Below are 115,343 nucleotides of genomic sequence, written 5' to 3'. Positions count from 1 at the left end.
TCATTTGATGAAAACCGCAAAACTATTTGCAGCTTCATGTGAAATAGGTGCTATAATAGGGGGTGCTACAGATGAACAACGGAGAGCGTTATATAACTTCGGGATAAACCTAGGGCTTATCTTTCAAGCTAAGGATGATATTGAAGACTACGAACAAGATAAAACAAATAACCTAATGTCTGTGCTTGGTAAAAGTGAAGTAGAGGACTATATAGACGGCCTCTTTAAACAAGGCTTGGATAATTTGAGTGCGCTTTCAGGGGATACTAATTATTTATATGATTTATTGAATCAAGTAAAGAAAGATGGTTAGAAAAATTATATTACAAATGCTTATTTCCGTAGTAATGATTCTCACTTTAACTTCTGCTTTTGTGTTTACTATTGTCTATATAAACAAAGGTAAACCGGAAAAAAAGGACAAGCTTTATGAGATAAATGCCACGCATGGTGGTTTGATACAGACGATAGCATATTACCTAGTGAAGCCAATACTTGAATCAGCACTTGACCGCTATATTGAAAAGCATGGGCTAACAGAATATTTAGAAGAAATGACGCAGCAAAAAGAAGAGGATTCGATAAATTTTTATGAAATTACTGAAGGCAGTGGCAGCAAGGCTTTTTGTGGCCTGGAAGTCCTATTGCAAATATATAAAATTTCTAATAATAACTCAGCAACACTCCCTAGCAAAGTTTCTGATGTTACTTTGAAAATAGGTCAAGATGACCTAAAAGAAGTGAGTTTAGGGGTAATAGGTATGAAAGAAGGCGGAGAGCGTGTAGTTACTATTGCCAATGAGAACAAAATGAATTTTAATTCTTATTACGTCAAACTGATCGAAGTAAAGGATAAATATCCCGACTCAGTAAATAATCTGATGGTTTTTAATGACTTAATTAACAAGACTGGAAAACAAGTAAGGTGCGGTGATGAGATATCGGTTAAATATAGCGTAAAGGAGCATAATGGGGAATATATAGTCAAAGATCAAACAGTGCAATTTAGGGTTGGCGATAAAAAAATACCACTTGCTATAGAGCTTGGAGTTGTGGGAATGAGAGCTGGTAATAAAAGAACTATTCTTTCTCCGCCTGACCTTTTGACTATTACTGACGATATGTTAATAAAAGACATAGATTATGATGAAGAAAATATCTCAATAATTGACTTAAGCTTAGATGTTAAGCAAGAGGTCGCAGCACACCATTCTACTGTTGAAAAACAGCCTAAAGAATATAGCTGAAATTTTGTATCCGTTCAGCGGAGTGGCAGAATAAGGTAGACAAGGTGATCTAAAAAGATAATCATAGAGCAAAAGTGAAATAATATGGTAAACCTTTTAGAACTTTGCAAAAATTTACAGCAAAAAATAGAAAGGTTAGAAGCAAAAATAGAAAGATTGGAAAAAGAGAATGAAAGTTTAAAAGCAGAAAATAAGGCTTTAAAGATAGAAAATGCTGAGTTAAGAGAAAGACTCGGTTTAAGCTCAAAAAATTCATCAATACCAAGTTCCAAAGAGTTGTATAAAATAAAAAAGAATAAGCCGAAAAGCGAAAGGAATATTGGCGGTCAGGTTGGTCATAAAGGAAGTTTTCGCGCCAACATGGATGCAGATAAAGTAGTAAAGATAGAGTTGCCTAATACTTGCGAATGCGGAGGAGAAATTGCAATATGTGAAAAACCATATATTCATCAGAAAGTTGATCTTCCAGAAATCAAGCCTTATGTAGTGGAATATCAGTTAGAACATGGCCGTTGTCGGAGATGCGGAAAGAGAAGAAGTAGCAAGTTACCGGAAGGTGTTACGCCAGATACATTTGGTCCAAGGGTTAAGTCAATAATTGCAGCGTTCAGCGGATTCTACAAAAATTCAAAACGCGAAATAGCGAGTGTCGTAAATGATATCTTCAATTTGAACATAAGCGTCGGTAGCATATCAAATAGTGAACATAGAGTTGCTTCAAAATGCAAAAAAATGTATGAGCAGATCGAACAAGAGATAAGTAGGAGTAAAGTTCTACATATTGATGAAACGAGCCATTATAACAAAGGTAAACTCGCTTGGTGTTGGATGTTTGCAAGCAATACGGCAAGTTTTGTAAAATTTACAGAGTCAAGAGGAATGAAAGTTTTACAAAATAGTAAATTCTGCAATCGCAATAGCTTGGTAATAACTGACAGGTATGCAGCATACAATTATTTTGCCGATAAAAACAGGCAAATCTGTTGGGCACATTTATCAAGAGATTTTGAAAGATTAGCACATAGTTGGAATATTGAAGTTAAAGTTCTGGGTTGTTACTTGAGAAACGTGGCCACTGAATTATTTGCACTAAAAAAAGCTTTACTAAAAAGTGAGATAGATGTTTTGAGGTTTGTCAGACGTGCCAGAAAATTAAGAAAACGTACAAAGTATTACTTGAAGGAGATATCTCGTTTACCTGAAGCAATTGGAGCCTCTCGAGTTGCAAAAAATGTTCTGAGATCTGAAAGAATGATGTGGAAATTTTTAGATGACCCAGAAAATATTCCGCTGACAAATAACCACGCTGAACGGCAAATTCGGCATTATGTCGTTTATCGCAAAAACTCATATTTTACACAATCAAAGCGGGGAAATACATTCCTTGAGCGGATAATTTCATTATACTTAACTTGGAAACAAAGGGGTCTCAATCCTTTCCAAAATCTCCTATCTATTGTTTCTTAAACCACTCTCCTGAACGGATACGAAATTTTAGGTCTACTGGCTAATCTTCTGAACACTCTCTATACTACTTAAAGTAGGCTTTTCGTTTTTCCTAAAGTATAAACTTAGATAAATCAAGCTGCTTCGAAATTGACTCAAGTTTATCTTTTACATACTTGCTGTCTATAATGAATTTTTCGCTATTTTTCTCAGAAGCAATGAAACTTATTTCATCTAAAAGCTTCTCCATGACAGTGTGAAGCCTTCTTGCACCTATATTTTCCACTTGCCTATTAACTGTAAACGCTATTTCAGCTATGGTTTTTATACCATCATCAGTGAACTCAAGTGTCACATTTTCTGTTTTCATTAAAGCTATGTACTGCTTTAACAAACTAGATTCTGGTTCCTTTAATATTCTTATTAAATCCTCTTGAGTAAGTGCCTTAAGTTCTACCCTGATCGGTAATCTGCCCTGCAATTCCGGTAAGAGGTCAGATGGTTTAGACTGATGAAAAGCACCAGATGCAATAAATAATATATAGTCTGTTTTTACATGGCCATACTTAGTTGTAACAGTTGTTCCTTCAAGTAATGGTAACAGATCGCGTTGCACTCCTTCTCTGTTTACTTCACCTTTTACTTCTGTACGCGCTGCAATTTTGTCTATTTCATCCAAAAATACTATACCGTCATTACTAACAAGATCAATGGCTTCTTTGATTATCTTATCTTCATCCATTAGCCTTTCACTTTCTTCATTAATTAATATTTCACGCGCTTCTTTTACCTTCACCGTAATAGTTTTTGTTTTTTTGCTCCCGTTAAACATCTTGCCCATTATTTCTGTTACATTCATCACACCAACTTGCCCACCTGGCATGCCTGGTATATCGAAAGTAGGTAACATACTCTTGCTCTCTCTGACGTTAATAGAAACTTCTCCGTCCTCAAACTCTTTATTCCTCAACCTTTCTCTAAAAATTTTTTTACTCTCTTCGGTTGCATTTTCGCCTACCATAGAGTTTACTATTGTTTTCTCAGCTAAAATTAAAGCCTTTTTAGCTAAGGCTTTACGGGCTTTCTCTTTAACTAAAACTATTGCTGCATCAACTAAATCGCGTATTATCGAATCAACGTCACGTCCAACGTACCCTATTTCAGTAAACTTCGTTGCCTCAATTTTTATGAACGGTGCACCGGCAAGTTTTGCTAAGCGACGAGCTATTTCAGTTTTACCAACCCCTGTATGACCGATCATCAATATATTCTTAGGTATGATTTCATCACGCAATGGAAATGGAACCTGATTGCGACGCCAACGATTTCTGAGCGCAATAGCAACAGCACGCTTTGCATCATCCTGTCCGATTATGAATCTGTCCAATTCTTTAACTATCTTCTGTGGTGGCAGGTCATCTAACAAAACTTGAGTGCTGTCATTAACTTGAACATCGCTGTCATTTGAATCAAAACCACTCTTAGTATCTTTATAGAGGTTATCTTTTTCATCGTAGGTGTCACTACTACAAGACCGCCCTTCTGAAAGGGTTATGGGCTGATTGGAAAAATTGGTGCATAAAGTTTTTTGCTTGGAAGACATATCACTCCTCTATCTTTTCAATAACTACATTATGATTTGTATAAACACATATATCGCCAGCTATCTTCATAGCCTTTTTCGCAATTTCCTCTATTGATATTCCTTTAATGTCAATTAAAGCTCTTGCTGCAGATAGAGCAAAATTTCCCCCAGAGCCAATAGCTGCAACTCCATCTTCAGGTTCAAGAACATCACCTGTTCCCGTAATTACTAATGAAATAGATTTATCTGCAACGATCATCATAGCTTCTAATTTCCTCAGATATTTATCCATTCTCCAGTCTTTTGCAAGTTCAACACATGCTCTCATTAATTGCCCTGGGTGCTTGTCAAGTTTAGATTCTAATCTTTCAAAAAGAGTAAATGCGTCGGCTGTTGCCCCGGCAAATCCAGCAATTACGGAATCACCAGAAAGACGCCTAACTTTTTTTGCTCCAGATTTTATAACAGTGTGGCCCAGTGAAACTTGTCCGTCACCTATTACTACTACACTTTTATCTTTTCTAATTGATAATATAGTAGTGCCATACATTTTATTGTTATCGTGTTGAATCATTTTTCTATCACTTTAAATAAGAATCTCATTATACTTTAATCTTTAGTCAAATTTACTAAATATGTTCAACTATAGCTTATAATATAATACCTTCCTTATAACATTTAAAGTGCAGATGCAAAACATAATTCACCCAGATTTGGAAAAAAGTATAAATAATTGGTTCGAAGCAAAATTTAATGGCCTTACATCGCCATTTTATAGCTCTATAGATCTTAGAAACTCTGGCTATAAAATCGTTCCAGTAGACGCTAATTTATTTCCTGCGGGGTTCAATAACTTAAGTGAAGAATCAAGAACGATGGCAGCAAGATTGATAAAAAGCTATTTTAAAAGACATCAATACAAAAAGGTTCTTATAATACCGGAAAATTATACACGCAATAAAATGTATATAGAAAACGTATTTGTTATAGAGAAAATACTACAACTCGCAGGTTTTGAGACTAGAATTGGCCTTTTATATAATGAAGTATACAATTTAATAGAACAGTATGAAACTGTTGTGAAAGAAAACTCTCTGCTAAAGACAACTTCAGGATTTGTGCCTGATGTTATTATACTGAACCGTGATATGACGAGCCACATTCCAGGCACGCTGAAAGACGTAAAGCAAGATATAGTACCAAGCCCACTATACGGTTGGCATAGCAGGCAGAAATTTAAGTATTTTGAAATCTATCAAGAATTAGCATCTGAGTTTTGTGGCAAATTTAAAATAGACCCATGGCTAATTTCTGTGCTTACAGAGAGCTGTGATGGAGTTGATTTTGATGATGATTTGTCACTAGGAGCAGTAGCAACTAAAGTTGACCAAATATTATCTCTAGTGCAAAAAAAATATGAGGAATATGAAATAAAAACACAACCTTACGTTTTTATCAAAGCAAGCAATGGCACATATGGGATGGGCATTATAACAGCAACAAGTGGAGAGGAAATATTAAACCTCAATAAAAAAAAGCGTCATAAAATGAAAAAGATAAAAGAAGGAATAGCAATCAATAGCGTTATTATACAAGAAGGTGTACCAACCATTGACATGTTTAAAAGCAGTTCTGCAGAACCGCTAATATACTATATAGGAGATACTCCAACATGTTACTTATACCGATGTAATAGCAGAAAAGATGTATATTCTAGCTTGAATGCCACTGACTGTGAGTTTCATGATGTTAGCCAGGTTGTAGAAGGTAAAATTCTATCACTTTGGAGTATTGTTAGCAAATTAGCAGTACTAGCGTTGGCAGTAGAAATAAAATCTTTTCATCCCTAATTCTTATACCTCTACAGTGCTGTCATTAGAATGACCGTTTATATTATGAACATCATCAAGTTCAGTGGAAGGATCATCATTGACAGGTTGTTGAAACAATTTGTCAAGCTGAACTGCAAGAAATACTGCACTATATATTATGCTGACTGTTACGCTTAAGTTGAAATTATAGATTATACCATTACCTAAGTTTATTGGTATAGTTGGAGTCTCTATCCTTCTTAATATGAAGTTTAATAAACCTAACGACAAAGTTAATGTGCTAATAATAAGGTCCTTCTTACACTCAGCAGACTTTTCAGGATCCTTATTATCCAGATATTCCTTGCATGTATAATAATAGCTTATAGGTTCTGAAATGAACAAAAATAGGATCGTTGAGGTTAAGTTAATATAACTTATTATGTCTGTATTGCTTCCAGTGCAAAAATGGATGATTTTCAACATCATTAGCGCTTCTATGGTGCTGCTTGCAAGATTAGCCGATTTACCCACAATTTTTGCCAGCTCTTTTTTACTCTCAGGGTTTCTGTAATCCTTAATTAGATCCTGTAGAGTAAATGCAGAATGGGCAATGTATAGAATAGATGTCGGAAACTTTACTAGTCGAGCAACATTCCGTATAAGAAAGATATTGGATCTATTATTGTCAATGAACTCGCAGCAAAATTGCAGTGAAATCTTACACAATAGGGCTGTTAAACCTGTTGTGATGCAGATTACCTTCCTGAAATCATGATCATAAATATCATGCACCCTTTGTGCGAGTATGTTAGATTTCTTTTTTAGCTTGTTTGGCATGAAATAGTTAATAACTTCCTGTTATTCTATCACATAAAATCCTAAAAGAAAAGCCCTATGAATCAGGACTTTAAGGGAGATTTATGCACAAATCGGCTAAGCATTTTATAAACAAGGGATCGGTACTGAGAGTTGGCACACGAAAGTAATATCCATCCTTGATAATTGCTTTATATTCTATATCAAGTTCAACTAGAGTTTCTGAATGCTCAGAAACAAAAGATATAGGTGATAGAACTACAGGTACACCATCAGCTTTTGCGCGTAATAGCTCACTTTCAGTGCTTGGCTCTAGCCATTTTACAGGACCAATCTTACTCTGATAACATATTGACCAATCTAAGTTATTGATAGCTAACTTTTCTACTATTAACTCTACGCTTCTTTCTACCTGTGAAGCGTAAGGGTCGCCCTTTTTAATGATACTAAGAGGTAAGCTATGGGCTGAAAATAGGACTCTTGGTTTACCGATTTTTCTAGCCAATTTATAGTACTTAGCTATCAGATTAGTGTGAGCTTCAATAAAATCTTGGTTATCATAATAACGGTGAATCATTTTTGTATTGCATTTTAGGCCATACCGTTTAGCATTTTTTTGCCAATTCTCGATGGATGACAGAGTTGTGGTAGTTGAATATTGTGGATACAGTGGCAGCAGAATTACTTCGTCAGGATCAAACTGTTTTACACTTTCAATAACTTCGTCAGCAAATGGACGCCAATAGCGCATGCAGATGAATACCTTGTGTACATGGTTTCTATTTTCGTTTAATTTTAGTTCTAAAGCATTAGCTTGCATTTTTGTATTCTCTAGAATTGGCGATTTACCTCCAATTTCCTCGTATATTTTTCGTGCAGTATTTTCTCGTTTCGCAGATATAAACTTTGCTAAAAGAAACCGAAAGGGATTCGGTAGATTGATTATTCTCCTGTCATAAAAAAGGTTGAATAAAAAAGGACGGACCGCATTTAGTGAATCAGGCCCGCCAAGATTAAATAAGATAACTGCCTTTTTCACCTACGCACTACTACAACAAGTTACTTTCGGGGTACCTATAAAATTAGCTACACACTCATCAAATTTAGTTATAGGCACTAAATTTCTCACATTTGCATACAATAAGTGGCCAAATCTCTGCATGTTACTCTGTGTGGATTCAAAACTTCTATCAAAAAACAGATCAACACAAAAACTTGGCACGGTTTCAAGAAGTTCAACAGCAGCTAAAGATAGCATTATACAACTTTGCAGGACCTTCAAAAGAACCTTTAGAGGGAAAAGTAAAACTTTAACGAAAAGAGAGGTGCTACTCGTTTCATTCAGTGGTTGCCCTGAATTGGGCGAATTATACTCGATGTGTTTTCTATTTTGATCAAAAATAGGAAATTTTATAGTATCTTTCTTAAATTCCGCGTCTATTTCTTTTCTACTATGGTTAGTGATTTTTTCCATTAACTTCTCACGCAGATGAAAAGTTCTGACAATAAAACATGTGGCAATCATTAAGGCAGCACATAAAAGTGCGCATTGCATGAGGCTCATACTGCCTAGCATAGCTGGCAGTGCAAAACAAACAAGCGGTGCTATGATTGTCATTTCAAGAAATGGAATAGTGTTTCTTTTCATTGCAAAGGCAGCACCTTCTTTTAATTTTGTATTATGATGTGAACTATATTCCAAATAACTTAAAAATGCCAGACTAAAAGTCAAAAACCCTTTTGTTCCACACAAAAGCGATGACTTAAAGTTACTTACTAATTTTTTAGTAGTAGATTCAGCTTGTTTAGTAGTGTTATTTTTACAACATTTACCCATACAATACCTCCTTGATAGTTCATTCTTAACTATAAATAAAAAATCACTTTTATGAAATTAAAATTTATAATAAGATAAATCTATAAATATACTATTTTACTTAATATGAGGGAATAATATGGCAATTGAGAAGACACTTTCAATATTAAAACCTGATGCAGTAAAAAATAATATTACAGGCAAGATAAATTCATATATTGAAAGCTCTGGACTGAAGATTATAGCACAAAAAATGATGTTACTGACAAAAAAACAAGCAGAGCTGTTTTATGAAATTCATAAAGATAGGCCTTTTTTTGGGGAATTGGTAGAGTTTATGACTTCTGGTTCTGTGATAGTTCAAGTTTTAGTTGGTGAAAATGCAGTAAGTAAATACAGACAAATCATGGGAGCTACCAATCCAAAGCAGGCAGATAAAGGCACAATCAGGGGTGATTTTGCTGATGATATTAGTGAAAATAGAGTCCACGGCTCGGATAGTCTAGAAAATGCTCGTAAGGAGATAGCTTTCTTTTTTGCTGAATGTGAGTTGGTGTAGTTAACTCAGATTGGCGTCATCCAAGTAGCTGACAACATAGAAACGAAAAAACTTACTTGACACCCTTCGCCAGCGCCCTTATCATGATAGTGAAGCTATTGTATTTGCTTTCGCCAATCTGCAGATTAAAAGGTAAGGATTACTTAATGTATCGGCGTCTTATGTTTAATTTTTTGCAGTATATAGATACTGTATGTCTTTACAAAACTTCATCTACATCTAGATTTTTATCTAAATAAGCTGAACGCGCTTATAAAGCGTTACAAGACATCAAAAAATGCCAATACTCGACAGAGATAGTAAAAGACTAGCTAACTCGGGGGTCCTTTGTCTTTTTTTCTGCTTAGTAAATTTCTTAAACATTTGCAGCGTAGGTTAGTTGCAATTAAAAGCGGCTGAATCTCGCTTGTCAAGCGTTTAAAACATAAAAAACGCCAATATTTTAAAGCGGATAATAACCCCAGGGCTTCTTTTGCCTTTTTTTTCATTTGGTAAATTTCTTAATATTTATAGCTAAAGTAATTTAAAAGTCCGTGAAGGGTGTCATGCCAGTGCTTGACACTGGCATCCAGTTTTCCATATAATCTCATCAAAAATGTTTATTTTCTAGCTACTTTTATACTTATCAACCCAGTATGCTTACTTACAATTAAAATTTCTGGATCCCAGTGTCTAGGCACTGGGATGACAGCTAGCCTGACAACCGTCATCCCGCTACGTGTTAGCGGCTAAGAGATACCGCGAATGAATCGCGGTATGACGGTTCGCGGCAGTATGACGTAGAGCTCACGTTAGCTATACTTTTATGCTTACAAACTTAATAAAATTCCTGGATCCCAGTGTCTGGGCACTGGGATGACAAAAAAGGAGGCACTAGGATGACAAAGGAGAGCTACTCGGATGATACCTTTTTCTACTTAGTTTGGGTTATGCAAGAAGTCTATTATAATCAGGCTTTAAGTGTGCGGAAGTAATTTTTTGCGTTAGAGTAAAAAATTTTTTCTATAGCTAATCAAAGTGGATCAAGAGAAACTTACCACTTTCTTTACAAAGGGTTTGATGTTACCATTTGACTACCTATTCTGAATTTATTGGATGAACATTAACATAAAAAATCTAGTTCATGCTTTCTCTAAATTGCCAAGTTTAGGGCCATCATCATCACGCAGGTTAGTTATACATTTACTCCAAAACAAAGAAAAAGTTATGCTACCACTTGCATCTTTGATTAAAGAGCTAGCAGATCTTATAATAGAGTGTGAAGTTTGCGGAAATCTAGATACTAAGTCACCTTGTTCTATTTGTACTAACCCAAAACGTGACACTAAGTTACTGTGTGTAGTAGAAGAATTAGGTGATCTATGGGCGTTTGAAAAAGGAAATATATATTCAGGTTTATACCATGTTTTGGGTGGCAGATTGTCTGCAATAAATGGCATAGGTCCAAAAGAACTCAACCTTGACACTATTCTGAAAAAAGTGACAGAGTCTAAAATTGAAGAGATAATTATCGCAATTAATCCGACATTAGAGGGCCAAGTTACTGCACAATATATAATTGAATTGCTAAAAAATTTGGATGTGAAAATATCACGCCTTGCTTGCGGCATACCAATGGGCGGAGAAATTGACTATCTTGATGAAGGAACGCTGAGGATAGCACTTACTTCAAGACAAGAATATGAGTTAAATATAAAATAAAACATGTGCTTAAAAAAACTTATATCGCTAATAACATTCAAAAAGAAAAAAATAGTGCCACCACTTAAAGTGGTGGCTTGGGAAAATGACCGCCTAAGCTATAAGCAATTTTCAGGTAAATTCAACACTATAATTAAAACAATTGATCAGTCTTTTACAATAATATCTTTAGAAGGATATGATGGATGGGGCAAGACGTTTTTTTTGAAAGAATGGGTAAAAGAGTTAAAACAGCAAAATGAAATTGTAGCTTATTATAGTGCATGGGATATCAATGCACTAGATCAACCACTTCCTTCTTTTTTAAATTTTCTATTTGAAGATTTATTTGCATCGTACGAAGTAAAAAGAAGCGTTATACAACAGTTCAAGAACATAAACCAAGAGCTATTTTCTTTAAACACACTAGGAAAGCTAATCAGTAAATCTCCACTTGCTATGCTTTCCGTATTGCTTGATGCTACAAAAGAGGCCGATAGAAAAGATATTGGTTCTGTGCTGAGAGAGTTGAATACTCTTCAAAGAAGAGAAGAAAACATTAAGGATTTTAAAACACAATTAGCGAAAATAGTTAATAGAATCAGAAAAGACAAAAACATTTATATAATGGTGGATAATCTTGATGTGTGCCGCCCTAAATTCGTTGTCGATTTTTTGGAATCTATAAAGTATATGCTTGATGTGGAGGGGCTGGTTTTCATTATTTCTGTAAGTAAAGATAAGAGTAATGTACAAAGAGCAATCAGCACAATACTTGGACCAAATTTTGACCTAAAATCTTTTACTGATCTCTCTTTACATTTGCCAAAACAACCGATAGAAAAATTTACAAAAGAACTATTTGAAAATATTAAATTACCGAAAAAGTCAAAAAATTTGATTGTAGATAGTTTTATATTTTATGCAGAAAGCCTGTCACTATCGTTAAAAACAATAGAATACTGCGTAAAAAAAATAAAGCTGTGTCTTCTGAATCACACAAGAGAAGAATTACCTGATCCGAATTTGTTTGCATTTTTGGTAATACTGCAATCAATAAATATTGATATATATGAGGAACTAGATTCCTCATGTCAAAGATCCTTGGAAAAAATTGAAAATGAATATAAATCTTTAGTTCTAAATGGTCAAGAAGAATGGGAAAAACTTAAAACCTCTCTAGAAACTGCTTTTGCAGAGAGGGAGTCAAAAATTAACAAAGCTATAAAGGATATACTATTTTGAAAAGATACCCTACCTTCACATATACAAAGATAGGGTAACATTTGATTAACGCCCTTTTACTATGTCATTACCTTGTTCAAACTTTCTGATTAATTCGCTTACATTGACATTAGATAATTTTTTACCTGCAGATTTGTCATTATGTGAAGCATCAGGTTTACGAAGGTCTTCCTTACTGTTACTCCTAGTAATATTACATCTAACAATGTTTGAATTATTAGACTTATCGCTTACATCTGAAATATTGCTTTTTTCACTACATGAAGACGAATTACTCGACATATTGCCTAAGCTAAAGAGCTTTTTACCTTGATAGATTGGATTCCAATCAAGTGGATTATAAGTTTTTTTGCTAGTCTCAACCTTTTGGTTATTTTGCTGTTTAGGAGAAAAACCAAGTTTTTCTCTTTCTTTCTTGCTTAGCGTTTTGAGAAATTTTACGGTTTCTAATTCATCAGTTGCTTGTACTTTATGTAAATCAAAGCTTTTTTGATGGTTATCCTGCTTAACATTTTCCATCATTTTATCTTTTATTGTTCTATCCTCATCATCAGAAGTGCTGCTACTAATATCACTGATACCACTATCCCCTGAATTGCGGCGTTGTTTGTTAGGAGTGCTATGAATGTTGTCTTCCATGAGTTTTTGCATTGTTGGGCCAAATGTTCTTCCAAGATTGCTACTCACTGTTTTATTACTATCATTTGCTTGAGAATGAGGTACATTTCGCTCAAAAATTGCTTTTATTCCAGCAAATTTAGCTTGGGAAGATTTCGGAGGAACAGGTGGGGCAACCATGCCTTTTGAGTTAATCTTTCCTTCATTTTGAGGAAAAATTTTTGGATTATTTTTTTCTACTGTAGTATTCATTTTTTTACCTCTAAACCTATTAACTAATAAAAGTATAAACTTAGAGGTATTAATTTTGTAATAACAATGCTAATAGATTACCGCAGTTTCAATAAGCATCACCAGAGGATTCTCTATATAATGCTTAAAGGCATTTAAAAACTTTGCTCCGAGTGCCCCATCAACTGCTCTATGGTCAACAGAGAGCGTTACTGTCATTATTTCTGCTATTTCTATTTTCTCATTCATAACAATTGGTTGTTTTTTAGATGCACCAACTGCCATAATGCAAGATTGCGGCGGATTGATTATAGCACTGAAGGCTTTTATACCAAACATCCCTAAGTTGGAGATAGTAAACCCTCCTCCTTGAAACTCTTCAGGTTTCAATTTTCCAGATCTTGCTCTGCTTACTAAATCTTTCACTTCTTTTGATATAGATAAAATACCCTTTTTATCAGCATTTTTTACTATAGGAGTAATTAGCCCATCTTCAAGTGCCACAGCGATTGAAATATCTATATTTGAATATCTCAGTATTTTATTATCTATCCACGAAGAATTTATATCAGGAAATTTTTTCATGCTGAAAGCTGCAGCTTTTATGATTAGATCATTAATTGTTACTTTATTGTTTTCATCTGCTGAGTTAATCTCGTTTTTTAACGATATTAACTTATCAACCTGGCAATCTACAGTTAAATAAAAATGTGGAACATTCTGTTTTGATTCAGTCAGGCGCTGTGCTATCACTTGGCGCATGTTGCTTACTTCAACTATGGTATCTTTCTCAGGACTTTCAGTATGTATACCACTGCCTAAAAACTCCAACACATCAGCCTTAATTATGCGACCATATGGTCCTGTACCTTTTAATTGCTGCACATTAACCCCTTCATTTTGAGCTATTTTCTTAGCTAATGGGCTTATTTTTGTTCTACCTTCTGCATAACCCTCTGTCATCTGAGTAGCTGACACTGGGATCCATTCTTCTTTTCTAGATCCCAGTGTCAAGCACTGGGATGACATTGAGGGGTTGGATTCCAGCGTCACGCGCTGGAATGACACCGAAGAATGACTTATTGGCTTTCCGTTTAAATCTTGGTGTTCTGATTTTTGATTATCAACAGCACTTTTTGTCACTTCCTTTTTAACTGCACTATTGATGGAAGTTGAAGTATAGTTGTTAAGTGCACTTTCATCTTCTCCTTCTTCCAGCATTAAAGCTATTGGTTGATTTACAGGCACGCCACTTGTTCCTTCTGTTACTAAAATTTTTGCTAAAACTCCTTCATCTATAGATTCAAACTCCATTATGGCTTTATCAGTCTCTATCTCAGCAATTACGTCGCCTACTTCAACTTTGTCTTGTTCTTTTTTATGCCACTTTACAATTTTTCCTCCAGTTTTGCTCATTGTCGGTGAAAGAGCAGGCATTAATATTTCTATAGGCATTGATTTTGCATTTAAAGATCTATTCAATTTTTAATTTACTCTTTATCTTATGTCAACCTAATCGTGAATTATGATGAATAAGTCTGTTACACTATCCCTCACGTTATCCCAGTGCGTGACACTGGGATCTTGGTTCAGTACTATTATCCTATTGTTTTTATTATTTAGCCATAGCTTGTTTGCTAACAACTTTGTTTCAACCAAATCAAATAAGATCAACATGAGAACGGGGCCAGGGTTTCACTATCCTGTAAAATGGATATACACTTGCAAAAATCTGCCCCTGAAAGTGATAGAAGAGTTTGAGAGTTGGAAAAAGGTCTGCGATATAGATGAAGACTGCGGATGGATAAAAGGCAATCTTCTTAGTGATAAGCGCTACGCGATTGTAAAAGAAGATACTTATGGATATCAAAAACAGAGTGTAGACAGCAAGATTACTATGAAAATAGACAAGTTTGTTGTGATGAAGATAGAAAAATGCAACGAAGAATGGTGCTTTCTTTCCACCCCAAAACGCAAAGCATGGGTACAAAAAAAACATATATATGGGGTTGATTAGGTTGACAAAAGATCTGAATTAACACTAGTTTCTGGGCCTTCTGTAGCATGCTCTTCAGATGAAGCAGAGGGTTCTTGAGGCTCTGGAGACTGTACAGGGCTATCACAGAAACTCCTTAACATCTCCTCAGCGGATGAATCTAAAATTTGTACAATAGACTTTTCACTCTGCTCTCTTAGCGATTGATCCACTCTAGAAATCAACTCAGAAAACTCGCTACCTGATTTTTCAGCTTCACTTTTTATTTTACTTTCTATGCTTGCAATATTACCTTGGTCAATTTCTTCTTTTGTTATGTTGAATGACTTTGCAACATCTTGATATCCAATCTTGCAATTTCCACAACCAATTATGCAAAAAGTAATAGAATCAGATATTTCGCTTGCAGCCCACTTATGTATAGCGTAAGCCAAATAATTGTCATGGTATTTAATGCTAAATTGTTGTTCTATTAACTCAGAAATTTTATTCTTTAGAGACATAAAGCACCCTCCTCTTACATTCGTTATACCTTTTTGTTAAGATACAGCAATTACACCATTTACTACATGCTTTACTTTAATTAATTATTAAAACAAGAGCATCATTTCCAGAGCTATATCTTTTTACCTTGATAATTCTTTTTTGACTTCCTCTTTAATTATCCCACTTATATTCACGTTAAGATCCCCTACCCAAAAATCAGTCATAGTTTCAAGATCGTATAGATCCTCTATTACTTTTTTAATAGCAGCATTTATTTCTTCTTCGTCAAATTCCTTTATAATAGGTCTAATCTTCACATACCCTGGAGAGCCTTTACCATAAATTCCTTTGCTTTTATTAATGCAGCCACCTGCACCAGATCTACTGCTTCTCAAACCACTTCCACACTCTACTGTTTCATACTTGATTTCACCATTTTCTATATATGCTATTTGATTGTCTTGTGTAGACTTCAGTTTATCTGCCTTTACAATTTTCTCCTCTAGCTTTAAATCTTGCTTATGAATTACTGTTTCCTCATAACCCTTACCACCGTATGTTCTATACTCACCTCCACCTGCAACAGTAATCAGTTGCTGGCAATGTTGCTTCTGCGAATTGCACATTTCTATGAAAACAGGTCCCCCGTCCTTATCTGAGAGGTTACTTTCCTGGTTACCCCCTCCCTCTGTGACTTGCACCTTAATTATAGGATAATTAGGATCGATTTTCAGTTTAGCTTTAATATAATCTCCTGGCATCCCTACTCTGCTTTCAGTAGAATGGCATTTTTGATTGTCACAGCCACTACCTTGTATATGACCTGCTTCACCACTTCCCCACGCTTCTATTTTAATACGATCAAATTTTATTGATAAGTCATCTGTATAAACATCTTTATTTTTATGATCATAGGATTTTTCATTATTTTTTTCAAGATCTGGTTTCTTATTTTTCAGATGTTCCTTGATTATCTCTTTTAATTTTTCTTTTAATTTCTTTTTGAGACCTTCTAAATCGAACCTACACAATTTATCAGCGTAAAAGACCTCTGTTCTGTTTGTTTTAATTGGTGCTTCTTGTTGCGTGACAACGCCATTTGCATCTTGTGAAACCTTTGTATAAAAAGATTGAGTGTTTTCTTTATCTACATATCGTGTTGAACGGCTGCATGTTCCATTAAAGCAGATGCAACCATCATCACCTTGATTACATTTTTCTCTATGCTCTACATCCGTCAATTTGTATACTACTTTCAGTCCTTTACTAGATTTAAATGTATCGTCTATCTCATCATTTCTTTTTACACAGTAACTGCATTTTCCCTTTTCCTGCTTATTTTCATCAGGGAAGAAAACATACCCTTGTTTATTGAATATTATTTTATCTAACTCACTCTGATCTCTGTTTAAGAGATCGGCTCTTTTATTTTCCTTGCTTGGAAGATAATAGAACTGATTTGATTCCTTGGAGTAAACAGCATTGTATTTAGTATATCTTGTTCCCATTAATTTTAGTGGTATTATTTTATTTTCTCTTTTAAGAACAAACTCCTCTGGTTCTGGCTGCCATCCAGAAAGACAAAGCATTTTACTGTTAGAATTTCCTTTATACTTTACTTCTATTTCCGGCTGCCCAGAGTTATTAAATTCACATTGAATAGATTTGTCTTTTAACTTTTTCTCAAAATCATTAAAACTATAAAAACTTCCGCCTTTAGAACATTTAATTTGCACATCAGGAACATAGCCATATTCTTTCAGAACTTTAAATTGTTGCGGATTACTTTCTAATATACCTTCTATAATATTAGAGATATTACTATCAGTTGTTTTTGCTACTATTGCTGGTTTTACTACTTTTAAAGATAGGGGGCCAATATTTACAGCGGTATTAACATTAAAAGTACATAAACCATCACTGTAGGTTCCACGTGCTTCATAAGTACAAGTGCTCTCGCTCATCTTCATTCTTATCTTTAACGTGTCACTCTGCTTTCCAGACGTGTTACTTTGTACTATTTCTACTACTTCAGGCTCTGGAGCAGGTGGTGCAGGGAAACAGCGGACGAACTGTGGATTTTTTTTGTCTATACTTTGAGTTCCATGGTATTCAGCGCAGAGCTGGCCCTTTTTTCTATAGGTTTTGAAGTAGTACGTGATGCCATCTTTGTCTAAAATAGAGCGCCACTCAGCTTTATTTTCTCCATACCCTTTAGGGAAATCTAATTCTTTTCCAATCTTTCCGTCTTCTTCTATTAGATCACCAGCTATTACCTTAACTTTAGGGTTGAAGTAATCATTATCTTTATCTGTTATAGGAACAATTCTAACTTGTGGAAGCGACATTGCAAGTTGCTCACAAAATGGAGGAGGACCAGGTGCAAGTGGAACAGGAGCACATTTTATTTCTGTTTGATAGCAAGTATCACAAACGTTTTCCATATTGCCTGGGCGGAAAATATTATATCCTGAAAATGCTTTAGCACCCCATGCAGAAGCACCACTCATACAAGCACCTTTTTGCATGCAAGCACATATCTTAGGAGAATTAGCAAATTTCTCTTTTTCTTCATCAGTTAGACCATCTGCCCATTTCCATTTAAAACCTTCTCCCATTTTTGCACCAATGGATGTCTTATTTCCTTCCCAATCAATGAAAGTCATTGCAGAAACACCAGCACCGGAAGCTTGAGTTGTGCCATTGCCATATATTATTTTACATGAAGTTCCACTATATAATTCATAGCAATACTCCGGATAATTCTCTCCACCCTTACTGCATACCTTAATTTTCGGATTGAAATAACCATCAATGCCTTGATCTTTTATAGCTATAACTTGGATCTCTTTACGCCATCCTGTCCATCCAAATGTTGAAGAAACTTCAGTATTACTTTTCGCATTCCATGGGCAATCAGCAGACCCTTGATATGAAAGACCAAATATCAATAAGAATATCAATAAGAAATTAAGCTTTACACTTCTCATAAAACACCGGTAACCACTCATTAACTTCTTCTCCTTTTTCTTTTATTGCCTCATACATATACTTTATAGTCTCTTTGTTAGCTGAAAGTACATGTATTTCTTGCATATCCTTCAAATCCAGATTTAAGGTTACTAATCCTTTGTACTGTTTTATCAAAAATAAACCTTCCTGTGTTGGCGTCTGCAGAATTATATTCAGCTCCTCTTTCGATAGAGAAAATGCCTTCATGTATAATCTATTTGCATTGACGTTCGGCATCAAGATTCTTGTATCAACATGTTTATCTAAATATTGAGTAAATTTGCTAGCAAATGCGAGATTTAAATTCTCAGTACTTAGGATTACTACAACATTTAGTTCCGTCATTCTTTGCATCCAGTTATCAAACTCTTTCTCTGTAGGAAAAATATTACTTATCTCCCATGCTTCATCCAAAACAAGTATTGCAGGCGAGCCATCACATTTTGCCTCAAAAGAATATAAAAAATAGTAAAGTATCACGGACATACATTCCTTTTGTTTTGTAAGGTTTGCGGTGTTGAGAGATATAATTTTTGTTTCCCAGTCAATATCTGATTCATCACCATCTTGAAATAAGTAAGCAAAGTCACCATCGTCACACCATCTACTTATCTTACCCCCAAGGAGCAAGAGCACCTCAGAAATTTGTGAAATAGAACGTGATTCCTTGGGTATAGCAAATATAGAATCCACAATTTTTCTTATCTTTTCTTCTACGTCCACCAAGCTCGTATCGGCTACCATTCTTCTGATCAGTTCAACCAACATATTGCGATTGGAAGCACTATCTTCAATGTTTAGTGGATTAAATTTTAGGCTTTTGTCCTTATATTTTGGATCGATTATGTAATATTTACCACTCACTGCTTTAGTAAAAATTATTGATTTTCCAGTGTTATCCAATATGACAATTCTTGGGTTAAACTTTCTTGATTCTGATAATAGAAAATTAATGAGTGAAGTTCTGCCTGAATTTGGAGCTCCGAGTATCGTAGTATGGCCATTATTTCTTTTTCCATGAAAATTAAAGAAGTAAGGATTTCCTTTTTTTGAGAAAAAAATCATTACCGCTTCTTTCCACCTTCTTCCTTTTAATGTACCTGACGTAAAATCGTGCAGCATAGCAAAGCTGCAAGCGTATTTTGTTAAGATATTTTTCGGTTGCGTAATAAAAGCAAAATTGCCTGGAAGTTGTGCCCAAAAATGACTTTCCATATGTAAATCAGTTCTAAACATCATGAAGCCAACTAATGACATTATAGAAGATAAATCACTAATACTTTCAGCTAACTTATTCCTATCATCTGCAAATATTGTAAAAATAATTTTCTGTTGGCAGAAGTCTATACTAGAGGTCTTTTCAAGCTCTATTATTTCTTCAATTCCTGAGCTTTTAAGTAAGGTATTATCCTCACTAATTTGCAGCATGTTGATTTGTTTTTTAAATTCTTTTATTGCTTTGTTATTACTAGTAAATATCATTATTTCTGTAATGATAAATTCAGATTCAAGCTGCAAGCATCTATCTATATTACCTAAAGAGATTTCCCGGTATTCTTTTATGCTGAAAATAGAGCCAAATTTCTGTTGATTTTCAAATATTGTTTGAAACGTATTGAAACCAAAAGCTATTTTAAAATTTCTAATATATTGCGACAGGTCCCTTTCATGTATTGGATAATCTTTGTGCGTTAATGTAACAATATAGTGGAGAAATTCTATCATTTCAGAATATATTTTACCTTCACTAAACCTTAGACTCAGTTTTTTAGCTCCAAAAGGTCCTAAATCATTTTGAATTACGTCAGTTATCTTTTGCAACTCCTGATGGCTTTCTTGTAAAGACAACTTATGCTTATTCTTTATTCTATTGAAAAAAAACGAATTATTAGTATGCTTGCCAAAATCGCTAAACAATATTACAATGTATAGTTCATTTATATACTGTAATTTACTATCAGTTAGTTTATTAAACCACGTTGAATGTAGGTTGTCAGAGAAGTCTTCAGTTTTATTCCATTTTAAGCTCAGTTTATTGCGCTTTCTAACGGTATGAATCCAAACGGTAAAATACAGGCTATTAATATTTTTTGATATGCTTTTTCTAATTTCAGTTCTGAGGTCGCTGTAGTTATCAACAGAAGAATAATCTTCTAACTTGATTATTTTTAACAATTCTCCCTGTTTTGTTAGTATGGTTTCTTCATCGTAATGACAAGCATAAGGAACAAAATCTAAATCAATGCTTTCTAGTAATGCTAAGTTGTTCTTTTTTTTAAGCTTAGAGTTAACTGTTGGTACTTTTAACTGCATATGCGTATTCAATAAAGATAATTAAAAAAGATAAAAATACTATCTTAATTTTTATCTTTTTTTTCGCTATCGGATTGTAATTTTATATCTTTTGCAAAGTTAAATTTTTCTTTTAAGTAGTCTGTTGCCTTTTCTGTACTACCGAACATCAGGACCAGTACACCAAACATTATCATAAAAAAGATTAGACCTCTGAACACTACTGCAAGTATCACTGCAGCTATACACAACCCTATGATTGTTGAAGGACTCATATTTTCTACAGTATCTTTAACTGAAAATGAAGAAATAAAATTTTTTACCGTTTCTTGTACATCCTTTAATTCATCACTCACCGAACTTGCTTCGCTAGAATATGATGCAAAAATGAAACTTAATAAGGCTATAAAAACCAAAACTTTATTCAATTGAATGCGCATCAACTAAATACCTTTTAAACATTTTTTAAATATAACAACTTTTATATCAATAGGCAAGAACTGAATTCACTTATCCACTACAAGTAACACATATTTAATTTTTACAATGCTGTAAGCTCTTTATCATCAACAAGAGGACTCACATTAATGGATGTTAATTTACTTGATAGGAAGTTTGAATGCAATTCAGCTACTGCTGCTATAGCAAACACTGCAGCCATAGCAAGTAGTCCTGCTCCTATCAATCCTGATGTCATTGCTCCTGCAACAATGCACCCTATTGTGGAGAGAGCACAACCTGCTACAAGTGCAACGTGAAGATTTCTGTTATTGGGTTGGTTTTTAAGTAGGATATCTTTCTTAACTTGATCTGGATTTGCTTGACCATCTGAGTTTTCATTTTCTTGCATTTTTGGCTCTTTTTTTACAGTCTGCTCTGGCTGCACTTGAGTCTCGTTTTCTTTTGGGGATTCCAAATTTGATTCTAATAACTCAGTTTTTTCTCCACCCTCTGGTTGTAAGCCATTATCTTCTTCAACAGAGCTCAATGTTGAGTTTAAACTTTCCTCAGATGAAGTGCTTGCTATTGATGTTAAACTGTTTTTTCTACTATTTATTGGTGATATCGAGTTTTTTTCACTCAGTCCAGGTGAGTTTATTCCACTATCTGAACCACTACCGTTACCAAGCTTAGGAGTTTTTATATTCTTCTTTAATTGCTCCATAACTTTACTATATTTTCTAGATACCCCTTTCGGAATATCTAATTGGCCAAGTATTTTATTATCACCACTTTTTTTCTCAGCTACATTCAAGGGTGTTTCTTGTGTGTTGTTTTGCTCTTCAATATGTTTTAGCTGCATTTGATCTTCAATATTTTCTTCAACAGCATTTGGTATTGAGCTTACACTGCTGCTCCTGTTAGTAATATCCAAAATTGTTTTTACTATTTTTCCTCTTATTGTTTGTGGTCTTTGTGATTGTTCTCTTTCATTGTTAAATACTGTAGGTACAGCTAGTTCTTCTGATTTTATTACTTCATCTTTCAATGCAGGAAGAAAGTTTTCGATATAATACTTATAATGTTTTTGATATTCCTCTTGTTTTTCTGGTGATTTTTCTAATTGTTCTCTCAGCGATTTTTCTAATTCAGTTAATACCTCAGGACTAGCTCCTTCCTTGAACAACTCTATGCATTTTTTGATAGTTCCATCTCCCTTTTGTGGGCTTCCATATTTATGATTTTCTTTTGTTACCTTTTTGTATATAGTGTCGTGCAATTGTTGGTTAATATCTTTTTTAGAACTTAGCATAGACTCCTCCATACATAACAAAATGTATAGATACCTCTTTAGCGTTAATTTTACATTAAAACTGGGCAATTATGCCATATTATAAATAATTGCGGCAACTTGCTTATTGGAAGGTCGCTTAACTATTTGCTTTCTGGGCTTTCTACTTCTACAGATTTGCTATTAATATGATTCTTTGCTTGTTGAACTAACATATCCACTACTTCTTTTACAGGCTTTTCCTTATCAACCATGCCAACACTTTGGCCAGCCATTAAAGATCCCGTTTCAACATCTCCATCAATTACTGCTCTTCTTAAAGCTCCAGCCCAGAATTTTTCTATTTCAAGCTGCCCATCTTCTTTTGAGATCTGTCCCTTTTGGTATTCATCAATAACTTCTTTTTGACGCTTCATGAAGTCATCACTTGCTTTGTTGGCTATAGCTCTTACAGGAATTACAGGAAAATCAGCACTTATCTGTACAGAAGGTATTGCATTACGTGCGGCCGATTTAATAAACACTTCCTTGAAATTTTTGTGGGCAATTGACTCATTAGTGCAGACAAATAATGTACCTATTTGACAGCCACTTGCTCCCATTTCCAGGTAATTAATTATCATTTCACCTCTTCCTATTCCACCTGCAACAAACACTGGTATTTGTTCATTTTTAAAATGAGGCAATATCTCTTGTGCAAGAACAGAAGTGCTAACTGGACCTATATGCCCACCTGCTTCCATTCCTTCTATTATTAATGCATCTACTCCCATTTTTACTAACCTTTTCGCAAGGCTTAATGCTGGTGCAAAGCACATAACTTTAATGCCCGCACCCTTGATTTTTTCTATATTAGGCTTTGTTGGCAGTCCACCGGCAAGCACTATATGGCTCACTTTCGTTTCAATACACACATCTATCAACTCACTCAACTTTGGGTGCATAGTAATTAGATTTACACCAAATGGCTTGTTAGTTAATTGCTGCGTCTCTATGATTTCTTTTTTTAGCAAGTCTGGAAACATTGCACCACATGCAATCACACCAAAACCACCAGCGTTTGAGATTGCTGAGACCAAGTTTCTCTCTGAAACCCAGCTCATAGCACCACCCATTATAGCAAACTCACTGCCAAGAAAATCTGTTCCTTTTTTCCAGAGGCTACTTAACATATAACCTATATCATACGTTTAAAAATGTTTTGCTTATCTATAAATGTGTGCTTCAAAGCGCCAAGTATATGTAAGATTATAAAGAGTACCATAAAATATGCAAGCATCGAATGTAGCTCGTTAGCCGTGTTAGCTAGATCTTTGTTTTGATTAATCAACAAAGGGATATGAAAAAAATATTTGATCTGTTTGCCAGAAGCAGAAGACATGACATAGCCAGATAGTGGCATTAGCACCATTAAAGAATATAAACCAAAGTGCACTGCTTTACTTGTATTGATTACAAACCGAGAAAAATTTGCTGGAAGTGGTGGAACATAAGTAAAGACGCGAAAAAATATGCGTACTATGATTAGTCCAAGAATAGTGATACCGCAAGCCTTATGAATAGCGTATATGTTGAACTTAATTTCATTGCTAAGTGGTAAGCTTTTCATATAAAGTCCAGAACAAAGCATACCGATAATAAAAACAGCCATCAACCAATGGATAACTCTTAAACCTAGGCTATATTTATTGTCTTCCATTTTGACTACTCTAAAGTAGCATTTATATAATAGAAAAACTATTTTTCAATCAAAATTATTAAAGCAATTTAGATTTACCGACAATGTAGCTATACAAATTCGACCCAGCCGGAAGTCAAGGGCACCTAAATCAAGAAACGGATGAAACGAAAAAACTTACTTGACACCCTTCGCCAGCCCCCTTATCATGATAGTGAAGCTATTTATTTATCTTCTCTGTACAGATTAAATGACAAAAAAACTCACGTATCTGGCGTCTCATGTTTAATTTTTTGCACTATGTGCACTCTATGTCTTTATCAAATTTCTAGGTTTTTACCTATACAAGCTGAAATACGCTTATAAAGCATTTAAAACATCAAAAAACGCCAACTTAAAAAATGGATAGTGAATAATTAGCTACCCTAGGGTTTCTTTTGCCTTTTTTTCTGTTTAGTAAATTTCTTAAACATTTATGACTAAAGGTTAGTTGCATTAAAAAGCAGCTAAATCGCGGTTATTAAGCGTTTAGAATAAAAAAACGCCATACTTGAAAGTATAATGTAAGTAATTAGCCAACCACGGGGCTTCTTTTGCCTTTTTTTCTGTTTAGTAAATTTCTTAAATATTTATGGCTAAACGACAATCGTCATCCCTGTAAAGGTCAAGTATCCCGCTACGTGTTAGCGGCTAAGAGATACCCGGCGGTATGACGGTTCGTGATGGCATGACGATAAGGTTCCAGTGTCAAGCGTTTGGCATGCAAATTTCCTTAAACGTTCGTAAGCTTAAAACTTTACTTTAGATCAAACTGCTGTATAGTGACTTTATAGCTTCAATTTTGTAATGAACATACCTAGTATAGAAAATTGTGATCTTCACAATAAAGCCGTCTTACTTAGAGTTGACTTCAATGTTCCTATAAAAGATGGAGAAATTCGTGATGTCACTCGTATTTTGAGAGCATTGCCTACTATTCAGTATTTAGTGAATGCGAGTGCAAAGATTATTATTATATCACATTTTGGACGCCCAAAGGCCAGAGACAATAATCTGTCGCTAAAAAATGTAATTGACACTTTATCGCAGTTACTAAATAAAAAAGTGAAATTCATTGATGATTGCGTTGGTGAAAAAGTGCAAAAAGCAGTGAGTGCTATGGATGCAGGAGATATAATATTACTGGAGAATCTAAGATTTTATGAAGGGGAAAAGGAGAATGATGCAAACTTTGCCAGACAATTAGCATCTCTGGCGGATATATATGTAAATGATGCATTTTCTTGCTCTCACAGAGCTCACGCTTCTATTTCACGCATTACAGAGTTTTTACCTTCCTATGCAGGATTTTGCTTGCAAGATGAGCTAAAGTATCTTGAAAAAGCTGTATCGTTTAAAGCTAAACCTATTACTGCGATAGTTGGGGGAGCTAAAATATCAACTAAAATAAAAGTGCTTATGAAGCTAACAGAAAAGGTTGATTACCTAGTTCTAGGTGGTGCAATAGCCAACAATTTTTTGTCATTTAGCAAAGTAAATATAGGGAAATCTTTCTTTCAAAATGGTGTTGACGACCTTCTACATAATATTGTTGAAACAGCAAATAAAAACAATTGCAAAATAGTTGTGCCAGAAGACGTTCTGGTTGCAGTAAACTCTGATTACAGCACTAGTATTTCAAGAAAAACTGAGTCCATTTTGGACGGTGATATAATTTTGGATATCGGATCACAAACTTTGAGTACAATAAGCAGTATAATAGCAAGCAGTAAGACTCTGCTGTGGAATGGACCTATTGGTGTTTTTGAACATTCAGCTTTTGCAAGCGGTACAATAGGGGTAATGAAAATCGTAAGTGACTTAACGCACAAAGGAAAGTTAACCAGCATAATAGGGGGAGGTGATAGTCTATCTGCAATAAGCGCTGCAGGCCTTACCGATAAGGATTTTACATATGTTTCCACTGGTGGAGGAGCATTTTTAGATTGGTTAAGTGGCGATGAAATGCCGGGAGTTGCTGCTCTGCAAAAACGATTAGATTAAAACTTTTTTAAATTATTTCTTATAGGCTAGCTTTTTTGTGAACGTGATTATGTCGAAGACAGTTAAACTAATTTTGTGTTTAATAATACCAATAATAGGATTTATTTTTTATATTAAGGATCATTATTTTCACACCGGCTATGTAGAAGAAAATGTTGAAGTCAATTTTGAACCATTTTTCAGTTCACAACCAGCCACCGTTTCAGAATTAACTGACTTCGATAGAGGAGTGTTGAAAGTTTGTGGAGATTGGGGAGCACATCCAGATAAAGAAGATTTCAAAATTTTACTTAGTTGTCCGCAGCATCAAGAAGTAGTGAAAGGAATATATAAGTGATTACGCCAGATGCGGATTTGGAGTTACTTAAAGATGAACTGGCTAACATTTGGTTTACAAATAGTGGAAGTGAAAAAGAAACTATAGGGTTTGGACATATTTTTTGTGGTGAGCCAAACGATAAACTAGGTGGTATGCATTTTGTAGGTAGATATGTTGAAGCTCAAGAAGATAAATGGGCAGGTGCAATTTGGAATCCTATGCAATAAATCAGATATTAAGCCGCCAGTTTATACATTTGGAATGAAATATTTAGGTAAGGATGGGGAAGTGAAAGTTAAATGCCCAAATGGATACGCATATAACCTTCATGCCGATAATTTCTGCAACTAAGGCGTTTAAGGAATTAGGAAAAGATGGAATGTGTCTATATGAAATGGAAGATGACGATTATCAATCAGTGTTTGTAAGAAAGAATGATGCTATACTCACGTTCTATCCTGACTTAACACCAAAATGTGATGATAAGAGTACTTATTGTAGTTGCAGTAAATCTTAATTTCAAAACCAATAGGGTGAACAAATGATAAAAATGCTATAGGGTGTAGCAAATCCAAATGAGTTAAAATTTTGATTAAAGGGTTTTGTGAATAATAATGAAGAAGGGCATTATTCGTCTAATAAAAGCAATTCAATACTCTTGTGAAGGAATAAAATCAGCTTTTATATCAGAAATTGCGTTCAGACAGGAGTTACTGCTTTTTATAGTATGTGTCTCAATTTTGTTTGTTTTGGATGTAAGTAATCTAGAACGTGCAGTAATGATAAGCAGCCTATTCCTGGTGTTAATTGTGGAAATTGTTAACACTGCTTTTGAAACGACAATTGAGCGTATTTCCAGTGAACAACACATACTTTCAAAAAAGGTGAAAGATCTAGGTAGTGCAGCAGTTTTTCTTTCATTAATTAACTTCCTGATAACATGGATGATAATATTGATAGGTTAATACGAATGTTATTAAGATATGTTGTCAAACTCACCAATTAAAGTTTTTATATCTTGCGGTAAATCAGAGACAAATTCCATGTATCCCTTACTTTTGGGGTGATATAAGCCCAGTGTATAAGCATGTAGTGCTTGTCTATTGAAATTACGAATAAAACTAGAGTTTTTAGCATATTTTGTGCTTTTACTACTATTTTTTCCATAAACTTGATCACCAACTATGGAATGTCCTATGTGGCTCATGTGGACTCGAATTTGGTGTGTTCTGCCTGTCTCTAAAGTGCATTTAACGAGGCTTACTTGTCCTATAACTTTTTGCACTAAATAGTGAGTGATTGCTAATTTGCCTGTGATTTTTGTTACACACATCATTTCTTTATTACCGCGTTTGGGAGCAATGTTAGTTTTTATCGTGCCTTGCTGAGAAGATAATATTCCCCAAACTATTGCTAAATATTCTCGCTTTATTTTACGATTTGATAACAATTCAGACAAAAAACCATGGGCTTCTTCATTTTTTGCAATTACCATCAGCCCACTAGTATCTTTATCGAGTCTATGAACAATTCCTGGTCTTACATGGCTGTAAGGGATTTTACCAAGGTGAGCGATAACTGCGTTCAAAAGCGTATCATTGTTTGTCCCAGCACCTGGGTGCACTGTTAATCCACTTTGTTTACTCAGAACTATAATGTCCTCATCTTCATAGACGATATCAAGTTTTATGTCATAATTAGGCTCAATTGATGTGAATATGTCAGGTTGAACGAGATGTACTATATACTCTTCACCTGGTTTTACTATGTGATCATTATTAATTATCGGTATGCCAAGTAATTTCACCTGCCCATTTTGTATCAATCTTTGAGCTTTACTGCGTGATATGTTGCATTTTTCAGCTATATAGGTGTCTAACCTTAATTTCTCTTTATCATTATTAACACTTAAGGTTATTATTGAGTGATCTATAGTGATTTACCCCGCGCCATTTCCCATGCTGCTTGAACATTTGGGTCTGTAAACATTGTTGCACTAGACTCAATTTGCAGATCACCTTGTTTTTTAATATGGCAAATTGTTTGAGAGCCATCTTTCCAGTAGATTGTAACTTTATTATCAAAATCTCGTAATGTTGCCTCAACCTTTTTTTCTTTATTATCTTTTTCTTCCAGCTTAATAGATTCTAATAAATAATATAGAAAGTCACTTGGTTTGCCGTTGATTTTTTCTTTCCATTCATCTGTTTTTTCTTGTTCAGGTTTTCTTTGTGTTAACTTCTGCTCTTTTTTTATCAGCCTATTGTTTTCTTCTTCTAGTTCCAAATTTCTTACTGTTTTACGTCGTGCTTTTACTGTATCTTCTAATGTTAATGGAAATTGGTCAATATTATCTACATCTTCAGATCCTAAAGCGCTATCAGGACTGCCGTTTGCTTGCAACGTTGCAAGCTGTTCTTGTATCGGCTCAAGCTTATTCCGTACCACGTCATTTATTATTTTACGTACTTCTTGAATTATTTCTTTTTTATTTTCCTCAGTAAGCGCAAAACAATCAAAGAACTCCTCCTCATCATCATCACTTTCCAAAGAGTGATTTTGATCATGAGAATCTCCAGTATTACCAGCTTGTCTGTTGCTTGTAGTTGGCACAAATTTAACAAGATAATTTCCTATTCCTGAAGGCTGAAGTTGGTTAAGTTTTTCTTTCAATTCAGTACGTATCTCTTTCAATGACTCACCTATACTTTTACTAATGCCTTTCAAGCACGTAGTTATCTCTGTATTAGCGTTCTTTTTCACTTTATCTACATCTTGCTCTATAATCTCTTCTAAATTATTGAGTAAAACTTTTAAATCACCTCTTATATCATTAAGCGTTTCTTTAATGTCAATACTTGCAGGCTTTAAAAGACTATTATCAAGTAAATCGCAAGCTTTTTTAAGGTTACTGCCAAATGAGTCGCAAAACGGACTAAGCAGTTCTTTCATTAGAGATATTAGTTCATTTTCCTTTTTACCAAGCTTATTTTCTATTACTGATACAACCATGCCCTTTCCAGACCAGTATGGAAGTAGAAGACCTAAAGTACTGTGGTTTCTAATAGTATGATTTTCATGATCTACGCTATTACTTATTAGATTGCTAAGTGTTGATATGATGCATACAAGAACAACGACTAATAAAGATATTAATGTTATTGGAGCATTAATGGATTGTGATATTGCTGAAACTACTATAATAGCACCAAATACATATGATCCAGTAAATAAGAAAATCCTATTTCTATTTTCTGCTTTTATATCTTCTAGTATTTCTCTCTGCGTCTTAGAAATTGGTAAAACTATTAAAAGCTTTTTCCTCTTACGATCTAAATTTGTTACAATTTCAATTTTTTCGGCTTCTTGAACAATCTGGCTGTACTGTTCATCAACTTGACAGTTTCCTACTTTTTTATCTATCTCATTCTCTTTTATTTTTTGTGTATTTATAAAGTTTATAACAGCAGTAAATAAGAGAACTGCAAGAGGAATAAAGGCAAGAGGTGCTGGCGTGAACGCAAATCCAGCAATACTTACTATAACAGGCTGAATAGAAAAGGTAGTAAATGCTATAAGAGCAGCAATGGTACTTGCTATCGATATAGTACCAGAATACTTTCTTATAGAGCTCAAAATTCTACTGGGCTGGTCAGAAAGTTTTCTAAATCCTAAAAAATCAAAATAGTCTTTGAAAGGATCTTGAGTGTCTGTAACCATAACATTTTTCTAGTTTAAACTTATTTAGGTATACATTAACCAAACCTTAAAATCAAGTTTCTTAATTTTTCAACATGTGCCAAGGCCTATTGGAGCGCACTGTATTAATCTTTACGTAACGATTTGTTAACCAAACAGAATGTGTGCCATACGTTTCTAGATCAGCATGTTTAATAATTTTAGTGTTGCAAGCTGAATAGTCAAACTCACTTAATTGAATTGTTAAATCAACTTTATCACAATTTTCTGAAATATCTTCTTTTTTATAAGCTAGCAACACTGACTTATTATTTCCTTTATTGTATATACAGCCATATTTTAGTCTTTTATCTGGGTTGCTATATTTTGTATGATTCAAAATTTGGTTCTGTCCGTTTTGCTTTGCCCACGTTTTGATAACAAAATTTCTGCTTTTTCTAGTGAGAGAATATAGTAAGTTATCACTCTCCTTTGCAGCAACATTATCAGCATTTATTAGGATGTCGGGGGTTTTATATGCAGCGCTAAAGCAAATACCTAGTACAATAAAAAAAAATCCCAAAAAACGCCAATTTCTTTCCCACAAGCACAGCCACAATAACCCAAATGTTATTATAATAATTGATGAGGCAGGAAAAGTACGAATGGGAATAACCAAATACTGAAGACTAGCGATAGCGTTTGTTATATACAAAATGCTGTTAATTGGGCGCTCTATAAATGGCGCTATAATCCATTCAATACCTAAAGGAATCAATAAGACATAAATTATTCCAAGTGGAATAATAATTAATGTAACTATTGGTATAGCAACTAAATTTGTGATAATGCCACTAATTGAAAAATAATTAAAATTATATATCGTATACGGAACAGTTGCTAAACTTGCTATTACTGAGCTGATCATTATCGACACAAAATATTTCATTATTTTTATTTTGAATAATTTATTAGCATTAATTTGATAACTGGCAACCAGTGCCAAAACAGCAGAAAATGACATCTGAAAGCCAGGCTTTAAAATTGCTTCAGGTTCTATGATAAGTATCACTGCAGCAGCAAACGCAATTGCTATTAACCCTCGATATTTTCTCTCTATCATTATTGCAACGAGTACTAAAATCACCATGATGTAGGCACGCTGAGCAGAAATTTGCATACCGGTAATCAACAAATAAAACGTGGTTGGCAAGATAGTAAGGAATGCAGATATTTTCTTGGTGTTATACTTAAGAGTCAAAGTTTCAGATATTGCGAATAAATTACGAAACACTACAAAAAACAGACCAGCAACGAATGATAAATGCAAACCAGATATGGCAAACAAATGTGCTATACCTGAATCTCGTATCGCGTCCATAGTTTTTTGATCTATGCCATCTTTTTTACCGATCAGTAATGCAGAGATTATATCCGCATGTGGTTTCTTGATATTTTGCTGCAGGTTTTCATAAATGTATTGACGGAAAGATTCTATATATTCTTGAAATTTCCTTGCTTCAGCCTTTTTGTGCAGGGCTATTTTGCTTGTTGCAAAGCCTGTTGCACTTATTTTCTGGTAATATGCTATTCTTGCAAAATCGTATGCATACTCCGAGGGCGCAATCTTTAGAGGGAAGAGTTTTGCTGATAATTTTACTTGATCGCCTATTTTAATGCCTTTTTCCACTTTGGTTCTAACTGATATTCTGATGTTATCTAGAGCTCTATCCGGTGTCATTCCAGCGCGTGACGCTGGAATCCATATCTTTTTTTTCTGGATCCCAGTATCAAGTACTGGGATGACAAAAGGGGGCGCTGGGATGACAGGAGAGGATTTTGAGATAGTAGGGGATTTTTCAACAGAAAGCAGAAATTGTTTATATGAGCCCCTGTCGTTAATATCCTTCACTGTGGCAACGATATCTTTTACATATCTCTCTTTATCAAGAATTTGAGTATCAACTAAAGCTGTTCTTAATTTACTAGCTGTAAATCCTATGAGCACTGCAATTAAAGCGATACACAATATCGCGTACCTTTTATACAATATTGCAATCAAAATTAGTGTGGGTAAAAGCAAAAGAAAAATAGATATGCAGCTTGGTTCAAAACTTAGGGAAAAATAGGTTAGAATTCCTACACACTGAAAAACAGGAAACCACAGTATCAAGTTATATTGTTCATTGCGCAGATTGTTACGTATATAACCAACTATTATGTCAAGAAAAGTTAATAAGTGTGTCGATATTTGCATGTGGTGAAATTTTATTTTTCTTTTTTCATTATTTGTATATATAATAACTAAATAAGCAACGACGCGGGATGGAGCAGCTCGGTAGCTCGTCAGGCTCATAACCTGAAGGTCGTAGGTTCAAATCCTACTCCCGCAACCATTTTTAAGGATATAGTTGTTCCACTTTCCAATCGCTTCCCTCAACAAGAGTGTATCTAAATCTAATATGCTTCCTATATTCACCTTCTTGCCAAAATTCAATTACTTTTGGGATTACGCAAAATCCCACCCAAAAGTCAGGACGAGAAACTTGTGTATTGTGAAATTCTTTTTCCTTTAATTTTATAGCTTGCTCAAAATCTTGCCAATCTTTCAGAATGCTCGATTGTTTTGAGCACCATGCGCTAATTTGACTATCACGTGCTCGAGAAGAGAAATATTCATCAGCTTTTTTACTGTTTAGGAGTTTAACCTCTCCTTCAATTCTTACCTGCCTAGAAAATTCTATCCAGTGAAACACTAATGCAGCTTTAGGGTTCTCGGTCAATTCTTTTCCTTTTCTACTATTTATGTTAGTGAAGAACACAAAACCTTCTTTACTATATTCCTTTAGTAATACTACTCTTGCAGATGGAATGCAGTCTTTGCTACACGTTGCTAGCGTCATTGCAGTTGGTTCTCTATATGACGAATTGAGTACTTCTTTATACCACTTTGAAAATAAATCAATCGGATCTTTTTCAGATGAAAATATCATATCAAAAAATAAAATCTTAATTCTGGCACGCGTTGCAAAAATAAGTGCTACGGCCATTTTGTCGTATAAGTGTTATGATATTATTGCAAATCTTGCAAGGTTTTTGAACTTTACCATATACGTAAAAGTTATTTTGAAAGTATCCAGCAGATCCAGATGGCTGTGCATAATCTTTCAGTGTTGAGCCGCCTGCAGCAATTGCATCACTCAGAGTATTTTTTATTTCAGCAGCAAGTTTTTCGTACTCTCTATAGGTCAAGTTTTTTGCTGGCCTGAGTGGTGATATGCGGGCTCTAAACAAGCTCTCAGAAGCATATATGTTGCCTACGCCAACTATTAATTTATTGTCCATTAATGCTGATTTGATATTTGCTTTTTTGTTTTTCAGCAACTCCTGTAAATAGTCTCCACTGAATTCATCCGTGAGGGGCTCTATTCCGAAATCGTCAAAAAAATTTATTTCCTGTTCTTTATTTAAAACAATAACTAATCCAAATCTTCTTGGGTCATTAAAAATTATTGAAGTATTGTCAGAAAACAAAAACACTACGTGATCATGTTTATTCTGCGCTTGATCGTGTTCAGCATATATAAGCTTTCCACTCATGCCAAGATGTATGATTACAGCCATACTACCATCTGTATTCCAGATCGTATACTTACCTCTACGCTTGATGTTGCGTATGACTTTGCCCTTTAGCATATCATCAATATTTTTTGTTATTGGGGCACGTAAATTCCAATTATTAACTATAACATTACTAATTTGCTTGTTTTTAATTTTATCAAGCAAGAAGTTAGATATGACTTCCACTTCCGGTAGTTCTGGCATCTTGTCTACTCTGTTGCTGTTTTTTTCTTTTCAAAATGTTTTGCTTTAAAGCTTTCGCTAATCTTTTTTTCTCCTCTTCTTTTTCCTTATTCCTTTTTGTATTATTCATTATCATAATATATAAGCCTGCCGTTGTAGCTCAGGTGGTAGAGTACGTCATTGGTAATGACGAGGTCCCAAGTTCGAGTCTTGGTAACGGCACACTGATTACACTTATAATATTGCATAACTTGTAAGCAAGGCTTAGAAGAAAGTTACAGAGGTAAGTTGTCATGCTTTTTCCATATCCTTTCTACCTTCTTGTTTTTGAGTAGCTCTAATGCTTTACAAAAGTGATACCTTGTTTTACTTGGTACTATAATGTCATCAATGTATCCATGTGATGCAGCAAAAAATGGATTAGCAAATTTCTCTTTATATTCTTTGATTAACGTTTGCTGGTCTTTTTCATGCCTAAATATAATTTCAACTGCACTTTCAGGGCCCATCACAGCTATTTCAGCAGTTGGCCAGGCATAATTTATATCACCTTTTAGATGTTTCGAATTCATAACAATGTATGCACCACCATACGCTTTTCTAGTGATAAGGCTAATTTTTGGCACGGTCGCTTCAGCGTAAGCGTAAAGCAGTTTCGCTCCGTGTTGTATTATATTATTGTATTCTTGATTTGTACCTGGCAGAAATCCTGGAACATCAATAAGTGTGATGATGGGAATGTTAAATGCGTCACAAAACCTTACAAACCTTGCAGCTTTTCTTGAAGAATCAATATCCAAACATCCTGCAAGGTGCATAGGTTGATTTGCAACAATACCGACAGTATTTCCTCCAATTCTACCAAAACCAGTTATGATATTACGAGCAAAATCAGGCTTCAGTTCAAAGAAATTCCTCTCATCGCACACCTTTTCAATGAGTTCATACATATCATAAGGAGTATTAGGATTGGTAGGAATTAGAGTGTTTAAGGATTCATCAATGTCGTCAACATCATTACAGATTGGTGCAGATTTTGGTGATTCTTGATTATTTGCTGGTAAGAAAGTAAAGAATTCACGCATTTTTAGCAGCATTTCAACATCATTATTGAATGCAAAATCCGCTACTCCTGTTTTGCTTGTATGAATTTTTGCTCCACCGAGGTCTTCGAAACTTACATCTTCGTAGGTAACCTTTTTTACTACATCTGGCCCGGTTATAAACATATATGAACTGTTTTTCACCATGAAAGTAAAGTCAGTTAATGCTGGGGAATAAACTGCACCTCCTGCACATGGGCCCATAATTAAAGAAATTTGTGGTATAACACCCGATGCATTTACGTTTCTTTGAAAAATTTCTCCATAACCAGCAAGAGAATTTACTCCTTCCTGAATTCTGGCTCCACCAGAATCATTTAGTCCGATAATTGGAACTCTGGCATTAATTGCCATATCCATAATTTTGCATATTTTTTTTGCATGTGACGCACCAAGTGAACCACCAAAGACAGTAAAATCCTGAGAATAAACAAAAACTTTTCTGCCATAAATAGTACCATGACCAATCACTACCCCATCACCTAAAAAATTAGCATTTTGCATGCCAAAATCATTTGCATGATGTTTTACGAATTTATCGTATTCTGCAAAAGAACTTTCATCGAGCAATATACTGAGCCTTTCTCTAGCAGTTAATTTCCCTTTTTCATGTTGTTTGGTAATCCTGTCAGAACCGCCTCCTTTTTCAGCTTCTAGTGCTTTGGTTTTTAGATTTTCTAGTATTTTAAAGTCTTGCATACAATAAAGTAGTTTTCAAATTAGTTGTAGACTTTATTAAGTTTACAAACCCTACTAACTATACACATACACTATTGCTATATGCAACAGTGTATGTGTATAACAATTATTAAAACTTTTTCAACCTCGATTTCGGTCACTACTCTGTAAACTTTTGACATTGCTCTGAAGCTGCTGAACATTAGCATTGTCTACAGAAGAAAGAGGAGATTTGTTTTGCACAAAACTTTTAGCAGCTTCAACAACCTTGCTTATATGTGGTTCTTTTTCTAGCTCTTTTAGGTACTTTGAGAATATTTCACAACTTTTATCATCCATGTGTACCATTATTTTGCCAAAACCCTCAGCTTTTTCAGAAGATAAGGTCATCACAATCTTTTCACTGTTGCTTATTGGAAAAGTCATCTGGAATCTGCCCTTCATGTCACGATATTGTCTATTTTGTGTTCGGATTACGTTACCTTCTCCAATCTGTAATGCTCCATCTAAATTTTGAAATTCTGGATTACTCAGAAATTTTGCAGGAGTTATAACACTTTCTTCTGGACACTGTACACAATAAAATTTATTATCTCTTTCTACTACAATTTCTTTTTTTTTGTCATTTTCAATACTATCACTTACAATTTGTTTTAGACGTGACAAATATTCGCCGCGTTCTTTCAGTATATCTTCTGGCAATAATCTCCGAACTTCTTGGCTCACATCAGTGCCTGTTGAAACTAGATTAAACATTTCTAACATAAGAGGCCGTAGTTTTTCTTTTCCAGTCTCAGTAACATTTTTATCTTGCTCCATGAGGTGGTATAAGATCAGTATCGAATAATCTATTATTGATGACTTTTTTCTCCTTGGAATACATCAACACTAAACATGACCTTGTGCTTTTTTGCATCGTCTATAGATTTTTGAAGTCTCTTTGCTATGTTTTCGATAGCTTCATCATTAGGTAAGTGTTCAGGCAATGGCATCAACTTAAGGAAAAATATCAGCGATAGTGTATAAAATTTCTCTCTAAATTTTTTATCATTAAATTATCCAAAGAGTGCAAGAAACAGCACTTTTGTTTCTATTTTATTGCAACAAAAAAGTTTAAAATGTGTCTTTTTTAGGTGAAACATGCAAAAAGGAAAAAACCTTATTCTACAAATTAAAAATATAATATACTCGAAAACTTTTCAGAAAATCCATTGTGTTGAGTTTTACACGAACAAGAAAACTTCCTTTTTCGACAGTATTTTCTATGATTTTAAAGTTAGTTAAAAAAAGTTTGGGAATAGAATGTGAACTTATGGAGCCATTGACATGTACCCTCAAAGCAAGCTTTTTCTAAAGCAAGGTATAAGATTTGCCATACAGGCTTTCAAGAATTTAAGCATCCAAACAGCCTATCAGGATGAACCTGAGTTGGAGAGGCTATAGACTTATTGCAGCAGATGGTTCTGGTATGAGATTACCCAGCTCTGGGGAAATTGTATCCGAGTTTGAACCAAATGGAACAACAGGCACCATTGGCAATTTGTTTGTTGATTTGTGTACTTCGCTGATTTGCAGTGCTCGTCTTGCAGCTTGGAATATAGGTGAACAAACGTTGGCGGCAGAGCAATTACCCGAAGTTATCACTCAAATGCGTTTATTAAATCAAGAGAAATTATTATTTATCTATGATCGTCTTCAGTAAAATTCATTCAGCAGCATTATGATTTGGAAGTAGATTTTATTTTTCGCTTGCAAAAAAGAAATTATAGTAAGCTATGGGAACGCTGGCGAATTAGATTTTGATTTTATATTAGAAAATGAAAAGCTAAAAAATAAAATGAAAGGACAGAAAGTAAGAGTTATAGTGCTGACATTAGCCAACTGAGAAACAGAGTTTTTGACCGAGACTTTGGAGCAAAGCTTATGTGTTAAGGTGACACATAGAGGAGTGCTATAAACGACTCAAAGTAGGAGCAGAGTTAGAGAATTTTTCTGGAGAGGCTGTATTACAAGAATTTTGGGCAAACTTGGTCATGTGCAATATATTATCGCTTCATATGTGTGATGCACAAGGGCCTTGGAACCCAGATCAAATTACTGAGTATCGTTTAAATTTTTCAGTTTTATTTGGTGTAATGAGGCAGAAACTCTATCAGGTACTTATTGCGCCAAAAAACTTTCAAGCCCTTTTTAAGTATACGCGCTAAAGTTAAAATCCGACCGGGACAGCCGCAATAAAGTAGATAAGCCTAAACGCCATCATGTCTTTAGGAGAGTTTGCTAATGAAAGTTCTTAAGTTGACGCCATTGGCTGAACGGATACGGAATGACACCATCCTTTTTTCTGGATTCCAGACTGGAATGACACCTCTGGACACTTCCGTCGTAAAGGAACCAGTGTCAGCTACTCGGATGACACCTTTTTTCTACTTAGTTTGGGTTATGCAAGAAGTCTATTCCTTCATAAGGAGAAGTAGTTAAAGGAATTTACTCTATTTCTCCCTCTTTTTTTATTATTTTTAATCTATAGTTAACGTAAAAGAGATATGCAAAAACTCTATTGATCCATAGTCTGCAAATTATTAATAACACTTACTTTAAAGAACCTCACTTTACGCTGATCTTTGAGCGCTCTTCTGTGGTATTTTGTAAGAGTATAACTTGTGAAATCGTCTTCCCTATAGATTAAAGAGTTACACTGCTTTATATGTGATGCTATCCACTCTGCATAGTCCTGATGATCGGTTGCAATGAATATTTCCCCTGTTATAAGTATTTTTTTTGCTAATAAATTTAAAAATTCCGTATTAATTAATCGTCTTTTATTGTGACTTCTTTTTGGCCATGGATCTGGAAAGAGAATAAAGAATCTTTCAACACTGTTATCAGGAAAATTTGCAATCAATTCTCTTGCATCTTCTGTCCACATTAAAATATTTTTTATGTTCTGTATTTCTATGTTTGTCAGCAAGCGAGAAACCCCCTTTAAGTAGGGCTCACATCCTATAAATAATAGATCAGGTTCATTGAGCACCTGGTAAAGCATATTTTCACCGTTGCCAAAGCCTATTTCTACCCATATTCTTTTTTGTGAATTTACAATTTTCTCTATAGATTCCTTGCTGTTTTGAATAGAATATTTTTCCAATATTTCATCAACATCAGGTTTTAGCCTGGACCTTCTGGAGAACGATCTAATCCACTTGCTATTCTTAAATAGCATATTCTTGATACATATATAATTTTCTCACTATATTTTATATAGCTTAAACAATTCTCGAAATGAGTTAATGAAAAATTACTTGTCAATAATTGTTAATATTATATAATATATGAGTTCTAATAAAGTTTAAGTTAAAGGTATGAATAATAATAATCCAGTCGTAAATCTACCGGTTACTATCAGAAAGCTATCATCAAACAAATTTATAGAAGAGATATGTCAAGGCCAATTTGAGGATCAAGATAATACCTTGTTTGAAGATTCTTTTGTTAACAAAATTAAAGAAGGAGATGTGGTAGAAGGTGTAATTACAAGAATAAACCCTAACGACGTTGTGGTTGATATTGGTTTAAAATCTGACGGGAGAATTCTGATCAAGGAACTCGGTTGTAATGATGAGGTCATTATTGGCTCGAAAATCAGAGTTTATGTGGAAAGAATTGAAGATTATCATGGTAATGTTGTTCTTAGTCGTGAAAAAGCAATTAGGGACGAAAAATGGAATAAGTTGGAAGAAGATACAGTTACAAGGGCTGAAGTAAGCGGAGTTATTAAACGCTCAATTAAATGTGGCTTTATTGTTGATCTTGGTGACGGAATAAGCGCTTTTTTACCGCTGAGTCATGTGGATTTGAAGCAAGTAAAAGATGCGAAGCACCTTATTGAAACTGAACAAAAGTTCATCGTGCTTAAAATGGATAAGAAGCAGGGCAATATTGTAGTATCAAGAAAGCTGGTGTTAGAAAAATTGCACGCTGGTGAAAAAATTAAATTTTTAGAATCTTTAAATGAAGGCGATATAATAGAAGGGAAAATAAAAAGTATCACTCATTACGGTGTATTTGTCGGTATTCATGAATCAGATGTAGTGGGAGTTATAGATGGATTGTTACATATTACAGATATCTCTTGGAGTAGGGTAAGTCATCCGTCTGCAGTTTTTACTTGTGGTCAGACTATAAAAGTTAAAATTATAAAAATAGATAAGGAAAATGCTAAAATTTCCTTGGGTGTGAAGCAGCTAGAAGATAGCCCTTGGCAAGATGCAGAGTCAAAATATCCAGTTGATAGTGTGCATAAGGGTTATGTAACAAGCATAGAAGATTATGGATTATTTGTTGAGCTTAGACCTGGAATTGAAGGTTTAGTGCACTCGTCAGAAATAACTTGGGTTAAGAGTAATTTACCAGTTAGTAGTCTCGTAACAAGGGGACAAGAAGTATATGTAAAAATTCTCAGTATTGACATTGCTAAGAGTAGGATGAGTTTAAGCATGAAAAGGTGTGTAGACAACCCTTGGCAAGTATTTATCAATAAATATCCTCCTGGTTCTATTGTTTCTGGTGAAGTGAAGAATAATACCGGCTCATATGTATCTGTTGCTTTCGGTGATTCTGAAATAGATGAGAACGTAGAAGGGACAATATATGTGAAAGATTTTAGTTGGTCTAAAAATGGTTCAGATGAGATAAAGAAGTATAATGTAGGTGATAAAATAGAAGCAAAAGTAATAAGGGCTAACGTGAATCGGGCAAGAATTTATCTTGGAATAAAACAAATAGAGTATGATCCTCTTGAAGAACTGATAAAGAAAGTTAAGGTAGGTGATAAAATACAGGTTATTGTAGGTAAGAGAGAAGATAATGGACTAGTCGTTGAAGTTGAGAACGATGTAACCCTTCTAATAGATCAAGAGCATTTACCAGAGAATAAAAAATTCTCTATATCAGAAAAAATAGAAGTTGAAGTATTGGGTGTTGAAGAATATAACATAGCATTATCTGCTAAGTGATAAGGTTTACTTATTTTGGCTTCATATAAATGGCAACAAAGTCTGATATAATAGCGAGGGTAGCAAAAAGACATCCTTTTTTAGATAAGATTGTTATAGCAGCTATAGTTGATAGATTTTTTGGGATACTTTCAAGCACATTGAAACATCATAATAGAGTTGAAATTAGGGGGTTTGGTTCTTTTTCAGTTAGAAGTTATAACTTGAAAGAAACAAGCCATTTAATGTTACAGAAGTTTACAAAGAATCAATACTTTAAAACATATTTTCGTAGCAGTAAAAAATTGTCTGATTTGGTAAATGAATAAAAACTTATACCATAAATAAGATAAAAGTGGGAATTTAAGTTTATATTGTACAGTAAAAATTTTTAGCATCATATGCAAGTAGTAGAAATAGTTATACGTAATAACACATACAAAATATCTTGCGAAAGTGGGAAGAAGAGCCATTTATTACGCCTTGCTAATAGTTTTGACAAGCTAGTTGGTTCTGTATCTCAAAAAATTGGAGGTAAGGGTTCGGATGCATTAAATTTCTTACTTGCAGCACTAATTCTTGAGGATAAAATTTTAGAATTAACAAAGCGATTAGATGAAGTAAATCAAGAGCGCAAAAAGTATAGAAACGAGAAAAGAATAGAATATACTGAGGTACTAGATAAGGTAAATAAGATTATCACTAATCTTGAGTGCATAAAGGATTAGCTTCAATAAAGCAAGCAATTAAATTGACTATCTGACTATTCAAGCCAGGAGGGAGGTTTGTCTTACGAGTTATGTAACAATATAATTCGTAATCATCAAGATCAACTATTTTTTCGTATTCGATTAGTTCGCTTAAGGAAAATTTATCAAGATATTTCAATGCGAAATGCCCTAAAAGTATATCGGTTTCTTTGCAACCCCTATGCCAGCTTCTATATATTAATTTTCTTCTGAGTAGTGAGGTATCTGTCATTACAATTAAACTTTTTTTAATTTAAAAGTTAAACTAAATACTTGTCAAGCGAGGCGCATTTTAATATACTTAACATTTTGTTAAGATCTAAATATACAGGTGGAATTAATTTCTAATCTTATCCATCAATTTAGCGATGGAATATATTATTTTTTATCATTTTCTTTAATAATTTCTGTCATAGTATTCGTGCATGAATATGGGCATTATGTTGTTGCCAAAGCATGCAAAGTTAAAGTTGAATCTTTTTCCATAGGTTTTGGTCCTGAAATTTTTGGTTTTAACGATAAGTCTGGAACTAGATGGAAATTAAGCGCTGTTCCATTGGGTGGTTATGTTAAAATGCTAGGAGATACTAATGCAGCGAGTGTCCCAGCTGATCAACAAGAATTAACGGAAGAAGAAAAATTGTATTCATTTCATACAAAACCGCGTCATAAAAAAGCAGCAGTAGTTTTTGCAGGGCCTTTTGCAAACATGGTATTTGCTGTTATAGCTTTTACAATATTTTTTAGCATAGCAGGTTATTATCGCACTCCACCGGTGATTGAAAATGTAATCGAAGGTAGTGCAGCTAAGCAAGCTGGTTTGTTGCCAGGTGACACTATTACACAAATCAATGAGCATAAAATAAAATACTTTGAAGATATTTCACGTGTGATAATGTCGAATCCTAAAACAAGAATGGAGATTGAGTATAGCAGAAATAATGAGAAGCACAGGACCAGTTTAACTCCATTAATAATCAAGGACAAAGACGTTTTTGGCAACACAATAGAAAGAGAAACTATAGGGATTATTTCAGTCAATACATTAAAGCAGTCGTCTTTTCTTGGGGCTGTGAGCTTATCAGTAAGTGAAACTTACCACACTATGTGCTTAACGATCAAAGCTCTCTTTCACATTATTGTTGGTAAAAGGAGTATCAATGAAATAGGTGGACCAATAAAAATCGCAAAATATTCAGGACAATCAGCTAAAAAGGGATTTATTATGGTTCTATATTTTATGGCAATCATTTCAGCTAATTTAGCTGCAATTAACTTGCTGCCAATACCACTGCTAGATGGTGGGCATTTATTTCATTATATCATAGAAGCGGTTATACGTAGGGATTTAAGCTTGAAATGTCAAAAATATGCAGCTATTTTTGGTGCTTTAGTGTTGTTTTTGCTTATGGCAACTGGAATGTCAAATGATATTAGGGATCTTTTTTGAAATAAAATATGAAAAAGCTATTTTATATACTGGTAGTGGTTTTTATTTCTTTTCCTGCCCTGCTTGTTGCTTTAGGAACTGCGGAAAAAGTGCAGGTGAAAGATGTCAAATGTATTGGTAATGAGAGGGTAAGCAACCAGACAATAGGGTTCTATATAAAACTAAAATCTGGTGATTATATAAACGACGATGATATAGACTCAATTATAAAAGATCTATATAAAACAAAGTTATTTGCTAGTGTTAATGCTTACATAGATGATAAAAAAAATTTGGTAATAAAAATTCAAGAAAATCCACTAATTAACAAGATAATATTAAAGGGTAATAAGTTATTTAATAGCAAAGAGTTACTAAATAATGTGATTCAGTCAAAATCGCTAACTATTTTCACTGAAACAAAATTGCAAAACGATTTAATGAATTTAATCACTACTTATAGAAATAACGGTAAGGTTGGCGTTAAAATTGAATATGAGTTGGAGAAGCTCGATAGTAATAGGGTCAATCTAATTTTCAAAATAAAAGAAGGCAAAACCTCTAAAATTAAGGATATAAGATTTATAGGCAATAAAAACTTTTCTGAAAATGAGCTAGAGCAAGTTATTAAAAGACATAGTAATGACATATTTAGTAAGTTATTTAGAGCCATTTTTAAAGGCGAAAATCATTATTCACCGCAATATCTATTGATTAACACAGAATTGCTCGATCGTTTTTATTCGTCTAAGGGATATATTCAAAATAATATTCAACCAATTGTTGAGGTTGATAATAACAATCAAACAGAGTTAACTTTTTTGATTGACGAAGGACAGCAGTATTTGTTTGGAAATAATGAGGTTAATATTGAAACTGAAATTCAGGATTTGAGCCTAAAAGAAGAAATATTGGATTTTATAACAGAGGAAAACGATAAGATATTTAATAGAGTTAAAATTAATAATACAGTAGAAAAAATAAACAAATATTTAAATGAAAAAGGATACATATTTGCAAAAGTTAATCCAGAGTATGCACAACGTGACAACGTTGTAGATGTAACCTACAGAGTGCTGCCGGGTAAAAAGATTTATATAAATCAAATTACAATTGATGGTAACGATCGCACTTTAGATAAAGTGATCAGAAGTAAGCTAAGTGTAGCAGAAGGTGATGCATACAATATATCTGAGATTCAAAAGTCACGTAAAAAACTAATGAGTAGTGATTTTTTTGAAACAGTGAAAGTAAATAGTTACGCAGTTAATGATAATGCAGTAAATCTTGACTTAAGTGTTAAAGAAAAAAACACTACTTCGTTGTATTTGGGAGGAGGTGTGTCTCTTCCTGGTGGAGCATTGATTAAAATTGACCTCAAAGACCGTAATTTATTTGGTACTGGAAAAGAGCTCTCTTTTGCTCTTGAAAAAAGTCAATACGTATTTTCTACTGATTTAGAGTTTGTTGAAAATAATTTTAATGATTCTGATACGTCACTAGGTGTAGACGTATTTTACGAAAAACAAGATAAGCCAAACACTACTTTTGATAGTTGCGATATGGGATTTTTTACAAAGTTATCATATAAAGTCACAGAGAACTTAACTAATTCCCTTCGCTATTCTTATAAGTATAATCATATACACATGGATAATAAGGGTGGACAAGACACCGATATCTCTGAAATAATACTGGACCGAAAAGGTGAACATCAGATTTCATCAGTGGGATACACGTTGGCATATAATAAACTGGATAACCTCTATACTCCAAAAGAAGGGTATTTACTGCGCTTAAGTCAGGATATTTCAGGATTGGGAGGAAACGTGAATTTCCTAAAATCTGAATTCTTATCTTTTTATACGCACCCTATATTAAGCAAAATTGACGATGATATAACGCTACGCTTTAAGATGGCAGCAGGTCATATTTTTTCTTATACTGATGAAAATCTAAACATTGGCCAGCACTTTTTTAAAGGGGGTAATGAGATTAGAGGGTTTGACCTTTCCGGTATTGGACCAAGAGCAGAAGACAAAAATAAAAGCTCATTGGGAGGCAAAACTTATTTTAATCTAACACAGCAAGTGGATTTTCCTCTACCAAAACTATATGACTATGCTGGTATCAAAGGCTCACTATTTGTTGACTATGCGACACTTTTTGGCTTAGATGATAAAAATAAGAAGTATGAAGGGAAATACTATGATAGCAAGCTTGTGAGAGTGTCACCAGGTTTTGGCTTTTCAATGCTTTCTCCTTTTGGTAGACTTAGATTGGATTTCGGGTTTCCTTTAGTAAAGGAATCTTATGATATAATACCATCACCAAATGTTAAATTTTCTATTGAAGCGGGGATTTGAATGAAATATATACAGTTATTTATATCAGTTATTGCCTTAATTATTTCCTTATTTGTGGGGTATAAGTTTGTAGGATATCAACCTCAGAACACAAAGGCTGCCATTATTGATAGTGACAAAGTCATCAATGAATCTCTTGCTCTGCAAAATATACAACAACAAATAAAGGAGCAGAATTCTAGATTACAACAAGAATTTGAAAATGAGTTAGAAAAACTTAAGCCATCAAAAGAAGAATTTGAACTTTTGTCAGAAGAAGCAAAAAAGGAAAAGACAGGACAATTTAATAAGCACACTGTAAATACTAGAGATAATTACGCTAAAAAAATGTTACATTTAGAAGAAAGCTATAGAGAAGCAGTAGAGAGTGTCTTTAATAAAATAAAAGAAGTTGCTAAAAGAACGGCAGAAAAAAACAACATAGATTTGGTACTATTTATTTCAAAAAAGAACCAAGTTTTATACTCTATGGACGAAGTTGATTTATCAGATGTGGTACTAAAAAATGTAAACAAGGAAGTACCTGAATTTGCTTTGAAAGGCATTGAATAGACTTATGCAATTTAATATCAGTGATATTATAAAAATATTGCCACATTCTTATCCGTTCCTCTTGGTTGATAGGGTTATAGAGTGTGATCCTGGTAAAAGTATAAAAGCAATCAAAAATGTGACTTTCAATGAACCATTTTTTATTGGTCATTTTCCTGGTCATCCAATAATGCCAGGAGTCTTGATAATTGAATCTCTAGCTCAGGCATCTGCCATATGTGTTCTTGGTAAAGAAACAATAGAAAATAAAGTTGTTTACTTGAGATCCATTGAAAATGCAAAATTCAGAAAGCCAGTTACTCCAGGGGACACATTGATTCTTCAAGCTAACATTCAAAGTGTGTGTTTAGGTGTACACAAATTTAGGTGTATTGCATCTGTTAGCGAAGAAAAAGTTGCAGAAGCAACAATCTCAGCAGTACTGCAAAATAAATAAAATCTTCATCTGTAAGAAACAGCATGTACACTTTATAGTATAGCAATGAAGCTGAATTTCAAAATCTCATTTTCGAATCTATATACTCGCAATGGATTAATAAAATTAGATGAGACATTTTTGAATTATATTAAATCATGTGATGAAAGCTTGTTTTGTTCATTAATTGAAGCAAGAGAAAATCGCATTGGCGATAGCCAGTTGATTATAGACCTTTCGTACTTACTTGATGAATTTATTGCAAAACTTTTCAATATTAAAAAAGAAATAGAGGAGCTAAAGAAAAAGCACAACGACTTTGCTGTAATATATAAGTGCAAAAGGTTATTTGTCCAACGCTACGCATTAAAGAAATACACTAATGTGGAGAATATAGATATTACTAACAAACTAAGTCATTTTCTCACTTTGCCAACAACAGAAAAAAATTTCGCTGAGCAGGTGATGCATTGGTTTGAAGATAAAGAAAATCACAAAGAGGAAATAGAACTTGCGGCACAATATGCAGTGTGGAGAGTAAAAAATAAACAGAGCATATTATTTAGCATACATAAAAAAATTGACCACGAAAACCTCATACCATTTTCTAAAAAAGAAGTAGACAAAGTTGAAGTGCTGCATTCAAATGAAGTAAAAAGACGATATGGTTTTGATCTAACAAGCAAAAAGGTGAGTTTGAATAAAGCACTAGATAATGCTCATTACTGCATATTTTGTCATAAGCAAAGTAAGGATAGCTGCTCAAAGGGGCTAATTAATGATGACAATACTTTCAAAAAGTCTCCACTTAGAGTTGAACTGCACGGCTGCCCACTAGAGCAGAAAATATCAGAAATGAATCTGGTGAAAAGCGAAGGGTACAGCATAGCAAGTCTTGCAATTGTGATGACAGATAACCCATTATGCGCGGCTACTGGACACAGAATATGCAATGACTGCATGAATTCGTGCATATATCAAAAACAAGAACCCGTAAATGTGCCAGCAATTGAAACAAGGATTCTGGATGATGTGCTCAGTTTACCGTACGGATTTGAAATATATTCTCTGCTCAGCCGTTGGAATCCTTTAAATTTTCAGCGTTCATTGCCAAGAGGAAACACTGGAAAAAACGTTCTAGTTGTAGGCCTTGGTCCTGCTGGTTTTAATTTAGCTCATCATTTGTTGAATGATGGGCATAACGTTATTGCCATTGATGGACTAAAAATTGAGCCTTTGATCGATAATTTCCAGCTAATTAAAGATTTCAAACACGAAAAATTGAGTGAACGCACGGCAGGAGGGTTTGGTGGGGTGGCAGAATATGGTATTACTTCTCGGTGGGATAAGAATTACTTAAAGATTATTAGATTACTGCTGGAAAGACGTGAGCATTTTGCACTTTATGGAGGCATTCGTTTTGGTGGCACGATTAATGTTGATGACGCGTTCAACTTGGGTTTTGATCACATTGCCCTAGCACTTGGCTCTGGTAAGCCACGAATGATCAAAATAAAGAATATACTAGCTCGTGGAGTACGCATGGCATCTGACTTTCTTATGTCGTTACAACTGACTGGCGCTCTTAAATTTGATTCTATAGCAAATCTGCAAGTTCGCATGCCGATAGTTGTCATAGGTGCGGGGCTTACTGCGATTGACACTGCCACTGAAGCTTTAGCGTATTATCCAATTCAAGTAAAAAAATTTCTTCTTCGTTATGAGATATTAGTTGATAAGTATGGAAAGGACTGTGTTGAAAAAGATTGGACAGAAGCAGAACGCGAAATTGCGAATGAGTTTATATCGCATGCAAAGTTGATCCAAGCAGAGCAAGAATTAGCAAAAAAAGAGAATAGAGAAGCAAAAATATTGGAATTAATGCAGAGCCTCAGGGGAGTGAAAGTTGTATATAGAAAAGAGCTGAAAGACTCGCCAAGTTATCGATTAAATAGCGAAGAGGTACAAAACGCATTATCAGAAGGGATTTACTTTATTGAAAACTTAGAGCCAGTTGAAGTTGTGACGGATAAATATAACCATGCTGAATCAATAAAACTAATAGACACAAAATCCGGCGAAATCAAACGTATAAAAGCACGTTCTATTTTTATAGCAGCAGGTACTGAGCCAAATACAGTTATTGCAACAGAAGATAAAAGGCATTTTAAATTAAGTAATGGGTATTTTACTCAATTGAATTCATTGGGAAAAGAAATAGATCCAATATTTTCTCCAAAAATGCAAAATAAAGATAGAATATTAGTGTATAAGCAAGGCAATAAAACAATCAGCTTTTTTGGTGATCTTCACCCTTCGTATAGCGGTAGCGTCGTGAAAGCTATGGCAAGTGCTAAGAACGGCTACCCTATTATTTCCCAGCTTTTGAATAGAGTTAATAGCTTCGTTTCTGTCATTCCAGTGTGTGATGTTGTGGGCCAGAAAAAAAATGCGTGGTCAAGCATTGAAGATCTGGCTAACAAAGAATTCTTCAATAGAATCAAAGAGCAATTCGCTGCAAAAGTCATAAAAGTTCAATATTTAACAGATAAAGTGATAGAAATAGTGATTAAAGCACCACTTGCGGCAAAGAATTTTAAGCCTGGGCAATTCTTTAGATTGCAAAATTTTGAAACCAATGGCAGAAAAACTAACCTTGCTATGGAAGGTATAGCTGTGACTGGCACTGAAGTAGACAAAAAAAAAGGAATTATTTCCACTATTGTGCTGGAAATCGGCGGCTCCACTAATTTATGCAGACACTTAAGAGAAGGCGAGCAAATAATTCTTATGGGCCCAACTGGCAGACCTACTGAGGTTTACTAAGTCTCAATATTAAAGTGATGCCAAATTTTATTTCAAAAAGTAAATAATTTACTAACGCTCGTGCACAAATTAAAAATAAATTATGCACGAGTGTAGCGTTATGAATTAGGAGTGCTATATTAAAGCTTACCTCACTATTAAAGCTATCGGTCAGATTAGATTAAAAACCTAATCTGACCGGTTTCTCTATAACCCTCTAAACTCTGATATAATTATATGATAATTAGTTTAATTAGTGGTTAATATGCAAATTGATTTTATTCATATATTGAGATAGCATAAACCATATTGGTTTTAATTATTGTGCAACTTTATAAATCGTCACTGTTACTTCTACTGACTGTATTAATAGTTATAGTCCTAAAATTACCTGAAAATTTGAGCATTGCAGTAAATTGGTCTCTCCCAATTCTAGATTTTGATTTATCTTTTCGTACCATACTAATATCTTTTTTATCAGTTGCATTTTTAGCTGTTCTACCAGCACAAAATTTGACTTTTTCAGAGATGCTATCTTTTGCTGCTTACACTATTAGTTCACTTTATGCAGTTTTATCTGAACATATGATATTGGTTATAATATTCTGTGAATTAATGACCATCAGTGCATTTTTTATTATCGCAGCTAGCTGTAGAGATAGTGGACCTGCAATAAGGTACGCTTGTGTACACTTTTTCGTTGGAGTTATATTAATAGCAGGATTGGCACTTCAAAGCACTAACCTGATAATTTTGGGTTTATTGATAAACTGCGCTTGTTTTCCTTTTTCGTTTTGGGTTGTTGATGCATATCCTGCTGCATCGCTATATGGCACTACATATCTCTCTTTATTTACCACTAAAGTCTCTTTTTTAGTGATGCTTTTACACACTTATAACCTATGGCAAAATTGTGCTGAAATGTTAGCACTTGTAGGCACCATCACTGCAATTTACAGCATTATATTTGCTTCTCTCGAGCAAAATATTCGTAGATTTTTATGCTATAACGTTGTAGGACAAATGGGCTTGCTGATTATTGCAGGAGGTTTACTCAGCCCTTCGGAAAAGGCAATACCAATTTTGATACTGCATATAATCTTCTCTCTTGTTTATCAATCATTATTGTTTGTGGTCAGCAATTCGATTATTTCACGAACAAAAACAATTAGTTTTAATGGAGTAGGCAAACTGATGTCAGTGGAAGGCATGTGTGCTATAATCGCAATACTTACAATGGCTGCATTTCCTGGAACCGCTGGATTTATTAGCAAATCATACATTACAGCCGAGATTGAAGCAAGTGGTGCTAATTTAGAAGTGTATAAAAACTTATACAAGACTCTAAATTTGCTGCTTTATTTAAGCGTGGGGCTCAAGTTTCTTTATTATTTATTTATTGCGAAAAGTAAGTCAAAACCTTTAGCAGAGGAGGGAGGAAAAATGACTATGATTATTTTAGCATTTATATGCGTTATTGCTGGCAACCCTTACTTACCTATTTACAATAAACCTTCGATTTTCGATTTTGTGTACAACACAAAAAATATTTTGTCGCAATTTAATTTGTTATTATGTACCACTTTATTGTTCATTCTTTTACGCAAGTTATTTTACCCGAGAATAAATTTTAAAATGGATGTTGATTGGATTTTTAGAGCTTTCATACCCTATATTATCTTGCTGTTCAATCAATTGGTCTTTAAAGTGAGAGAAATGTCTGCCAACGTACTGCAAAACTTGACTAATTCACTTACTAGTTTATACTTTGATAATATTACTAAACTTAAGGAAGTGCTGGGTTATAACTCAGTGAGTTTTGTTTCAGCTTCTTCTCTCTTTTTAATGAGTATTCTACTAATGCTATTATGTTTAAGTCGTTAACCGAAAGTTTAAATTCTGTATTTAGTAAACTAAGAGGAAAGTCAATCATTTCTGAAGATGATTTTAATCTTGCCATGCGTGAAATACGCATAGCCTTAATTGAAGCTGACGTTTCACTTGAAGTTGCAAAAAAATTCATCAACGACATTAAAGATAAAGTGATTGGGGAAAAAGTCATAAAAAGCGTTTCTCCAGCACAAATGATAATCAAAATTGTGCAGGATAATTTAGTTGCAGTTCTCGGATCAGAGAAAAGTGACTTAAATCTAGCAGTTAAACCCCCTGCTGTGATTATGATGGTGGGCTTACAAGGTGCAGGTAAAACAACTACCTCAGGAAAGCTTGCTTTAAAGCTAAAAAAGCAAAAGAAAAAAGTGATGCTTGCCTCTTTAGACATTTATAGGCCGGCTGCCCAAAAACAACTTGAAGTGCTAGGTAAACAAATAGATGTGCAAACTTTACCTGTAGTAATAGACGAGAAGCCCATTACAATTACAAAAAGGGCACTGGCAGCAGCAAAGAACGATAATTATGATGTATTAATACTAGATACCGCAGGCAGGCTTCATATTGACAATAATATGATGAATGAGTTGAAAGCCGTAAAGGAAATAGCTTCACCTGCAGAAGTTATTTTAGTAGCCGACGCAATGATAGGCCAGGATGCGGTCAACATTGCCAAATCATTCAATGAGGTAATAGGTGTAACCGGCATTATTCTTACCCGTGTTGATGGTGATGCACGTGGTGGTGCTGCTCTTTCTATGAAAATGATCGCCGATTGTCCAATTAAATTTATTGCTTGTGGTGAAAAATTAAGTGACCTCGATGATTTTTATCCAGATAGAATTGCAAAAAGAATACTTAGCATGGGTGATGTTGTCTCATTGGTTGAAAAAGCTGCTGAGATTGTTGGTCAGGAAGAAATTGATAAGTTACAAAAGAAAGTGAAAAAAGGTAAATTCGACCTAAACGACCTAGTGGGAATGTTAAAAACTCTGAGTAAAATGGATGGCATTAGCAACATAATGAAATTCATTCCTAGTTCATTTACAAAAAAGCTAAGTAGCAGTGTGCCAGATGACAATAAAGTGAAAAAATATATAGCCATCATAAACTCAATGACTGAAAAAGAAAGGCAAAATCCAGATATTTTAAATGGCAAAAGAAGACTTAGAATTTCTAAGGGGTCCGGAACAACTGTAACTGACATTAATCTTCTAATTAAGCAGTATAATCAAATGAGCTCTATGGTAAATAAGTTCAGTAAAGTTGACCATAGTAAACTCAAAGAATCTGATTTGATGAATATGCTAAGCAGAAAGTAAGTCAGCAGGTAGTGGAATGAGACAAATCATCAGTAAACCTTTAGCTATATCAAAAGCGGCTTAGGTCTCGCAAAAAAATTTACAGCTTCTTGCTAGCCAAGAAATTTATTATTAATTTTAAGAAATACTATAGCTGACCCAAGCAACACGTCATACCGCCGCGGTATCTCTAGATCCCGCTAACACGTAGCTGGATGACGAGCTTATCGTCACGCCGCCGCGAACCGTCATACCGCGATTCATTCGCGGTATCTCTAGATCCCGCTAACAAGCAGCGGGATGACGAATTACTTAACCATCATTACACCGTCATACCGCGATTCATTCGCGGTATCTCTTAACATAGATCCCCTACTATACCTTAACATAGATCCCGCTAACAAGCAGCGGGATGACGAGCTTATCGTCACGCCGCCGCGAACCGTCATACCGCGATTCATTCGCGGTATCTCTAGATCCCGCTAACAAGCAGCGGGATGACGGTTGTCGTTTAGCCATAAATATTAAGAAATTTACCAAATGAAAAAAAAGGCAAAAGAAGCCCTGGGGTTATTATCTGCTTTAAAATATTGGCGTTTTTTATGTTTTAAACGCTTGACAAGCAAGATTTAGCTGCTTTTAATTGCAACTAACCTACGCTGCAAATGTTTAAGAAATTTACCAAGCAGAAAAAAAGACAAAGAATCCCCGAGTTAGCTAGTCTTTTACTATCTCTGTCAAGTATTGGCATTTTTTGATGTCTTGTAACGCTTTATAAGCGCGTTCAGCTTATTTAGATAAAAATCTAGATGTAGATGAAGTTTTGTAAAGACATACAGTATCTATATACTGCAAAAAATTAAACATAAGACGCCGATACATTAAGTAATCCTTACCTTTTAATCTGCAGATTGGCGAAAGCAAATACAATAGCTTCAGTTTCATGATAAGGGAGCTGGCGGAGTTTGTCAAGTAAGTTTTTTCGTTTCTATTGTAATGACAGTTATGGCCTGTGCAAGAAATCTATTGATTTACAGCAGGTTCTTTGTTACAGTCCACAGTTATGCAAAGAAACTTAAAGCCTCATGAGTTTATTTACAGCCAGTGGTTTACATAATTTGGAACTGTATAGCTGAGTATTGTATATGATAATATTGATAACAAACGATGATGGCTTTGGAAGTGAAGGAATAAAATTACTCAAAGAGATTGCACGGAATTTTGCGCCAGAAATATGGATAGTGGCACCAGATACTGATAGAAGCGGAGCTGCAAGATCTCTTGATTATCCAGTGAAACAATCTATTGGAATAAAACAACATAGTGAAAGGGAATTTAGTGTGTCTGGTACTCCTGCAGATTGTGTCATTATTGCGCTAAATAAAGTTATGAATAAAAAACCAGACTTAATATTGTCCGGAGTAAATATTGGATCAAATGTTGGGGACGATATTTGTTATTCAGGAACAATTGGTGCTGTAATGGAAGGTGCTGCAAGGTCTATACCTTCTATTGCGCTAAGCCAAGTTTATCATGATAAAATAGACTGGCACAATACAAAGGTTTTTGCACCAAAGGTTATTGCCAAGCTAGTTAAGGTTGGTTGGCCTAAAAACATAGTGATGAGTGTAAATTTTCCTGCTACGGAAAAAGTAAAAGGAGTAGAATTTGCTGAACAAGGTGAATATAACATTGATGGGGATTTAACTTTTACTGAAAATTCGAATGGCTCTTTTAGCTTAAATTGGTCTCGAGAGCACTCAGGCAGTGGTAGTATAAATAAAATAAAAGAAGGATTTATTACTATTACACCGGTAAAATTAGATTTTACAGATTATGATACATTGAATACTATGAAAAATTCTTGTGCAGACGAATTTTCTTCTATAGCTGACTGAGAAAAACATTTGCATTGCTCCTAATAGATATTTTCTATTGTGTTATCGCGAGCAATTATTTTTTCTTCACCTGTATTCATGTTTTTAATCTTTAAAGTTTTACTACTCAATTCTTCATCGCCAAAGATTAAAGCAGCTTTAGCATTTGCTTGATTTGCTTTTTTCATTCGGGTTCTGAGCGTTCCGCTATATTCATAGATTACATATAAACCATTTCTGCGCAATTCATTCGCAAGTGTTAAAGCATGTTTTTCAGCCTCTCTACCGATTGGAATTAGGTAAATAGGTCGCTCTTCTTTCGGAGAATAATTGATTAACTCCATTATGCGCTCAATACCCCCTGCAAATCCTATTGCTGGAGTGTGTTTTCCACCTACTGAAGATACTAAATTATCGTATCTTCCACCGGCAAAAACTGCCCCTTGTGCACCTAAATCCTCTGTAACAAACTCAAACACTGTGTGGCAATAATAATCCAAACCTCGAACTAGTTTATTGTTTACGGTATAAGGTATATCAAGAATTGTTAATCCATTTAGTATTTGTTCAAAGAAATCTGAGGACCCTTTCGTATAATAATTGCTGATTTTAGGCGCATCAGAAATTATTGATTTATCTTTCTCATCCTTGGAATCCAGTATTCTGAGTGGGTTTTTGATCAACCTATTTTTGCTATCTTCTGATAGATCATTTTGATACTTTGTAAAGTATAAGATCAAAGCTTCTCTATACTTAGTTATTGTTTCACCATCACCTAAAGAGTTGATTTCCAGCTTTACATTTTTATTGATGCCAAATTCAGTTAGTAAGTGCTGAACGAGTGATATCAATTCAATATCAGCTTTTGGATCTTCTATGCCAAAAACCTCAAAATTTATCTGATGAAATTGCCTTTGTCTTCCCTTTTGCGGTCTTTCATAGCGAAATGCAGGTCCTGTTGAGAATAATTTTATCGGTGTTTGCAGTTTTTTTTCAATGAGTAGCCTGACAATCGCTGCAGTGAACTCAGGACGTAAAGTTATGCTCTTTCCCCCTTTATCATTGAAGCTATACATCTCTTTAGTGATGATATCTGAGCTATCACCTAAGGTTTTTGTAAAAACCTCCGTGTATTCAAATATCGGAGTTTGAGCAGGCAAAAAGCCATATAGATTTGAGATTCTGCTTGCTGTTTGCTCTATGTGTTTAAACTTGTACCATTCATCAAACAGGAAATCTTTTGTTCCTCTAACCGTTTGATTAGTCATAGTGTGGTCTCTATACCTGCAATCTCTGGTATGTGGTAGCTCAGCATATTTTGCACTCCTTGCTTTAAAGTAATTGCAGCACTTGGGCATCCAGAGCAAGCTCCTTGTAACTCAACATAAACTATCCCGTCTTTATAGCCACGAAATTTGATATCGCCACCATCTTGAGCAACTGCAGGTTTGATATAACTTTCCATTAATTCTTTTATTCTATTTACAATTTCTATATCATTTTTATCAAAAAATTCTTCATCCGGTATATTATTATCATTTACTCCTTCTTTATCTAGTGCTTTTCCACCTGAAGTAAAGTGATCCATGATTGTAGTTAAAATTTCTACTTTTAATGTATCCCAATTAATTCCACCCAATTTTGTTACTGAAATAAAATCATGACCAAAAAACACTCTTACCACATGTTCTATTTGAAAAAGATTTGCTGCTAGTTTAGAATTTTTTATCTCATTTGCATTTGAAAAATCAGTCGTTTCTCCTTCGTTTAAAATTTCAAATCCAGGAAGGAATTTTAGCGTATTTGGGTTTGGTGTTTCTTCAATCTGGATGAACATGTTATTTACCATGACAATTATAATTGTTACTATTTAATCATAAAATGATAAAAAAATATACATGTCATTCATCTTTTTTCTTTTTTTAGTATTCATAGTAATTACATTTGTCTTGCCTAGCGTTGTTATATTTTTTCTTTTCCTGACAAAAAAAAATAATATGAGTTTCATGATGAACTCTATATTGAGTAAGTTTTTGAACGAATTTAGTAGCAGTAGAAGTTATACTGAAAATTACACTGGTGATAACATGTCCAAGGATGAAGCATTAAAGATACTGGGGCTGAATCCTGAGGCAAGTCAAAATGAAATCAATAAAGCATATCAAAATTTAATGAAATTAGTTCACCCAGATAAGGGAGGCTCGGAATATTTTGCGCAAAAGCTAAATGCGGCACGTGATAAATTGTTAAAAAAGTGATCTTAAAAAAAGTTTTCGTTTAACGAATTTCTTCCTTTGCTTTTTCTAAATACTCCAATATTGCTTCATGTAGTGCAGTCCATGTTATCTGTTCTTCCAGGGAAGGTATAAATTCTTGTCTCCAAGCATTCTTAAACTCCTGAAACCACTGTTTTTCAAAACCCTGAAATTCTAAAGAAATATCTACTTTAAAGCTATCAATTAAACTGGAAACTTCTGCAGCTTTAGAGCTATCTAGTGATTTTAAAGATAACACTCCACTCTTTAAAATCTCTAACTCTTCCAATACATTAAGCTTAAATGGTTTATAGAGTGAAGACCATATGCGATATCTTAAATAAGAATCATAGTATAACTTAATTTTGTACATTAAAGTGGTAGATGCATCAGGAGAAATGTTATTCTCATATTGTGCAAGAGAAGATAATAAATTCTCATAATCTACTTTGCTTAAACATGGTTGTAGAGTCGATTTAATTTTTTCACTAAAGGTTAGATAACTAGAAGAAATGCCATGACTATATTCACTAAAGAATTCAGGAAATATATCTGCTTGTTCTAGTTTAAGAGGTAGATCTTTTCTAATTTCTCTTGGTAAATTATGTATTGAAAACTGATAAATAACCCATACAAAATTCTCATCAAACTCATCTGAGTAATCAGCATTATTATCAGGAAAAATTACATTACCTTTCTTATCATTCCAAGGTTCTATCTTATAGAAAAATCTGTTCAGCCTTTGTTTTAATTTCAAAATACCTTCATTTCTATCACCTGCTTTATACAATGTTTTGCCCATTTTGTGTTTAGCATCTTTAGGGTTTATTCTGTCACTTATGTGCAATCCAATTTCATTTTTCTCTAATAACTCCCAATCAAACAATTTGTGTGGATCTGGTTTACGCATTGTATAGCCAAGCTCTGGATCATACACTATAGTTCCTATTTCAGAATGACTAAATATCATATCCCTTTTAATTTTAAAACGCTCCATAAGGTATAAAATCAGCTCTTTAACAGATCTCATTTGCTCTTCCGGAAAAGGCTCAAGTCCTGTGTTTACAATTTCAATACCTACAGAATAGTTGTTAAGCTTCCGTAACTCTTCAAGCTTACTATCTACCTTAACTCTTGCATAACTAATACCAGCATGCCATGCTTCTTTCTCTAATGGAACCATTAAGGTGATGTTGCCATCCCTATCGACAATAAAATGAACTGACAATCCTCTAGCATTCAGCGTATCTTTTGTACCTTTTAGTGTTGATGTTTCAGTATGGTGAACTATAACCATTAACACTTTTTTACCTGCCCTATCACCATAATTTAAAGCTGAAGCTGGATCTAAAAATAACAAATCCTGATCTTTCAATAATGGTAATTTTTCTTGTAAATCTTGAAAATCATTCTCGATATTGCTTGAACTGGATACTTGCCCAGATATGAGAAATGCTGAGACAGTAATCAGTAAAACTAATAAATATTTGTTGACTTTAGATAGTTGGATTTTCATACCATCTTCATAAACACTTTGTAGATAATTTTTCATTATATAGTTAGAATAGGGTTGTTGAATAAATTTACAAGACAAAATCATACTAGTCTGGTAGTAGTAACATGTTCAGAGATGGAGCATTTAAAGTGCTAGGAATAGATTCTGGAGCGAACCAAAATGAAATCAATAAAGCATATCAAAATTTAATGAAATTAGTTCACCCAGATAAAGGAGGCTCGGAATATTTTGCACAAAAATTAAACGCAGCACGTGACAGGTTGCTGAAGAGGTAATTAATATTGCTTTAAAGTTTTTATTTGTGCGTAAAGGATAAGTTGCTACAATAAAAAAATAAGATAAAAGTAGCAATGGACATGTGTTCAGAAAGGTTTAAGTTATGCAGGAAGATAACAAAAAAGAAACAATAAAAGAAGAAAAAGGCATATTAGGATGGATAGAATATAGATTGCCTATATTTTCTTTTCTAAGACACACTGCTTCTTACCAAGTGCCAAAAAACTTAAATTATGCTTGGAACTTTGGCTCTTTGGCTGGTATAGCGCTGATTTTACAAATAATAACAGGTATATTTCTTGCTATGCACTACACTCCGCATGTTGATTATGCGTTTAATAGTGTAGAGCGCATAATGCGAGATGTGAATTACGGGTGGTTAATACGCTACACTCACGCTGTTGGAGCATCGCTCTTCTTTATGGTAGTCTATGTTCATATAATGCGTGGATTATATTACGGATCTTATAAAAGACCGAGAGAGATGGTGTGGTTTATTGGAATATTTATATTTTTTGCAATGATGGCAACTGCCTTTATGGGATATGTATTGCCTTGGGGACAAATGAGTTTCTGGGGTGCAACAGTTATAACCAACTTATTTTCTGCTATACCTTTAATTGGCAATAAAATAGTTATATGGTTATGGGGTGGTTTTTCAGTGGATAACCCAACCCTTAACCGTTTTTTCGCTCTGCATTATCTTCTGCCTTTTGTTATTATTGCTTTAGCTATGCTTCATGTGATAGCTCTGCATAGGTTTGGCTCTGGTAACCCAAGTGGAGTGGAGGTAAAATCAGATAAGGATACCATCCCTCTCTATCCTTATTATATAGTCAAGGATTGCATAACTTTTGGTCTGTTTTTTGTAGTTTTGTTCGCATTTGTTTTCTATGCTCCCAATTATCTTGGGCATCCAGACAATTATATAGAAGCTGATTCTATGGTCACTCCGGTACATATAGTGCCAGAGTGGTATTTTTTACCTTTTTATGCAATGCTACGTTCAATTCCAGATAAACTTACTGGTGTGCTTACCATGTTTGCGTCTATTTTAGTGTGGTTTTTGTTACCTTGGCTTGATAAATCAAAAGTTAAAAGTGGTGCTTATCGCCCGGTGTTTAAGAAATTTTTTTGGGTTTTTGCAATAAATTTTGTACTTCTTGCCTGGCTTGGAGGACAAGAGGTAAAAGAGCCTTACATCACTATGAGTAGGCTATCTACTCTTTATTACTTTGCATACTTTGTGATAGTTTTACCACTGCTTAGTAAGTATGAAAAGCCAAAAGAACCACCAAAAACCTTAAGTGATTCTGTGCCGGAGATGAGGTGATGTCAATTCAAAGCAGATCTCTTACAAAATTCTCTGTCATCCCAGAGCTCTCTTCTGTCATCCCAGAGCCCTCTTTTGTCATCCCAGTGCTTGACACTGGGATCCAGAAAAAAAATAAATGGATTCCAGCATCATGTACACAATTGTATGAACGTTGTATACAACACACAGTGTCATTCCACTATCTTCCGTTGTCATCCCAGTGCTTGACACTGGGATCCAGGTATAAAAATACTTACAAATCATGCAATGGACAACAGATTCTAGGAGTGCATGATAACCATAATGTCAGTGATGAAATAAGCTGGATTCCAGTGTCAGCTACTTGCATGACATCAATTCGAAATTTACTAAAACAGTGGTTATGCATGGGATCTAATGTATTTGCAATCTTCTGCATGTTATTTCTATCTAGTCTTATATCTGCAGAAGAATTTAAATCATTACCAAATAAGAAAATAGACTGGAAATTTGATGGAATTGTCGGATCTTTCGATAGAGAGTCAATTCAGCGTGGCTATAAAGTGTATAAAGAAGTCTGTGCTGCTTGTCATTCAATGAATAGGGTAGCATTTCGTAATTTGCAAGATGTCGGTTTTTCTGAAGAAGATGTAAAACAAATAGCAGCTTCTTATCAAGTTAAAGATGGTCCGAATGATTTGGGTGAAATGTTTGACAGACCTGGAGTACCTTCGGATTATTTTATTGCGCCTTTTGATACAAAAGAAGCAGCTGCAGCAAGCAACAATGGTGCAGTCCCACCAGACTTATCATTAATTATTAAAGCAAGGCATGATGGTGCAAATTATGTCTATTCATTGTTAACAGGCTATCAAAACGGCGAACACGATGAAAATGATTTATATTTTAATTCGTATTTTCCAACAGGCAGATTAGCTATGGCGCCACCACTTTCTGAAGGAATGGTGGAATATGATGGTGCAAGGCAAGCCACAGTTGAAAATATGGCGTATGATGTGATAAATTTTTTACAATGGGCAGCAGAGCCAGAATTAGAGCGCCGGCATAAACTTGGATTAAAAGTAGTGGCGTATTTTATAATTTTAACAGTGTTTTTTGTATTAACTAACAACAAAGTTTGGAGCAAGCTCTATAAAAAGAAGTGATAGTCAATTTTGCCTCAAGCACAATGGTTGTCATCCAAGTAGCTAACACTGGTTCCTTTATGACGGTGTCATCCGAGTAGCTGACACTGGGATGGCTTTGTCGCATCGTACCTTATACGGTAATAATTTACGATAAATTCATGTAGCCATTTCGAATTTAGCCATACCAATGTCAGTAAATTTATTAAGCAAATAGCACTTAATGAGCAGTTCTTTTTCACGATTTATAGCTCTTTTCATAGAAGTCCGGATGTGATAAGGATAAGGAGGTTGAATGCCAGCAGCATATAGTTATGATTTAAGAAAAAAAGCAATGGAGGCGCTAGACGAAGGAGAAAGCAGAGAAGCAGTGGCAGCAAGATTTAAGATTGGACGAACTACTTTATGGGAGTGGCAGCACTGTAGGCTTGACCATAAATTATGTTAAGATAGAAAATGACTATTTTAGATAGAGCTTGATGTAATGCAGTGCGATACAAAATAACGGTAGAATATAATGGTAGTAGTTTCTCTGGTTGGCAAAAACAGCAACACTCTGCTAACTCAATCCAGGAGAAGATAGAAAATGCTATATTTAATTTTAGTGGTGAGAAAATTGCCTTGTACTGTGGTGGAAGGACCGATGCTGGGGTTCATGCTTTAGGACAAGTTGCTCATTTTGATATGGAAAAGGAATGTGAGCTTTATAGAATAAGAAACGCAATAAATTATCATTTAAAATCAATTCCTATAGTTGTGCTTAATGCAGAAGTTGTAGATGATGCGTTTCACGCACGGTTTTCAGCAAAAAAAAGATATTACGAATACAGAATAGTTAATCGCTATGCTCCTGCCGCTCTGGAGACGGGTTATGTATGGCAAGTGTTTAGCCCACTTGATGTAAATATTATGCGTGAAGCTGCTAAACATCTACTTGGAAAACATGACCTTTCAAGTTTTCGTTCAAAAGATTGTCACGCCGCAAATCCGATAAGAACAATTGATGATATCGATATAGTACAAAACGGGAATCATATACACATCAAAATATCTGCTATTTCCTTTTTACATAACCAAGTGAGGATTATTGCGGGTACTTTAGTTGAATTTGGAAAAAATAGAACCAATCCGCAAGAAATGCTACATATATTAAGCCAATGCAAAAGAAGTGCTGCTGGGGTTACCGCGCCGCCTTTTGGCTTGTATTTGGTAAAGATAGATTACTAATTTAATAAAAAGTAACGTTCTTAGTGAAATAAGTGTCATACCGCCGCAGTATCTCCAGATCTCGCTAACAAGCAGCGAGATGACGAGTTTAAGTTCTCATTGGCATCACTACATATAATACACTTGAATCATCTTCATCAGTGATAATTGTAGCACTATTACCATCGGCTAAGCTAAACTTACATTTATTTTTTATGCAAGATAGAACATCAAGCAAATAACGCGAGTTGAACCCTATTTCTATAGGGGCTTCATTGTAGTCCACTTCTATGGATTCAGTTGCATCACTGCACTCTTGGGAGTTTGAATGCAGAGTTAGCAGCTTTTCTTGTAGTGAGAATTTAATAGATTTTACTTTATCAGATACAACAACGGAAACTCGATCTATAACATCTGAAAGTTTTTTACTTTCAATAATCATATGCTTATCTTGAGATGCTGGAATAACTGCTTTATAATTTGGAAAAGTCCCATCTATTAATTTTGATATTAGAATATATTCACCGCATGTAAGCTTGATTTTTCTGTCTGAGAGTTTTACTTTAATTTCATTACAATCGTCCAATATTTTTAACAGCTCCATAACAGTTTTACGTGGAATGATCACACCAAATTCGCCATTGATGTTCCCAGGCTTTGGCCTCTTTATACATGATAAACGATGGCCATCAGTTGCAACGCAGTACAGAAACTGCTCATCTGTATGTAGATATATTCCATTTAAATTATACCTTGTATCATCTAGTGATACAGCAAATTTTGTTTTAGTTAATAAGTCTATCAGGTCCGTATTTAGTAGAATAAAATCATGTTTATAATTGTCTTCTTCAAGAGCAGGAAAGCTGCTTGAAACTACATTCGGTAAAGAAAAGTTTGCATTTCCGCAAGACATCAATAATTTTCCTTGGTTGTTTACTTCAAAATTGACATCCAAATCAGCGGGTAACTTCTTCACTATGTCATGTAAAGTATGCGCTGAAATTTTTACTTCTCCTTCTGTTAATACGGTTGCAGCAAGTGAGGCAAACATTGAAATGTCAAGATCAGTTGCCATTAATTTTATGCTGCCGTGTTGTGCTTTGATATTTATACACGCCAAAACATCTATTGAATTACGCCTTTCAACCACTCCACTTACTCTGGATAATGTATTTAAAAGACTTGTGCGGCTCACGCTAAAACGCATCTGCTCGCACACAGAATTTTGCTTTTTGATTTCTGTATCTACACCTGCAACCTCTGACATTGCTAACTCTCAAAAATATATTTTAAATGATATCCACATCCCATATAAAGTAAAGTGCTATTTATATTTCCATTGAAAGAGTAGTCTAGTTTATACTATAGCTGGGTATTCTGTTACAATAATTTACTTTGTATGGCATAAATCATGCATTTTTTGATACGCTTTTTGAAAACCAAGTAGGGAATAAGTATCATCAATGGTCACTGTTTTTGTTTTTCCATTAACTACCATTGATAATCCCTGCTTCATTTTTAGAATGAGATCTTGATCTATTTTTGTATGCTCTGCCCACGCAAAACTTCCCTGTATTATGGGCAGTGTATATTTAATTTTTTTGTCGATATTGAGAGCTACAGGCTCCTTATCATACTGAAAACCAGAGGTAACGCTTACCTCATCTGCTTTTTTATCAACATAACTAACCATTACATACGGCTTGCGATTGGTTGTATAATATTCGCTTTTTTTTTTAGGATAGGATACAATATAACATACTTTCTCTCCATCTTCCAATGCAGTATACACGAGCCAATCTTTATATTTTTCCTTCAATTGTACATCACTAACCGATGCAAAAGCGCCTATCGAAAAAAATATTAGAAATATAAAAAAACTACGCATGCAAACAAAATTTCAAACTTTCAGATTGTATATATTGTTTTACCTTAGCCATCGCCTGCTCAGCCAACTGCCTTATTCTTTCTCTTGAAACACAATATTTTTTACTAAGTTCATCCAGAGTTTGAATGTTTTCAGACAAATATCTACTGATAAAAATGTCTCTTGCCCTTTCGTTGAGGCTCGCTAGTGCATTGTTTAAAATTGCTTCTTTTAATTCTTTTTCTTCATGATTCTGATAGGTTACTTCTTGACTAACCAAGTTACATGGGATCATATCTTGTAGCTCCCTTTTAGAGTCATCACCTATTTTTATGCAATCGTTTAGCGACTGATCCTTACAAGCCATACGGTAATTCATCTGCAGAACGTCTCCTTCGGATACAGAAAGCTCATTAGATATTGCTTTTATTTCTTCATTATTTAAGGTTTCCCTGTTTGTATACTGTAAAATTCTTTTTTTTATTTTACGTAAACTAAAAAACAATCTTCTTTGTGCTTGCGTTGTGCCTATTTTCACAAACGACCAAGATTTCAATATAAAGTCTTTTATTGAAGCTTCAATCCACCACACCGCATAAGTTGAAAAACGAAACCCTAAATCAGGATTAAACTTTTTCACTGCATGCATTAAACCCATATTTCCTTCCATGACCAGGTCCATCAACAATAGTCCATAATTTTTGAATTTCATTGCAATTTTCACTACCAAATTCAAATGGCTGGTAATCAATTTATGAGCAGAAGAAACATCCTTATATTGGTTCCAATTTTTTGCTAATCGTACCTCTTCCTCTTGAGACAGCATAGGAAATTTTTGCACCCTAGCAATATATTGCATGAGATTGGTTCTGCTATCGACACATAAGTTTGCCATTGAGGTCAACATAACAACTTAAATTAAAACTTCATGCATATAATATATTGATTTTCCAGCAAAAATTCAAGCTTTGATTTGAAAAAAGTACAAATTTTCCATCTAATTTCTTGGAGACAGTAGGCCGCAGTGTTAGCTAATTGGATAACATTATGTAACTTTAGATGATATTCTACCAGTACAATGGTAAACGTTATAGCTTAAACACATAGCAAATAGTGTTATTCCAGTGCCTTGACACTGGAATCCACATTTCTTTTTTCTAGATCCCAGTGTCATGCTACTTGAATGACAAGAAAAAACCCACTGGGATAACAAGACTGAGATAGACTAAAAATTAAACGCTACTCCAGCTTCTGCACCAACAGTGCTGTAAAGAACTTTGAGTTCCCCCTTGTCTTTGCTTGCTGCAGCAGTATCTTTATCAAAATGAGCACCAAAAGAACCGAAATAACGAGCTCCAGCATAAAGTTTGACTTCTGGAGTTACATCATAACTAACACCAGCTTTTACTTGACCAGCAAAACCAAATTTACTTTTTTGATCATTCACAGCGTCTTTCAAAGGAGTGCTAATATACGCTGCACCAACACCAACACCAACATATGGAGTGATAGGCATATCTTCAATTGCTATATCGTAATAAACGTTAACTAGCCCTGAAATTGCTGTTAAACTGTCTGCAACAGTATCTGGGTTAAATGCTGCACCTGTAACATCATTTTTGTTTAGCTGTGAATAAAGCCCTTCAACATCAACCCTGATGTCGTCCATTTTGTAACCAAATGCACCACCACCAGCTATAAAAGATGCTTTTAATGGATTATGAATGTCTGTGGCCTTTTTATATTCAATACCTTCAATTTTTGTGAAAAGAGGTAAAATTTCACCGTTGTATTGCAAACGAACGTAGTAGCTAGTTTCTTCATCACTTATTGGACCAACAGGATCTGAAAAAGCAGAGTTTGATAAACTTAGCAACGTTGCTAAAGCGGCTGCTGAAAAAAACTTTTTATAATGCATAATTGTCCTCGTAAAAAAAATTAAAATTCCACTTTAGCAGTCTAAGTAACAACTAAAGTTAAGTCAAGTGCTAACTTAATAACACAAAATATTCTACATTTTAACTAATTTTTAGGAGAAGACAAAGATTTTATTAATGAATAAATACGACTTTTGATTTTTTGGTATAGCTAACACAGGTAAGATTTACTATCGAAAGACCTCGTCATCTCGCTGCTTGTTAGCGGATGAGAAATCCACAACTGTACGAACATTGCAATTTGGGCCTACCAGGAGGGCAATGCCTCTTATCCAAGTACCATCTTCTTGTCATCCCAGTCTGGGATCCAGGAATTTTATTAAGTTGGTAAGCATAAAAGTAGCCGTTTTATGTTAAAACACAATGTTCTTGATGAGATTACGGCAAGGCTGGATTCCAGACTGGAATGACATCGTTTACTATGTGCCATATTGCAATGTTTGTACAGTTGTGGAATGAATCACGGTATGACGTAGGGCTATGCTAGTATAGGTACATTATATGAAGAAGTACTAGCGTTGGGAATATTAGAAAAAAAATACTTACACTAAAAGAAACTTCAGTAGTAAATTCAAAAAGGAAGTTTAAACCCAGATGGTAAACCCATCATACCTGCAAGATCAGAAGTTGCATTCGCCATATCTTCTTCTGCTTTTTTAACGGCATCATTAAACGCTGCTGTTACTAAATCCTCTACTATATCTTTTTCCTCATTTCTCATAAGTTCTAAGTCTATGTTCACCTTTTTAGCTTTATAGCTACCTATTTTTATGACTTCCACTAATACAGAAACTTTGCCACCACCAGAAATACCTTGAAACTCTTTTCCAACATATTTTTCTTGAGCTTCTGCAAGCTTTTTTTGCATCTCTTGCGCTTGTTTCATTATTTGACTAAAATCCACAACTTACTCCTTATTTTCTATATTAACTACTTTTGCACCTTTAAACGTGTCAAGGATATCCTTAACTGCAGGTGCATAATTTAAATTACTCACTTCCCTGTTTATATAACCTGTATCAACTGCAATAACCCACTCTTGCTGAGTCACCTGGTTTAAGTAATTTTTTAAATCATTGCAAAAATTACTATCCAACTTAGATACAGCTTTTAATTTTAAATATCCAGGTTTACAATCTATTAATTGTAGATTATTACACAGTTGTTTGTAAAGATAAATTTGGTTACTTCGCCTTAATAGTTGCAAAATCTTATCAAAATCGTAATTTTGTTGTTTATTTTCCACATGGATCCCAGTGTCACGCACTGGGATGACAGAGTGGGGTTGTTGTTTACTTTCCACATATTTTTTTGGATCCGAGTAGTCAGCTACTTGGATGACAGAGGGGGAAGGTGCAACAGGTCTGCCCTGTCTATTTCCTTGCTCTACATTCTGCGAAAGAACTTTTTTGATCACCTGTTCCGGAGAAGGCAGATCAGAAAGATAACAGAGGCTAATTAACATCATTTCAGCAGCAACATCGTTGCATGTTGAAGTTTTTATATCTTGAATACCTTTAAGCAACATCTTCCACAATCTCGAAAAAAATATTAAAGATCTCTTTATACTTAAATCTTTTATCCTATTCTTTTCATGCTCTGTAACTGCATTATCAATCTCTTTTGTAATCAAAAAACGGCATACTAACTGAATTGTTTGCAATAGACCTTCAAAAATACTAAGTGGGTTTGCTGTTTTTACCGCCTTGTCAAACACTGATAGAGCTTTCTGTAAATCACCTTCTAATATTGCCCCTAATAGATCGAATATAATATCTTTATCCACTAGGCCAAGTATGTCTGTCACATTTTTAGTGGATATTGCACCATCTTTGCTATATAGCACTGCTTGATTCATCAAAAACAAGGCGTTACGCATTGAATTTCCAGAGTGTCGTGCAATTAATTCTAATGCTCCCTTTTCAATGGAATAACTCTCTTTTTGTGCAACATCATTTAAACGTTCCACTATTTTAGCTACAGGAATGTTGTGTAAATCAAATCTTTGACAACGTGCAATAATAGTTATTGGTATCTTTTTTATTTCCGTAGTTGCTAAAATGAACTTTACACTAGATGGTGGCTCTTCTAGGGTTTTAAGTAATGCGTTAAATGCACTGCTAGATAGCATGTGTACTTCATCTATAATGTAGACTTTGAATTTAGAGCTTATAGGTGAATAGCAAATATCTCCCAGGATTACTTTAATATCGTCAATGCTAGTGTGACTTGCTGCATCGATTTCAATTACATCTGGATGGCTTGAATTTTTTATTGCTAGACAATTTTCACATGATCCGCAAGGTTCAAAAATTGGCCCCAGGGAACAATTCAAACATAAAGCTATTATCCTTGCAGTGGTGGTTTTACCAACTCCACTACTACCAGAGAGCAGTATAGATTGTGGGATTTTGTTTAAAATAAAAGCATTTTCTAATACACGCACTAATATATCTTGACCTACTAGATCTTTGAAGCTACTAGGACGATGTTTTAATGCTATATTCATAGCCTCGGATAAAACAAATAATGAAATAGGTATGCAACCCAAAAAGGTTCTGATATGGCTGCTTCATTTCTGATCTGACCAAATTACAGAGTTTTTGCCTGCATACCTTATAAAATATTATACTTTTTTTTTTATTTAGCAAGGTATATCCTATATTAACCTTAATAATTTATATGTTAGATCTCTTGCAACATTACTTTGGAGTAAACAACTGTTACCCAAAATACTCTTCTTCTGTCATCCCAGTGCTTGACTACTTGGATCCAGAAAACTTAATTTTAAATGAATACATCAGGCTGTTGTATAATAAGAGCTGGATTCCAGTGTCAGCTACTTGCATGACACCACCTGCTACGCAAACTTCTGTGGACTACAAAGAAAGTTCGTACAGTTGTAGGTCAAGCCATAGGGTAACAAAAAAAGGATATTGGGATAATAAAAGAGGAACATTATGATTTTATATCATTTTCCTCTTTGTCCATTTTCACGAAAAGTTAGAGCTCTTCTCAAAGAAAAAAAGTTGGGCTGCGATTTAGTGTATGAAAATCCATGGGAAAAGCGGAATGAATTTATGGAGATCAATCCAACCGGGCAAGTACCAGTATTAATAGATAATAACTTTGTAATAGCGGATAGTAATGCCATTTGTGAATATATAGAAGAGACTTACAATAGCAATGTCAAATTATTTGGTTCATCCACTATTATTAAGTCTAAAATACGCGCTCTAATCAATTGGTTCGATAACAAATTTTACAATGAAGTTACTAAGTATATTATGAATGAAAAAGTAATTACTAACCGCAGCCCTGACTCTAGATTTCTTCATGCAGCTCAGCATAACCTGCCTTGCCATATGGAATACATCGAACACTTAATTAACAAGAACGTTTGGCTTGCAACTGATAAGTTCACTTTAGCTGATATTACTTTAGCATCGCATATTTCCGTAATGGATTATGTAAGTAGTTTTCCATGGGAAAAAAGTAAAATTTTAAAAGAATGGTACTCCATTGTTAAATCAAAGCCTTGTTTTCGTGAGATATTATTAGAGAGAGTTTCCGGTTTAATCCCTCCTAAACATTACGCTGACCTTGATTTTTAACTTATGTTAGCTTTAAAGCTACAGTCATTCCTTCATCAGTTGGAATCAATATAGAGAAATATTTTTTTTCATCTGATAATCTATTATTAAACTCCCTCATAGCATGCCATGATTTTTCTGATACTTCTTTTGGAGGCGATTCTAAAAATACTGTGTTAAACAATAGAGTGTTATCTGCAACGATTAGCCCATCTTGTTTAATGTATGACTCTGCCCAATCTAAATATTTAGGATAACCACCTTTATCAGCATCGATAAATATCATGTCAAATGGTGCTTTTGCTGATAATTCATTAAGTTTTTCCAATGCATTGCCTTCTATTAGAGTAATTTTATCACTCAGATTAAAAGCACTAAAATTTTTTTTTGCTATTCTTGAGTATTGAGGGTTATTTTCTATTGTATATATGTGACCATCTTCCAGTAGAGCTTTTGCCATGCAAATCGACGAATAACCGTATAACGTGCCAATCTCAACAATACTTTTGATTTTATGGATTTTTATAAATAAACTTAATAGCTTTCCTTCTTCAGGGCTAATCTGAATATGTTGCTTTTTTTCAAGAATACAATATTCTTCTATTGTTTTATATTCTTTTGCAAATAGATTTCTTATGTATGACAATTTTATACTAAAATTATTACGCATATATTATAAATTAGGGAGGCTTAATTCATACACAATTTATAAATATAATAATATAGTTTGAAATAATAAAAATATTTATTTTAAGTTATTATTTCATAGTATAAAATTTTAAGTGACAAGGATTATTATATATTGTACTATAGTTAACTAGTATAATAAGCAGTCGATTATTGTGCTGGAATTAAAGAGATTGTTTATGCGCATTTCTCTTTATTAAAATATAATTTTTATAATCAATTAGAGGGGGTTATATGTCTTATACTATTGCTAGCGAAGTTGAAACGTTAAACAAAAAATCTAACAAGAATGAAGGGGTTATGTTATTAAATAATCCAGCTTATCGTGAAAAGTATAAAGAACGTTTTGATGAAGCTCAGAGAAAAGTTATGGATATGGTTCAGTTTTATGATGGAACAATAGTATTAATAGAGAATAAAATTGCTATGTATTACTACGCTTGGCACAGTAAAAAAAGAGAATTTGAGCGTAAAAAACAACAAACAGTCGTAAAAAACAATGACTCAGCATAGAGTCTTTTATATGGTAAGCTACAGTGGTATTACTTCACTATAGCTTTTCCATATAATTTATCTATTACATCAGTGAGGTATTTCAGCTCTTTATACCCTTCATGTTTAACTTTATTATGCTCTATATATGACTTACCATCGTTAAGCTTGATGAAAAATATTGGGGTAGCTGTGATACCAAGTTTATTAATTGCCAGTGATTTATCATTTATGATTTTATCCATAATTTTCTTATCATTAATGCATTGGTTAAATGCATCTTGCTTTAAGTTGCTTAGTGCAGCAATTCTTTGTAGTAAAGTCAAATCACTTAAATTGTAGTAATTCCACGAATCTATTGAGTTAAAAACAGCTTTGTTAAAATTAAAGTAGTCTTCTTGTTTTTCGTAGCAATGACTTAGCATTGCAGCCTTTAGCCCTCTGTAATCCAAAGGAAAATGACGAAATATATATAACATCTTACCTGTGTCTATATATTTCTCTTTTATTTTAGGAAAAACATTCTTATGAAAAAGAGAGCAGTGATAGCAAGTTAATGAAGCATATTCTATCATTAGAATTGGTGCTTTTGGATTTCCTAATAATTTATCATCGGGTAATAGTGATAGTAACTCCTTTGATGTTATTTCATTAGTTTCTTTTTGAATATGTTGGTTAACAACTGCATAAGAATTAACACTTATAAAAATTGATAAAAGCAATAGTCTAAAAATCATTACGATATAAATACTTAACTTACTAAAAAAATTATATATTTATATAAATAATGTCAAGGTAACTTTTGTTTAGCAAGGCTTTCAGCCCTGTCTTTAAATGCAGCAATTATTTTACTTTGTGTATATTTATATACTGAGTTTAATAGGGTTGAAAATGAGTTGGACTTAAACTTAAACTCTATATAAAACTTTACCATAGTTTTATTTTCATCTATGGGAATGAATTGCCATTTATTGCATAGATGTTTAAATATTCCATTTGATGATACAGCTTTTATCCAACCTTCATTTGTTCTACTTGGAGAAAGAAAGGTTACCTCTGATGTATATCTTCCTTTAATTCCATGAAAAGCTGCTAGAAGGTCCACAACCATTTGATTGTCAATTTTTTCTTTTATATAAACGGCTTTGCACCAAGGAACAAAATCAGGATACCTTTCAACATCAATTACAATTTGGAATACTTCATTAGGCGAACATAGGAAGGTACCTTGTTCTCTGTATTGATGAAGCATAAATTTAGTACCAATCAAAAAAGGATCCGTATCTACCGTCAGCCTTAGTAGATTCCTGAGACCTGAAGTTAAGGTGGGCATCGCATATTAGTTTCAACGAAACCAGCAGAGGCAATTCCCTTCTCTAGAAATTATCGCTCGGGAAATTTAACTTAACTCATAACGCATAGCACAGACCCCTACTTGAATTATAGATGATTTACACAGAGCATGTCTATAGGTATATTAAAGTCAGCGATTGTTATTTAATCTTTATTAAACTTTGCATTTTAAGTATATCTTATGAATATTACTAAAGTTTTAACTATTATTGTTTTTATTGTAATGTCTTCAAGTGCTTACACTAATTGTACAGATCACAAAATTTTTGTGCATACTATGAAACAACAAGTAGACAGCATATCTACAAAAGGAAATAGAAAAAACCTAGGGCATGTACACGAAAAGCTTCAGGAGGTCATTCAGAATAATGTTAACCTCAAAGAAATATCTCGATTTGTCATGGGAAAATATGGGGTTTTGACTACCCAGAAGGAAAGGGAAGATTTCTTAAGAGAGTATGAAGTGTATCTTACACGTTTGTGCGTTAAAATTTTATCTAAATACATGAGTAATAGTGAAATGATCATAATGAGTACAAAAGCAGTTGACGATGAAACTTGCTTAATTGGCACAAGGTTCTCTTACGGTGATGAAGAATTTACAAATATTGATTTTAAAGTTACTAAAAATCACAGTTCTTTCTTGATAAGTGATGTTGTAATGAGTGGAATAAGTATTGCTATTAATCAACGTTCTCAATTTAGTGAGAAGATTGACACGCATGGCATAGCAAGTGTGATAGGTGAATTAAAATGTAACAATAATCTATGATATATATGCCTCATTGGCCTAAGCCACTTGGTAGCAGGCCGAATGATTTTTCTCTTGATCGCATAAAAAGCTTTCTTAGTAAACTAGATAATCCCGAGAAAAAAGTGCCTCCCGTAATTCATATAGCTGGAACTAATGGGAAAGGCTCAACACTAGCATTTATAAGATATATAATGCAAGCAGCAGGGTATAAGGTACACGCATACACTTCTCCACATTTGGTGAATTTTAATGAAAGAATAGTTATTGCAGGCAGTTATATCGACGATAATGAATTATATAGCTTGTTAGAAGAATGCCGTGCCGTAATTGCAGAACAAGCTATCACTCTGTTTGAAGCTGCAACTATTGCAGCTTTTTTAGCTTTTTCTCGTCATAAAGCCGATATAACTTTAATTGAAGTGGGTATGGGTGGAAGACTTGATACAACAAATGTTATAGATAGTCCGATTTTAACAATAATTACTTCCATTGCACTTGATCATACGGAATATCTTGGCCCTACTATAGAAATTATAGCAGGTGAAAAGGCTGGAATAATGAAACCTAATGTTCCTTGCGTGATAGCACCACAAGAAAAATCTATAATGAACACGCTAGAATACCACGCAATAAATAAGAAATCTCCCTTATATAGAGGAGGTTTTGAATGGAATTGCGAAAAACAAGATAACAGGATGGTCTTTCAATCAGCTATTCAATCAATAGAATTTTCTTTGCCGTCTTTAAAGGGTGATCACCAAATAATCAATGCAGGAAACGCCATTGCAGCATGTAGCATTTTGAGTGGAAAATATGGATTTGACATTGGAGAAGAGGATATCACTTCAGGTTTACAGTGCACTTATTGGCCTGCACGACTGGAGCGTATAAAAGAGGGCAATTTAATTTCTTTATTACCAAAAGATTGGCAATTATTTTTGGATGGTGCGCACAATAATGATGGTGCTAGAGTACTATTTCAGTGGGTAAAAGATAATTTTGCTGAAGGTATCTATATAATTTTTGGTGTTACTCGTAACAGAAATGTGGAAGAGTTCTTAGAACACTTAAAACCATATATCAAGTTATTATGTGCGGTTTGTGTTAAATCTGAGCCCAAAGCAACAAATACAAACTTGATTAGGGAAAAAGCCAATAACATAGGAATAAAAGCAATTGAGTGTGAGTCAATTGGCGATGCAATATCAAATCACATATTAAAAGCCTCTATCCAAAACGTCAAAACCATACTGATCTGTGGCTCATTGTTCCTAGCTAGAGACTTCGCTATGGAGAATAGCTAACTTTGATGATATTAACTGACCGATGGGGAAATAACTTTGATTGCTCATAGTACTGCTTGGCTTTTCGTTACCGACTTCTATAAACTGATCATCACCTTTAAATTGCTCCTCAATTGAATTTATAGCTGTCTTTTTGAGAATATAATTACTTGCAGCATTTAAAATAGGTGAAGTAACAATTAAAAGCGTGAATGGTAATGAAAGTAATAAGCCGGATAACATCATAGAGTTAGTTATACCAAAGCCGTTGGCAACTAAATCTAATCCCACACTGAAAAACATTAAAGGTGTACAGATTGTGTTGCTCAAAATAACTGAATTTTTTAGCCACTTTAATTTAGTCCTATCACTCTTTGAAAAATTTTCGCATTCTTGGTCAAAGTTAAACAATAATAAAATATTAGTCTGATGATTAAACTCTTTCCCATTTCTAGTATAAATGCTCTTAACAGCTAGACTCAAAATAGATCCTGCTAACAAGGGAGCAAGAAAACCTACTGCTATTGGTACATTAGAAGAAATACCATTAATTATTAAAAATGCAATTGATGTGAAGGATACTAAAAGAACTCCTAAGAGATTTGAATAAGAAGAATATTTTACATAAGCAGTTACATTATTGTTAATTGACTGCTGCTTATTATAGAGTTTATTTCTGCACTTATCATCTAAGTATTTTTGCAATTCTTCATAACTGCGACTCCACAACTTACCGCGTAATTCTTTTATTAAATTATTTCTTTTATTGAGACCTTTCTCCAATGGCTCTATTATAAATTCTTCAAAAAATGGCTTATTTAATGCAATAACCTTAAATTTCTCCTCCGCTTCTTTATTGTTTGGGTTTTTATCTGAATGATATTTTAACGATAATTTACGGTATTGTTGACTAAGCTTTTTCTTAATATGCTTAATGTCAGAATTTACCACATCCTCCTTTTGAATATTAAATGTTAAAAACAACTGCTTTAAAGCGTGGTACTCATTTTCATTCAAAACATTTCTAGCCACATTACACCTACAAATTAACTAATACCAACTCTCATTGTTGGCCAGTCAAATAGGAGACATTGCAGAGTTGTTTAATTGTGGAGCTGGCAAGAGAAGTAATAAATTTGCACAAAGCACCCTCAAGCAGAGCAATTGTATCGTATATTTTATTGCGCAAAATGTTCTGTTTTATATATAACCAAAGCCTCTCAACAGGATTTAGCTCAGGTGAGTACGGAGGTAGGTATATAATATCGATATTTTTAGGTACCTTTAAATTTTTTGACCTATGCCAACTAGCACAATCCATAACAAGAAAAGCCTCTCGTGTTTCTAGATATTGCGACATCTGCTCAAGAAATATGTTCATGCAATCAGTGTTGACATTTGGTGCAAATAAGCTAGAACTCTCTCCATTTCTAGGATTAACCGCACTATAGAGATAGAAATTTTGCCTACCTAATTTTGTTTTAACCTGTGTTCTAATCCCCTTTTTAAACCACCCATGTCCAACCTTTGAATGTGTGCCAAACCGTGATTCATCAAAGAAAAATAGCTCTTTTTCTGGATACTTGCTAATAGCTCCATTGAGATTTTTTTTTGAATTCCTCTTGTTTGCTTTTATCTTGTCCATTATGAACTGGTCTTGGTGTAATATATGAGAATTTCATCTTTTGCATATAGCGGTGTACTGTAGATTTGCTGATATTTAATCTGAACTTTTCCTGGATTCTTATTCTCATTTCTTTAATGGTAATATTAGGATTTTCTTCTATCCACTCTTCAATTTGCTGTAGTTGAACCTGATTTAATTTAGTTTTTCTACGGCGTTGTGGAGGAGCAAACAGTTTTTCTTCTCTGCCAAATTTCAAGAGTTTTACCCACGAAGTTAGTGCGCTTCTTGAAATGCAATATATTTTTGCTACAGCCGTTATACTGTACTTTTTTGCTGCAATTACAGCATTTAGTTTTTTTGAAACATATGCATTATTCCTTACTTTCTTCAGCATTTCTTTTGCTGATTCTACTACTTTTTCATCCAATAATTTTGATCTTAATGCCATTTATACCTCAACTATTTTACTTACTTCATTATGGCTTTTCTTCCATCTTTGTCCATCTGTTTGCCGTGTAATGGGAATTGGTATAAGAGGTTGTCCGGAAACTAGTAAATTCAAGCATATTCCCTCTTTAACATAACCCTACTCATAGCTAGGTATATGAAATTCTCAGTGGATGTTGTGAGTAAATCATACTCCTTCGATAGCCTTCTATTCCTATTAACCCAAGCAAAAGTCCTTTCTACAACCCATCTTCTTGGCTGTACTTTAAACCCTTGTTCTCTTGTTGGTAGTAGCTCAGGTGGCGTATCTTTGTGCACCCAAAATCTACATGGAGGCCTTTTAACAATTTCAATATCTATGTCATATTCTTCCTTTATGTGATTCTTTAAATTTCTTCCTTGGTATCCCATGTCAGCCCACATTTTTTTAACTTTAGTATATTTTGTTCTCATATTGTTTAATGCTATTTTAATACCATCTCTATCATTTTCGTTAGCAGCGCCTACGTAACAACCTAGTATAAAACCCTGAGTGTCTGTAATTATATGCCTTTTTCTACCCTTTACTTTTTTACTTCCATCATAGCCTTTGATCCCCCCTTTTCTGTAGTCTTTACAGATTGACTATCTACTATACAGGCACTCGGCTGCTCATTCCTTCCTATTTTTCTTCTACTATATTTTGTAATTTCATAATTCATTTTCTCAAAAATTCCCTGCTTCTTCCATTGCCTGAACTGCTCATACACAGTCTTCCATAGCGGAAAATCATTTGGTAAATACCGCCATTGACACCCTGTACGCAATACATAGAAAATTGCTTCTAATATTTCTCTTTTGCTATACTTTGGCGGCCTTCCTCCTTTCTTGTATGATACTCTGAAGTGTTTTTCTATTCTTGCCCATTCCCTTTCGCTTAGATCTGTTGGATACTTTTTTCTCATCTTTACCCCGTACTAAAATTTCAGATATTATAGCCTTTTACTTGTTTCCGGACAACCTCTAACTATTAATGTTCTATAATATACATATTTCCAAACTATGTCAATTATTTTATAAATATCTCTGGTAAAAATTATTTCTGTTATGACTAGCATGATAAGTGTATGAAGCGACTAAAATTGTCATTACAGCGCTTAGTGTACGACAGTGCTCCAACATTTAGGGTTGCAGTTTTCATGGCAGATCTGAGTAGCTGACCCATCTAAGAGGTGTCATTCAAGTAGCTGACACTGGAATGGCTTTGTTGCATCGCACCTTATACGGTAGTAATTTACAATAAATTCATGTAGCCATTTCGAATTTAGTCATTTCAGTGTTGGCTACTTGGATGACACCACCTGCTATGCTGCAAATTGCAACGTTCGTACACTAAAGTATAGTGTGTTACTAACGAAGGCAAACAAATATCTGCTTTATGAAAACGTTAATATTTTTCATTGAAATAATACATAAATACTAGAAAAACCTTGGCAGGTTATTCGCGTTTGATTATCATAGAGAATTATATAAATTAATAAATGATCTATGGCAAGTAACCCAGAAGAAAGAAATAGTGATAAACAAAAAGCGCTAGATAACGCAATAAGCCAGATTGAAAAAGCATTCGGTAAAGGTGCAATAATGAAGTTGAAGCAAAACCCTGTAGAAAAAATAGACACAATATCCACAGGATCAATTGCGCTTGATTCGGCTCTAGGTGTTGGAGGTCTGCCAAAAGGGCGTATAATTGAAATATTTGGCCCCGAGAGTTCTGGTAAAACCACTCTTGCCTTGCACGTGATTGCTGAAGCACAAAAAAAAGGAGGATCATGCGCATTTATCGATGCAGAACATGCATTGGATGTCTTATATGCTCGTAAACTTGGGGTAAGCACTGATGATTTAGTGATTTCACAACCAGACACTGGAGAGCAGGCGTTGCATATTGTTGAGTATTTAGTGTGTTCTGGTGCGGTTGATGTGATAGTTATTGACTCTGTCGCAGCATTAACTCCAAGAGCTGAAATTGAAGGTGATATGGGTGATCAACATATGGGGCTGCAAGCAAGGCTTCTAAGTCATGGGCTACGGAAACTAACCTCTGCCGTTTCAAAAGCGAACTGTATATTGATATTTATTAATCAAATTCGTATGAAAATAGGAGTAGTGTATGGAAATCCTGAAACTACCACGGGTGGAAATGCATTAAAATTCTATACTTCTGTAAGGCTTGATATAAGAAAAATTGGTGTAATAAAAGACAAAGAAAATATTACAGGCAATGAAACAAGAGTTAAAGTTGTAAAAAATAAAGTTGCTCCTCCATTTAGAGAAGCGAAATTTGATATAATGTACAATGAAGGTATATCAAAACTCGGAGAAATAATAGATATGGGAGCAAAGCTTGGTGTGCTTGAAAAAGCAGGCGCTTACTATTCATATAACAACACACGTCTTGGGCAAGGAAGAGAGAATGTAAAAACTTACCTAAAAACAAACAAAGAAGTCGCAAATGAAATAGAAACGAAAATCAGAGATTTACTCAGAAATCATGATAATTCTATCATAATAGACGAGGATAGTGAGCAACTTTTAGAAGAATCAGTTTTCTGATCTAAACTTAGGCATTAGATTTTGTGTCGGACGGGTTGTTACAGTATGACGGTAATTCTATGTGCTAATATAACAATCTGTAATGTTACCTTGTATCAAAAAGACTTTGCTGAAGCAGTTAAAAAAAGCTTTTCATGAGAAATTATAAATGATAAATTGTTAACAATAGGTTATTGTTAATAAGATTATGTGTTTTGGTTTACCTAATATAAACAGGGAAGGTTATTCATTTATAGTAGTTTCCTTTATAGTAACGTGTATAGCATTCTCTATATCTTGGGGGTTTGGCGTTACGTGCTTGTTTCCGACATTATTGTGTACTTATTTCTTTCGTGATCCAGCAAGAGCTGTGCCAAACAATAAGAATCTTATATTAAGTCCTGCTGATGGTGTGATTTCAAAAATTGAAGAAGTTAATTATCCTTTATCAGCAGAAAACGGAGAGGAGAAGAAGTTTACGCTTGTTAGCATATTTTTAAGTGTTTTGAACGTCCATGTGAACCGTATACCAATATCTGGTACGATAAAGGAAATGAGTTATAAAAAAGGCAAGTTTGTATCCGCAATGAGCAATAGGTCTAGTAATGAAAATGAAAAGCAGGTTATTGTAATTGAATACGAAAAGGGGAAAGAAATTATTGTGGAGCAAATAGCTGGATTAATTGCACGTCGTATCGTTTGTAATTTAGGAATATCCCAGAACGTAAAAGCAGGTGAAAGGTTTGGAATTATAAGGTTTGGCAGTAGAGTGAATATCTATGTTCCTGCTGATACAGAAGTCAGAGTTTCAGAAGGGCAAACTGTTATTGGTGGTGAAACAATTATAGCAAACTTAAATAAGGAAAACGTTCAAGAGAAGCTTACTTTTGATGTTATATGAATAACGATGAAAGTAACAGTAGATCCTTACCTATTACTAAATTATTCCCAAATTTTATAACTTTATTGGGTTTATGTTCTGGTCTCACTTCACTTAAATTTACATTTAATGAACAATGGGAATTCTCAGTAATTTTTATCATCATTGCAGCAATACTAGATGGAATGGATGGCAGAATAGCTAGAATTCTAAAATCAACTAGCGATTTTGGAGCCCAGCTTGATTCTTTTGCAGATTTTCTAAACTTTGGTGCAGCGCCTGCATTTCTTTTGTATTTTTGGAAGCTAAACGAAATCAAAGTCATAGGTTGGATTTTAGTAATGATATACGTAATCTGCATATCAATAAGACTTGCAAGATTCAATGTTTCGCTACACTCAGAACAATCACACTGGGAAAAATTTTTCTTTTCTGGTGTTCCAGCTCCAGTGTGTGCTTTACTTTCTTTGTTGCCAATAATTATTACCTTTCAATCTCATGAGAGTGAATACTTACTTCTCATAGAGCGATTTTTTAACACAAGAAACGTAGCTTGTTACTTTCTGGCCATTTCATTTTTTTCGATAAGTCACATTCCAACTTTCTCCGCAAAATATATTTATATTCCCAAAAGCCTATCCTATATATTTGTGTCATTTTTTGGAGTACTTATTGTATTTTTCATCAGTAAGCCCTGGATGACTCTACCAATTTTAGGTATAGTGTATACACTTACTATTCCAATAAGCATCGGGTTTTACATATATTTTACATATAAAACTCGTTAGCTATATCAAAAGTAGTGAGCAGCATGATTGTAAAAGTAACTGATCTATTAAACTCTCTTCTATATATAAAGATATTCAACATTCCATTTATAATTATTTGGGTAATTGCAACTGGAATCTTTTGTACTGCCCAGTTCAAATTCATTAACTTTAGGTTACTTAAATATGGAATACAGACACTATTCAATCTAAAGTGTAATAACAGCAACAATGGCATAATCACTCATATTCAAGCGTTTGCAACAGTAATTTCAGGAACAGTTGGTCTTGGAACAATATCAGGAGTTGCAATAGCTATCACAATAGGGGGCCCAAGTGCAGTTTTTTGGATGGTAATTACCGGAATACTTGGTATGTCGATAAAGTTTGCCGAGGTGGTGCTTGCATTCACTTATCGCTCTGAAAATACAACTGGTGGTGCTTTTTATTACATGGAATACGGGCTTGCAAAGATTGGATTTGCAAAAACTGGTAGATTTCTTGCCTTCACTTATGCGATTATGCTACTTATTGCAATGATTTTGGGCGGTATACCATTTCAAGCAAATCAAATAGCAGCACTATCAAATAACCTCCTAGAATACAACGCATCCATTATTATATCCCTGCTTGTCTTTATTGTAATATTGGGAGGAATAAAGCGCATTGCTTTCGTTTCAACGAGCTTAGCACCAATTATGATAGTGCTATATGTGGGTATGTGTATATATTTAATTTATGTAAACAGAAGTAATTTGCTGAATGCTTTATCTATAATATTTCAAGACATTTTCAATAAATCTGCTATAGGAGGCGGAGTATTGAGCGGATTAATAGCCGGAGTGAGAAGATCAGTGTTTGCTAACGAAGCAGGTACCGGAACAGCAGCTATAGCACATTCAGCTGTAAAAGAAGAAGATCCAATTAAAGTTGGGTGCGTTGCAATGATTGCACCGCTTATAGACACAATATTAATCTCATTTTTGACTGGTATTGTGATAATTATCACTGGTATGCACAGTACTGATAACGTGGGTGATATTACACTAATTAGTTCGGTATTTTCAACAGCTTTGCCCTTGTTTAGCAAGTTAGTTTTTCCGCTAATGATGTTTTCCTTTGCATTTTCCACAATAATAGCTTATTGTTACTACTGTGAAGTTGCTTTGCTGTACTTATTTGGTAATAAAAAAATACTGATACTGTTCCAAATTCTTATAGTGGTTTCAGTGTATATCAGTTGTATGTCAAAGAATATAGAATTTATATCTTATCTAGGTGACAGTTTGTTTATGTGCCTTATGATTCCAAATGCTGCTGCAATATATCTACTAAGAAGGGAAGTTTTGAATACAATAGATTCTTATTACAATTCTAAAAGGTATTAACATGATTTATAGATTGCTTTGTATGGTGTTATTTTGCCTATTGTTTAATGATGTGTACGCTGCTTCAGGTTTTTACGAAGGTTATGATGCTGTGTTGAATGGAATAAATAACTTCATGAATGAAGTGCTGTTTTTCAAAATCTTTTATATACCATTCATACTTCTTCTACTATCCTTTGGTTATGTATTTTTAACCTTACGCTTTAAGTTTCTCAACATAAGAATGTTTAAGCATGCGTTTGCTATTTTATGTGGAAAATATGACACGAATCACCATGATGGTCATATTACGCATTTTCAGGCATTTATGACTGCACTTTCAAGCACAGTAGGTCTTGGAACTGTTGCTGGAGTCGCAATTGCAGTTTCAATGGGAGGGCCAGGAGCGGTGCCTTGGATGATGATTACAGGTTTTTTTGGTATGTCAGCAAAATTTGCTGAGGTAACGTTGGCGTTTAGACATAGAACAGAAGATCAGGACCAATTGTTTAGTGGTCCCTTTCAGTATATAAGGAATGGTCTGGAGGAATTTGGATTTAAAAAACTTGGTATTGTGCTGGCTGCCATGTATGCAGTATTCTTTGTATTATCAGGTCTTGGTGGAAGTGTAGCGTTTCAAACCAATCAAATGGTTTCAATATTATCTGGCTATTCAAGTTGGGTAGATGGTCACTCTTGGTTTCTTTCTTCCATAATCTCTGCGCTGCTTGCTCTAGTGATTATTGGCGGAATTAAAAGGATAGCTAGAGTATCTTCTGCACTAGTGCCTATTATGTCACTTATATATATCTTTAGTTGTATTATTATTATTGCATTTAATATTCATAACCTTGGTTATACGTTAAAAATATTATTTTCCACTATGATAGATTTCAATGCTGTTGGTGGAGGGATGGTAGGAGCATTTGTTGCTGGAATTCAAAGGGCAATCTTTGCCAGCGAAGCGGGTGTTGGTTCTGCTTCAATTACTCATGCAACAACTAAAGATGAAGAACCAGTAAGAACTGGGCTTGTTGCTATGATAGAACCATGCTTTGACACAATGTTAATTTGCTGTTTAACAGGAATAACAATAGTAATAACAGGTGCATACCAGACTAGTGTTGGTGAAGGGATATTAATTACTCAAAAGGCATTTGAGACAGTTTCTCCATGGTTTCCTATACTTTTAACCATAGCTGCACCTTTGTTTGCATTTTCTTCAGTAATTTCGTTTGTATATTGTTGTGAAATGGGGTGGCTATATTTATTCGGTGCAAAAAGTATAGTGATATACCGCATAGCGGTAATAATTGTGGCGTTTTTCTCTGGTCTTTCTAAAGATATAATGGCTATTGCCAATATCGGTGGAACTTTATTCTCTTGTTTAGCTCTCATCAATATGACAGCGCTTATACTGTTTAGTAATCAGATTAACGAGGAAGTTCAGTGCTACCTAAAAAGGCTGAGGAATAATAAAATCAATTAAATTTTGGCATATGCGGAGAGGTATAGCTATAATAAGTAAGATTTCCCTACGTCATACCGCGATTTATTCGCGGTATCTCAGCATAGATCCCGCTAACAAGCAGCGGGATGACGAAATTTTGCGATTATTAATCAGTAAATTTTACCTGTGTTAGTTATAGTCCTTACACTATCCTACATACTCGGTTCAATACCGTTTAGCTTAATTATTACAAGAATAAAAGGGATAAACTTAAGAGAAGTAGGTTCAGGAAACATTGGTGCTACAAACGTTGCAAGGACGGGAAATAAATTTCTTGCTGCTTTGGCATTATTTCTGGATTCCTTTAAGGGATTTATTGCCGTTTATATAGCACAACAATTTTGTGATAATAACGATTTTTATATATATGTATCTGCAATTTTAGCAGTTTTAGGACACATGTTTCCTATTTGGCTAAAATTCAGTGGAGGAAAGGGCGTTGCAACCACTCTAGGGATACTGATAGCATTTAACATTGATATTACTTTAGTATTCGTAATAATTTGGATAATAGTCTTTCTTGCCTTTAGATACTCTTCCCTTGCTTCACTCAGTGCTACTTCAACGGCTGTAGCATGGTCCTTTTTTTTTCAGAGGAATTTGTTCTTAACATTACTAATTATAGGAGCACTGGTCTTCCTAAAACACCACAGAAATATTGTGAATCTTCTGCAAGGTAAGGAAAATAAATTTTTATAAGTGTGCTGACTCTGTTGCTATATTACTAACAGATACTTCATGCGAGAAACGACTTGAGACTACTTCTTCTACTTCTTTTATCATTTCTTCCATGTTTTTTCCACTTTTCTTACATGCATCATCAAGTGCTAATTTTAGTTTACGTATATCATTCTCTTCTAGCATCTTATTCATTTCTTTTTTCGTTATCTCTAATTTTTTTAGTAAGATGTTCTCCATTATCTCTCTCTCATCACCTTCATACTGGCCACTTAGTCTGCTATATGCAATGCAACACTTCTTTTCTCGCGGCAAGGTTGACAGACCCCGCAATGTAACATCCACTTGAACTTCTATAGAGTTAACTTCCCTAGCCTTTTCAGCAGCTTCTGACCTAAATTTCTCAACTTCTCCTATTATTATTTTGTTAGCTATTCTTTTAGCTCCATCCAAAGATGAATCCTTGAGAGAAAAATCTGTCTCGAGTAGATCTCGATTTAATAGCTCTAAGAATACTTTTTTTCCGATGTTTTCGAGTAAACTTTCTTGGTCACCTAAACCATGCTCCTGCAGTTTATTTCTCATGTGCTGAACCAGCTCACAACATTGTAATTTATTTAACTTTATAGAGCTAATATTTTTCATTAACGTCAGCACAATTTGTTCACTATATTGAGAAGTAATACTCAATAATTTTCTCATTAAAGGAATACTTACTTCTGAAATAAAATCATCAACTATTTTTTGACTTTCATCATCTTCATAACCATTTTGAACGTCATACCAAGCCTTAAAAATTTCTTTATTGTTTTTCTTGTTTTTTAACCTGTCTAACATGAACTTACGTGCTTCATTTTGTGCTTCTGGAAGTAATATTTGCCTTGGAGGAGTAAATCTAATTTCTGGATCAGGATGAATACCTTCTAATGTACTTAACATCCTATAAACAATACCGGTAAAGCAGGTGTTAGGAATACGCTCTTGTCTAGAGAAAGTTTGGCTATCAAGCAAATTTGTAATTAACGCGTCTTTTTTATTTTTTACAGCTTCTCTGTCTCCATCATTGCAGGCTTTCAGAACTAAAAGTAAAATCCGTCCACCTGTAAAGCGGGAGCTATGCTTTTGATCATCTTTGCAAAAGTCATTTAAAAATGCAATTACTCTTCCTTTATCTTCATCACTAAATTGACGATAATTAAGTTCATATAAATCATTTATATATTCAATAAATTGCTTAAATTCTCTATCATTAATAACGTCTTCGGATACTTCTTCACCATACTTATCTTTTAATTTATCAATATTTTTAATGATATCATCATTTAATTGATGGGGCAGTAAATGTTCAAGCTTAACATCAAAACTATTAACCATACCACGTAAATTCTCTTTTATACCTTCCAAAAAGAAATTTATAGAAGCTTTAAGCAGCGTAAATGGGTTAAAATCTTTTGGCCTTAGTTCACTCTGCAATAAAATTAATAGCATTGTAAGTGGTATAGTTCCCAGTAACGAAATAAGCAAGAAAGTGGTAGTGAAAGTTAGATATGTTATGAAAGCAGAAAACAAGAGGAAGGCTGCTACCTTGATTGTATTGTTTTTAAAAAATATTTCCCAATATTCCCTTTTGCTCATTTTTTGCTGTTTTGCCGTTTTTATTTCTTTGTAGATATAAAGAGTTTTAATTTCAGACCTGAAGAACATAGTACCAAGAGAAAAAAGAACATTAACAGGATTAGTGATAATGCTTAACGAGACAAAAGCTCCAAAGTAGCTAACAAATTTTAGCTTACTAGAATCCTTTGAAGGAAATTGTATTTGAGAAATACCTATCATAGCTTACCTTCAACATCATTACACTCTAGTAATAGCATAATAATTTAAAACGTCAATGTTTAAGTATCTTATTATCCGCACACTCATCGTATTCGATCTCGACTGTAGAGTGTGCTATCTCGAACTTATCTAGCAATATTTTTTTTATTTCATATAAAACATTGGTGTGCTGCACATTTTGCTTTATTTTAGCATGCATGGTAATTATAAAATAATTATCAGACAGCGACCATGTATGTATGTGGTGCACATCTATCACTTCAGGTAATTCTGATGTGATCTTACTTTTTATCTCTTCAGCAGATATACCCTCAGGCGTACCTTCAAGGAGTATATGGCAAGAATTTTTGAGAATTTTATAGCCGCTATTTAGAATTATCACACTAACAAATACTGATAAGATTGGATCTACTATTTGCCATCCAGTAAGCATGATAATTATAGATGCAAGTATAGCAGCTACAGAACCTAAAATATCTCCTATAACGTGTAGTACAGCACTTTTTATGTTTATATTGCTCTCGCATTTACTATGTAATATAAAAAAGACTATTATGTTAGAGACAAGACCGAGTGTAGCAATTATTAACATTACTTTCCACTCAACATTGACTGGAAAAATAAACCTCTTTATTGACTCAATTATAATGATTACTGCAATGAGGAATAGAGTTAAACCATTAACAAATGCTGCAATTATCTGCAACCGATGATATCCGTATGATCTCTGCAAATCGGATTTCTTAGCTGAAAACCTATGTGCTAACCAGCTTAAAACCAAGGCAAAGAGGTCAGTAAGCATATGCCCTGCATCTGACAATAGAGCAAGCGAATGTGAAATTATTCCACCTACTATTTCCATAAACATTGTTATCGCAACTATTATTATGGAATAGATTAAGCGCTTGGACTGCGCCGCTGAGTGTTTGCCGTTGTGCACTGCTGTCATATAAAATCTTTTCATGAACAAAAACGTGGGTAACACTGGGTTCGAACCAGCGACCGCTTGCACGTCAAGCAAGTGCTCTACCAACTGAGCTAATTACCCATCGTGGTTTTAGTATAGTGCTTTGGTGGAATGAAAGTCAATAAACCACTTTGCTTTTGTCCTTGTCCAATGTGATTCCGGAATATAGCTGTATAGAATTTCAGCCATATTCTAAATTTTACATATTAAGTTAACTATCTATACTTTATTTATTAAGATATAAATTATATTAATACAGGGATTTACGTTTTTTTTAGGGAAATTACTTTAGAGGTTGTCCGGAAACAAGTAAAAGGCTATAATATCTGAAATTTTAGTACGGGGTAAAGATGAGAAAAAAGTATCCAACAGATCTAAGCGAAAGGGAATGGGCAAGAATAGAAAAACACTTCAGAGTATCATACAAGAAAGGAGGAAGGCCGCCAAAGTATAGCAAAAGAGAAATATTAGAAGCAATTTTCTATGTATTGCGTACAGGGTGTCAATGGCGGTATTTACCAAATGATTTTCCGCTATGGAAGACTGTGTATGAGCAGTTCAGGCAATGGAAGAAGCAGGGAATTTTTGAGAAAATGAATTATGAAATTACAAAATATAGTAGAAGAAAAATAGGAAGGAATGAGCAGCCGAGTGCCTGTATAGTAGATAGTCAATCTGTAAAGACTACAGAAAAGGGGGGATCAAAGGCTATGATGGAAGTAAAAAAGTAAAGGGTAGAAAAAGGCATATAATTACAGACACTCAGGGTTTTATACTAGGTTGTTACGTAGGCGCTGCTAACGAAAATGATAGAGATGGTATTAAAATAGCATTAAACAATATGAGAACAAAATATACTAAAGTTAAAAAAATGTGGGCTGACATGGGATACCAAGGAAGAAATTTAAAGAATCACATAAAGGAAGAATATGACATAGATATTGAAATTGTTAAAAGGCCTCCATGTAGATTTTGGGTGCACAAAGATACGCCACCTGAGCTACTACCAACAAGAGAACAAGGGTTTAAAGTACAGCCAAGAAGATGGGTTGTAGAAAGGACTTTTGCTTGGGTTAATAGGAATAGAAGGCTATCGAAGGAGTATGATTTACTCACAACATCCACTGAGAATTTCATATACCTAGCTATGAGTAGGGTTATGTTAAAGAGGGAATATGCTTGAATTTACTAGTTTCCGGACAACCTCTTATGCTTGATATTGAAAGATCAGCAAATTAGAGGTTAAAATTATGACAATTAGTCAACAAGTAAATAAAAATATAACTAAAGAAGGATACTTCAACAATAACGGCAAAGGGTTTAATTCGCCACATGTTATAGAAGTTGAAGATTTAAATATTAAAGTAGAGGTTTATTCTCACAATTTAAGAGCAAGTAAAGTTGCTAACATTGAAAGTGAGATAAGAGAAACAGCTACTAATTTTAAAAACGCATTCGAGTTAGAACGCGGCAGTTCAGAACAAACATTTAAAATTTACATGTTTGATGACAAGGATGATTACACTCACCTTGGCGGAAGCGAGCGTTTCGGTTCTTACCTTGGAGACGAAGGTGGTAAATGTTACTACAAAGGGAAAGCTGACGTTTTTGCTGAAATGTACGTCTACCAGCAAGGTGGCATTCATAACCTTCAGCATGAATTTGCACATGGTTTAACTTACTTGGCTACAGGAGGCAAATCTTTACCTACAGTATTAATGGAAGGAATTGCAGACTACTTTGAGCATCATTCAGATCATAAATTCAATTCTCAAGGATCAAGTATCGACAAAACTGAAGCTGCAAATTTGGATTTAGATAAAATTTTAAGTTTAGAATACTCAAAGGACAGCGAAGCAAATAGCTTGGTTTATAAAACAGGTCATGCGTTGATAATGTACTTACAGGAAAAAGATCCTAGTTTATTAAGAGACTACCTAGATGCTTTACGTCAAGGTGACTCAGATGAGTCAAAAAGTTTCTTGAAAGACATAAAAGGACATGATGCTGACTTCAAAAGTTGGCTTGCTGAGAATGATACAGAAACTGCAATGGAACATCTCAACGCTTTGCAAGTTACAAAAGGAGATTTCATAGCAATTGGTCAAGAAATAGTGGGTGGAGAAATTAAAAACGTATCCTACTATAAAGCAAATATAGAAAAAATGGATGGAGAAAACGTTGGAAGTTTTTCTCCTGTAGAACACGTTGCATTTTATGATGTTGCTCGTGCTATCAATAGGGCAACAAATGATACACTTGATATATCAAAGGAATATCATTTCCTTAAGGTAGTAAAAACTTCCGATGGACAGGATAAACTAACTTACTCTGACGAACAAGGTAATGAATACCGAAACAGTCTAGAGTATAAAAATCAGGCTTTTAGAATGCTATCAAAGTATGATGAAAATTTAAAGAAAGCTTATGATGATGCATTAAAAAATCTGGATGAGCAGAGGCAAATGGAATATCCCAAGATAAATAAAGAATATAGCGAAGGGAAGATTTCTTACGAAGAGTATTCAGACAAATATTATTCAATTCCCTCCAAATATGAGGAATTAAAAAGTACCTTACTTGATGAAACCATAAACACTGGCTTAGAACAAGTAAAAGCGACTAAGAACATCGATGTAGAAAAGATGTTAGAAGAGATGATCAATATCGATTCAAACTTGATAAGAGGTACAAATCATATTGATCTACAAGAAGGTAAGATTTTTTCTATGCAAGCTCATGGTCAAGGAGATATGGGTGCACTGTCTATATATGACGGAAATACAAAGCTTGGAGAATTATTGAGCGAATCAGGATTTTTTAAGCAAGTTGAAGGCCAAACTAAAGAAACTTTCGTTTTTGAGGATATATTACACAACTTAAATGTTTCATACGAAGGCGGTGCTTACATGGCAGTTACAAAAGAAAATGGTCATCATAAAGCTTCTCTAATAGACGGCAGAACAGTTGAACGCGATGAATACTTTGATGAAGCGCATTTACATGAGAATGAGTTGTTGCATCCTAGCACTGGACACATCCAAAAAGATTTAGATTCTCTGCTTCTTAGAGGTACCAAAATTTTGAATCATCAGGATTCAGAACATGCACAATATTCTGATGAGCAAAAGGCAAATGGAGTAATCGTGGAAAAAGGGAAATTACTGGATAATAAGGGAACAGATAGGACAGACGATGATGTATATGAAGCTGTCGTAAAGCAAGGAGACGAGCGCTTACATGAATTTAAAAATATGGGCTTTTATATTACCGAGAAAGGTGATCTATTTATTCATGACCATGGAGCAAATGTAAGGTTTCAACTACCACAAAGTATTACTCATCTAAAATTAGTGGAAAAAGACGGAGCATATAAGCTTGTTCCGGTGACAAAAGATGGTAATGAACATCCAATAGGTATGCCAAATATATCAGATGAATATAGATACATAGATCCAATATTTGCACATGAATATGAAAAGAGAGATTATTCCCATAAACATGTAAATGTGGGCCTTATAAACTTAGAGAAATATGGCTCTGGCAAACTTTTTGCTATAAAGTACGACCCAAATGATTATCACATACAAAGAAACTCCAGCGGTGAAATAGTTAGAATAAAAGATCAAACATATTTCACTAAAGTAAAATTGTTTGATGGTGATGAAGAAATTGGAATGTTGTCTAATAACTTTCACAATTTCAAAGGGAAAATATTCTTTTCTGCTGACTACAACTACAGTTATAACGATTTCCTAGCATCTGTTTCTCCTCAAGTTGAAATTGAAGATATGGGAAATGGAAGTAAAAAAATAACTTTTGATCAAGGCAGTGGCGATATCGGTGATACTAATAGAGGCTACACGGACTATCAAAGAATATTTACAAAAGAGAAACAAACCGAAAGTCCAAAAGGGCAAGTAAGTGAAACTAAGACAGAAGTTCATAGTACTACTAATGTTGTTGCACAAGCTGCTGAAGAGAAAACTGCATCAAACGACAATAGTGAAATGCAGTCTGATCAGCCACAAATTCCAACAAGGGCAAAAAGGTCAGCTTCAGTGGAGGAGAAAGAGCAAGAACAGGTAGTATTAAAAGACACAATTCTCAAAATAGAAAAGAGCTACGAGCAGGACTCAGAAGGGAAGCATAAGGCAAATGTAACGATAAATTATAATGATGTGAAAGCCTTGTATGATAGAGCGGAAGGAGCAGAAAAGCAATCTGTGTTAGATTTTTGGAACAAACTGCACACATCAGATTATAAGGTTGGTGCTTTGCCGGAAGACAAATACTATTTTGAAAAAGGCAAATTCGTAATCCACGATAGTGGCACAAAGAAGCTTATAGTGTTACCTGAAGATAAGGTGTCCATCAAGATAATGAAGGATGGTGATAGTTATAGTTTAGCTATATCAAGTGGTAATGGCAAAGTAATAAACAGCATTAGTAAAATAGATAATCCAAATTACGAATTGCTGTCAGATTCAAGTCATTTCAATTCAGGGGAGCAAGATAATATTGTATTATCAGATCAACATCACGAATATAATCTTTATCTAGAGAATGGTTTTGTGAAAATGTTCGATTGCGCAAGCGATCACATTTATCACGACCACAACTCGGCCTATATCTAATACATACAAGGAGGGCAGTGCCCTCTTCTTGTCATTCCAGTGTCAAGCACTGCCGTCTTGGATGGAAACCAGCGTCACGCCCTGGAATGACAGGGTTTGTCATCCGAGTAGCCCCTTCGGTGTCATCCCAGTGCCCAGACACTGGGATGGCTTTGTTGCATCGCTACTTATGAAAGGCTAACTATAGTTAGGATTATAAGCAACCTATTGAAAATCTTGTTTTTTTGCAATCAATCTGATCAAATTTAAGAATAGTAATTTGTTATTTATATTAATAAATTTAATTCTATTGAAAATAGCTAAAGCATTGAAATTCTTGAATTTTAGCCAGATTAGTGAGTGGTAGTGAAATTTCTTTTACTCAAATTTAGGTATTCACTGACCGTTCTTGTTATAAATACCAGAATAATAAGCTACTGATATTCCCTATCTTTTTTATCTTTAATCCATCATAGCTAGCGATGCAACAAAGCCCACTGGGATCCAGAAAACTTAACTTTAAATAAGTGGCTGCATAATAAAGGCTGGATTCCAGACTGGAATGACATCATCTGCTACACACTTGGATTACAAGAGGAGAATTCTGAAACAACAAGTTTCAGGGAAGTCTTATGCAAAATCTAGCATTTACGGAAATTATATTATTTTTATGCACTCTATGGTTTTTATAATCAATGGAGAGTGTGGTATGACGTTAGATGAACCTTTAGAAGAATCACTCATAAACAATAATGATTTTGTAAATGCTCTATTAGCAAAGCTCAAAGCAGGGGCTGATGATAATGGTGTTTATACTAAAAAAGGTGTGGATGATGAGTTGAAAAAGAAAGCTGACACAGCCGCTCTAACTAACAAAGCTGACAAGAATTACGTCGATACTGAGCTAAGAAAGAAAGCTAATTCAGCTAATTTAGCAGCTAAAGCTAATACTGCAGATGTTTACACTAAAAAAAATGTAGATGATGAGTTGGCAAAAAAAGCTGACACAGCCGCTCTAGCTAACAAAGCTGACAAGAATTACGTCGATACTGAGCTAGGAAAGAAAGCTAATTCAGCTGATTTAGCAGCTAAAGCTAACACTGCAGACGTTTACACTAAAAAAAATGTAGATGATGAGTTGGCAAAAAAAGCTGACACAGCCGCTCTAGCTAACAAAGCTGACAAGAATTACGTCGATACTGAGCTAGGAAAGAAAGCTGGTGCAGCTGATCTAGCCAACAAAGCTAATACTGCAGATGTTTACACTAAAAAAAATGTAGATGATGAGTTGGCAAAAAAAGCTGATACAGCCGCTCTAGCTGACAAAACTGACAAGAATTACGTCGATACTGAGCTAGGAAAGAAAGCTAATTCAGCTGATTTAGCAGCTAAAGCTAACACTGCAGACGTTTACACTAAAAAAAATGTAGATGATGAGTTGGCAAAAAAAGCTGACACAGCCGCTCTAGCTAACAAAGCTGACAAGAATTACGTCGATACTGAGCTAGGAAAGAAAGCTGGTGCAGCTGATCTAGCCAACAAAGCTAATACTGCAGATGTTTACACTAAAAAAAATGTAGATGATGAGTTGGCAAAAAAAGCTGACACAGCCGCTCTAGCTGACAAAACTGACAAGAATTACGTCGATACTGAGCTAGGAAAGAAAGCTAATTCAGCTGATTTAGCAGCTAAAGCTAACACTGCAGACGTTTACACTAAAAAAAATGTAGATGATGAGTTGGCAAAAAAAGCTGACACAGCCGCTCTAGCTAACAAAGCTGACAAGAATTACGTCGATACTGAACTAGGAAAGAAAGCTAATACTGCAGATGTTTACACTAAAACTGCTGCTGATACTGCTTTTGCTAAAATCAATGCTTCCAACCTTATAGAGGCAGTAAACAAAAAAGCTTTCGCGAAAGCTATACTTCCTGCAAAAGACGGCGACAAATCAATTCTAGTGGATAAATTAGGAGAATTCCTTGATAACTCTACTGACAATAAGTATGGTGCCAAAAGTGATCAAACAGCAAAGATACCGTCTTGTTAGTCAACAAAAAAGTCATAAAAATTCTCCAAATTGCATAATAAAATCAAAAAATACTTCCAACTGTGTAGCAGTATACAGATTATAGTTAGTGGATATGTTGATAAGTAAATTAGTTACATATAAAACAGCAGAAATTTACTTATCAACATATCCACTAACCAACAACATTCAATAAATTTGTGTAAGATGCCATTTTACATAAGATGAATTAGAAGCATTTTTTGATTTTAAAGTACTAAACCTTCAGTTAACCTTTTAGCCCTATAGTTCTTGATATGATCTGGATCAAAGGCCTTTTTTGAACTTAAAACACCAAAAACTATATGAAGTAACTTACGCATTGCAGCACCAACTATGGCCATAGCATGCTTGCCTTTCTCTTTTAATCTTTCGCAAGAAGCCATAATGATAGGATTATGCTTTTTAGCTGCTATAGCAGGAAAGTACATTGCTTTACGTAATGTTCGTGAACCGGTTTTACTTAATCTGGGCTTGGCATGTACGGATGAGCCTGATGTTATATTTTGTGGTATAGTTCCAGCATATGCTGCCAATTGCCTAGCATTTATAAAGGCTTTTATACCAGGAATTTCAGCTAAAATAGCTATTGCTGTTTCCTCTCCTATTCCTGGAATAGTTAATAGGAGTTGAAAATCTTCCAACAATTCTTTGTGTTGTTTTAATAGTTCGCGTATGGAGTTTTTTATTGTTTCTATTTTTTGCTCTATGTTCATTGCAAGGTCTTCCCAAGCATTTGCAACTTCTTTAGGCAGTCTCTCTTTCTTTTCTAAATGATTATTTGCTAATGTTAACTCATCCTTTAACGCATTTGAGCAACGATAAAGATGTTTTAATTTTTTCTTTTCAGGAGAAGGTGGTGTCCAACGAGAAGGTTCCTGTCTTTGACAATAATCTGCAATAATCTCTGCATCAGTCTGGTCATTCTTTTGTCGTGTAAGCTTACTTTTTGCATAAAATCTTATGCAAGCTGGGTTTACAACACTAACGAAATATCCAGCGTTGTGGAGGAACTCAGCCAAAGCTTCGCTATAACAACCAGTGGATTCCATGCAAGCTTTTACTTCTTCTACGTTATGTTTTTGTAGAAAGTTCAGTAGACCTTGAAACCCAGTATCATCATTTTTAAATTTCCTTTTCCTAGTTTCACGCTTTCCTTTTTTACTTATGAATGAGAGAGAAACATCAAAGCGTTCTTTTGAAACATCTATACCTAAAAAGTTGTTGATCATATATAACTCCATATACTACTATTAAAAATGAAAAGTAAGGCTTACCTTGTGAATACAGAATTAGAACCATTTAGGCCTTTCTACGATACCGTCCAGCCTCTACTTTTGAGAAGGGAACTCTTTTCTTTTCTACAGATTTTATATCTAAGGAATCTTCCAGAGTTCTTCCCTTCTCCACCTAATGCTTAAGCTTAAAAACACTAGATGCTTTTTTCAAGATACAAGGTCTCTTTTAAAAATAGAAAAAGTGAACTTTTTCCATCATCCAAACTTGAACCTGGAAAATTTAGTTAATGCATAAACTACTTATGTTGGCTATGAGTTCAACTGTATAAAATTCCGGTAAATTAAAATAAGTATTCATAAAAATATTGTTTTCTATAAACAGAGTATCTATAATACTAGCTTTGGGGTAAAGTATTGCAGAGGAATTTTTTAATCTGGTTGTTGGCGTCACTGTTTTATGCATACCAATATATATTACGCGTAATTCCAAATATTATAATTCCTGAATTGGTAGTAAGGTTTAATATAGGAACAACAGAAATAGGACAATTTTGTGGACTGTATTATGTAGGTTATGTGTTAGCACATATTCCTGTAGGTATTCTTTTAGATAGATTTGGTTCTAAAGTTGTTATACCGATTTGTATTGCATTAACATCTTTAGGTGCTTTACCTTTAGTCAGTTCTAATGATTGGAGTTATTCTATTATTGGAAGAATAATTACTGGTATTGGATCCTCTGCTTCAGTACTTGGACTCTTTAAAATAATAAGTATTTATTACCGTAGAGAAAAATTTGCCATGATGTTTAGTATATCAGCTATTATTGGCATCTCAGGTGGTGTATTTGCCACTAAACCGTTACATATCTTATTTAATAAGTTTGGGTGGGACTATGTGTTTGTTACATTTATAACACTGGGATTGTTGCTTGCTCTTGTTTCCTTTATGTTTATACCCAAAATTGATACTTCAGAAGAAAGATTAAATATTAAAAGTTTAAGTGAAGTTATATTCAATAAAAATGTTCTATTAATAAGTTTATTTGGTGGCTTTATGGTTGGACCATTGGAAGGGTTTACAGATGTATGGTCTGCAACATTCTTGCATGAGATGTATGCTATAGATAGACAGGTTGCATACAATATTTCAAAATGGATACTGATAGGCTTTGGTTTTGGATATTTATCACTTTCTTACTTACTAGAAAAAAAACCAACCAAACACTATGAGATAATAATTTCTTGTGCTATGGCTATGATAATTGTGTTTTTATTACTTTTTATATGTAACATTAATTCACTTTTAGCATCCATATTACTATTCATAGTTGGTTTTGCTTCTGCGTACCAAATTGTTTTGACTGCCAAAGTTGTAAATCTTGTGAAGGATGATGCGGTAGCAAGTGCAGGATCTGTAAGTAATGCTATAGTTATGAGTTTTGGCTATTTTTTTCATACCGTTATTGCAAATATAATGAATTTTTATTGGGATGGTAAGATCGTTGATGAAAAACCGCTTTATGGAGCCGATGTAATGGTTAAATCTATGTTAATAATACCTATATGTTTACTAATAGGTATGATAGGCTTTTGGCTACTTAAAGTTATAAGCTGTAAAAAGAGCTAAGCAGATTTAGATGATTAATATAGTATTGTTTTTTATAACTAAAGTATCTATAATCCTAAATTTTAGCTGAGATTCATGTTGCAGAGGAATTTTTTAGTCTGGCTGTTGGCGTCACTGTTTTATGCATACCAATATATATTACGCGTAATTCCAAACATAATTGCGCCTGAATTGATAACAAAATTTAACATAAGTATTACAGATGTTGGCCAGTTTGGTGGGTTATACTATGTAGGCTATACGCTGGCTCACATACCTATTGGTCTTGCTCTTGACAAATTCGGGCCAAAATTTGTTTTGCCTATTTGTATTATCTTAACATTTACCGGAACATTACCACTTATATGCTTTGATGAGTGGTATTATTCAATACTTGGCAGAATAGTCGTTGGAATTGGGTCATCCGCTTCAGCAATTGGGCTTTTTAAAGTTGCAAGCATGTATTTTGCGCAAGAAAAATCAGCAAGAATGGCCAGCTTATCTATAATTATAGGAATTTTGGGAGGGATATGTGGCGGGTTACCTTTAGACTTCTTACTCGATAAATTTGGCTGGAATTATGTTATCTATACATTCTCAGCATTTGGGTGTTTACTTGCTCTGTTGCTGTTCTTAGTAACGCCTGAAAGCAATGCTCAACAGGAAAAAGTTAGCATTAGAGACTTAAAAAACATACTTTTCAACAAGCATATTATTCTAATTAGCTTTTTTGGTGGACTCATGGTCGGTCCAATGCAAGGTTTTGCCGATGGTTGGGTGAAAACATTCTTTTTTGAAGTATATAAAATGAATGAAGACTTGGCATCTTCTCTCTCTTCCGTAATATTGATAGGAATGTTAATAGGATCATTCTCTTTGGCTTATTTATTGGAAAAATATAAAAATAAGCATTATGAAGTAATAATTGCATGCTCATTTGCAATGATCGCTAGTTTTCTTTTGCTTTTTACTCAGATTGGTGGCTTGTATGTTGTATTACCTACGCTTTTTATTATTGGCTTCACATCTGGATATCAGGTGGTTACCATTTACAAAGCGATAAGTTATGTAAATAATAACTTAGTAGGCCTGGCTACAGCTGTGTCAAACATGATAGTTATGGTTTTTGGCTATTTTTTTCACACTGGGATCGCAAAAATAGTAGATTTGTGTTGGGATAGAACAATAATACAAGGAAATCCTGTGTATGGTGCTGAATTGCTGATAAAAGCAACATCAGTTATTCCTGTATGTTTGCTGGTGGCTGTTTTTGGGCTCTTATGGTTAAAAAATAAAGATTTTAGAGAAGTTGATTGTAATAAGTAGATAATTTATCGAAGGCTCGTATGATAAAATCGTTAGATGTACTAATTTAAGGCTCTTGTTATTATGAAATATAATACTTTATTTTACTTTGATATTTTTGTTTTAATTGTAATTGGGTTTTATTAGGTGGTAGGTATGTCGAAAAGTAATTTTTTTGTATGGTTGATAGTATCTCTTTTATTTTACTTATAATTTTTTCTACCATATCTACAACTGGCTCATGAATAAGGTATATGAAAAAAATTACACCACAAATGATAAGTATATTTATGATTTTACCCTTATTCATCTTTATCTTGAGCTTCACTTTTGTTACAAGATCCATTTTATTTATGTTTTTATTTCATGCTGACAATTATATCTTAAATACCATAATTTTCAGTAAAATTTGACTTCAGAAGTATTCTATTAATTCAATATTAACCTTTTTATGTGTAAAATAGTTAATATAATATTAAAGCAGGCTGATGAATATAAGCACGATAGATAATACGCTGCAAAATTACATAACAAAATACATTGAACAAACATTCGCTACACACGTGCTAGGCAATAGATACGACAAATTGTATAGGAAACTTCTAAGTGGTATAGAAGAGATAATAAAGCTTGCTGTAAATGAAGCAAAACACTACGATGAAAATTTAGAAGATCTATATAAAGATTCAAGATTTAATAAGAAATTTATTCAAGCTGTTGCTAAACATCAGGTGTCGGAATTTTTAAATACTTATCCGAAAAGAAAAGATACCGTCTTGTTAGTCAACAAAAAAGTCATAAAAATTCTCCAAATTGCATAATAAAATCAAAAAATACTTCCAACTGTGTAGCAGTATACAGATTATAGTTAGTGGATATGTTGATAAGTAAATTAGTTACATATAAAACAGCAGAAATTTACTTATCAACATATCCACTAACCAACAACATTCAATAAATTTGTGTAAGATGCCATTTTACATAAGATGAATTAGAAGCATTTTTTGATTTTAAAGTACTAAACCTTCAGTTAACCTTTTAGCCCTATAGTTCTTGATATGATCTGGATCAAAGGCCTTTTTTGAACTTAAAACACCAAAAACTATATGAAGTAACTTACGCATTGCAGCACCAACTATGGCCATAGCATGCTTGCCTTTCTCTTTTAATCTTTCGCAAGAAGCCATAATGATAGGATTATGCTTTTTAGCTGCTATAGCAGGAAAGTACATTGCTTTACGTAATGTTCGTGAACCGGTTTTACTTAATCTGGGCTTGGCATGTACGGATGAGCCTGATGTTATATTTTGTGGTATAGTTCCAGCATATGCTGCCAATTGCCTAGCATTTATAAAGGCTTTTATACCAGGAATTTCAGCTAAAATAGCTATTGCTGTTTCCTCTCCTATTCCTGGAATAGTTAATAGGAGTTGAAAATCTTCCAACAATTCTTTGTGTTGTTTTAATAGTTCGCGTATGGAGTTTTTTATTGTTTCTATTTTTTGCTCTATGTTCATTGCAAGGTCTTCCCAAGCATTTGCAACTTCTTTAGGCAGTCTCTCTTTCTTTTCTAAATGATTATTTGCTAATGTTAACTCATCCTTTAACGCATTTGAGCAACGATAAAGATGTTTTAATTTTTTCTTTTCAGGAGAAGGTGGTGTCCAACGAGAAGGTTCCTGTCTTTGACAATAATCTGCAATAATCTCTGCATCAGTCTGGTCATTCTTTTGTCGTGTAAGCTTACTTTTTGCATAAAATCTTATGCAAGCTGGGTTTACAACACTAACGAAATATCCAGCGTTGTGGAGGAACTCAGCCAAAGCTTCGCTATAACAACCAGTGGATTCCATGCAAGCTTTTACTTCTTCTACGTTATGTTTTTGTAGAAAGTTCAGTAGACCTTGAAACCCAGTATCATCATTTTTAAATTTCCTTTTCCTAGTTTCACGCTTTCCTTTTTTACTTATGAATGAGAGAGAAACATCAAAGCGTTCTTTTGAAACATCTATACCTAAAAAGTTGTTGATCATATATAACTCCATATACTACTATTAAAAATGAAAAGTAAGGCTTACCTTGTGAATACAGAATTAGAACCATTTAGGCCTTTCTACGATACCGTCCAGCCTCTACTTTTGAGAAGGGAACTCTTTTCTTTTCTACAGATTTTATATCTAAGGAATCTTCCAGAGTTCTTCCCTTCTCCACCTAATGCTTAAGCTTAAAAACACTAGATGCTTTTTTCAAGATACAAGGTGTTCTTAGGAGGTAAAGGGCTAAAGGGAGATCAAGGAAACACCGGGCCAAAAGGAGAGAAAGGGGATACTGGTCTTAAAGGAGCAGATGGAGCTCAAGGCCCAAAAGGAGATAAAGGAGACACCGGGCTAAAAGGAGAGAAAGGGGATACTGGTCTTAAAGGAGCAGATGGAACAAGTCCATCAGCTACTGAAATAGCTGCTGAGAAAGCCTTACAAGAGCATGTAACAAAGATAAGCATAGAAAGTCCAGAATTTAAAAGAGCTGTGCAAGAGGAAATGTCACAACCGTATTTTGAGCCTCCAACAAGTGATGATGCTGCACTTAATTGGACTTGGTAATCCAGCGCTAGATCCAAGTAGTCACGCTACTTGGATAACAGGATAGGGAAACTGGGATAACATTCCGCTACGTCATTCCAGCGCGTGACCAGGTCTTTTTAGCTATCATAGGATGACAGAAGCAGACACTCCACTTTGTCATTCCAGTGCCTCCTTCTCCTGTCATCCCAGTGCCTTCTTCTTGTCATCCCAGTGCCTTCTTCTTGTCATCCCAGTGCCCAGACTACTTGGATCCAGGAAAAAGAATGGTGTCATCCAAGTAGCTGACACTGGGATCTAGCAAGCTTTGCTTGCAAATAAGTCTAATACGCGTCGCGTTTTATGCCAAAACACAATTGGAGTTACATGCAAAATAGATCCCAGTGTCAGCTACTCGGATGACAAAAAAAGGAGCACTGGGATGACGATTGTCGTTTAGCCACAAACATTAAGAAATTTACCAAATGAAAAAAAAGGCAAAAGAAGCCCTGGGGTTATTATCCGCTTTAAAATATTGGCGTTTTTTATGTTTTAAACGCTTGACAAGCGAAATTCAGCTGCTTTTAATTGCAACTAACTTACGCTGCAAATGTTTAAGAAATTTACTAAGCAGAAAAAAAGACAAAGAATCCCCGAGTTAGCTAGTCTTTTACTATCTCTGTCGAGTATTGGCATTTTTTGATGTCTTGTAACGCTTTATAAGCGCGTTCAGCTTATTTAGATAAAAATCTAGATGTAGATGAAGTTTTGTAAAGACATACAGTATCTATATACTGCAAAAAATTGAACATAAGACGCCGATACATTAAGTAATCCTTACCTTTTAATCTGCAGATTGGCGAAAGCAAATACAATAGCTTCAGTTTCATGATAAGGGGGCTGGCGGAGTTTGTCAAGGAAGTTTTTCGTTTCTACCAGCTACTTGGATGACACCACATAAATTAATAAATAGGAAAATTACTACAAATCCTTTCAACTTTAGCTTTTACTGCTTTTTCGACACTTGAGCTATTTCCGCTGATTAATCCTTGAATTACTTCATTTATTAGATCAGCTATCTCCTTAAAATTTTCTGCCTCAAGTCCGCGTGTTGTCTCAGCAGCGGTGCCAAAACGGAGCCCTGAAGTGATGGTCGGCTTTGCTGTATCAAATGGTACAGAGTTTTTATTACAGGTAATACCGGCTCTCTCAAGGCTATCTACAACGTCTTTTCCAGTTAATTTCTGCGATCTTAAGTCAACTAGCACTATATGAGAGTCAGTGCCACCGGTTATAATGTCGAGTCCATGCTTTTGCAATTCTTGAGCTAGTACTTTCGCATTTTCCACGACTTTCTTGCTATAAGTTTTAAATTCTGGCGCCAATGCTTCTTTAAATGCAACAGCTTTTGCAGCTATCACATGCATAAGTGGCCCGCCCTGCAATCCTGGAAAAACTGCAGATTGAATTTTTTTGTGTAATATTTCATCATTGGTCATCACTATTCCACCACGAGGACCACGCAAAGTTTTGTGAGTTGTGGAAGTCATAACATGTGCATATTCAGCAGGAGACGGATATTCACCTGCTGCAATAAGCCCTGCATAGTGAGCAATGTCTGCAAGCAAATAAGCACCAACTTTATCTGCAATTTCGCGAAAGCGTTTGAAGTCCATTTTTCTCGGATAAGCAGAAGCACCAGCTATGATCAATTTCGGTTTATGCTCCAGCGCCAGCTTTTCTATCTCATCCATATCCAGCAAGTAAGTGTCTTTATTCACTGTATATTGAATTGACTTAAACCATTTACCAGAAAGGCTTGGTGCCGCACCATGAGTTAGATGCCCACCGCAACTCAGTGATAATCCAAGTATTGTATCGCCTGGAGTAAGCAGTGAAGCAAATACCGCCTGGTTTGCCTGAGAACCAGAATGAGGTTGAACGTTTGCAAATTTAACACCAAACAACTTACAAAGTCTTTCTATAGCCAGACTTTCAATTTTGTCCACATGCTCACAACCACAGTAATATCTTTTACCTGGATAACCTTCTGCGTATTTATTAGTCAGAAAAGAGCCTTGTGCCTCCATTACCGCTTTGCTTGCAAAATTTTCTGATGCAATTAATTGCAATTGTGATTTTTGGCGTTGTAATTCTTTTTCTATAGACTGATAAACCTCGTTATCAAAAGACTTTAAACTATTTTTAGAGCCACAGATTTTTTTTAAAACACTCATCATAGATCAAACCTCGCTTTAATTTTAAGATGCACAAGCAATTTTAAGACTGCTTATCCTGCTTTTTTAACCATAAGAGCCCAAAAACAGCTATCAGCAAACATACAGGAATAATAGATGTTGCTTTTATCAGCAATTCAGCACTATACACAGGATTTCCTTGTATCACTGTCCTATCCCAACACAAATCTATTATTTTTGCGATCCCAGTGTGAAAAAAATAGCCAAAAACCATGACTATCATATTTGACACAGCTGTAGTTAATCCTATTAAGTTATTATTTACATAACTTAATGCTTTGTACAGTGTTACTATTTGATATCCAGAAGCGAAACCTATAACAAGAAGTGCAGGCAATACAATATACAATCCGCCAGCCTGTGTAAAAAGTAAAAGGAAACTAGCAATCATTGCAAAGGAACAGACAATAATAACTTCATAATGTCTATTTGGATATTTTTCTAATATGTGAGCAAAAGAGAGCAATCCAGCTGCAAATCCTACATATATAACAGAAGAAATTGAAGACGCTAGATCACCGGCCATTTGATATACCTCACATAAAAAAGCTTTTGTCCAAGCATCAGCGAAACCTTCTAGTGGACCTACCATTAAGCCACCAAAAAAACTAATTAGAATGATATATTTATTGAAAAGCACAGTTTTTAGATCCTTCATGCTAATTTTTTCTTTTCGAAAGTTGTAAGCATTGTAAGGAATAACTAAAAATAAAGATAAAGCGAGTAAGAAACCAAACCCTGAAAGAATATAAATTACATAATTCCAACCAAACTCATCAAGCAAAAGTTCTATTGGTAGACCACCATATATTGCCCCTTGTATCACTGTCCTATCCCAACACAAATCTATTATTTTTGCGATCCCAGTGTGAAAAAAATAGCCAAAAACCATGACTATCATATTTGACACAGCTGTAGTTAATCCTATTAAGTTATTATTTACATAACTTAATGCTTTGTACAGTGTTACTATTTGATATCCAGAAGCGAAACCTATAACAAGAAGTGCAGGCAATACAATATACAATCCGCCAGCCTGTGTAAAAAGTAAAAGGAAACTAGCAATCATTGCAAAGGAACAGACAATAATAACTTCATAATGTCTATTTGGATATTTTTCTAATATGTGAGCAAAAGAGAGCAATCCAGCTGCAAATCCTACATATATAACAGAAGAAATTGAAGACGCTAGATCACCGGCCATTTGATATACCTCACATAAAAAAGCTTTTGTCCAAGCATCAGCGAAACCTTCTAGTGGACCTACCATTAAGCCACCAAAAAAACTAATTAGAATGATATATTTATTGAAAAGCACAGTTTTTAGATCCTTCATGCTAATTTTTTCTTTTCGAAAGTTGTAAGCATTGTAAGGAATAACTAAAAATAAAGATAAAGCGAGTAAGAAACCAAACCCTGAAAGAATATAAATTACATAATTCCAACCAAACTCATCAAGCAAAAGTTCTATTGGTAGACTACCATATATTGCCCCTAATAGCCCTATAATAACAGATATGCTTGCCATTTTTGCTGATTTTTCTCGCGAAAAATACATACTGGCAACTTTAAATACTCCTATTACTGACGCAGACGAGCCAATCCCAACAATTATTCTACCTAATACTGAATAATACCACTCATCAAAGCACACAAGAGGTAATGTTCCAATAGATACCAAGACAGCACAAATAGGTAAAACAATTTTTGGACCGAATCTATCAAAACAAAGACCAACAGGGATATGAACTAGTTTAAATCCCACATAGTAGAGACCATTAAATTGCCCTAAATCTGCAATGCTTATATTAAATTTTGTTATTAATACAGGCGCAATTATGTTTGGCATGACACGTAACACATACTGGTATGCATAGAAAAGATACCGTCTTGTTAGTCAACAAAAAAGTCATAAAAATTCTCCAAATTGCATAATAAAATCAAAAAATACTTCCAACTGTGTAGCAGTATACAGATTATAGTTAGTGGATATGTTGATAAGTAAATTAGTTACATATAAAACAGCAGAAATTTACTTATCAACATATCCACTAACCAACAACATTCAATAAATTTGTGTAAGATGCCATTTTACATAAGATGAATTAGAAGCATTTTTTGATTTTAAAGTACTAAACCTTCAGTTAACCTTTTAGCCCTATAGTTCTTGATATGATCTGGATCAAAGGCCTTTTTTGAACTTAAAACACCAAAAACTATATGAAGTAACTTACGCATTGCAGCACCAACTATGGCCATAGCATGCTTGCCTTTCTCTTTTAATCTTTCGCAAGAAGCCATAATGATAGGATTATGCTTTTTAGCTGCTATAGCAGGAAAGTACATTGCTTTACGTAATGTTCGTGAACCGGTTTTACTTAATCTGGGCTTGGCATGTACGGATGAGCCTGATGTTATATTTTGTGGTATAGTTCCAGCATATGCTGCCAATTGCCTAGCATTTATAAAGGCTTTTATACCAGGAATTTCAGCTAAAATAGCTATTGCTGTTTCCTCTCCTATTCCTGGAATAGTTAATAGGAGTTGAAAATCTTCCAACAATTCTTTGTGTTGTTTTAATAGTTCGCGTATGGAGTTTTTTATTGTTTCTATTTTTTGCTCTATGTTCATTGCAAGGTCTTCCCAAGCATTTGCAACTTCTTTAGGCAGTCTCTCTTTCTTTTCTAAATGATTATTTGCTAATGTTAACTCATCCTTTAACGCATTTGAGCAACGATAAAGATGTTTTAATTTTTTCTTTTCAGGAGAAGGTGGTGTCCAACGAGAAGGTTCCTGTCTTTGACAATAATCTGCAATAATCTCTGCATCAGTCTGGTCATTCTTTTGTCGTGTAAGCTTACTTTTTGCATAAAATCTTATGCAAGCTGGGTTTACAACACTAACGAAATATCCAGCGTTGTGGAGGAACTCAGCCAAAGCTTCGCTATAACAACCAGTGGATTCCATGCAAGCTTTTACTTCTTCTACGTTATGTTTTTGTAGAAAGTTCAGTAGACCTTGAAACCCAGTATCATCATTTTTAAATTTCCTTTTCCTAGTTTCACGCTTTCCTTTTTTACTTATGAATGAGAGAGAAACATCAAAGCGTTCTTTTGAAACATCTATACCTAAAAAGTTGTTGATCATATATAACTCCATATACTACTATTAAAAATGAAAAGTAAGGCTTACCTTGTGAATACAGAATTAGAACCATTTAGGCCTTTCTACGATACCGTCCAGCCTCTACTTTTGAGAAGGGAACTCTTTTCTTTTCTACAGATTTTATATCTAAGGAATCTTCCAGAGTTCTTCCCTTCTCCACCTAATGCTTAAGCTTAAAAACACTAGATGCTTTTTTCAAGATACAAGGAGTAATCGTTCTTGTGATGCACAGGCTACATCAGGAGGACTTAACCGGACACCTTCTCTCCAAGCCAAAAAACATATGGCATCATATTTGTTTGCCAATGATTTCTGAAAATAAGCAGGTTATTTATTCAATCAAAAAGCCAATGCCTCCCGTTCCTGTCATCCGAGTAGCTCAGCACTGTGCGACCAGGCGATTATATAATAAACCAGCGTCACCTGTAAGGATATTATATTCAAGAGAAGAAGGTCAGTTGCTATATCCCCTCGATGGAGGAAAAGAAGAAGTTGAGATGATAAAAGCTGAACTTGGGAGTTATGCTTTTGCTGCGCAATATCAACAAAACCCTCTGCCGCTTTCAAGTGGTATAGTCAAACGAGAGTGGCTAAAGCGCTATAAAAATGTTCCTGATAATCTCTCGCATGTAACACAAAGTTGGGATACTGCGGTTTCAACAAGCGACATGAGCAACTTTAGTGTCTGCACCACCTGGGCAAAAATAGATAATAAATTCTATTTACTTGATGTATATCGCGCAAAGCTTGAGTATCCAAAGCTTAAAGAACAAGTTTTATCACTAGCTGCAAGATGGTCACCACACGCGATTTTGATCGAAGCCAAAACAAGTGGTCAGCAATTAGCACAAGAGCTGAAGGCAAACAGTGATTTACCCATTATCGAAATAGTGCCACATGATGGTAAGCTCACTCGATTCCACCGGATTGCTCCGATGATAGAGTCTGGCAGGATTATTTTGCCGCATCAAGCAGTATGGCTAAATGATTTTGAGTATGAAATTTTAATGTTTCCAGAAACGCGCCACGATGATCAAGTGGACAGTACCGTGCAATATTTGCAGTGGGTGAGAAACAGTACCTCTAGGGTTACGGCTGTACGGGCATTGTGATTTGAGAGCAATTTCCACAAGGGAGGATGTCATCCCAGCGCTCCTTTTTTTGTCATGCAAGTAGCTGACACTGGAATCTAGCTTCTCGTTGCTGCTGCGATCATATACTATTGTAATGAGCCTTCAAAGTCACTTAAAAATAGCAACGTCCAAGGGTTTTCTGAAAAGGTCCCACAACCAGGTTCGTAAAATTCACAAGAACCATTAAAATATTTTTTTACTTTTCATCGTATATTTCTCAACATATTATCTTTAAGTACTAAAATAATTAACAATATGGCATTATTAATAGTTGAATCACCTGCGAAAGCAAAGACAATAGGTAAATATTTGGGTAAAGAGTTCAAAGTAGCTGCATCCTTTGGACATGTGAGGGATCTTCCAGCAAAAAACGGTTCTGTCGATCCGGATAATGATTTTGCTATAAAGTATGAAACCATTGAAAAAGCAGAAAAGTATATAAAAGAGTTAGTAAAAGCCGCAAGCAAAACATCAGATATATATCTTGCAACAGACCCAGACAGAGAAGGGGAAGCAATGGCTTGGCATGTGATAGAGACATTAAAAGAAAAGAAAGCAATCAGTAATGAAAACAACATTTATAGAGTAGTCTTTAATGAGATAACAAAGAGAGCAGTTCAAGAAGCAATAAAAAATCCACGTGAAATTAATATGGATTTAGTGCGTGCACAACAAGCACGTAGAGCTTTGGATTATCTAGTTGGATTTAGTTTGTCACCACTGCTGTGGACAAAATTGTCGGGAAGCAAGTCTGCAGGGCGAGTGCAGTCTGTTGCATTAAAGATTATATGCGAACGAGAAGATGAAATTAGTAAATTTATAACACAGGAGTATTGGAGCATAAAAGCAGAAATGCAAAATAGCAAAGATGAGGCTTTTTTTGCTATGCTAAGCCACTATGACAATAAAAAGCTAGAAAAATTTGATATTAAGAATGAAGAAGAAGCAAAGAACTTAGTCAGGGAGATTGAATCAAGGCAATATGCTGTAAGCACAGTAGAACGCAAGCAAGTTAAGAGAAACCCGCTTCCTCCGTTTATTACTTCAAGTCTTCAGCAAGATGCAGTGAATAAACTGTATTTTAATGTGAAAAGTGTTATGCGCATAGCGCAAAATTTATATGAAGGTATCGATATTGGTGGTGAAACTGTAGGGTTGATAACTTACATGCGTACAGATGGGTTTCATATTGCAGATGAGGCTATAAACTCAATTAGAGGGTCAATTAAGTCATTATATGGTGATAAATATTTACCGCAGTCTCCTCGTAAATATGTAAAAAAGGTCAAAAATGCTCAAGAAGCACATGAAGCAATTCGTCCAACTGATATCAATAGAACGCCGGGTAGTATTAAGGATTACTTAACGCCAGAGCAATTTAAATTGTACGATTTAATCTGGAAAAGGACCATTGCAAGTCAAATGGAATCGGCGATTCTTGATCAAGTGGTAGTTGAAATTAGTTCTACTGATCAAAAAGTAGTTCTGCGAGCAAGTGGGTCGAGTATATTCTTTGATGGTTTTTATAGAGTCTATCAAGATAACATGGAAGCCGAAAATGAAGGCCTGCTACCTGCCATGAAGGAAGGGGAAGCATGCAAGCTGATTTCAGTTGAGCCAAAACAGCATTTCACTCAACCGCCACCACGTTACAGTGAAGCGAGTATCGTAAAAAAAATGGAAGAAATCGGTATAGGTCGACCATCAACTTATGCAACAATTATTTCGGTATTACAAGATCGTGAGTACGTTTCATTGGATAGCAAAAGGTTTATTCCAAGCAGTCGTGGTAAAATCGTTACTATATTTTTAGAAACTTTTTTTCAGCGTTGTGTAGAGTATGATTTCACAGCACAAATGGAAGAAAAGCTTGATTTAATTTCAAATGGACATGCAGATTGGAAAAAAGAATTAGGCCACTTTTGGGTGCCATTTTTTGGTCATGTAAACTCTGTCAAGCAAATGACGCATGATGAAGTTTTCAGCGGCATTCACAATTTGGTAGTCGATTGGTTTTGTTCAGAAGAAGGAAGAAAAGAGGTGAATACGAAATGCCCTGCTTGCTTAGGTGGCATATTGAAATTGAACTTTGGAAAAGCCGGGGTGTTCCTTGGATGTTCTAACTATCCTGAATGCAACCATACAAAAGAAATTACAGGTAGTAACGACAATTCAGAATATCCAAAAAGTTTAGGTGTAGATGGTATAACAAACCAAGAAGTGATGATCAAAAAGGGTCCTTTTGGACTTTATCTGGAGTTTAATAACGAGTTAAAAAAGAAAAAAACGGTTTCCATACCAAAAGATATAAATGTTAATGAGATTGATCTGAGCACCGCTACTCAGTTACTTTCCTTGCCAAAAGTAATCGGAGAACACCCTGAAACCGGAAAGGAAGTAAAAATAGGCCTTGGGCGATTTGGGTACTATATTTTCTATGATGGTAAATACTTTTCTCTTAAGAAAAGCTCCAAAGAGGTGCTGAATACAGAATTGAGCGAAGCTGTACAAATTATTGCAAACAGTCCACGCAAAGAGTTAAAATCTCTCGGGGTTAATGAAAAGGGAAAAGAAGTTTTTATCTGCAATGGTAGGTATGGATTCTATATAAAATGTGGTAAAACAAACGTTGCTTTGGGCAAGAGTGCAGATATTGAGAGCATAGATCTGGAGAAGGCTTTAGAGTTGATTAAGGGCAAGAAATAGACTTCTTGCATAACCATTATCTACGTTAAAAATCAGCTTTTTTGTCATTCCAGCGTGTGACGCTGGAATCTAGAAAAAAAGAACCTGGATGCCAGTGTCTGGGCACTGGCATGACACCCTTTCTGGTAGAGGTTGCTCTCAAATCACAACGTGCATACAACTGCAGCAGTATGATGTTTTATTTATTATAGCTATAACACTGAAGTTTACAATCAGAACAAACCACTTGGCCACGTGGAACTGATTTCAGTTTATCAGTTGAAACTTGATTTGAGCAGAATATGCATTTTATTGTGTTGCTTGGAGTAAGTGAGTTATCAACAGCAATTCTATCATCAAAAACAAAACATTCTCCTTTCCAATTACCATTTTTATTATAAGTTTTTTCAAGGTAAGAAAGAATGCCGCCTTTAAGATGGTAAACATCACTAAATCCAAGGCTTTTCATATATGCTGTAGATTTTTCGCATCTAATCCCACCAGTGCAGTACATAGCCACTTTCAGGTCTTTACTCTCAGAAAATGACTCTGTCCACTGAGGAAACTCACGGAAACATTGTGTGTGTGGATTAATTGCATTCTTAAACTTGCCTAATTTCACTTCATACTCGTTTCGTGTATCTATTACTAAAACGTCAGGTTGAGAAGTAAAATCATCCCAATGCTCTGGATCAACATATTTACCCTTAAGGGAAATATCAAGATTGCTTACACCAAGATTCACAATCTCTCTTTTTAATTTTACCTTCATCTTGCTAAATGGTTGATATTTTGCTGCACTCTCTTTCCATGTAAGGTCCCTTAGCCTATAATCAGAACGTAGAAAATCGAATATTTTATCAATTGCGTTTCTTTCACCAGATATTGTTGCATTAACACCCTCTTCTGCAAGGAGTATAGTGCCCTTTAACTCAACGTTGTTGCATGCAGCTTTTATTTCGTCTTTCATGTCATAATAATTAGAGAGTTCTACAAAGTGATAGAAAGTTGCAATGACGAAGCTCATGATTATTCACTTATCAACTAAAAACATGATATACAAAATTATAAAGATATTCAATAGTACGGCTGTTAATTACTGGATATCTTCAGTTTTTACATATAACATTTTAATATAAAATATAGATTCAAATTAATGTTTTTAAGAGTATTTAAAAATATATTCTTATTTTTAGTAAGTATATTATTCGTCTGTCCTATACTATCGTTAATATCAATCTTATTTACAGATTCAGCGAATTCCGAATGGGTAATCAGTACACTTTTTCCTGAATATATACTGAGTACGTTAATTTTGATGGTAGGAGTAGGGGGAATATCTTTCATATTTGGAGTAATTCCAGCTTGGCTCACCACATTTTTTTCATTTCCTGGAAGTAAAATTTTTGAGATTGCTTTGTTCTTTCCGATATCGATTCCTGGATATATAGTAGCGTTCGTCTATGTAAATACGCTAGAGTTTTCAGGTCCGGTGCAGAGCTTATTAAGAGACATTTTAGATTGGAGCAAAGGTGACTATTGGTTTCCTGAAATAAAATCCCTAGGTGGTGGAATATTAGTAATGGGATTCAGCCTATATCCATACGTTTATATGTTAGTCCGCTCAAGTCTAAAGAATGTTAGTAACTCAGTCACTATTGCGTCAACACTTGGGTTCTCCTCATTGAAGAGCCTGTTTTCTGTCATCATACCCTCCATACGCCCATCAATTATAGCTGGGTTGTCTTTGGTACTAATGGAAGTAATTACAGATTTCGGCACACCACAGTTTCTTGCTATCGATACTTTTACGACAGGAATATATCGCACCTGGTTTTTACTGCATGACAAATATTCAACTACTGTTTTAGCAGTTGCAGAATTAATTTTCGTTGTGATACTAATAGCTATCGAAAAAAAACTACAAAAAAAAGGAATATCTTACTCTTCAATCAATACCAATTCAGATTATCACAATAAACGGAGTATAAGTGGCGCTATACCGTTGATCTTTGCTTATCTTATGTGTGTATTGCCGATATTAATAGGTTTTATTTTGCCAATGATTCCGCTCATATATTGGAGCATAGAGAAGGGGTTGTTCATATACGAAGCAAGATTCTATAACATAATAGCAAATAGCATTAGTTTATCAGTTATTACCGCACTAATCTCAATTAGCATTGCAATAATGATTGGATATACGGCGCGTAAAAATAAGGTAATCAATAATGTAGCACGTCTCATTTCTTTAGGCTACGCAATTCCAAATGCAATTATCGCAATTAGCATAATAATATTTTTAAGCAGAATATCCTCTTTCATTACTCAATATATTGTGGAAATTAGCTTGGTAGGAACTATTGGCGCATTAGTTTACTCATATTTATTTCGTTTTTTTGCTATATCTTTCAAGGCGGTAGAGTCAGGGCTCAAAAAAACACCAAATGAAATTGAGTGGACTGCATATACTATGGGTCATGGACCTATTTCCACATGTTTGAATGTTCATATCCCTCTCATCAAGAAGAGTATATTATCGGGATTTTTGCTCGTATTTATGGATACTATCAAAGAGCTCACAGCAACACTTATTATAAGACCATTTAATTTTGAAACTATATCAACTAGAATATATGAACTTGTAAGCGATGAGCGCTATAGAGAAGCTGCCCCATTTTCGTTAATAATAGTTATAATAGGCTTAATCTCTACAATAACCTTATTTACACTTGATGATAAGGATAAAAAATAAACGTAACCGTTCACAGATTTCCACTTAATTCTTCAATCTCACTAATAGAAAGGCCAGTAAACTTGACAATAGTGTTGACATCAACATTATTAGCCAGCATTGCTTTTGCGACTTCAATTTTCCCTTCCTCTTTACCAATTTTTTTGCCTTTTTCAGTAGCAAGATCAAGTCTGTATTCAAGAATGGCTTCTTCTTTCCGTAGATCCATTATCCTTTCTTCGTAAGCTACTAAATCTTTTTCGTTCCAACGAAACTTGTCTAATTCATCATATGCTAGCTTTATTATTGGCGCTTTTTCTGCTATCTCTTTTAAGTCCTCTTCTGTTGTTTCTTCTGCGTATTTAAAAAAGAAACACCACCTTTCTACTATACTTTCTAACTGCTCTACTTTATTTTTTGCGAATTTAGGCAACTCAATAAAGACAAACTGAAAATCTTTTAAGTAATGGCCGTTAGTTTTTATATCACGTATATTGTGAGTAGAAATATAATCAACTTCTTCAGGAAGTAAGTTACAATTTGATATAGCAATAAAGAAGACTTTCTTTAAATCAATGTAGTTGCCAGATTTATCTAATTGTCTTGAGTAGGCTTTAGCAGCATAGAGTTGTGCGCGCTTTTCAAAGCCCTTGTCTCTAGCGAGCTGGTTAGGTAAGGAAGTAGTATTGCTACTACTCCCTCCCTTAGAAACGCAGCATGCAGGTTTCCCCACACTACGCTTGAGCCCCTTATCTAAGTCCTTCTTTTCTCGAACCGGCTTGTCCTTCATGATTCCTCAGAAAACATCATTCTTAATGGTGACACCAACAGTAGAGAACCTTCTCTTGAGAAAGAGCTTGCTAACATTTTTGTTTGTTTCACTCTTTCATCAAAATACTTTTTCCATTTTAAGTCAAGTGGATTTGCATCCGCCCTGATTTTAACATGTCGTCTGATAGGTATATCAATCAACCTAAGCAGTCTTAAATACCTTATCTCTTTCGGTTTGTTCTTGCATATGGGTGCAGCAAAGACCCATTGGCGTTGTTTCATTACCTTGAAGTAACGATTCTTTATCCAACGTAATCCTTTACGAGGATGTCTTTTCTTTGCCCATTTCCATAGAGCACACATAATTTCATGGTCTATTTTGTTAAAAGCTCTTTTCGCACACACATGGCTGTAGTAATTTCCCCATCCCCTTAATAGGGAATTGAGCAACTTGATTAGTACGGCCTGAGTGTTCGCTATGTTTGCCTTTATCAATGTACGTGCTTTATTAAGAAGTTTCTTAATACTTTCTTTTGAAGGTTTTATAATTAACTTCTTATTATACCTGCGTACATTACAACCAAGAAAGTCAAACCCTGTTGTAATAGATGTAATTTTTGTTTTCTCTTCGGAAAGGATAAGACCTCTCTCCTGAAGAAAGGACGATACTAGAGGTTTTACTTCATTTTCCAGTACTTCACGTGTGATTCCTGAAATGATAAAGTCATCTGCGTACCTGATTACATTTACTCCACTTCTGATTTTGCTTCTTCTTTTACTGCCAAGTTTACCAAATTGACTTTCCAATGATTTTTCAAGTCCATTTAGGGCTAGATTTGCTAGTATTGGAGAGATGATACTACCTTGTGGGGTACCTGCAGTTGTGGAATACAGAGTTTTTGATTCTAGGAAGCCAGCTTTTAACCAGCTATGAAGAATTTTCTTCTCCATAGGAATATGCTTCATGAGCCATTCATGGTTAATGTTATCAAAACACCCTTTAATATCACCTTCGAGTATCCATTGTAGTTGGTTACGGCTTGCCAGTAACAAGTGACAAGCCACAGTAGCGTCTGCGCAGGATCTTTTTGGTCTAAAACCATAAGAGTGACGATCACTGATCGTTTCAGCTATCGGTTCCAAAGCAAACAAGTATAATGCTTGCATGGCTCTATCTTTTATCGTAGGGATTCCAAGAGGTCTTCTTTTGCCATTAGACTTACTGATGTATATCCGTTTTAGCGGAGAAGGTTTGTATCCTCTTTGTTTTAATAGCTTTATTCCTTGAAATTTTGTGTTGCAAGTTGACCATATTTGACGATCTACACCTGCTGTGTTTTTTCCTTGGTTTTCAGTTACTCTCTTAACCGCCAAAGCTTTGCCGCTAAAAGAGCGTGTGAGAAGGTGTTGTAAAGTTTTCACCTTACCCCATCTGCCTTGTTGGACAGCCTTAACAATACGCCTCTGTAGCCTCATAACAACTTTTTGGCATTTCTTCCAGGGTAACTGGTTCCATGCTTCGGAGTTATTGGTAGGTGCACTTACAGTTGTACTTGTAATCATCTGCTTTCCTACCTTAAGTGGTTAACAAAGTTTCTTGTCATGAGGGACCAAATGGAAGTCTGCTCGTTTTCACGCGAATTAATGTTACAAATTCTATCCATTTCGTTACAAAATGGCATTCGCTTTCTCCATTATCCTTTACCTGCACATCCATCAGCATTCCTTGCGGGTTGCCTGCCATATAGGCGAAAATACAGGCTTATCCTGTTCCTTTTGTCATACAATAGTGGGTTAGGTGGCTTCTCTATACCGGTGGAATTATTATTTGCGTACATCCAGAAATGAAAAATGTAACTCATCCACATTACCTTTTGGTCGGAGCTTATCAGCATCTTTAGCTCTTTAATCGTTACGATACTTATGAAGCTTCACTTACGTTCACCATACCACTAAGCCTAGCCCTCCAACCACATGATGCTTGTAGTTTATGCTTTCTCTCACGATTGAGCATCTTCTTTATCAAGAGGAGGTTCATTGTCCGCGTCGCTCGGCACCAACTGGTTACCCAATTCGCACTGATGCGTAGACTCAGATGGCAAAACATCTGGTTCAATAAGCTTTAGAATCCTTTCAGTTTCTTTCTGAATGAATTCCTCTCCTTTTAAACAATATGACCGAAGGCTTTCAGGTCGCACCATTTCGACTATCACTTGCAGCCCATTTTTATCTCTACAAAGAACATCAACAATGCTTTGTTTTTTAGAAGCAATATCAGGATCTTGAATAGTACTTAAAAACTCTATATCCTGTATTGCATTTGTTCCAGCAAAGCCGAGAATATCATTAAGAAAGTGAATAAGGATATCTTTATTTTTTTCAGTACCAAAGATGCGCTTGAACGATATATCATTCTTGGGATCGAGAAACTTCGAAAGAGCCATAGGAAATCCACTTAAAAAGCATTAATAATTATACACAATTGTGAAGAAATATTCAACTAAAATTCAAACATAGAAAGAAGCATCCCTTTTGTATATCTTTATTTGGTAGTATTAACCTGTATAATATTTATGGCAAATATCTCGATAAGGTACAAAATAGCACAAAAAGTAAGGAGCTGGAGGTTAAAGCGAG

The 115,343-nt window shown here is 34.6% G+C and carries 99 protein-coding genes, 3 tRNA genes, 2 other RNA genes and 9 pseudogenes (2 of these 113 only partly in view); 56 read left to right on the top strand and 57 right to left on the bottom strand.

All coding sequences use genetic code 11. The features are described 5' to 3' along the window. The 3 genes from EA652_RS05875 to EA652_RS05865 form a co-directional block, all read left to right on the top strand. Positions 1-313: the 3' end of a polyprenyl synthetase family protein gene (locus EA652_RS05875; RefSeq protein WP_006280305.1), read on the top strand. Its footprint begins 479 nt before the window's first position; only the last 313 of its 792 coding nucleotides appear in the window; its start codon lies off the left edge, out of view; the stop codon is at positions 311-313. Then, on the top strand, positions 306-1,247 hold the full coding sequence (locus tag EA652_RS05870) for an FKBP-type peptidyl-prolyl cis-trans isomerase (protein WP_006280304.1): 942 nt from the start codon (positions 306-308) through the stop codon (positions 1,245-1,247). Before EA652_RS05875 ends, EA652_RS05870 begins: the two co-directional genes overlap by 8 nt. A gap of 84 nt (positions 1,248-1,331) precedes the next feature. Further along, positions 1,332-2,714 carry an IS66-like element ISWen3 family transposase gene (locus EA652_RS05865; RefSeq protein WP_007548562.1) on the top strand — a complete coding sequence of 461 codons (1,383 nt, stop codon included), beginning with the start codon at positions 1,332-1,334 and terminating at the stop codon, positions 2,712-2,714. Between the two features lie 91 nt (positions 2,715-2,805). Here EA652_RS05865 and hslU read toward each other — a convergent pair whose 3' ends face one another. Together hslU and hslV are read right to left on the bottom strand one after the other, a co-directional pair. Then, positions 2,806-4,296, bottom strand: coding sequence for an ATP-dependent protease ATPase subunit HslU (gene hslU, locus EA652_RS05860; RefSeq protein WP_006280200.1), 1,491 nt, complete (start codon positions 4,294-4,296; stop codon positions 2,806-2,808). Between the two features lies 1 nt (position 4,297). Next, a complete protein-coding gene (gene hslV / locus EA652_RS05855) occupies positions 4,298-4,852 on the bottom strand; it encodes an ATP-dependent protease subunit HslV (protein WP_006280198.1) in 555 nt (184 codons plus the stop codon). 115 nt (positions 4,853-4,967) lie between these two features. On the opposite strand from hslV, the gene gshA reads away from it, so the two are divergent. After that, positions 4,968-6,128: a glutamate--cysteine ligase gene (gene gshA / locus EA652_RS05850; protein ID WP_012673378.1), complete on the top strand. Its 1,161-nt coding sequence runs from the start codon at positions 4,968-4,970 to the stop codon at positions 6,126-6,128. A 3-nt stretch (positions 6,129-6,131) separates the two neighbouring features. Here gshA and EA652_RS05845 read toward each other — a convergent pair whose 3' ends face one another. From EA652_RS05845 to EA652_RS05835, 3 genes are all read right to left on the bottom strand, one after another. Further along, a complete protein-coding gene (locus EA652_RS05845; protein WP_006280195.1) occupies positions 6,132-6,929 on the bottom strand; it encodes a hypothetical protein in 798 nt (265 codons plus the stop codon). A gap of 70 nt (positions 6,930-6,999) precedes the next feature. Beyond that, positions 7,000-7,947 (bottom strand): ferrochelatase, encoded by a 948-nt coding sequence (gene hemH, locus EA652_RS05840; protein ID WP_007548918.1) that lies wholly within the window; start codon positions 7,945-7,947, stop codon positions 7,000-7,002. After that, complete coding sequence (locus tag EA652_RS05835) at positions 7,948-8,745, bottom strand: hypothetical protein (protein ID WP_006279845.1); 798 nt, start codon at positions 8,743-8,745, stop codon at positions 7,948-7,950. A gap of 118 nt (positions 8,746-8,863) precedes the next feature. Between EA652_RS05835 and ndk the strand changes: the two genes are divergently transcribed. The 3 genes from ndk to EA652_RS05815 all read left to right on the top strand — a co-directional run bounded on the left by ndk (position 8,864) and on the right by EA652_RS05815 (position 12,208). Then, positions 8,864-9,283 carry a nucleoside-diphosphate kinase gene (gene ndk, locus EA652_RS05830; protein WP_007548917.1) on the top strand — a complete coding sequence of 140 codons (420 nt, stop codon included), beginning with the start codon at positions 8,864-8,866 and terminating at the stop codon, positions 9,281-9,283. A gap of 1,101 nt (positions 9,284-10,384) precedes the next feature. Next, a complete protein-coding gene (gene recR / locus EA652_RS05820; protein ID WP_425383625.1) occupies positions 10,385-10,984 on the top strand; it encodes a recombination mediator RecR in 600 nt (199 codons plus the stop codon). Between the two features lie 3 nt (positions 10,985-10,987). Continuing rightward, positions 10,988-12,208: a KAP family P-loop NTPase fold protein gene (locus EA652_RS05815; RefSeq protein WP_006280216.1), complete on the top strand. Its 1,221-nt coding sequence runs from the start codon at positions 10,988-10,990 to the stop codon at positions 12,206-12,208. Between the two features lie 45 nt (positions 12,209-12,253). Here EA652_RS05815 and EA652_RS05810 read toward each other — a convergent pair whose 3' ends face one another. Both EA652_RS05810 and EA652_RS05805 read right to left on the bottom strand, forming a co-directional pair. Continuing rightward, a complete protein-coding gene (locus EA652_RS05810; RefSeq protein WP_007550761.1) occupies positions 12,254-13,078 on the bottom strand; it encodes a hypothetical protein in 825 nt (274 codons plus the stop codon). Between the two features lie 69 nt (positions 13,079-13,147). Continuing rightward, positions 13,148-14,512: a pyruvate dehydrogenase complex dihydrolipoamide acetyltransferase gene (locus EA652_RS05805; protein ID WP_006280214.1), complete on the bottom strand. Its 1,365-nt coding sequence runs from the start codon at positions 14,510-14,512 to the stop codon at positions 13,148-13,150. Between the two features lie 70 nt (positions 14,513-14,582). Here EA652_RS05805 and EA652_RS05800 point away from each other — a divergent pair, with 70 nt between their 5' ends. After that, the gene (locus EA652_RS05800; protein ID WP_007551030.1) at positions 14,583-15,074 is read left to right on the top strand and encodes an SH3 domain-containing protein; all 492 of its coding nucleotides are present in this window, start codon (positions 14,583-14,585) and stop codon (positions 15,072-15,074) included. Here the strand turns inward: EA652_RS05800 and EA652_RS05795 are convergent. The 7 genes from EA652_RS05795 to EA652_RS05765 form a co-directional block, all read right to left on the bottom strand. Beyond that, entirely contained in the window at positions 15,071-15,556 is a 486-nt protein-coding gene (locus EA652_RS05795; RefSeq protein ID WP_006280399.1) for a WBM0748 family T4SS-associated protein, read from the bottom strand. The genes EA652_RS05800 and EA652_RS05795 overlap by 4 nt on opposite strands. 123 nt (positions 15,557-15,679) lie before the next feature. Further along, positions 15,680-18,529 carry a hypothetical protein gene (locus tag EA652_RS05790; protein ID WP_012673377.1) on the bottom strand — a complete coding sequence of 950 codons (2,850 nt, stop codon included), beginning with the start codon at positions 18,527-18,529 and terminating at the stop codon, positions 15,680-15,682. After that, entirely contained in the window at positions 18,510-20,864 is a 2,355-nt protein-coding gene (locus tag EA652_RS05785; RefSeq protein ID WP_006280308.1) for a VirB4 family type IV secretion/conjugal transfer ATPase, read from the bottom strand. The genes EA652_RS05790 and EA652_RS05785 overlap by 20 nt, the downstream gene beginning before the upstream one ends. A 44-nt stretch (positions 20,865-20,908) precedes the next feature. Continuing rightward, complete coding sequence (locus EA652_RS05780; RefSeq protein ID WP_012673376.1) at positions 20,909-21,283, bottom strand: hypothetical protein; 375 nt, start codon at positions 21,281-21,283, stop codon at positions 20,909-20,911. 101 nt (positions 21,284-21,384) lie between these two features. Beyond that, positions 21,385-22,596, bottom strand: a complete 1,212-nt coding sequence (locus EA652_RS05775) for a hypothetical protein (protein WP_012673375.1) — start codon at positions 22,594-22,596, stop codon at positions 21,385-21,387. A gap of 122 nt (positions 22,597-22,718) precedes the next feature. Beyond that, the gene (locus tag EA652_RS05770; RefSeq protein ID WP_012673374.1) at positions 22,719-23,747 is read right to left on the bottom strand and encodes an NAD(P)H-dependent flavin oxidoreductase; all 1,029 of its coding nucleotides are present in this window, start codon (positions 23,745-23,747) and stop codon (positions 22,719-22,721) included. A 5-nt stretch (positions 23,748-23,752) separates the two neighbouring features. After that, complete coding sequence (locus EA652_RS05765) at positions 23,753-24,274, bottom strand: cytochrome b (RefSeq protein WP_007549047.1); 522 nt, start codon at positions 24,272-24,274, stop codon at positions 23,753-23,755. Between the two features lie 825 nt (positions 24,275-25,099). Here EA652_RS05765 and EA652_RS05755 point away from each other — a divergent pair. The 3 genes and pseudogenes from EA652_RS05755 to EA652_RS05745 all read left to right on the top strand — a co-directional run bounded on the left by EA652_RS05755 (position 25,100) and on the right by EA652_RS05745 (position 27,580). Beyond that, complete coding sequence (locus EA652_RS05755; RefSeq protein ID WP_006280509.1) at positions 25,100-26,296, top strand: phosphoglycerate kinase; 1,197 nt, start codon at positions 25,100-25,102, stop codon at positions 26,294-26,296. A 49-nt stretch (positions 26,297-26,345) separates the two neighbouring features. Then, a pseudogene (locus EA652_RS07685) lies at positions 26,346-27,132 on the top strand (EndoU domain-containing protein). 97 nt (positions 27,133-27,229) lie between these two features. Further along, a complete protein-coding gene (locus tag EA652_RS05745; RefSeq protein ID WP_007549043.1) occupies positions 27,230-27,580 on the top strand; it encodes a diacylglycerol kinase in 351 nt (116 codons plus the stop codon). Positions 27,581-27,591: 11 nt separating this feature from the next. On the opposite strand, the gene EA652_RS05740 is transcribed toward EA652_RS05745, so the two are convergent. The 3 genes from EA652_RS05740 to EA652_RS05730 all read right to left on the bottom strand — a co-directional run bounded on the left by EA652_RS05740 (position 27,592) and on the right by EA652_RS05730 (position 32,550). Then, positions 27,592-28,554: an RluA family pseudouridine synthase gene (locus EA652_RS05740; protein ID WP_121721668.1), complete on the bottom strand. Its 963-nt coding sequence runs from the start codon at positions 28,552-28,554 to the stop codon at positions 27,592-27,594. Next, positions 28,545-30,335, bottom strand: a complete 1,791-nt coding sequence (locus tag EA652_RS05735; RefSeq protein ID WP_012673371.1) for a hypothetical protein — start codon at positions 30,333-30,335, stop codon at positions 28,545-28,547. Before EA652_RS05735 ends, EA652_RS05740 begins: the two co-directional genes overlap by 10 nt. Positions 30,336-30,396: 61 nt before the next feature. Beyond that, complete coding sequence (locus tag EA652_RS05730) at positions 30,397-32,550, bottom strand: ComEC/Rec2 family competence protein (protein ID WP_012673370.1); 2,154 nt, start codon at positions 32,548-32,550, stop codon at positions 30,397-30,399. Between the two features lie 62 nt (positions 32,551-32,612). On the opposite strand from EA652_RS05730, the gene EA652_RS05725 reads away from it, so the two are divergent. Continuing rightward, a tRNA-Met gene (locus tag EA652_RS05725) sits at positions 32,613-32,689 on the top strand. 3 nt (positions 32,690-32,692) lie between these two features. On the opposite strand, the gene pdxH is transcribed toward EA652_RS05725, so the two are convergent. The 3 genes from pdxH to EA652_RS07005 are packed head-to-tail and all read right to left on the bottom strand — an operon-like array spanning position 32,693 to position 34,233. After that, positions 32,693-33,286, bottom strand: a complete 594-nt coding sequence (pdxH, locus tag EA652_RS05720) for a pyridoxamine 5'-phosphate oxidase (RefSeq protein WP_012673369.1) — start codon at positions 33,284-33,286, stop codon at positions 32,693-32,695. A 16-nt stretch (positions 33,287-33,302) separates the two neighbouring features. Continuing rightward, positions 33,303-34,118: a bifunctional DNA-formamidopyrimidine glycosylase/DNA-(apurinic or apyrimidinic site) lyase gene (gene mutM / locus EA652_RS05715; protein ID WP_006280314.1), complete on the bottom strand. Its 816-nt coding sequence runs from the start codon at positions 34,116-34,118 to the stop codon at positions 33,303-33,305. Then, positions 34,084-34,233, bottom strand: coding sequence for a hypothetical protein (locus EA652_RS07005; protein WP_007548723.1), 150 nt, complete (start codon positions 34,231-34,233; stop codon positions 34,084-34,086). The genes mutM and EA652_RS07005 overlap by 35 nt, the downstream gene beginning before the upstream one ends. 13 nt (positions 34,234-34,246) lie before the next feature. Between EA652_RS07005 and EA652_RS05710 the strand changes: the two genes are divergently transcribed. Beyond that, a tRNA-Thr gene (locus tag EA652_RS05710) sits at positions 34,247-34,319 on the top strand. A gap of 53 nt (positions 34,320-34,372) precedes the next feature. Here EA652_RS05710 and EA652_RS05705 read toward each other — a convergent pair. The 3 genes from EA652_RS05705 to EA652_RS07330 all read right to left on the bottom strand — a co-directional run bounded on the left by EA652_RS05705 (position 34,373) and on the right by EA652_RS07330 (position 36,864). Next, positions 34,373-35,899 (bottom strand): acyl-CoA carboxylase subunit beta, encoded by a 1,527-nt coding sequence (locus tag EA652_RS05705; protein WP_007548724.1) that lies wholly within the window; start codon positions 35,897-35,899, stop codon positions 34,373-34,375. Between the two features lie 120 nt (positions 35,900-36,019). Further along, positions 36,020-36,697 carry a hypothetical protein gene (locus tag EA652_RS05700; RefSeq protein ID WP_007548725.1) on the bottom strand — a complete coding sequence of 226 codons (678 nt, stop codon included), beginning with the start codon at positions 36,695-36,697 and terminating at the stop codon, positions 36,020-36,022. A 32-nt stretch (positions 36,698-36,729) separates the two neighbouring features. Continuing rightward, positions 36,730-36,864 carry a hypothetical protein gene (locus EA652_RS07330; RefSeq protein ID WP_255324782.1) on the bottom strand — a complete coding sequence of 45 codons (135 nt, stop codon included), beginning with the start codon at positions 36,862-36,864 and terminating at the stop codon, positions 36,730-36,732. A 154-nt stretch (positions 36,865-37,018) separates the two neighbouring features. Between EA652_RS07330 and EA652_RS05695 the strand changes: the two are divergent. Beyond that, positions 37,019-38,162, top strand: a pseudogene (locus EA652_RS05695) (transposase). Positions 38,163-38,435: 273 nt separating this feature from the next. On the opposite strand, the gene trmB reads toward EA652_RS05695, so the two are convergent. Then, positions 38,436-39,101 (bottom strand): tRNA (guanosine(46)-N7)-methyltransferase TrmB, encoded by a 666-nt coding sequence (trmB, locus tag EA652_RS05690; protein ID WP_012673367.1) that lies wholly within the window; start codon positions 39,099-39,101, stop codon positions 38,436-38,438. A gap of 139 nt (positions 39,102-39,240) precedes the next feature. Here trmB and EA652_RS05685 point away from each other — a divergent pair, with 139 nt between their 5' ends. From EA652_RS05685 to EA652_RS05675, 3 genes are all read left to right on the top strand, one after another. Beyond that, positions 39,241-40,893, top strand: coding sequence for a 30S ribosomal protein S1 (locus EA652_RS05685; protein WP_012673366.1), 1,653 nt, complete (start codon positions 39,241-39,243; stop codon positions 40,891-40,893). 29 nt (positions 40,894-40,922) lie between these two features. Continuing rightward, the gene (locus EA652_RS05680) at positions 40,923-41,201 is read left to right on the top strand and encodes an HU family DNA-binding protein (RefSeq protein WP_007548734.1); all 279 of its coding nucleotides are present in this window, start codon (positions 40,923-40,925) and stop codon (positions 41,199-41,201) included. A 72-nt stretch (positions 41,202-41,273) separates the two neighbouring features. Next, a complete protein-coding gene (locus EA652_RS05675; protein ID WP_007548735.1) occupies positions 41,274-41,600 on the top strand; it encodes a cell division protein ZapA in 327 nt (108 codons plus the stop codon). Here the strand turns inward: EA652_RS05675 and EA652_RS05670 are convergent. Further along, on the bottom strand, positions 41,575-41,853 hold the full coding sequence (locus tag EA652_RS05670; RefSeq protein ID WP_006279484.1) for an FAD assembly factor SdhE: 279 nt from the start codon (positions 41,851-41,853) through the stop codon (positions 41,575-41,577). The two genes, EA652_RS05675 and EA652_RS05670, sit on opposite strands and share 26 nt — an antisense overlap. 99 nt (positions 41,854-41,952) lie before the next feature. Here EA652_RS05670 and rseP point away from each other — a divergent pair, with 99 nt between their 5' ends. The 8 genes from rseP to surE all read left to right on the top strand — a co-directional run bounded on the left by rseP (position 41,953) and on the right by surE (position 54,277). Continuing rightward, positions 41,953-43,071 carry an RIP metalloprotease RseP gene (gene rseP, locus EA652_RS05665; RefSeq protein ID WP_012673365.1) on the top strand — a complete coding sequence of 373 codons (1,119 nt, stop codon included), beginning with the start codon at positions 41,953-41,955 and terminating at the stop codon, positions 43,069-43,071. Between the two features lie 8 nt (positions 43,072-43,079). Next, the gene (gene bamA, locus EA652_RS05660) at positions 43,080-45,416 is read left to right on the top strand and encodes an outer membrane protein assembly factor BamA (RefSeq protein ID WP_012673364.1); all 2,337 of its coding nucleotides are present in this window, start codon (positions 43,080-43,082) and stop codon (positions 45,414-45,416) included. After that, the gene (locus tag EA652_RS05655) at positions 45,417-45,968 is read left to right on the top strand and encodes an OmpH family outer membrane protein (RefSeq protein ID WP_012673363.1); all 552 of its coding nucleotides are present in this window, start codon (positions 45,417-45,419) and stop codon (positions 45,966-45,968) included. Between the two features lie 4 nt (positions 45,969-45,972). After that, positions 45,973-46,404: a 3-hydroxyacyl-ACP dehydratase FabZ gene (gene fabZ, locus EA652_RS05650; protein WP_006279640.1), complete on the top strand. Its 432-nt coding sequence runs from the start codon at positions 45,973-45,975 to the stop codon at positions 46,402-46,404. Between the two features lie 45 nt (positions 46,405-46,449). Further along, positions 46,450-49,209 carry an FAD-dependent oxidoreductase gene (locus tag EA652_RS05645; protein WP_012673362.1) on the top strand — a complete coding sequence of 920 codons (2,760 nt, stop codon included), beginning with the start codon at positions 46,450-46,452 and terminating at the stop codon, positions 49,207-49,209. Positions 49,210-49,512: 303 nt separating this feature from the next. Continuing rightward, the gene (locus tag EA652_RS05640) at positions 49,513-51,072 is read left to right on the top strand and encodes a proton-conducting transporter transmembrane domain-containing protein (protein WP_012673361.1); all 1,560 of its coding nucleotides are present in this window, start codon (positions 49,513-49,515) and stop codon (positions 51,070-51,072) included. Then, positions 51,057-52,400 (top strand): signal recognition particle protein, encoded by a 1,344-nt coding sequence (ffh, locus tag EA652_RS05635; protein WP_012673360.1) that lies wholly within the window; start codon positions 51,057-51,059, stop codon positions 52,398-52,400. Before EA652_RS05640 ends, ffh begins: the two co-directional genes overlap by 16 nt. 1,124 nt (positions 52,401-53,524) lie before the next feature. Next, positions 53,525-54,277, top strand: a complete 753-nt coding sequence (surE, locus tag EA652_RS05625; protein ID WP_007550279.1) for a 5'/3'-nucleotidase SurE — start codon at positions 53,525-53,527, stop codon at positions 54,275-54,277. A 20-nt stretch (positions 54,278-54,297) separates the two neighbouring features. Here surE and hisS read toward each other — a convergent pair whose 3' ends face one another. Beyond that, positions 54,298-55,524 (bottom strand): histidine--tRNA ligase, encoded by a 1,227-nt coding sequence (hisS, locus tag EA652_RS05620; protein ID WP_012673359.1) that lies wholly within the window; start codon positions 55,522-55,524, stop codon positions 54,298-54,300. Next, positions 55,521-56,093: a NifU family protein gene (locus EA652_RS05615; RefSeq protein WP_006280687.1), complete on the bottom strand. Its 573-nt coding sequence runs from the start codon at positions 56,091-56,093 to the stop codon at positions 55,521-55,523. Before EA652_RS05615 ends, hisS begins: the two co-directional genes overlap by 4 nt. 169 nt (positions 56,094-56,262) lie before the next feature. Between EA652_RS05615 and EA652_RS05610 the strand changes: the two genes are divergently transcribed. After that, entirely contained in the window at positions 56,263-56,514 is a 252-nt protein-coding gene (locus tag EA652_RS05610; protein WP_223823149.1) for a J domain-containing protein, read from the top strand. Between the two features lie 19 nt (positions 56,515-56,533). Here the strand turns inward: EA652_RS05610 and EA652_RS05605 are convergent, their stop codons facing one another. Next, positions 56,534-58,063, bottom strand: a complete 1,530-nt coding sequence (locus EA652_RS05605) for an N-acetylmuramoyl-L-alanine amidase (RefSeq protein ID WP_238514237.1) — start codon at positions 58,061-58,063, stop codon at positions 56,534-56,536. Between the two features lie 68 nt (positions 58,064-58,131). Between EA652_RS05605 and EA652_RS05600 the strand changes: the two genes are divergently transcribed. The 3 genes from EA652_RS05600 to EA652_RS05590 all read left to right on the top strand — a co-directional run bounded on the left by EA652_RS05600 (position 58,132) and on the right by EA652_RS05590 (position 60,763). Continuing rightward, entirely contained in the window at positions 58,132-58,302 is a 171-nt protein-coding gene (locus EA652_RS05600) for a J domain-containing protein (protein WP_010082675.1), read from the top strand. 104 nt (positions 58,303-58,406) lie between these two features. Further along, on the top strand, positions 58,407-59,636 hold the full coding sequence (locus tag EA652_RS05595) for a cytochrome b (RefSeq protein WP_006280242.1): 1,230 nt from the start codon (positions 58,407-58,409) through the stop codon (positions 59,634-59,636). Between the two features lie 368 nt (positions 59,637-60,004). Next, on the top strand, positions 60,005-60,763 hold the full coding sequence (locus tag EA652_RS05590) for a cytochrome c1 (RefSeq protein ID WP_012673357.1): 759 nt from the start codon (positions 60,005-60,007) through the stop codon (positions 60,761-60,763). A gap of 138 nt (positions 60,764-60,901) precedes the next feature. On the opposite strand, the pseudogene EA652_RS07680 reads toward EA652_RS05590, so the two are convergent. Beyond that, positions 60,902-61,000: pseudogene (locus EA652_RS07680) on the bottom strand (IS5 family transposase); the annotation flags it as partial. A 37-nt stretch (positions 61,001-61,037) separates the two neighbouring features. On the opposite strand from EA652_RS07680, the pseudogene EA652_RS05580 reads away from it, so the two are divergent. Beyond that, positions 61,038-61,160: pseudogene (locus tag EA652_RS05580) on the top strand (IS630 transposase-related protein); the annotation flags it as partial. Between the two features lie 71 nt (positions 61,161-61,231). Beyond that, positions 61,232-61,969: a tRNA pseudouridine(38-40) synthase TruA gene (gene truA, locus EA652_RS05575; protein WP_012673356.1), complete on the top strand. Its 738-nt coding sequence runs from the start codon at positions 61,232-61,234 to the stop codon at positions 61,967-61,969. A gap of 88 nt (positions 61,970-62,057) precedes the next feature. On the opposite strand, the gene dnaN is transcribed toward truA, so the two are convergent. From dnaN to ffs, 7 genes are all read right to left on the bottom strand, one after another. Further along, positions 62,058-63,215 (bottom strand): DNA polymerase III subunit beta, encoded by a 1,158-nt coding sequence (gene dnaN / locus EA652_RS05570; RefSeq protein ID WP_012673355.1) that lies wholly within the window; start codon positions 63,213-63,215, stop codon positions 62,058-62,060. A gap of 123 nt (positions 63,216-63,338) precedes the next feature. Continuing rightward, the gene (locus EA652_RS05565) at positions 63,339-63,836 is read right to left on the bottom strand and encodes an invasion associated locus B family protein (protein ID WP_006279310.1); all 498 of its coding nucleotides are present in this window, start codon (positions 63,834-63,836) and stop codon (positions 63,339-63,341) included. Further along, entirely contained in the window at positions 63,829-64,722 is an 894-nt protein-coding gene (locus tag EA652_RS05560) for an RNA polymerase factor sigma-32 (RefSeq protein WP_041582625.1), read from the bottom strand. Before EA652_RS05560 ends, EA652_RS05565 begins: the two co-directional genes overlap by 8 nt. A 318-nt stretch (positions 64,723-65,040) precedes the next feature. Beyond that, on the bottom strand, positions 65,041-65,733 hold the full coding sequence (locus tag EA652_RS05555; protein ID WP_007550484.1) for an acyloxyacyl hydrolase: 693 nt from the start codon (positions 65,731-65,733) through the stop codon (positions 65,041-65,043). Positions 65,734-66,323: 590 nt separating this feature from the next. Then, positions 66,324-66,656 carry a YbaB/EbfC family nucleoid-associated protein gene (locus EA652_RS05550; protein ID WP_010963017.1) on the bottom strand — a complete coding sequence of 111 codons (333 nt, stop codon included), beginning with the start codon at positions 66,654-66,656 and terminating at the stop codon, positions 66,324-66,326. Between the two features lie 3 nt (positions 66,657-66,659). Beyond that, on the bottom strand, positions 66,660-68,261 hold the full coding sequence (gene dnaX / locus EA652_RS05545; RefSeq protein WP_012673353.1) for a DNA polymerase III subunit gamma/tau: 1,602 nt from the start codon (positions 68,259-68,261) through the stop codon (positions 66,660-66,662). Between the two features lie 15 nt (positions 68,262-68,276). Then, positions 68,277-68,376, bottom strand: an RNA gene (ffs, locus tag EA652_RS05540) — signal recognition particle sRNA small type. A 112-nt stretch (positions 68,377-68,488) separates the two neighbouring features. Here ffs and EA652_RS07675 point away from each other — a divergent pair. Both EA652_RS07675 and EA652_RS05530 read left to right on the top strand, forming a co-directional pair. Beyond that, a pseudogene (locus EA652_RS07675) lies at positions 68,489-68,578 on the top strand (WPE palindromic element domain-containing protein); the annotation flags it as partial. Between the two features lie 134 nt (positions 68,579-68,712). Further along, on the top strand, positions 68,713-69,366 hold the full coding sequence (locus EA652_RS05530) for a glutathione S-transferase family protein (RefSeq protein WP_012673351.1): 654 nt from the start codon (positions 68,713-68,715) through the stop codon (positions 69,364-69,366). A 1-nt stretch (position 69,367) separates the two neighbouring features. Here EA652_RS05530 and EA652_RS05525 read toward each other — a convergent pair whose 3' ends face one another. Further along, positions 69,368-70,015, bottom strand: a complete 648-nt coding sequence (locus tag EA652_RS05525; RefSeq protein WP_012673350.1) for an O-methyltransferase — start codon at positions 70,013-70,015, stop codon at positions 69,368-69,370. 251 nt (positions 70,016-70,266) lie between these two features. Between EA652_RS05525 and EA652_RS05520 the strand changes: the two genes are divergently transcribed. Further along, positions 70,267-70,545: a DUF2671 domain-containing protein gene (locus EA652_RS05520; RefSeq protein ID WP_007551133.1), complete on the top strand. Its 279-nt coding sequence runs from the start codon at positions 70,267-70,269 to the stop codon at positions 70,543-70,545. A 29-nt stretch (positions 70,546-70,574) separates the two neighbouring features. Here the strand turns inward: EA652_RS05520 and EA652_RS05515 are convergent, their stop codons facing one another. From EA652_RS05515 to ssrS, 3 genes are all read right to left on the bottom strand, one after another. Next, positions 70,575-71,261 (bottom strand): DsbA family protein, encoded by a 687-nt coding sequence (locus tag EA652_RS05515; protein WP_006280496.1) that lies wholly within the window; start codon positions 71,259-71,261, stop codon positions 70,575-70,577. A 53-nt stretch (positions 71,262-71,314) separates the two neighbouring features. Continuing rightward, the gene (locus EA652_RS05510; RefSeq protein WP_041573611.1) at positions 71,315-71,776 is read right to left on the bottom strand and encodes a type II toxin-antitoxin system RatA family toxin; all 462 of its coding nucleotides are present in this window, start codon (positions 71,774-71,776) and stop codon (positions 71,315-71,317) included. Positions 71,777-71,795: 19 nt separating this feature from the next. Beyond that, positions 71,796-71,957, bottom strand: a non-coding RNA gene (gene ssrS, locus EA652_RS05505) — 6S RNA. Positions 71,958-72,058: 101 nt separating this feature from the next. Between ssrS and EA652_RS05500 the strand changes: the two genes are divergently transcribed. Next, positions 72,059-72,649 (top strand): MlaC/ttg2D family ABC transporter substrate-binding protein, encoded by a 591-nt coding sequence (locus EA652_RS05500; protein ID WP_012673348.1) that lies wholly within the window; start codon positions 72,059-72,061, stop codon positions 72,647-72,649. Further along, the gene (locus EA652_RS05495) at positions 72,646-73,935 is read left to right on the top strand and encodes a bifunctional folylpolyglutamate synthase/dihydrofolate synthase (RefSeq protein WP_012673347.1); all 1,290 of its coding nucleotides are present in this window, start codon (positions 72,646-72,648) and stop codon (positions 73,933-73,935) included. Before EA652_RS05500 ends, EA652_RS05495 begins: the two co-directional genes overlap by 4 nt. On the opposite strand, the gene EA652_RS05490 is transcribed toward EA652_RS05495, so the two are convergent. The 3 genes and pseudogenes from EA652_RS05490 to EA652_RS05480 all read right to left on the bottom strand — a co-directional run bounded on the left by EA652_RS05490 (position 73,903) and on the right by EA652_RS05480 (position 76,932). After that, positions 73,903-74,865, bottom strand: a complete 963-nt coding sequence (locus EA652_RS05490) for a J domain-containing protein (RefSeq protein WP_007551398.1) — start codon at positions 74,863-74,865, stop codon at positions 73,903-73,905. The genes EA652_RS05495 and EA652_RS05490 overlap by 33 nt on opposite strands. Before the next feature lie 112 nt (positions 74,866-74,977). Beyond that, a protein-coding gene (locus EA652_RS05485; RefSeq protein WP_094745768.1) for an IS630 family transposase occupies positions 74,978-75,989 on the bottom strand; the annotation gives its coding sequence in 2 pieces (ribosomal slippage) (positions 74,978-75,526 and positions 75,528-75,989; 1,011 coding nt in all). Positions 75,990-76,099: 110 nt separating this feature from the next. Beyond that, positions 76,100-76,932: pseudogene (locus EA652_RS05480) on the bottom strand (IS5 family transposase). A 583-nt stretch (positions 76,933-77,515) separates the two neighbouring features. Here EA652_RS05480 and recA point away from each other — a divergent pair. From recA to plsY, 6 genes are all read left to right on the top strand, one after another. Then, positions 77,516-78,583 carry a recombinase RecA gene (gene recA, locus EA652_RS05475; protein WP_012673345.1) on the top strand — a complete coding sequence of 356 codons (1,068 nt, stop codon included), beginning with the start codon at positions 77,516-77,518 and terminating at the stop codon, positions 78,581-78,583. 187 nt (positions 78,584-78,770) lie between these two features. Continuing rightward, positions 78,771-79,463: a phosphatidylserine decarboxylase gene (locus tag EA652_RS05470; protein WP_007548750.1), complete on the top strand. Its 693-nt coding sequence runs from the start codon at positions 78,771-78,773 to the stop codon at positions 79,461-79,463. Beyond that, positions 79,460-80,230, top strand: coding sequence for a CDP-alcohol phosphatidyltransferase family protein (locus EA652_RS05465; RefSeq protein ID WP_007548748.1), 771 nt, complete (start codon positions 79,460-79,462; stop codon positions 80,228-80,230). The genes EA652_RS05470 and EA652_RS05465 overlap by 4 nt, the downstream gene beginning before the upstream one ends. 23 nt (positions 80,231-80,253) lie before the next feature. Then, positions 80,254-81,597, top strand: a complete 1,344-nt coding sequence (locus tag EA652_RS05460; RefSeq protein WP_007548746.1) for an alanine/glycine:cation symporter family protein — start codon at positions 80,254-80,256, stop codon at positions 81,595-81,597. A gap of 1 nt (position 81,598) precedes the next feature. After that, positions 81,599-83,065, top strand: a complete 1,467-nt coding sequence (locus EA652_RS05455; RefSeq protein WP_007548745.1) for an alanine/glycine:cation symporter family protein — start codon at positions 81,599-81,601, stop codon at positions 83,063-83,065. A 147-nt stretch (positions 83,066-83,212) separates the two neighbouring features. Next, the gene (gene plsY, locus EA652_RS05450) at positions 83,213-83,785 is read left to right on the top strand and encodes a glycerol-3-phosphate 1-O-acyltransferase PlsY (RefSeq protein WP_007548744.1); all 573 of its coding nucleotides are present in this window, start codon (positions 83,213-83,215) and stop codon (positions 83,783-83,785) included. On the opposite strand, the gene EA652_RS05445 is transcribed toward plsY, so the two are convergent. The 3 genes from EA652_RS05445 to EA652_RS05435 all read right to left on the bottom strand — a co-directional run bounded on the left by EA652_RS05445 (position 83,780) and on the right by EA652_RS05435 (position 86,648). Then, on the bottom strand, positions 83,780-85,600 hold the full coding sequence (locus EA652_RS05445) for a hypothetical protein (protein WP_007548743.1): 1,821 nt from the start codon (positions 85,598-85,600) through the stop codon (positions 83,780-83,782). The two genes, plsY and EA652_RS05445, sit on opposite strands and share 6 nt — an antisense overlap. A 52-nt stretch (positions 85,601-85,652) precedes the next feature. Further along, positions 85,653-86,549 carry a cation diffusion facilitator family transporter gene (locus EA652_RS05440; RefSeq protein WP_006280506.1) on the bottom strand — a complete coding sequence of 299 codons (897 nt, stop codon included), beginning with the start codon at positions 86,547-86,549 and terminating at the stop codon, positions 85,653-85,655. A 26-nt stretch (positions 86,550-86,575) separates the two neighbouring features. Continuing rightward, positions 86,576-86,648: transfer RNA gene (locus EA652_RS05435), tRNA-Val, on the bottom strand. A gap of 269 nt (positions 86,649-86,917) precedes the next feature. On the opposite strand from EA652_RS05435, the gene EA652_RS05430 reads away from it, so the two are divergent. From EA652_RS05430 to EA652_RS05420, 4 genes are all read left to right on the top strand, one after another. After that, a protein-coding gene (locus EA652_RS05430; RefSeq protein WP_094189578.1) for an IS5-like element ISWpi1 family transposase occupies positions 86,918-87,750 on the top strand; the annotation gives its coding sequence in 2 pieces (ribosomal slippage) (positions 86,918-87,287 and positions 87,287-87,750; 834 coding nt in all). Between the two features lie 67 nt (positions 87,751-87,817). Beyond that, positions 87,818-91,204: a peptidase M2 gene (locus tag EA652_RS05425; RefSeq protein WP_012673344.1), complete on the top strand. Its 3,387-nt coding sequence runs from the start codon at positions 87,818-87,820 to the stop codon at positions 91,202-91,204. 17 nt (positions 91,205-91,221) lie between these two features. Continuing rightward, complete coding sequence (locus tag EA652_RS06995; protein WP_153296799.1) at positions 91,222-91,377, top strand: hypothetical protein; 156 nt, start codon at positions 91,222-91,224, stop codon at positions 91,375-91,377. 515 nt (positions 91,378-91,892) lie between these two features. Further along, entirely contained in the window at positions 91,893-93,233 is a 1,341-nt protein-coding gene (locus tag EA652_RS05420) for a collagen-like protein (protein WP_147737888.1), read from the top strand. A gap of 227 nt (positions 93,234-93,460) precedes the next feature. Here EA652_RS05420 and EA652_RS05415 read toward each other — a convergent pair whose 3' ends face one another. Then, positions 93,461-94,483: an IS110-like element ISWen2 family transposase gene (locus EA652_RS05415; protein WP_007548332.1), complete on the bottom strand. Its 1,023-nt coding sequence runs from the start codon at positions 94,481-94,483 to the stop codon at positions 93,461-93,463. Between the two features lie 420 nt (positions 94,484-94,903). Here EA652_RS05415 and EA652_RS05410 point away from each other — a divergent pair, with 420 nt between their 5' ends. Both EA652_RS05410 and EA652_RS05405 read left to right on the top strand, forming a co-directional pair. Beyond that, the gene (locus EA652_RS05410) at positions 94,904-96,118 is read left to right on the top strand and encodes an MFS transporter (protein ID WP_006280361.1); all 1,215 of its coding nucleotides are present in this window, start codon (positions 94,904-94,906) and stop codon (positions 96,116-96,118) included. Between the two features lie 75 nt (positions 96,119-96,193). Continuing rightward, positions 96,194-97,423, top strand: a complete 1,230-nt coding sequence (locus tag EA652_RS05405) for an MFS transporter (RefSeq protein ID WP_006280362.1) — start codon at positions 96,194-96,196, stop codon at positions 97,421-97,423. 61 nt (positions 97,424-97,484) lie between these two features. Here the strand turns inward: EA652_RS05405 and EA652_RS05400 are convergent, their stop codons facing one another. Then, a complete protein-coding gene (locus EA652_RS05400) occupies positions 97,485-97,748 on the bottom strand; it encodes a hypothetical protein (RefSeq protein WP_041582624.1) in 264 nt (87 codons plus the stop codon). 142 nt (positions 97,749-97,890) lie between these two features. Between EA652_RS05400 and EA652_RS05395 the strand changes: the two genes are divergently transcribed. Then, on the top strand, positions 97,891-98,223 hold the full coding sequence (locus tag EA652_RS05395; protein ID WP_244942330.1) for a hypothetical protein: 333 nt from the start codon (positions 97,891-97,893) through the stop codon (positions 98,221-98,223). 189 nt (positions 98,224-98,412) lie between these two features. Here the strand turns inward: EA652_RS05395 and EA652_RS05390 are convergent, their stop codons facing one another. Further along, positions 98,413-99,435, bottom strand: a complete 1,023-nt coding sequence (locus tag EA652_RS05390) for an IS110-like element ISWen2 family transposase (protein WP_007548332.1) — start codon at positions 99,433-99,435, stop codon at positions 98,413-98,415. 204 nt (positions 99,436-99,639) lie between these two features. Between EA652_RS05390 and EA652_RS05385 the strand changes: the two genes are divergently transcribed. Both EA652_RS05385 and EA652_RS06990 read left to right on the top strand, forming a co-directional pair. Next, entirely contained in the window at positions 99,640-100,002 is a 363-nt protein-coding gene (locus EA652_RS05385; RefSeq protein WP_041582623.1) for a collagen-like triple helix repeat-containing protein, read from the top strand. Between the two features lie 112 nt (positions 100,003-100,114). Continuing rightward, positions 100,115-100,282 (top strand): hypothetical protein, encoded by a 168-nt coding sequence (locus EA652_RS06990; protein WP_160142671.1) that lies wholly within the window; start codon positions 100,115-100,117, stop codon positions 100,280-100,282. A 640-nt stretch (positions 100,283-100,922) separates the two neighbouring features. Here the strand turns inward: EA652_RS06990 and glyA are convergent. The 3 genes from glyA to EA652_RS05370 all read right to left on the bottom strand — a co-directional run bounded on the left by glyA (position 100,923) and on the right by EA652_RS05370 (position 105,365). After that, entirely contained in the window at positions 100,923-102,200 is a 1,278-nt protein-coding gene (gene glyA, locus EA652_RS05380) for a serine hydroxymethyltransferase (RefSeq protein WP_012673343.1), read from the bottom strand. A gap of 40 nt (positions 102,201-102,240) precedes the next feature. After that, positions 102,241-104,079 (bottom strand): MFS transporter, encoded by a 1,839-nt coding sequence (locus EA652_RS07325; protein ID WP_049749691.1) that lies wholly within the window; start codon positions 104,077-104,079, stop codon positions 102,241-102,243. A 263-nt stretch (positions 104,080-104,342) separates the two neighbouring features. After that, positions 104,343-105,365 (bottom strand): IS110-like element ISWen2 family transposase, encoded by a 1,023-nt coding sequence (locus EA652_RS05370; RefSeq protein WP_007548332.1) that lies wholly within the window; start codon positions 105,363-105,365, stop codon positions 104,343-104,345. A gap of 221 nt (positions 105,366-105,586) precedes the next feature. Here EA652_RS05370 and terL point away from each other — a divergent pair. From terL to topA, 3 genes and pseudogenes are all read left to right on the top strand, one after another. Beyond that, a pseudogene (gene terL, locus EA652_RS05365) lies at positions 105,587-106,495 on the top strand (phage terminase large subunit); the annotation flags it as partial. Between the two features lie 90 nt (positions 106,496-106,585). Continuing rightward, positions 106,586-106,684, top strand: a pseudogene (locus EA652_RS07670) (TomO hydrophobic C-terminal domain-containing protein); the annotation flags it as partial. An 87-nt stretch (positions 106,685-106,771) separates the two neighbouring features. Continuing rightward, complete coding sequence (gene topA / locus EA652_RS05360; RefSeq protein ID WP_006280185.1) at positions 106,772-109,222, top strand: type I DNA topoisomerase; 2,451 nt, start codon at positions 106,772-106,774, stop codon at positions 109,220-109,222. A gap of 178 nt (positions 109,223-109,400) precedes the next feature. Here the strand turns inward: topA and trhO are convergent, their stop codons facing one another. Continuing rightward, complete coding sequence (trhO, locus tag EA652_RS05355) at positions 109,401-110,228, bottom strand: oxygen-dependent tRNA uridine(34) hydroxylase TrhO (protein WP_006280186.1); 828 nt, start codon at positions 110,226-110,228, stop codon at positions 109,401-109,403. A 129-nt stretch (positions 110,229-110,357) separates the two neighbouring features. Between trhO and EA652_RS05350 the strand changes: the two genes are divergently transcribed. Beyond that, positions 110,358-111,956, top strand: coding sequence for an ABC transporter permease (locus tag EA652_RS05350; RefSeq protein WP_012673341.1), 1,599 nt, complete (start codon positions 110,358-110,360; stop codon positions 111,954-111,956). A 10-nt stretch (positions 111,957-111,966) separates the two neighbouring features. Here the strand turns inward: EA652_RS05350 and EA652_RS05345 are convergent, their stop codons facing one another. From EA652_RS05345 to EA652_RS07490, 4 genes and pseudogenes are all read right to left on the bottom strand, one after another. Continuing rightward, a complete protein-coding gene (locus tag EA652_RS05345) occupies positions 111,967-112,725 on the bottom strand; it encodes an Rpn family recombination-promoting nuclease/putative transposase (protein WP_012673340.1) in 759 nt (252 codons plus the stop codon). Then, positions 112,722-114,269: a group II intron reverse transcriptase/maturase gene (gene ltrA, locus EA652_RS05340; RefSeq protein WP_006280223.1), complete on the bottom strand. Its 1,548-nt coding sequence runs from the start codon at positions 114,267-114,269 to the stop codon at positions 112,722-112,724. The genes EA652_RS05345 and ltrA overlap by 4 nt, the downstream gene beginning before the upstream one ends. 37 nt (positions 114,270-114,306) lie before the next feature. Beyond that, positions 114,307-114,450: a hypothetical protein gene (locus EA652_RS07055; RefSeq protein ID WP_173862902.1), complete on the bottom strand. Its 144-nt coding sequence runs from the start codon at positions 114,448-114,450 to the stop codon at positions 114,307-114,309. Between the two features lie 454 nt (positions 114,451-114,904). Further along, a pseudogene (locus tag EA652_RS07490) lies at positions 114,905-115,150 on the bottom strand (PD-(D/E)XK nuclease family transposase); the annotation flags it as partial. Positions 115,151-115,279: 129 nt separating this feature from the next. Between EA652_RS07490 and wmk the strand changes: the two are divergent. Continuing rightward, positions 115,280-115,343: the 5' end (the start) of a WO male-killing family protein Wmk gene (gene wmk, locus EA652_RS05325; RefSeq protein WP_010962718.1), read on the top strand. The gene runs 848 nt beyond the window's last position; 64 of the gene's 912 nt are visible here — the first part of the coding sequence; the start codon lies at positions 115,280-115,282; its stop codon lies beyond the right edge, outside the window.

It is taken from the genome of Wolbachia endosymbiont of Drosophila ananassae, assembly GCF_008033215.1.
In the GTDB taxonomy this organism is placed as follows: Bacteria; Pseudomonadota; Alphaproteobacteria; order Rickettsiales; family Anaplasmataceae; genus Wolbachia; species Wolbachia pipientis.
The sequence above is the reverse complement of the archived record's forward strand: the minus strand, read 5'-3'. Positions and strand labels throughout refer to the sequence as shown.

Excerpts from the sequence above, each read along its gene's own strand:
- EA652_RS05870 (WP_006280304.1), top strand. The coding sequence starts at position 306 with ATGGTTAGAAAAATTATATTACAAATGCTTATTTCCGTAGTAATGATT.
- EA652_RS05865 (WP_007548562.1), top strand. The coding sequence starts at position 1,332 with ATGGTAAACCTTTTAGAACTTTGCAAAAATTTACAGCAAAAAATAGAA.
- hslU (WP_006280200.1), bottom strand. The coding sequence starts at position 4,296 with ATGTCTTCCAAGCAAAAAACTTTATGCACCAATTTTTCCAATCAGCCC.
- hslV (WP_006280198.1), bottom strand. The coding sequence starts at position 4,852 with ATGATTCAACACGATAACAATAAAATGTATGGCACTACTATATTATCA.
- gshA (WP_012673378.1), top strand. The coding sequence starts at position 4,968 with ATGCAAAACATAATTCACCCAGATTTGGAAAAAAGTATAAATAATTGG.
- EA652_RS05845 (WP_006280195.1), bottom strand. The coding sequence starts at position 6,929 with ATGCCAAACAAGCTAAAAAAGAAATCTAACATACTCGCACAAAGGGTG.
- EA652_RS05835 (WP_006279845.1), bottom strand. The coding sequence starts at position 8,745 with ATGGGTAAATGTTGTAAAAATAACACTACTAAACAAGCTGAATCTACT.
- ndk (WP_007548917.1), top strand. The coding sequence starts at position 8,864 with ATGGCAATTGAGAAGACACTTTCAATATTAAAACCTGATGCAGTAAAA.
- EA652_RS05815 (WP_006280216.1), top strand. The coding sequence starts at position 10,988 with ATGTGCTTAAAAAAACTTATATCGCTAATAACATTCAAAAAGAAAAAA.
- EA652_RS05810 (WP_007550761.1), bottom strand. The coding sequence starts at position 13,078 with ATGAATACTACAGTAGAAAAAAATAATCCAAAAATTTTTCCTCAAAAT.
- EA652_RS05805 (WP_006280214.1), bottom strand. The coding sequence starts at position 14,512 with ATGCCTATAGAAATATTAATGCCTGCTCTTTCACCGACAATGAGCAAA.
- EA652_RS05800 (WP_007551030.1), top strand. The coding sequence starts at position 14,583 with ATGATGAATAAGTCTGTTACACTATCCCTCACGTTATCCCAGTGCGTG.
- EA652_RS05795 (WP_006280399.1), bottom strand. The coding sequence starts at position 15,556 with ATGTCTCTAAAGAATAAAATTTCTGAGTTAATAGAACAACAATTTAGC.
- EA652_RS05790 (WP_012673377.1), bottom strand. The coding sequence starts at position 18,529 with ATGAGAAGTGTAAAGCTTAATTTCTTATTGATATTCTTATTGATATTT.
- EA652_RS05785 (WP_006280308.1), bottom strand. The coding sequence starts at position 20,864 with ATGCAGTTAAAAGTACCAACAGTTAACTCTAAGCTTAAAAAAAAGAAC.
- EA652_RS05780 (WP_012673376.1), bottom strand. The coding sequence starts at position 21,283 with ATGCGCATTCAATTGAATAAAGTTTTGGTTTTTATAGCCTTATTAAGT.
- EA652_RS05775 (WP_012673375.1), bottom strand. The coding sequence starts at position 22,596 with ATGCTAAGTTCTAAAAAAGATATTAACCAACAATTGCACGACACTATA.
- EA652_RS05770 (WP_012673374.1), bottom strand. The coding sequence starts at position 23,747 with ATGTTAAGTAGCCTCTGGAAAAAAGGAACAGATTTTCTTGGCAGTGAG.
- EA652_RS05765 (WP_007549047.1), bottom strand. The coding sequence starts at position 24,274 with ATGGAAGACAATAAATATAGCCTAGGTTTAAGAGTTATCCATTGGTTG.
- EA652_RS05755 (WP_006280509.1), top strand. The coding sequence starts at position 25,100 with ATGAACATACCTAGTATAGAAAATTGTGATCTTCACAATAAAGCCGTC.
- EA652_RS05745 (WP_007549043.1), top strand. The coding sequence starts at position 27,230 with ATGAAGAAGGGCATTATTCGTCTAATAAAAGCAATTCAATACTCTTGT.
- EA652_RS05735 (WP_012673371.1), bottom strand. The coding sequence starts at position 30,335 with ATGGTTACAGACACTCAAGATCCTTTCAAAGACTATTTTGATTTTTTA.
- EA652_RS05730 (WP_012673370.1), bottom strand. The coding sequence starts at position 32,550 with ATGCAAATATCGACACACTTATTAACTTTTCTTGACATAATAGTTGGT.
- pdxH (WP_012673369.1), bottom strand. The coding sequence starts at position 33,286 with ATGATATTTTCATCTGAAAAAGATCCGATTGATTTATTTTCAAAGTGG.
- mutM (WP_006280314.1), bottom strand. The coding sequence starts at position 34,118 with ATGCCAGAACTACCGGAAGTGGAAGTCATATCTAACTTCTTGCTTGAT.
- EA652_RS07005 (WP_007548723.1), bottom strand. The coding sequence starts at position 34,233 with ATGATAATGAATAATACAAAAAGGAATAAGGAAAAAGAAGAGGAGAAA.
- EA652_RS05705 (WP_007548724.1), bottom strand. The coding sequence starts at position 35,899 with ATGCAAGACTTTAAAATACTAGAAAATCTAAAAACCAAAGCACTAGAA.
- EA652_RS05700 (WP_007548725.1), bottom strand. The coding sequence starts at position 36,697 with ATGGAGCAAGATAAAAATGTTACTGAGACTGGAAAAGAAAAACTACGG.
- trmB (WP_012673367.1), bottom strand. The coding sequence starts at position 39,101 with ATGCTATTTAAGAATAGCAAGTGGATTAGATCGTTCTCCAGAAGGTCC.
- EA652_RS05685 (WP_012673366.1), top strand. The coding sequence starts at position 39,241 with ATGAATAATAATAATCCAGTCGTAAATCTACCGGTTACTATCAGAAAG.
- EA652_RS05680 (WP_007548734.1), top strand. The coding sequence starts at position 40,923 with ATGGCAACAAAGTCTGATATAATAGCGAGGGTAGCAAAAAGACATCCT.
- EA652_RS05675 (WP_007548735.1), top strand. The coding sequence starts at position 41,274 with ATGCAAGTAGTAGAAATAGTTATACGTAATAACACATACAAAATATCT.
- EA652_RS05670 (WP_006279484.1), bottom strand. The coding sequence starts at position 41,853 with ATGACAGATACCTCACTACTCAGAAGAAAATTAATATATAGAAGCTGG.
- bamA (WP_012673364.1), top strand. The coding sequence starts at position 43,080 with ATGAAAAAGCTATTTTATATACTGGTAGTGGTTTTTATTTCTTTTCCT.
- EA652_RS05655 (WP_012673363.1), top strand. The coding sequence starts at position 45,417 with ATGAAATATATACAGTTATTTATATCAGTTATTGCCTTAATTATTTCC.
- fabZ (WP_006279640.1), top strand. The coding sequence starts at position 45,973 with ATGCAATTTAATATCAGTGATATTATAAAAATATTGCCACATTCTTAT.
- EA652_RS05645 (WP_012673362.1), top strand. The coding sequence starts at position 46,450 with ATGAAGCTGAATTTCAAAATCTCATTTTCGAATCTATATACTCGCAAT.
- ffh (WP_012673360.1), top strand. The coding sequence starts at position 51,057 with ATGTTTAAGTCGTTAACCGAAAGTTTAAATTCTGTATTTAGTAAACTA.
- surE (WP_007550279.1), top strand. The coding sequence starts at position 53,525 with ATGATAATATTGATAACAAACGATGATGGCTTTGGAAGTGAAGGAATA.
- hisS (WP_012673359.1), bottom strand. The coding sequence starts at position 55,524 with ATGACTAATCAAACGGTTAGAGGAACAAAAGATTTCCTGTTTGATGAA.
- EA652_RS05615 (WP_006280687.1), bottom strand. The coding sequence starts at position 56,093 with ATGTTCATCCAGATTGAAGAAACACCAAACCCAAATACGCTAAAATTC.
- EA652_RS05610 (WP_223823149.1), top strand. The coding sequence starts at position 56,263 with ATGATGAACTCTATATTGAGTAAGTTTTTGAACGAATTTAGTAGCAGT.
- EA652_RS05605 (WP_238514237.1), bottom strand. The coding sequence starts at position 58,063 with ATGAAAAATTATCTACAAAGTGTTTATGAAGATGGTATGAAAATCCAA.
- EA652_RS05600 (WP_010082675.1), top strand. The coding sequence starts at position 58,132 with ATGTTCAGAGATGGAGCATTTAAAGTGCTAGGAATAGATTCTGGAGCG.
- EA652_RS05595 (WP_006280242.1), top strand. The coding sequence starts at position 58,407 with ATGCAGGAAGATAACAAAAAAGAAACAATAAAAGAAGAAAAAGGCATA.
- EA652_RS05590 (WP_012673357.1), top strand. The coding sequence starts at position 60,005 with ATGGGATCTAATGTATTTGCAATCTTCTGCATGTTATTTCTATCTAGT.
- dnaN (WP_012673355.1), bottom strand. The coding sequence starts at position 63,215 with ATGTCAGAGGTTGCAGGTGTAGATACAGAAATCAAAAAGCAAAATTCT.
- EA652_RS05565 (WP_006279310.1), bottom strand. The coding sequence starts at position 63,836 with ATGCGTAGTTTTTTTATATTTCTAATATTTTTTTCGATAGGCGCTTTT.
- EA652_RS05560 (WP_041582625.1), bottom strand. The coding sequence starts at position 64,722 with ATGTTGACCTCAATGGCAAACTTATGTGTCGATAGCAGAACCAATCTC.
- EA652_RS05555 (WP_007550484.1), bottom strand. The coding sequence starts at position 65,733 with ATGCATTATAAAAAGTTTTTTTCAGCAGCCGCTTTAGCAACGTTGCTA.
- dnaX (WP_012673353.1), bottom strand. The coding sequence starts at position 68,261 with ATGAATATAGCATTAAAACATCGTCCTAGTAGCTTCAAAGATCTAGTA.
- EA652_RS05530 (WP_012673351.1), top strand. The coding sequence starts at position 68,713 with ATGATTTTATATCATTTTCCTCTTTGTCCATTTTCACGAAAAGTTAGA.
- EA652_RS05525 (WP_012673350.1), bottom strand. The coding sequence starts at position 70,015 with ATGCGTAATAATTTTAGTATAAAATTGTCATACATAAGAAATCTATTT.
- EA652_RS05520 (WP_007551133.1), top strand. The coding sequence starts at position 70,267 with ATGTCTTATACTATTGCTAGCGAAGTTGAAACGTTAAACAAAAAATCT.
- EA652_RS05515 (WP_006280496.1), bottom strand. The coding sequence starts at position 71,261 with ATGATTTTTAGACTATTGCTTTTATCAATTTTTATAAGTGTTAATTCT.
- EA652_RS05510 (WP_041573611.1), bottom strand. The coding sequence starts at position 71,776 with ATGCTTCATCAATACAGAGAACAAGGTACCTTCCTATGTTCGCCTAAT.
- EA652_RS05500 (WP_012673348.1), top strand. The coding sequence starts at position 72,059 with ATGAATATTACTAAAGTTTTAACTATTATTGTTTTTATTGTAATGTCT.
- EA652_RS05495 (WP_012673347.1), top strand. The coding sequence starts at position 72,646 with ATGATATATATGCCTCATTGGCCTAAGCCACTTGGTAGCAGGCCGAAT.
- recA (WP_012673345.1), top strand. The coding sequence starts at position 77,516 with ATGGCAAGTAACCCAGAAGAAAGAAATAGTGATAAACAAAAAGCGCTA.
- EA652_RS05470 (WP_007548750.1), top strand. The coding sequence starts at position 78,771 with ATGTGTTTTGGTTTACCTAATATAAACAGGGAAGGTTATTCATTTATA.
- EA652_RS05465 (WP_007548748.1), top strand. The coding sequence starts at position 79,460 with ATGAATAACGATGAAAGTAACAGTAGATCCTTACCTATTACTAAATTA.
- EA652_RS05460 (WP_007548746.1), top strand. The coding sequence starts at position 80,254 with ATGATTGTAAAAGTAACTGATCTATTAAACTCTCTTCTATATATAAAG.
- EA652_RS05455 (WP_007548745.1), top strand. The coding sequence starts at position 81,599 with ATGATTTATAGATTGCTTTGTATGGTGTTATTTTGCCTATTGTTTAAT.
- EA652_RS05445 (WP_007548743.1), bottom strand. The coding sequence starts at position 85,600 with ATGATAGGTATTTCTCAAATACAATTTCCTTCAAAGGATTCTAGTAAG.
- EA652_RS05440 (WP_006280506.1), bottom strand. The coding sequence starts at position 86,549 with ATGACAGCAGTGCACAACGGCAAACACTCAGCGGCGCAGTCCAAGCGC.
- EA652_RS05425 (WP_012673344.1), top strand. The coding sequence starts at position 87,818 with ATGACAATTAGTCAACAAGTAAATAAAAATATAACTAAAGAAGGATAC.
- EA652_RS05420 (WP_147737888.1), top strand. The coding sequence starts at position 91,893 with ATGACGTTAGATGAACCTTTAGAAGAATCACTCATAAACAATAATGAT.
- EA652_RS05415 (WP_007548332.1), bottom strand. The coding sequence starts at position 94,483 with ATGATCAACAACTTTTTAGGTATAGATGTTTCAAAAGAACGCTTTGAT.
- EA652_RS05405 (WP_006280362.1), top strand. The coding sequence starts at position 96,194 with ATGTTGCAGAGGAATTTTTTAGTCTGGCTGTTGGCGTCACTGTTTTAT.
- EA652_RS05400 (WP_041582624.1), bottom strand. The coding sequence starts at position 97,748 with ATGGATCTTGTAACAAAAGTGAAGCTCAAGATAAAGATGAATAAGGGT.
- EA652_RS05395 (WP_244942330.1), top strand. The coding sequence starts at position 97,891 with ATGAATATAAGCACGATAGATAATACGCTGCAAAATTACATAACAAAA.
- EA652_RS05390 (WP_007548332.1), bottom strand. The coding sequence starts at position 99,435 with ATGATCAACAACTTTTTAGGTATAGATGTTTCAAAAGAACGCTTTGAT.
- EA652_RS05385 (WP_041582623.1), top strand. The coding sequence starts at position 99,640 with ATGCTTTTTTCAAGATACAAGGTGTTCTTAGGAGGTAAAGGGCTAAAG.
- EA652_RS06990 (WP_160142671.1), top strand. The coding sequence starts at position 100,115 with ATGACAGAAGCAGACACTCCACTTTGTCATTCCAGTGCCTCCTTCTCC.
- glyA (WP_012673343.1), bottom strand. The coding sequence starts at position 102,200 with ATGATGAGTGTTTTAAAAAAAATCTGTGGCTCTAAAAATAGTTTAAAG.
- EA652_RS05370 (WP_007548332.1), bottom strand. The coding sequence starts at position 105,365 with ATGATCAACAACTTTTTAGGTATAGATGTTTCAAAAGAACGCTTTGAT.
- topA (WP_006280185.1), top strand. The coding sequence starts at position 106,772 with ATGGCATTATTAATAGTTGAATCACCTGCGAAAGCAAAGACAATAGGT.
- trhO (WP_006280186.1), bottom strand. The coding sequence starts at position 110,228 with ATGAGCTTCGTCATTGCAACTTTCTATCACTTTGTAGAACTCTCTAAT.
- EA652_RS05350 (WP_012673341.1), top strand. The coding sequence starts at position 110,358 with ATGTTTTTAAGAGTATTTAAAAATATATTCTTATTTTTAGTAAGTATA.
- EA652_RS05345 (WP_012673340.1), bottom strand. The coding sequence starts at position 112,725 with ATGAAGGACAAGCCGGTTCGAGAAAAGAAGGACTTAGATAAGGGGCTC.
- ltrA (WP_006280223.1), bottom strand. The coding sequence starts at position 114,269 with ATGATTACAAGTACAACTGTAAGTGCACCTACCAATAACTCCGAAGCA.
- EA652_RS07055 (WP_173862902.1), bottom strand. The coding sequence starts at position 114,450 with ATGGCAGGCAACCCGCAAGGAATGCTGATGGATGTGCAGGTAAAGGAT.